Source organism: Streptomyces sp. NPDC001678 (assembly GCF_042892945.1).
Taxonomy (GTDB): Bacteria; Actinomycetota; Actinomycetes; order Streptomycetales; family Streptomycetaceae; genus Streptomyces.
This window is the reverse complement of record NZ_JBIAUP010000017.1, coordinates 57,672-169,421: the sequence shown is the minus strand read 5'-3', so window position 1 is coordinate 169,421 and position 111,750 is coordinate 57,672. Positions and strand designations below refer to the sequence as shown.

Sequence of the window (111,750 nt, the reverse complement as noted above, 5' to 3'; positions counted from 1 at the left end):
CGCTGCGACAACAACAGACTGAGGCTCAGAAGGCACACCAGCATCCTCGCACTGTTACAGCCTCTGCACCCACAGAACTAACGAAAGACTCAGTAAGCGGGCGCCGGGTGGATATCGCACGAAGCAGGAGTGGTTCGCCAAGTCCCGCCGCCTGCAATTGCTCAAGGACCGGCTGACTGCTGAGCGGGCCGACCGTCAGGCCGGGCGCGTCCGGGTAGTACGTGGCGGTGAACGCCTGCTTGGCACCCGGCACCATCTCACAGCCGCGAACCTGACCGAGGCCCAATGGCGTGAGCGTTGGGAGGCCGGGCGCCGGTTTCTCCAGGCGGACGGCGAGTCGGGGAAGCTGTTCGGGAACGAGACCATCCGCGTCACCCCTGATGGAAAGGCCAGCATCAAGCTGCCCGCCCCGCTGGCGCATCTGGCCAATGCCCCACGTGGCCGGTACGTCCTCACTGGCACCGTGGTGTTCCACCACCGGGGCGACGAATGGGCCGACCGCGTCACCGGCAACCGGGCAGTCGCCTACCGTGTCCACGAAGACGTGCAACGCGGACGCTGATACCTGACCGCCTCCTGGTCCATCCCACCGGTTAAGACCGTTCCGCTGGCGCAGGCCCGCGCCAAAGGGCTGATCGGCGTGGACACCAACGCCGACCACCTGGCCGCCTGGCGGCTCGACCAGCACGGCAACCCGTGCGGTGAACCCCGAAGATTCTTCTTCGACCTGTCCGGCACCGCCAGTCACCGTGACGCACAGGTCCGGCACGCTCTCATCCGACTCCTGCACTGGGCAGCCCGGCACCAACTCGCCATCGGCATCGAAGACCTGGACTTCAGCGGGGAGAAGACCAGGGAAAAACACGGCCGTCGCAAGCGGTTCCGCAAGCTGATCTCCGGCATGCCCGTGAGCAAGCTGCGCGCCCGGCTCGTCAGCATGGCCGCCGAACTCGGCTTGACGATCGTCGCCGTGGACCCCGCCTACACCTCGGTGTGGGGCGCCCAGCACTGGCAGAAGCCCCTCACCAGCAACACCAGGAAGACCACCCGCCACGACGCGGCAGCCGTGGCGATCGGCAGACGCGCCCTGGGGCACCCGATCCGGCGACGGACGGCACCGCCCCCGCACGACCAGAGCGATCATGCGGGGCATCGGACCGTCCAGGCCCGACCGGAAGCCTCGGGGCGTGAGGAAACCCGCCCCTCCGTCCCCGGACAACGGACACGACCCGTTGCGCCGGGTGTGAGAGCGAAAGCGGGGGACCAGTGTGCCCAACACCGTTCGGGGCACGCGGCTGAGCACGGGTTCTGGCAACAGGACTCACTCCCGCTCAGTCTTCAGGAACGGTTTGTTCACTCCGCCGCCCGTGTCGGGCCGCCGCGCACCCGGTGATCTGCGAAGGTGTGAGGATGCAGCAGGTACCGCCCGCCCTCCCGCCGCCGGAGCGCGGGCTGCCCGTGCTTCCGGAACTCGCCGAGCGGCTGGCGGGGGCGGCCGGGCTGGCCGATCCCGAACCGGTCGGCGGCGGACGGGCGCTGCGGGAGGCCGCCTGCGGCTACTGGGCGCGGCGGGGCCTCGCGACCGAGCCCGGGCGGGTCCTCGCGGCGCCGGGCGCCCAGCCGTTGCTGCTGGCCCTGTTCGCGTCGGCGGGCGGCGAGGTGCTGCTGACCCGGCCGTGCTCGGCCTCGTACAGCCCGCTGGCGCGGCTCGCCGGGCGGCTGGCGTACCACGTGCCGGTGCCGGCCGAGTGCGGTGGCGTGCCCGACCCGTACGCGCTGTTGGAGACCGTGCGCAGGATCCGTGCCGAGGGCGGGCGGCCGCGTTTCCTGGTGCTGTCGGTGGCCGACGACACCACCGGTACGGTCGCCCCGCCGGAGATCCTCCACGAGGTGTGCGAGGCGGCGGCGGCCGAGGAGCTGACGGTCGTCAGCGACGAGACGTGGCGCGACACCCTCCACGACCCGCACGGGACCGTGTTCGTGGGGCCCGCCGAGATGTACCCGGACCGGGTCGTCGTCCTCACCGACCTCGCGGGACCGCTCGCCCCCGCCGGCTGGCCGGCGGCGATCGCCCGTTTCCCGGCCGGCGGACCGGGCCCGGCCCTGTACGCCCGTGCCGTCTCGCTGCTGACGGCGGTACGGGCCGAACTGCCGCCGCCGGTCGCGGCGGCCGTGGGCTGGGCGCTGACCGAACCGGAGCCCGTACGGGCCCGGTCCGCCGCCATGGCGCGGCTGTACGGGCTGCTGGGCGAGGCGGCGCGGGAGCGGCTCGACGCCGCCGGGGTGCTCTGCCGGCCCCCGCAGACGGGCCCCCACCTCTACGCGGACCTGGGCGAGCTGAGGGAGCCCCTCGCCGCCCGGGGCATCACCGACTCCGTGGAGCTGGAGGACCGGCTGAGCGCGACGCTCGGCCGTCCGGTGCCCGGCGGCCACCGGTTCGGCGACGCCCCGGACGCGCTGCGGGTGCGGATCTCCACTCCCCCGTTCCTCGGGGCCGACGACGACCGGCGGCGCCGCGCGCTGGGCGCCCGGGATCCGCTGGCGGACCCGGATGTCGTGGAGGCGTTGTCCACTTTTGGATCGGCGTTCAGTGAACTCGCCGCCGACTGATCTACCGTCAGTCGGTGGGCGTACGACGGCGCGGGCCCCGCGCCCGTACCGCCAGGTTCCGGTTCCCCACGAATGGAGCCCCAGATGACCGAACAGACCGAGCGCCCCCTCGCGGAGCCGCGTCCTCTCGGCGAGATCCGTTCCTGGCCCCGGTCGTTCGCCGACCGTCTCACCGCGCCGCTGCCCGGAGTGCGCGCCATGGCCCGGCTGGCCCGTGAGGGCCGGCTGCGGCCGGGCGCCGAGGCGCTGCGCGAGGTCCCCCTGCTGCCGGTCGAGCCCGGTCCGCTGCCGGCCGCCGACGCCACCGCGCTCGCCGTCACCTGGGCCGGGCACGCCAGCTGGGTGGTGCGCGTCGGCGGGCTCACGGTGCTGACCGACCCGGTCTGGTCCCGGCGGATCCTCGGCACCCCGCCCCGGGTGACGCCGGTGGGGGTGCCCTGGGAGGCCCTGCCGGGCATCGACGCCGTCGTCATCAGCCACAACCACTACGACCACCTCGACGCGCGCACCCTCAAGCGGCTCCCCCGCGACACCCATCTGCTGCTGCCGGCGGGCCTGGCGGGCTGGGCGCGCCGCCGCCGGTTCACCCGGGTCACCGAACTCGACTGGTGGGAGGCGGTCGAGCTGCCCGGCCCGGCGGGCCCGGTGCGCTTCGACTTCGTGCCGGCCCACCACTGGAGCAAACGCACCCTCACCGACACCTGCCGGTCGCTGTGGGGCGGCTGGGTGCTGACCGCGCCGGACGGCCGCCGGGTGTACTTCGCCGGTGACACGGGTTACGGCTTCTGGTTCGCGCGGATCGGCGAGCGCTATCCGGACATCGATGTCGCGCTGCTGCCCATCGGCGCCTACGACCCGCGCTGGATGCTGGGCCCGGTGCACACCGACCCGGAGGAGGCGGTGCGCGCCTGCGCGGACCTGGGGGCGCGGGTGCTGGCGCCGATGCACTGGGCGACGTTCCTGCTGTCCGCCGAGCCGCCGCTGGAGCCGCTGCGGCGGGTGCGGGCGGCGTGGGAGGAGACGGGCCGGCCCCGGGAGGACCTGTGGGACCTGCCGGTGGGGGCCTCGCGGATGCTCGCCGGGTGGGACCGGAGCGTCACGGGGCTGACGTGACGGGGCGGGTCGTTCACCCGGTCCCTTACGTTCACCCGGTCCCTTCCCCGGTGGAGGCGAAGGTGAAGGTGAAGTGGTTGGCGCCGTGCCCGGTGCAGGCCAGACGGGAGGGGAAGCGGCTGGCCCGGGTGTCGACGCCGACGGTACGGGTGGTCTCGTCGTAGCTGAAGAAGACGGTGCCGTCGCCCAGGACCTCGTCCCCGCCCCGCCGGATCTCCAGCGTCACGGGCACGCCCTCCCGGATGCCGAAGTCCTGGGCGGGCTGATGTGACGTCAGGGCCACGTCGAGGTTGTCCTCGCGGCGCAGGAGCCACAGGGTCACGTCCCGTCCCACGGTGTCGGCGGCGTGGAACTCCGCCCGGATCACCCGGCCGCGGGGCCCGTCGGGGGCGACGACGGCGAGGCTGTGGTAGCCGCCCGCGGCGATCCGCACGGTGTGGTCGTGCCCGACGGCCTCCAGGATCCCCGACACCTGCCCGTCGCCGTCCTTGCCCGCGCCGAGCAGCTCGCCGTCCCGGGTCAGCGCCAGGCTGTGCAGATGGCCGGCGGCGGCGGCCGCGATCCTGCGGCCCTGGGCGAGGCGCAGGATGCCCGACACCTGGTGGTGGCCGTCCCGGCCGGCGGCGAGCAGCAGGCCGTCGTCGGTGACGGCCAGGCTCTGCAGGGCGGCGGCGGACACGGCGACGACCTTCCGGCCGTCCGCGGCCGCCAGGATCCCGGAGACCTGCCGGTCGTCGTCCCGGCCGGCGGCCAGGATCCGGCCGTCCTCGGTCACCGCGAGGCTGTGGAAGTCGCCCGCGGCCACGGCGGTGACCCGGTGGCCCCGGGCCGCCGTGAGGACGCCGGACACCTGTCCGTCGCCGTCGTGCCCGGCGGCCAGCAGCTCGCCGTCCTCGGTCACGGCGAGGCTGTGGACGGCACCGCCGTCCACGGCGGTGACCTTCTTGCCCCGGGCCGCGTCACGGGCGCCGGTGACCTGGCCGTTCTGGTCCTTCCCGGCGGCCAGCAGCCGGCCGTCGCGGGTCACCGCCAGGCTGTGGAAGCCGCCCGCGGCCACGGCGCCGACCAGTTCGCCGCGCGCCGCCGCGAAGATCCCGGTCACCTGGGCGTAGTCGTCGAGCCCGGAGACGAGCAGCCGGCCGTCGTCGGTGACCGCCAGGCTGTGGTAGTCCCCGGCGGCGATCGCGCCGATCCGCTCGCCCTCGGCCGCCATGAGGATGCCCGGCACCTGCCCCTGGAGGCCCAGCCCCGCCGCGTGGAGCCGGCCTGCGGCGTGGGCGGATACGGGCGGGTCGACGGCCAAGAGGGGCCTCCTTGGGCGCGGGCGGGACGGCGCGGACGGGACGGACGGTGTGGGTGCCGCCGCCGTCCACGCTGGCCGCTCCGCCGGGCCGGGGCACGTGCGGGGCGGCCGAACGCGTGACACGGCCGCCCCCGGTGCGCTAGGAGCGCGCCTCCAGGACGTGCACGCACAGGGGCCCGCCGTGGGCCGGATGGGTGGTCCGGCGCTCGACGCGCATGCCGAGCTTGCGCATGACGCCCACGGAGGCGTCGTTGCCGACGGCGTGCACGCTCACCAGGCGGGCCAGGCCGCGGTCGCGCAGCGCGAAGTCCAGCGCGGCGCGTGCCGCCTCCGTGGCGAGCCCGTGTCCCCAGAAGTCCCTCGCGAACCGCCAGCCGATCTCCACGGCCGGCAGGATCTCCGGCAGGAACGTGGGCACCGACAGCCCCACGAACCCGGCGAGCCGCCCGGTCTCCCGGTGCTCGACGGCGAACAGCCCCACGCCGACTTCCTCCCACTCACGTTCCCACGCGGCGATCCCGGCCGCGGTCTCCGCCCGGTCGAGGACCGAGCCGTCGCGGATCCAGCGCATCACTTCCGGGTCGGCGTTGATGGCCGCCATGGGCTCGACGTCGTCCTCGCGCCAACGGCGCAGTGTCAGCCGGGGGGTTGTCAGTCGGGGCGTCGACGTGCGGAGGGTGGTGGTCATGTGCGGATGCTGCCCAGTTGGGAGTTCCCCCAGTCCCGCCCCTTCCCTCCCCCGGCTACCGCTGGGAGGTGCCCCCAGGAGGGCTCCGCCCCCGGCCCCCCGGTCCTCAATCGCCGGACGGGCTGAATTTCAGCCCGTCCGGCGATTGAGGACACCGCGCGTCAGCGCGGAGGGCCTCGTCACGCCGTCGCCACCGCGATGGCCGCCGCGTGGCCCGCGCCCGCATCGACGTCGGCCAGGGTCCACCCGGGCGGCGGCACCGGCAGGGAACCCGTGCCCACGTACGTGACCGCCGGGCTCTCCGCCAGCCCCGTTCCCGTGCCCTTGAGGTACGCCTCCTTGCGCGTCCAGCACCGGGCGAACGCCGCGGGGCGTTCCGCTTCCGGGAGGGCGTCGAGTTCGGCCGTCTCCGCCGGGTGGAGCATCCGGGAGACGTCGGCGACGACCGCCGCGGGCTGCTCCTCCTCCACATCGGCCCCGACCGGAGTGTCCGCGAAGGCGAAGAGGGCCAGCTCCCCGGCGTGGGACAGGTTGAAGTGCGGTGCCGGCGAGGCGCCCGCGACGGCCGGGCGGCCGTGCGGGCCGCCGCAGCCGGGGCACGGCTCCCGGGTCAGGGCGACCCGCTCCGGCGGGAGGCCCAGGTACGCCCCCAGGAGGCGGCGCAGCCCCACGTGCGAGGCGACGAACCGCTCGCGGTGCAGCGGGCGCAGGAACCCGGCCGCCCGGGCCCGTTCCTCCTCGTCGAGCCCGTCGAGCGGCCATGACGAGCCGTCGGGGATCCTCAGCAGCCAGACGTCCGGCCCGCCGCCCGGGCGCCAGGGCCCGGGCAGCGGGTCGCGGCCGAGCTCCCGGGGGCGGATCACGGCGCCTTCGCGGGAGCGGTCGGACCGGCCTCGGCGGCGGCATCCGCCGAGGCCGGAGTCGTGGTGGCGGGGCGCTCCAGGTGGCCGTCCGCCGTCCAGCGGGCCGCTTCGCCCGTGCGGTACATCCGGCCGCCGGGCGGGCCGAAGGGGTCGCCGACGAAGCGTTCCCCGCGACCGTGAGCCGGCCGGCCGGCGGCCACGTACAGCTCGCCGGTGACACCGGGCGGGCACGGCTGGAGGGCCGCGTCGAGCACGTACAGCCGGGTGTTCCACGCGGGCCGCCCGAAGGGGACGGGCCCGGACCCGCCCGGCTCGCAGCGGTGGTGGGCGGCGCCCGCCGTCTCCCCGCGCCCGTACACCAGGTGCAGCGCCACGCCCGGGAGCGCCCGCTGGAAGGCGTCGACGGCCGCGCGGGACGGCGCGTCGCCCTCGCACACGACCCGTCGCAGCGGACCGGCGCACGCCGTGAGGTCCGCGAGGAGCGGGCCGTCGCAGCGGACCGTCGTGACGCCCTGCTCGCGGACCGTACGGGCGAGGGGCACCCCCGCCTCGGGCAGGACCACGGTGGCGCCTTCCCGCAGCGGCCACACCAGTTCCAGCAGCGAGGCCTCCGAACCGGCCTCGGCGTGGCGCAGCACGCGGTCGCCGGCCGTCAGCCCGCACCGGTCGCTCAGCCAGCGCAGCCGGCCGTCGATCGTGGCGTGCGGGACGACGGTTCCGCCGGTGGAGCAGGCCGGGTGCTGCGGGGTGAGCGCACGGCCCGGGTCGACGGGCGGCTGCGCGGCCACGGCGGCCGTCACCTCGGGGTCGTCCAGGACGACGAGGACCGCGTCCGTGCCGGGCGGCGCGTGACGCGAGTCGGTCAGGACGTACTCGGCGGCGGGGTCGTCGGCGGTGGTCGGCGCGCCGCCCGCCTTGAGGACGGCGAGCACCGCCTCGGCCTCACGGACCGAGGCGTCGAGCGCGACGGCGGCCCGGGTCCCGGGCCGTACGCCGAGGCCGGCGAGGTGCCGGGCGAGCCGGCCGGCGCGGGCGTTGAGCTCGCCGTACGTCAGGGTCAGGGCGCCCTGGACGAGGGCGGGGGCGCCGGGCGTACGGGCGGCGCGGGCCTCGACCGGGCCGATGAGGGTGGTCGGCGGCAGGGCGACGGCCGTGTCGTTGAACTCCGTCAGCACCCGGGCGCGCTCCTCGTCCGTGGCGATGCCGAGCCCGGCGAGCGGCCGGTGCGGGTCGCCGTCGGCGAGGCGGGCGAGGAGGTCGACGAAGCGGCGCTGGTGGGCGGCGAGTTCCCGGGCGTCGTACAGCGCCGGGTTGGCGTCGTGGTCGACGCGCAGGCCGGTGCCGTCGGCGCGGTCGTAGACGCTGACGGTCAGGTCCTCCACGGGGCCGCCGGAGAGGTTGTGGGCGGTGGAGGGGGCGCCGGCGAAGGTGAGCCCGTAGTCGAAGGGCATCACATTGACCTGGGGCGCGCGGACCGGTTCGGCGGGGCGGTGGCGCTGGTGCCGGCGGGCGGCGCGGATGCCGAGGTCGGCCTGGTGGGCGAGCTCGGCGAAGGTGGTGTCGGGGGTGACGGTGAAGCGCAGCGGCAGGACGTTCATGACCATGCCGGGGATGCGCAGGGCGACGGATCCCATGCGGCCCATCATGGGCAGTGCGAGGGTGACGTGCTCGCTGCCGGTGGCCCGGGAGAGGTAGAGGGCCTGGGCGGCGAAGAGGACGTCGGGCCAGGTGGCGCGGACGGACGCGGCGAGTTCGCGCAGCCGGGCGGTCTCCTCGGTGCCCAGGTGGGCGGTGCTGCGCAGGGAGGTCCTGGAGGGGGGCGCGGTGCGTCCGGCGAGGGTGGGGACGGTGGTGGGGGCGTCGGCGGCGTCGCGGAGCCAGTGCTCGCGGTCGCGGGCGTGGGCGGCGGAGCCGCCGTAGGCGGCGTCCTCCTCGACGAGCGCGGCGAGCCGTCCGAAGGGGCCGGGGCCGGGGTCCGTGCCCGCGGCGAGGGCGGTGTAGACGTCGGCGGTGCGGCGGGCGAGGAGGGAGTGGCCGTAGCCGTCGAGGACGGCGTGGTGGACGCGCTGGGACCACAGCCAGCGCCGTTCGCCGACGCGCAGCAGGCCGTGGGCGAACAGGGGGCCGCGGGCGAGGTCGAAGGGGACGGCCAGGTCGGCGCGCATCCAGGCGTGGGCGGCGCCCACGGGGTCGCGTTCGGCGCGGAGGTCGGCGGTGTGCAGGGGGAAGCCGTGGCCGGGCGGCGGGACGTCGACGGGCAGCTGCCGGGGCCCGGCGGGCGTGTCGGCGATCCGTACGCCCAGGGTGTCCGCCTCGCGGGCGACGCGGTACAGGGCCTCGGCGAAGAGCTCCGGGTCCACGTCGCCGTGGATGTCCAGGTACTCGGCGGTGTTGAGCGCCGGGCTGCCCGGGTCGAGGGACTGCGCGTGCCACATGGCCGACTGAGCGGCCGTCAGCGGCAGCCCTTCCGGCGCGAGGCGCCGGTCGGGGCCGCTGCCGCTGACGGGCCGCTCGAGTGCGGAGACGGTCATGCCCCGGCCCCCAGCAGGGGTGCCCACTCCTCGATGGCCGGCTTCTCCGCGAGGTCGACGAAGGTGACCTCGGTGCCGTGGTCGCGCCGCCAGCGTTCGACGAGGGTCATGATGCGGACGGAGTCGAGCCCGTAGTCCACGAGGTTCTCGTCGTCGGGGATGTCGGCCGGGTCCTCGCCCAGCACGTCGGCGACGTCGGCGCGGATCTGTTCCAGGGTCAGGGCCACGGTGCTCACTGTCCTTCGAAGACGCGGTCGGTGGTGGTGACGACGGCGCACTTGGCGGCCGCCCAGCGAAGTGCCATGGCGTGGTCGCCGGCGGAGAAGTCGGCGACGGCGTCGGCGACGAGGAAGGGCTGGATGTCGCGCATCCAGGCGTCGCACGCGCTCATCATGACACCGATGTGGGCGTAGACGCCGACGACGATCAGCTGGTCGCGGCCCTGCTGCGCCATCCGCTCGGCGAGGTCGGTGCGGACGAAGGCGCTGTACTTCCACTTGGTGAGCACGGTGTCGCCCGCGTCGGGGGCGACGGCGTCGGCGATGGCCTTGGCGCACTCGTCGTCGGGCAGGCCCGGGCCCCAGAAGTCCTGCTGGAGGCCGCGCTCGGCGGGGCTCTGGCCGCCGGGCTGGGCGGAGTAGACGACGGGGACGCCGAGGCGGGCGCACTCCCGCTTCAGCCGCGCGATGTTGGCGAGCAGCTCGGTGACGGGCGAGGCGCCGGTCTCGAAGGCGTCGAGGAAGTAGTTCTGGAGGTCGTGGACGAGCAGCACGGCGCGGCTCGGGTCGACCGTCCAGGCGACCTTGTTCGCGGGGAGGTCCGCGGCGGTGGGCATGGGGTAGGGGGCGATGGCGGGGAGCGCCATGGTGGCGGGGCCTTTCGTGGTTCCGGGATGCGTGCGGGGTGGCCGGGGCTCAGTCGCGGGCGGCGGCCGTCTCGCGCAGTCGTGCGGCGATGGCGGCGCGCAGGTCCTTCTTGGAGACCTTGCCGATGCCGGTCTGCGGGAACGCGTCGACGAACTCGACGCGGTCGGGCACCTTGAAGGCGGCGAGCCCGCGCTCGCGCACGAACTTCTTGACGGCGAGGGACTTCACCGGCTCGGCGCCCTCGCGCAGTACGACGTAGGCGCAGGTGCGCTCGCCGAGGTAGTCGTCGGGCATGGAGACGACGGCGGCGTCGTGGACGGAGGGGTGGGCGAGGATGTGGTTCTCGATCTCCTCGGCCGCGACCTTCTCGCCGCCCCGGTTGATCTGGTCCTTGGCCCGGCCCTCGACGACGAGGTGGCCCGTCTCCGTGAGGCGCACGATGTCGCCGGTGCGGTAGAAGCCGTCGGCGGTGAAGGCGGTGGCGTTGTGCTCGGGGGCCCGCCAGTAGCCGCGGATGGTGTACGGGCCGCGGGTGAGGAGGTGTCCGGTGGCGCCCACGGGCAGGTCGTTGTCCTCGTCGTCCACGACGCGGATCTCGTCGTCGGGCGAGATGGGGCGGCCCTGGGTGGTGACGATCGTCTCCTCGGGGTCGTCGAGCCGGGTGTAGTTCACCAGGCCCTCCGCCATGCCGAAGACCTGCTGGAGGGTGCAGCCGAGGGCGGGGCCGACGCGCCGGGCGGCCTCCTCGCTGAACTTGGCGCCGCCGACGAGCAGCACCTCCAGGCTGGAGAGGTCGTGCGGGGTGCCGGCGGCCGCCTCGGTCCACACCAGGGCCAGCGGCGGGACGAGGCCGGTGAGGGTGATGCCCTCGGCCTCGATGAGCGGGAAGGCCACATCGGGGCTGGGGCGCGGGGCGAGGACGACCCGGGCTCCGGCGTACAGGGCGCCGAGGGTGCCGGGCGAGCTGAGGGGGAAGTTGTGGGCGGCGGGCAGCGCGCAGAGGAAGACGCTGTGCTCGTCGACGCCGCAGATCTCGTTGGAGCCCCACAGCGAGTAGATGTAGTCGTCGTGGGTGCGCGGGATGAGCTTGGGCACGCCGGTGGAGCCGCCGGAGAGCTGGAGGAAGGCCAGCTCGTGGGGTCGGGGCGCGTCCTCGATGGCGACCGGCTCGGCCGGGACGTCGGCGAGGGCGGTGTGCCCGGTGTGTCCGCCCGGGTCGCCGACGACGAAGACGTGCTTCAGGGTGGGGACTTCGGCCTTCACCTTGGTGGCGAGCTCGCGGTAGTCATAGCCCTCGGCGACGTCGGCGATGACGTAGGCGGCCGCCTCGGTGAAGGCGCAGAAGTGGCGGATCTCGGTCTCGCGGTGCGCGGGGAGCGCGAAGACGGGCAGTGCGCCGATGCGGAAGAGGGCGAAGACGACCTCGAAGAACTCGGCGACGTTCGGCAGCTGGAGGACCACGCGGTCGCCCTTGCCGATGCCGCGGGCGAGCAGGCCGGCGGCCAGCCGGTCGGCGCGCAGGTCGAGTTCGCCGTACGTCCAGCGGCGTCCCTCTCCGGCCGGGTCGACGATCGCGATCCGGTCGGGGTGGGCGGCCGCACGGTCGCGGAGCATCTGACCGAACGTTTCGCCACGCCAGTAGCCCTTGGCCCGGTAGCGCTCGGCGAACGCGGCCGGATAGCCGGGCGCGTCGTCGATGTCCTTGGTGCCCTTGGTGCCCGTCACTGGCCGACCCCCACTGCCTGAAGGAACGTCTGGAACTTGGCGCCGGTCTCGGCGGTCTCCGCCTCCGGCGAGGACTGCTCGACGACGCCCGCGCCGGCGAAGAGGCGCAGTGTGCGCTCCTCGGCCTCGGCGCAGCGGATGGTGACGACCCATTCGCCGTCGCCGCTCGCGTCGCCCCATCCCACCATGCCCGTGTAGGCGCCCCGGTCGAAGGGCTCCAGCTCGCCGATGACCCGGCGGGCGGTGTCGGTGGGGGTGCCGCACACGGCGGGCGTCGGGTGGAGGGCGCAGGCCAGCTCCAGGGCGGAGACGGCGGGGTCGGCGGGCTCGCCGACGACGGTGGTGGACAGGTGCCACATGGCGGCGGTGCGCACCAGGGTGGGGCGCGCGGGCACGTCGAGGGTGCGGCAGTAGGGGGCGAGGGCCTCGCGGACGGCGTCGACGACGACGGCGTGCTCGTGGAGGTCCTTCTCCGACTCCAGGAGCGCGGCCGCGCGGCGCACGTCCTCGGCGAGGTCGGCGCTGCGGGGGGTGGAGCCGGCGAGCGGGTTGGCCACGAGGCGGCCGCCGCGCCGGGAGACGAGGAGTTCGGGGCTGGCGCCGAGCAGGGTGCGGCCGGGGCCGGAGGGGACGGCGAAGGTGTAGCCGGAGGGGTCGCGGCGGGCGAGGCGCTGGAGCAGCGCGGGCAGGTCCAGGTCGCGCGAGGAGCGCAGTTCGAGGGTGCGGGCGAGGACGACCTTGCTGAAGTCGCCGCGCTTCATGCGCCGTACAGCCTCCGCGACGGCTCTGCCGTACTCCTCGGGCTCGGGTACCGGCCGGATGTCCCAGTCGGCCGCGGCGGGGGCGGCGGCGGGCAGGGCGACGAGCGGGTCCTCGGCGAGCGGCGGTGCCCAGCGGACGGCCTCCGGCACGGCGAGCGCGGCGGGGGCGGTGTGGTCGAAGGGCACGGCCCCGACGACGACGGGCGCGGGGTTGCCCGCGAGGAGCTCGGCCTCGAGGGTCTCGGTGACCCGCCGGTGCAGCGGCGCCGGGCCGTGCGGGACCTCGGCGCGGGTGCCGTGGGCGAGCAGGGTGCGGGTGGGGGAGGCGAAGAACCGGGCGCGGCCGGGTTCGTAGGCGTCGAGCAGCGAGGTGGCGGCGCCGACGGTGGCCGCCGGGTCCGCGATCCGCCCGCCCGGGCGGGCGTCGGGCCCGCTCTCGCTCGGCCGGTCGGCGACGGGGTGAACCGTGGTCACCTGCTGCTCCGTTCCCCCGGTGGGTCGCACCGGGTATGGGGGTGTTGGGGGCCCGGGTGGGGCTGATGTATGGGGTGCGGGTGCGGCCCGGTGGGCGCGAACTGCTATGCGCGGAGGGTCGCGCCGCCGTCTACGTAGAGGTCGTGCATCGTGATGTGCCGGGCGCGGTCGGAGACCAGGAAGAGGACGGCGTCGGCGATGTCGGAGGGCTCGGCGATCCGGCCGAGGGGGATGCCGACGCGGTACGACCCGGGGTCGCCGTCGATGACGCGGGCGGGCGGCTCGTCGCCGACCCAAAGGGAGCGCTGCATCGCGGTGTCCGTGGAACCGGGCGAGACGACGTTGCAGCGGACCCCGCTGCGGGCCAGCTCCAGCCCGAGGCACTTGGTGAACATGGTGGCGGCGGCCTTGGAGGCGGCGTACGCGGCCATGCTGGTGCGCGGCACTCCGGCGGCGTTGGAGCCGACGGTGACGATGCACCCGGAGCGGCGCTCGCTCATCCGGCGGGCGGCGGCGCGGGAGGTGTTGAAGACACCGGTGGAGTTGACGTCGAAGGTGCGCCGCCAGTCCTCGTCGGTGATCTCGACGACGGGCGAAGTCCGCAGCACTCCCGCGACATTGACAAGGATGTCGAGCGGCCCGGCGGTGCGCTCCACTTCCTCGAAGACGGCCTCGACGACCCGGCTGTCGGAGACGTCGGCGGTGTAGTGGGTCACCTTTTCGGTGCCGTATTCCACCTCGAGCGCCTTGACGCCTTCCCGCGTCGCGTCAACGGCCGCGACCCGCGCTCCCTGGGCGACCAGGGCACGGGTCACGGCCTCGCCTATGCCCTGCCCGGCGCCGGTGACCAGCGCGATCCGGCCGGCCAGTGCGGACTGCTCCACAGCGGTTTCCCCCATTCCACTCGAATTAAGGTAAGCCTTACCTTACACAACATCTTCACCTGGGGGAATTGACGTGCACCCGAACAATCGGGCGCCCCGTCAAAATCCAAGGAGAGCAAGAGGCCAGGGGAAAACCCGGAGGAAACAGATGTCGACCATTAGGTTAGGCTAACCTCATGCGACTCGTCGTCGAACAGCTCACCGCCGGATACCCCGGCCACCCGGTCGTGCACGGCGTGGACCTGACCGTCCCCGAGGGGCAGGTCGTCGCCGTCGTGGGGCCCAACGGCTGCGGCAAGTCCACCCTGTTGCGCTCCATCGCCCGGCTCCACCAGCCGGACTCCGGCACCGTCCGGATCGGCGATGCCGACATCTGGCGGCTCAACCCCCGCAAGGCGGCGCACCGCATCGCGCTGCTCCCCCAGTCGCCACAGGCGCCCGAGGCCGTGACCGTCGCCGGGCTCGTCCGCTACGGCCGCCACCCCCACCAGGGCCTCTTCCGCCAGTGGTCGCGCGAGGACGAGCGGGCCGTCGAGGAGGCGCTGGAGGCCACCGGCACCACCGCCCTGGCCGGGCGCCGGCTCGACCAGCTCTCCGGCGGCCAGCGCCAGCGGTGCTGGCTGGCCATGGTCCTCGCCCAGGAGACGCCCGTCGTCCTGCTGGACGAGCCGACGAGCGCCCTCGACCTGGGGCACGCCGTCGACGTCCTGGAACTCGTCCGCGAGGTCGCCGCGGCGGGCCGCACGGTCATGATGGTCCTCCACGACCTGGCGAGCGCCGCCCGCTACGCCGATGTGATCGTGGCCATGCGGGACGGGCGCGTCGTCGCGCACGGCCCCTCCCGCGAGGTCGTGGACGCCGCCCTCGTCCGCGAGCTCTACGGGGTCGAGTCCGACATCCTCGCCGCCCCCGGCGACGGCTCCCCCGTCGTCGTCCCCGCACCGCGCCGGCCCGCCGCCGCCCAGCAGGTCCGGGCGGCGTAGCGGCGCGGCGGCGTGGCTCGCCCCGGGCCCGTCACTCGACGAGCTCCAGGGCGGGTATGCCCGGCACCTCCAACCCGAAGGTCTGGGCGTAGAGGGAGAGTTCCGCCTCCAGCGCGCGCACGATGTTGCGGTGCTCCCGGAGGCCGTGGCCCTCCCCCTCGAACGCGAGGTGCGCGTGCGGCACGCCCCGGCCCTTGACCGCCGCCAGGAACCGCTCGCCCTGCTCGGGCGGGCAGACCGGGTCGTCCATGCCCTGGATCAGCAGGAAGGCCGCGGCCAGCCGGTCCGCCCGGGATATCGGCGAGCGCTCCCGGTAGCGCTCGGGGTCCCCCGCGAGCGGGCCGACCAGATACTCGGTGTAGCGCGACTCGAAGTCATGGGTGCCGCCCGCCGCCATGGCCGGCAGATCCAGCACCGGGAAGCAGATGGCCCCGCAGGCGTAGAGGTCCGTGGCCACCAGCGAGGCGGCCGTCGTCCAGCCACCCGCGCTGGCGCCGCGTATCGCCAGCCGGGCCCGGTCGGCGCCGCCCTCCTCGGCCAGCGCCTCCGCGACGGCCGCGCAGTCCTCCACGTCCACCACGCCCCACCGCTCCTTGATCCGGTCGCGGTAGGCCCGCCCGTAGCCGGTGGACCCGCCGTAGTCGACCTGGACCACGCCTATGCCCCGCGAGGTGAAGTAGGCGATCTCCAGATCGAGCACCAGCGGCGCCCGCCCCGTGGGCCCGCCGTGCGCCCACACCACATACGGCGGCGCCTGATCGGCGGGGGCGGTGTGGTCGGGGCTGTGCGGCGGATAGACATGGGCGTGGACCTCCCGCCCGTCCGGCCCGGTGAAGGTACGGATGAGGGGCTCCGGGTAGTAGGCCGGGTCCACGGCGTCCCGGTGCCTGGCGCCGATCGCGCGGGCCCGGCCCGTACGGACGTCGAGCTCCACCACCTCGTAGCCGCTGCGCGGACTGGCGGCGACCCCCACGACCCGCGAGCCGTCGGCCGCCAGGGTCGCGGCCCACTCCGTCCACGGACCGGCGGCGTCCACCAGCTCCCCGGTCTCGGGGTCGAGGATCCCCAGCCGCTGGGCGCCCCGGCCGTGGACCACGGCCACCAGCCCCCCGGCCAGCGGGACGAACCAGCTCAGCCCGGCCCGCCACAGCGCCCCCGCGAACTCCTCCTCGCGCGGACAGAGATCGACGCTCTCCCCCGACTCCGGGTCCACCCGGTACGGATTCCACCACCCCGTACGGTCGGTCACCGCCAGCAGCGACCCGTCGTACGCCCACTCCACCTGGGCGACGGCCTCCGCCGTACCACCCAGCACGGTCCGCGCGCCCGTCAGCAGGGCGCCGCCGGCGGCCTCCGTGACCTCGGCGACCTTCAGCTCCGTGCCCTCCCAGGGCATCCGGGGGTGGTCCCAGGCCAGCCACGCCGCCCGCCGGCCGTCCGGGGAGAGCCGGGGCCCGGTGACGAAGCGGCTGTCGTCACCGGTGAGCTCGCGCACCGCCGCGCGGTCCCCGGCGGCCGAGCCGTCCAGCGGCACGGCGGCTATCAGCCGCCGCAGCCGGTCCGGCCCCTCCCCGGTGAACTCCTCCAGCACGCACCACACTTCGCCGCGCTCCGGCAGCAGCACCGGATCCGCCCAGCGCAGCCCGCCGCCCACCGCCGACAGCGGGGTCAGCGGCCGGGGCTCCGCACCCGCCGGACCGTCCGGCTCCCACACGTACAGCCGCTGGTCGGCGAAGTGGACGAAGACCACCAGCGGCCCCCCGGTCTCCCGGGGCACGGCCGCCCAGGGGCGGCTGCCGTACTCCATCACCCGGCTGCGGACGTTCCACGGCGCGGCCAGGGCCGAAGCCTCCTCGCCGCCGGTGCGCCGGCGCACCAGGGTCGACCGGCCGCCCTCCGCCGGGCAGGAGGTCACCCACCACACTTCGTCACCGACCGTGCCCACGAACTCCGGCCGGCCGTCGTGCGCCGCGGCGAGCGCGGCGTCGATCGGGGAGCGCCAGGCTCCGTAGGGCGCCGTGGACACCATGATTGCTACGCCTCCTTGAGGACAGTGATCGTGCGAATCGTCGTTGTCGTTCGTCGAGCCGTGCTCATCAAGCCGTGCTCATCAGGCTGTGCTCATCAGGCTGTGCTCATCAAAAACTGGTCGAGCACCCGGACGCCGAAGTGCAACGCCTCGACGGGCACCCGCTCGTCGACGCCGTGGAACATCGCCTGGTAGTCGAAGCCGACCGGCAGCCGGACCGGTGAGAAGCCATAGCCGACGATGCCCAGCCGGGAGAACTGCTTGGCGTCCGTGCCGCCCGACATACAGAAGGGGACCACATGCCCCTCCGGGTCGAACGCCTCGATCGCCGCCCGCATCCTCTCGAACACCGGGGCGTCCACCGGCGCTTGCAGGGATACCTCCCCATGGTGGAGCTCCCACTCCACGTCCGGCCCGGTGAGCCGGTCCATGGTGGCGCGGAACTCCTCGTCGCCGCCCGGCACGGTCCGCCCGTCGACGAAGCCGATGGCGACCCCCGGGATGACGTTGATCTTGTAACCGGCGTCCAGCATGGTCGGGTTGGCGCTGTTGCGGACGGTCGCGGCCACCAGGGCGGCCGCCTTGCCGAGCTTGCCCAGCAGTTCGTCCAGGTCGAAGCCGGGAGCGTCCATGTCGACACTGATGCCGTGCACGGCCGCGATCTCCCGCAGCGCGGCCCGGACCGTCGGGGTGAGCCGCACCGGCCAGCGGTACTCCCCGATCCGGGCGATCGCCGCGGACAGATTGACGACGGCGTTCCGCGGGTTGATCTTCGAGCCGTGCCCGGCGGTGCCCCGCGCGGTCAGTTTCAGCCAGGCGGAGCCGCGCTCCCCCGCGCCCACCGGATACAGCCGCAGTCCCCCGTCGGCGTGGAAGGTGTATCCGCCGGACTCGCTGATCCCGGTCGTACAGCCCTCGAAGAGCACGGCGTGCTCATCGGCGAGGAAGCCCGCGCCCGGCACGCCGCTGTCCTCCTCGTCGGCGGTGAAGGCCAGCACGATGTCACGCGGCGGGCGCACCCCGGCCCGGGCCCAGGCGCGGACGGTGGCCAGGACCATCGCGTCCATGTTCTTCATGTCTATGGCGCCCCGGCCCCACACCACCCCGTCCCGGATCTCTCCCGAGAAGGGGTGCACGGTCCAGTCGGCGGGCTCCGCCGGGACCACGTCCAGATGGCCGTGGACCAGCATGGCCTCCGCACCCGGGTCGCAGCCGGGCACACGCGCGACCACATTCGTGCGGCCGGGATCCTTCTCCAGCAGCACCGGCTCGATGCCCACTTCGGCCAGCCGCTGGGCGACGTACTCGGCGGCCGGCCGCTCCCGTCCGTCGCCGCCGCCCCGGTTGGTGGTGTCGATACGGATGAGGTCGGAGGTGAAGCGCACCACCTCGTCCAGCGCCCGTTCGTCGATTCTGTCGGTTCCGTCGTTTCCGTCGGTGCTCACGCCCGGCGACCCGGCCCCCGGCCCCGACCCCCCGTCGCCCCCGCGCGTCTCCTCAGCAGCCATACCGTTCCTCCACCGCGACCGGCCCGACGGCCGTGACGCCCTGGAGCGGCGGATTGCCTCGTCCATGACGATCGTCACCGGCCACCGGCACTATCAGCACACCGTATGCGCCGTCGGTCGGTGAATCCGGCAGGCCCCGGCCCGCCCACGCCCCGTTCACCCGGACGCCGGTGGCCCGGGCGTCGACGGTCCCCGTGCCCGCCGAGATCAGGATCTTCATGCCTCGTCACGTTACGCGTCCGCGAACACCCCGGCCAGGCCTGTGGATAACTCCGGTCCTCCGTACCGGCGCAGGCGGCCCGGGCTGCTCAGCCGCCTCCCCCGGCCGGTGCTCCGGCCCGCTCCGCCACGAACCAGTGGGCCGGCAGCAGGATCCGCCTGCCGTCCGGGTGGAAGCCGGTCATGGCCAGCTCCGTCGCCCCCTCGGCACGGATCGCGAGCCCCGCCCCGCGCAGCAGCCCGGCCACCTCGCCGCCGGACGCGGCGGCCGGCCGCAGGTCGTACTCGAAGACGCGCCGGAACTTCTCCGCCGTCCCGACCGCCGTCCCGACCGCCGTGCCACCGGAGACATCACCGGAGGCCCCGGCCGCCGTCCCGTCGGGCGCCCCGGCCGCCTCCGCGATGACGTCCTTGGCGGCCGGTTCGAGCTCCACCACGAAGGCCCGGCCCCGCGCCCCGACGAGCTCCGCGACCGCCGCCGCGACGGCCGGCCGGTCCTCGGGGTCGCTCTGGTGGATGACCGCCCGCAGATACACATGGCTGTCGCCCAGCCGCTCGTGGAGCGCCCGGACCGCCGCCGTGTCCACCAGGTCCAGTCGCTCGTACGCGGCGAGCCCCTCCCGGTCCGCGCGGCGGGCGTGCTCCACCGCCGCCCGGGACAGATCGACGCCGATCGCGCGCGGGAAGTGCCCGGCCAGCCAGCGGGTCCGGGTGCCGTTGCCGCAGCCCAGGTCGACGACGGGCAGCGGGAGTTCCGCGGGGAGCGCGAGCAGCGCCGGATGCGCCTCGGCTGCGGGCTCCGGGTCCGAGTCCCAGATCGCCTCGCCCGGCACTCCGGAGAAGGCGCCCCAGTAGCCCTCCCACGCGTTCAAGTAACGTTCCGTCACACTCATGGGCGCACCAGCGGCTGTTCGAACCACACCGTCTTCCCCCGTCCCGAGTGACTGGCGCCCCATTCGCGCGCCAGTGCACTCACTACCCGCAGCCCGCGCCCGTATTCGTCCTCCTCTCCGATGCTCAGCAGGGCCGGGAGCGTGTGGTCGTCGTCCGTGACCTCGCACAGCAGCACGTCCGTCCGCACCAGGCGCAGCCCCACCCGGCCGGTGCGGGCGTGCCGGACGGCGTTGCCGACGACCTCGCCGGCCAGGATCTCCGCCGTGGCCGCCGCCTCGTCCAGCCCCCAGGCGGCGAGCTGTTCGCGCACCAGCCGACGGGCGCGGGGCACCTCGCGGGGCTCGGGCGCGAGCTCCCACTCGGCCACGTGGGCGGGCGGGATGCCGTTGAGGCGGGCCATGAGCAGGGCCACGTCGTCGTCGCGGCCGCCGTGGGTGTTGAGGGCGCGGATGATGGTGTCGCAGGCGTCGTCCATGGACGCGGCGGGATGGGCGGCGGACTCGCACAACGCGGCCAGGCCCGCGCCGATGTCCTGCCCGCGCACCTCCACCAGACCGTCGGTGCACAGCACCAGCCGGTCCCCGGGGGCCACCCGGACCGTCGCCGTCTCGAAGGGCACCCCGCCCACCCCTATGGGCGCTCCGGTGGGCAGCTCCAGCAGCCGGCTGCGCCCGTCCTCGGCCCGGACGAGCACCGGCGGGATGTGCCCGGCGTTGCCGATGGTCAGCTCGGAGCGGATGGGGTCGTAGACCGCGTAGAGGCAGGTGGCCAGATAGTGCTCGCCGAGGCGCTGGGCGAGGTCGTCGAGGCGGCGCAGCAGCTGCCCGGGCGGCAGGTCGAGGGCCGCCATGGTCTGCACGGCGGTGCGCAGCTGGCCCATCATGGCGGCGGAGTGGAGGCCGTGGCCCATGACGTCGCCGACGACGAGGGCGGTGCGGGAGCCGGGGAGCTTGATGGTGTCGAACCAGTCGCCGCCGACCCGGCCCAGGCGGGTGCCGGGCAGATAGCGGGTGGCGGTGTCGCAGCCCGGCATGCGCGGGGTGAGCTGCGGCAGCATGCTGTCCTGGAGGGTGTCGGCGACGTTCTCCTGGTGGGTGTACATCCGGGCGTTGTCGAGGACGAGCCCGGCGCGGGCGGCGAGTTCGGCGCCGGTGGTGCGGTCCATGTCGTCGAAGGGCGCGCGGTCGGCGCGGCGCAGGAGCACCATGAAGCCGAGCACGACGTTGCGGGCCTTGAGGGGCACGACGAGCAGGGAGCGCTCGTTGATGAGGGGCCGCAGGTCGCGCTTCTCGAACTGGGCGGAGATCCGCTCGCCGAGCTCCTCGCCGATGCGGGGGATGAGCACGGGCTCGCCGGTGACCATGCACCGGAAGAACGGGGTGTGTTCGGGGAAGGCGATGGCCTCGCCGACGGGCACGGTGTCGTCCCAGCGGCCCGGCTCGTCGTTGTGCTCGACCCAGACGCGGTGCCAGACGGTGGTGACGTCGGGCGGCCCGTCGGGGAAGCCCTCGCCCGCGAGGACGGCGGCGCGCAGGTGCGTCCCGGCGAAGTCCGCGAAGCGCGGTACGGCCGCGCTGGTGACCTCGCGGATGGTGCGCTCGAGGTCCAGGGAAGTACCGATACTGCCGCTGACCTCGTTGAGGAACTCCAGGCGCTCGCGCACGGCCGCGTGTTCGAGGTCGGGCAAGGAGGCGGAGCCGGCGGCGGGCGCGCCGGCCGTGGCTCTGCCGGGCTCCCCCGCCGCGGCCGCCCGGGTGTGCCCGGACCGGCGCTCGGCGCGCCGGGGCACGCCCCAGTCCGGGGTGACGGGCACCTGGAGGAACCGGTTGAACTCCAGGACCGGATAGCCCAGTTCCAGCACCTGGGAGACGATGCGTCCGCTCGTCGCGGGCCCCATGGCGGGCAGGATGTCGGGGAGGCGCCGGGCGAGCTCGTCGGCGTCGGGGAAGGCGGTGTGCGGGGCGAACCCGGGCACGGTCAGTTCACGGCCGGGGCCCGTCCCGCCGGGCTCTCCCTCGGCGGCGAGCACCAGGAGCCGTGCGGTGCCGCAGTCGACCAGGGGGTAGGCCCACCAGAGCACGTCGATCCGGCCGCGCCCGGGGACGTCGCAGCGGGCCCGGCCGGCGCTGGGGTGGCCGGGCAGCCCGGAGAACGCGCCGCATATGGGCATGAGGTCCCCGGCGGGGCGGCCCAGGGCCTCCTCCTTGCCGTGCCCGAACAGCCGGCTCGCTCCCGAGCTCCAGTGGGTGACCAGCCCCGTGGCGCCGACCACGGCCACCGCGAGCGGGATCCGCCCGGGGACGGGCCGTCGCCACGCGGGGGCGGGCTCCGGCGTGTCAGGCTCCATGGGCGGTTGCTCCTTCGTACACGTACGCCAGATCTTCGCCACCGTCCTCCACCGTAGGCCCCGGAGGGACCGGCTGTGCGGCATTCGGTGAAGAGGCGGTGCGCCGGGGCGTGTTCACCGCCGCCGGGGGCGCGCCTTCCCCTGAACCGCGGTGCTCAATCCGTTGTTTCCGGTGCCCCTTCGGGTATCCGCCACCGTCAGTCGGCGTGCCCCAGCTGGAGGTCCCGTTCGGTACGGCCGCCGCCCGCGACCTGGAGGACGGTGGCGACGGGCGGGTAGCCGGCGGCGACGACCGTGTACTCGCCCGCGGAGAGGTCCACGAAGCGGAAGGTGCCGTCGGAGCCGGTGATGGCGGAGTCCACGACGTTGCCCGCGGCGTCCAGCAGGGTGACGCGGGCGTCCTCGACGGGCCGGCCGCCGCTGGCCCGTACGGTGCCGCGCAGGACGGCACCGCCCGCGAGTTCGATGTCCTGGCGGGTCTCCCGGGCGGACTGGACGCTCACGGGCAGGGCGGCGGGCCGGAAGGCGGGGGCGCTGCACGCGAGGGTGTACTCGCCGGCGACGAGTTCGTCGATGACGTAGCCGCCGTCGGGGCCGGAGCGGGTGGAGGCGACGACCTCGCCGTGGACGTTGGTCAGGGTGACGAGCGCCTCGCGCACCGGTGTGCCGTCGGCGGTGCTGACGGCGCCGGCCAGCCGTCCGGCGCCGCCGAGGACGACGTCGAGCTCGACGGGCCGCTCCCCGACGGTGACGGTGACGGCCTGCGGCTGATGGCCGCCGGCGGCGGCGATCAGTACATAGCTGCCGGTGCCGGGGGTGCTCAGCGCGTACCGGCCGTCCTCCCCGCTGGCGCCGCGGCCGATCTGGCGGCCCTGGATGTCGATGAGGGTGAGCGCGGCGCGCGGCACGGTGGTGCCGTCGTGGTGCTGGACGGCTCCCGTCACGGGGATGCCCGCGACGAAGTGCGGGGGCTCGGTCGGGGGGAGGACGGTGCGCGCGGAGGGGATGGCGGCTTCGGCTGCGTTGTGGGACACCAGTGGTTTCTCTTTCAGCAGGAAGGCGAGCAAAAAGCCCACGATGAGCACCGGTACGAGGTAGAGGAAGATCCGCGGCATGGCGTCGGCGTAGGCCCGGATGTAGCCGTCGCGCAGCGGGGCGGGCAGGGCGTGCACCAGCTGGGGGGTGAGGGAGTCCGGGGCCGGGAGCGCGGTGCGGGGCGGCAGTTCGGCGGCGAGCGCGTGCTCGAGGCGGCGGGCGAAGAGGGTGCCGAAGACGGCCGCGCCGATCGAGCCGCCGATCTGCCGGAAGTAGTTGTGGGCGCTGGTGGCGGTGCCGAGGTCGGCGGGGTGGGTGGAGTTCTGCACGGCCAGGACGAGGACGGGGAGGGCGAGGCCGATGCCGACGCCGAGGATGGCCATCCAGAGGCTGTAGACCAGCCGGCCGGTCTGGACGTCCAGGTGGGAGAGCAGGTACATGCCCTCGGCGGAGAGCGCGCCGCCGAGGATGGGCAGGAGCTTGTAGTGGCCCGTTCGGCTGATGAGGTGGCCCGCGACGAGCGAGGCGACGACGATGCCGCCCATCATGGGCAGCATCAGCAGGCCGGACTCGGTGGCCCCCACGCCGTCGACCATCTGGAGGAACGTGGGCAGATAGCCGGCCGCGCCGAAGAGGGCCACCCCGACGACCGCGCCGACGAGCGCGGTGACGGTGAAGACGGAGTCCCGGAAGAGATGCGGAGGGATGATGGGTTCGGCGGCGAAGTGCTCGACCATGACGAAGAGCAGGGCGCTGCCGAGCGCGCCGGCGGCCAGGCCGAGGACGGTCCGGGAGCTCCAGGCGTAGGTGGTGCCGCCCCAGGTGGTGAGGAGCACGGCGCAGGTCGAGCAGGCCGTCAGCAGCAGCGCCCCCAGGACGTCGAAGCGGGCCCGGCGCGGGGGCCGCGGGAGGCGGAGGGCGCCGGCGACGACGGCGAGGGTGAGCAGCCCGAAGGGGACGTTGACGTAGAAGCACCAGCGCCAGGAGGCCCGGTCGGTGAAGAAGCCGCCGAGCAGGGGGCCGGCGACCGAGGCGAGTCCGTAGGCGGCGCTGATGACGCCCATGTGGCGGCCGCGCTCCCGGGGCGGGACGAGGTCGGCGATGACTGCCTGGACGCCGATCAACAGCCCTCCGGCGCCCACGCCCTGGATCGCGCGGAAGGCGATGAGCTGGTCCATGGTGTGCGACCAGCCGGCGAGGGCGGAGCCGGTGACGAAGAGGGCGATCGCGAGGAGGAGGACGGTCTTGCGGCCCCAGAGGTCGCCCAGCTTTCCGTGGAGCGGGAGGGCGATCGTGGAGGTCAGCAGATAGGCCGTGATCGCCCAGGACATCCGGTCGAGGCCGTGGAGCTCTCCGACGATCCTCGGCAGGGCGGTGGCGACGACGGTCTGGTCCAGCGCCGCGAGCAGCAGCGTGAGCATCAGGCCGGCGAAGACCAGCCGCACCCGGGCCCGTCCCGGCTCGGGGGGTGGATCGGCCGGGGCGGGGGGCGAGGGGGGCAGGGTGAGCGTCCTGTCGCTCTTCTCCAAGGTGGCCTCGAAGGTCCCGCCCACGTAACTACTCCCCTCGTCGCGCCTGCGTTGCCGCCCATTTCTCGCATTACGCGACAACGGCCAGCAAGCGCGACGATTTGTCGGGGAGCGCCCGGCACGGCACTTTCTGCCGGTCGGAGGCGGTTTGGGCACAGCGTGGCCGGGCCGGGAAAACCACTCGAACCGGTGAGCCCGGACCGGACCGGTCCGGGCGGTGCCGTTCGGCCCGCGCTCAGCCCGCGCTGGGCCCGCCCTCCACCTCGGCGGCGAGCTTGTCGAGCACGGCGTCGTAGATACGGCCGAGGCCCTTGGGGGCGAAGGCGCGCTCGAAGAAGCCGCCGATGCCGCCGGCGCCCTGCCAGGTGGTGGTGACGACGACCTTGGAGCTGCCCTCGCCGGCGGGGGTGACGGTCCAGGTGGTGACCATGGAGGAGTTGCGGTCCTTCTCCACGAGCTGCCCGTCGGTGGGCTCGTCGACCTCCAGGAGGCAGTCGCGCACCCGCTTGCTGGTGGCCTGGAGCTTCCAGTGCACGAGGGTGCCCTTGCCGTCGCCGCCCTCGCGCACCTCGTACTCGCTGAAGTGCTCGGGCAGCAGCTTGGCACGCGTGCCGCTGTAGTCGGCGAGGGCGTCGAACACGTCCTCCGCGCTCGCCGCGATGATCCGCTCCGTCGTGGCCTCGACCTGACCCATGGCTAGTCCTCCGGGACGTTGAAAGAAGTGCTGTCTTGCCGCTTACCGCGGGTGCGCGCAAAGCCAATCACCATCGGCGCGACCACCAAAATCCGGGGCGGTCCGACGGCGGCCCGCACTAACCTCCGCACATGGTGACCATACGGACGATGACCGTCGCCGACGCGGACGCGGTGGCGGAGATCCGGGCGAGCGGCTGGCGGGCGGCGTACGCGGGCATCGTCCCGCAGGCCCATCTGGACGCCATGGACCCGGTGGCGGACGCGGCGGCGCACCGCGAGCGGCTGGCCTCGGGGAGCGGGCCGGCGGTGAACGCGGTGGCCGAGGCGGCGGGGGCCGTGACCGGCTGGGTCTGCTTCGGGTACTGCCGCGACGCCGACCAGCCGCCCGGCACGGGTGAGTTGTACGCGCTCTACGTCCGCCCCGACCTGATCGGCACCGGGATCGGCCGGGCGCTGTGGATCGCGGCGCTGGAGGGGCTGCGGGGGCTCGCGGGGCGCGAGGGCACGAGCGTGGTCCTGTGGGTCGCGAAGGACAACGCGCGCGCCCGTCGTTTCTACGAGCGCGCCGGCTGCCGGCCCGACGGCGCCGAACGGTCGGACGACTACGCCGGGACGGCCGTGCCGGAGGTCCGCTACGTACTGGACCCGGCCCGCTGAGTGCCGGCCCCGGTCCGCTATGCGCTGGACCCGGTCCGCTACGTACTGGACCCGGCCCGCTAGGTGCCGGCCCCGGTCCGCGCCCCCTGAGCCCCGCCGCCGCGCCCGGCCAGCCGGGCCAGGGCGGCGACCGCGGCCGGGCGCAGCCGTTCGTGCTCGCGGGCGGCGACGAGCGTGGCCTCGGCCCGGCGGTCGCCGAGGACGCCCAGGCCCTCGACGCAGGCGCGGGCGATCGGCCAGCAGTGGTCGCGGGCCGCCAGCAGCCGCTCCAGGGTGGTGAGCAGCGCGGGTACGGACTCGGGGGCGCGCAGTTCGGTGAGCAGCCGGACGGGGTGGAGGGCGTAGGCGGTGCGCAGGGGGTTGGTGACGAGGGCGGCGGCGGCGCGGGCGGTGCGGGGGTCGCGCAGCCGGGCGAGGGCGTGGGCGGCGGTGGCGCAGCGCACGGGCTCGCGGTAGTTGAGGAGGAGGACGAGCGTCTCGAAGGCGCGGCGGTCGCCCTTGACGCCGAGGGCGAAGGCGGCGATCTCCCGGGCCCACAGGGGGCGTTCGGGGGCCACCAGGACCTCGGCGAGTTCGTCGCGCGCGGCGTCGTCGTCGGTCCGTACGAGCGCGAGCAGCCGTTCGTAGGCCGTGAATTCGGCCGGGGAGACCAGTTCGGCCCGGACCCGGCGCAGCAGCGCGCGGAATTCCTCGTCCATGTCCCGCTCTCCTCCCCGAGTGGCCTGGGCCACATCGTAAGTCGCGCGTACGGCCCCTGGCGCTCTTGGTTACCCGTGAGTTAATCTCCCGGCAAGAGCAGTACCCCCGCTCTGGCGCCTGGTGACGCAGCCGCCACAGCGTTGACGTCGGTTCGGTTTTCCCGAGTACGGCGCGGCCCCGGGACAGGGCCCGCCGGTCGTACAACTCCCTTCCGCGGACCCCCCTTCGTCCGTTCCCGGAAGCCCCCGGCCGCCGCCTCGTGCGCGGCCACCGACCGCCGTCCGCTCCCCTCGCGCAGGGGAACATCCTCTGGAGTCTCACGATGGACCGTACGTCCACCTCTGAGCCGTCCTCCCTCAGCCCGAAGTCTCTCAGGACCGTCGCCGTGATCGGGCTCGGCACGATGGGTACCGGCATCGCCGAAGTGCTCACGCTGGCCGGCCGCGAGGTCGTCGGTGTCGACGTCAGTGACGCGGCGGCCCTGCGAGCCGGCGCGGCGCTGGAGGCCGCCACGGCCCGCGCGGTGGAGCGCGGCCGGATCACCGAGCCCGAGCGCCGGGCCGCGCTCGCCCGTTTCCGTACCGCGACCGACCTGGCGGCGGCCGCCGACGCCGATCTGGTGATCGAGGTCGTGCCGGAGGACTACGACCTCAAGCACGAGGTGTTCACCGCCCTCGACGCGGTCGTGCGCCCCACCACGATCCTGGCGACCGGCACCAACGCCCTGTCGGTGACCCGGCTGGCCGCCGACTCGGCGCGCCCGGAGCGGGTCCTGGGCCTCCACTTCTTCAACCCGGCGCCGGCGATGCGGCTGGTGGAGATCGTCTCCTCGGTGCTCACCGACCCCGCGGCCGTGGCCGCCGTCACCGATCTCGCCCATGAGCTGGGCAAGGAGCCGGTCGCGGTGGGCGACCGGCCGGGATTCGTCGCCGACGGGCTGCTGTTCGGCTATCTCAACCAGGCCGCCGCGATGTACGAGGCGCGCTACGCCACCCGTGAGGACATCGACGCGGCGATGCGGCTGGGCTGCGGGCTGCCGATGGGGCCGCTCGCGCTGCTGGACCTGATCGGCGTGGACACGGCCCGTACGGTCCTGGAGGCGATGTACGCCGCCTCGCAGGACCGGCTGCACGCGCCCGCGCCGGTCCTGGGGCAGCTGGCGGCGGCCGGGCTGACCGGCCGCAAGGCGGGGCGCGGCTTCTACACCTACGAGGCGCCGGGCTCCTCGGCGGTGGTGCCGGACGCCTTGACCCCGCCCCCGCCGGCCGCCCGGGCCGGGGGGCGCGCGGTGGACCGCGTGGGTGTGGTGGGCTCGGGGACGATGGCGAGCGGCATCGCCGAGGTCTTCGCCAGGGCGGGCCTGCCGGTGGTGCTGGTGGCGCGGACGCCCGAGAAGGCGGAGGCGGCGAAGGGGCGGATCGCGAAGTCGCTGGCGCGCGCGGTGACGAAGGGGCGGATGACGGCCGGGGAGCGGGACGCCGCGCTCGCGGCCGTGACCCCGGCGGGCTCGCTGGACGCGCTGGCCGAGGTGGATCTGGCCGTGGAGGCGGTGGCGGAGGACCTGGACGTCAAGCGGGAGCTGTTCGGCGCGCTGGACAAGGTCGTGAAGCCGGGCGCGGTGCTGGCCACCACCACCTCCTCGCTGCCGGTCGTCGCCTGCGCCCGTGCCACCTCGCGCCCTCGGGACGTGATCGGGATGCACTTCTTCAACCCGGCGCCGGCGATGAAGCTGGTCGAGGTGGTGCGTACGGTGCTGACCTCCGACGACGCCCACGCCACCGTCCGCGCGGTGTGCGCCCGGATCCGTAAGCACCCGGTGGACTGCGGGGACCGGGCCGGTTTCATCGTCAACGCCCTGTTGTTCCCGTATCTGAACAACGCGGTCAAGATGGTCCAGGAGCACTACGCCTCGCTGGACGAGATCGACGCGGCGATGCGGCTGGGCGGCGGCTATCCGATGGGCCCGTTCGAACTGCTCGACGTCGTGGGCCTGGACGTCTCCCTGGCCATCGAGAAGGTGCTGCACCGCGAGTTCCGGGATCCGGGGCTGGCGCCGGCGCCGCTGCTGGAGCACTTGGTGGCGGCGGGCTGCCTGGGTCGCAAGACCGGCCGCGGCTTCCGTGAGTACGCGAAGGCCTGACCGGCCGGTGCCCGGTGAGGGGGTGGGGTGGGGCGGACTGCTCGAACCCCGGGTCGGTCCGTCCCGCCACACCCATACGGACGCGTGTTACGTTCCCCACATGTCCCAGCCCGCCAAGTCCGCCCGCGTACCGCGCGGGGCCACCATCGAGTCAGGAGGAGCCCCGGGCCCGAAGGCCGCCAAGGACCACCGAGAGACCGCCGCCGTGAGCCCCGGCGCCCGCCGCGCCGCCGCCCAGCGGCTCACCATGCGTCGCAAACTGGCCGCGGCGGCGATGGAGTTGTTCGCGTCCAAGGGCTACGAGGCGACGACCGTCGACGAGATCGCGGCCACGGCCGGGGTGGCCCGGCGCACCTTCTTCCGCCATTTCCGCTCCAAGGAAGAGGCGATCTTCCCCGACCACGACGACACGCTCGTCCGGGCCGCCGGCGTGCTGGACGCCGCACCACCCCATGAGAACCCGCTGGACACCGTCTGCCGGGGGATCAAGGAGGTGATGCGGATGTACGCGGCCTCCCCCGCCGTCTCCGTGGAGCGCTACCGGCTGACCCGTGAGGTGCCCGCGCTGCGCGAGCGCGAGATCGCCTCGGTGGCCCGCTACGAGCGGCTGTTCACCCGCTATCTGCTGGGCCACTTCGACGAGGCGGCGCACCACGACGGGGACGACGACCCGCTGCTGGCGGAGGTCGCCGCCTCCGCGGTGGTCACCGCGCACAATCACGTACTGCGCCGCTGGCTGCGCGGGGGCGCCCAGGGCGATCTGGAGGCCCAGCTCGACCACGCCTTCGCCATCGTGCGGGAGACGTTCGGCACGGGCATCGGCGCCGGCCGCCCCGCCCCGGAGGAGACCCCGGCCGCCTCGGCGCGGACCGAGGGCGAGGTGCTGGTGACGGTGGCCCGGACGGACGCGCCGCTGGACGAGGTCATGCGCGCGATCGAGAAGGCGCTGAAGCCAAAGCGAAACTGACAACGGCGGCTCGCCCGTGCTATCCACGTGACCCGTGGACGACACGAGCGAGCCGCCCCCGATTCCCTCCGTGCGCAACACCTTCGACGGCGGCACGGCACGCGCCGTCGTCCAGGCCGGGGTCGTCAATCTCGTCACGAGGGCCGCGACGCCCCAGGCGCTCGACGGGCTGCCCCCACGACCGAACGGCCTCGCCGGGCGGACGGAGCCGCTGGGACGGGTCCTCGCCACCCTGCACCCCCGGTCCGGGGACGGCACGGGCGCCCTGGCCCTCCTCGGGCCACCCGGCGTCGGCAAGACGACCCTCGCACTGGAAGCCGCCCACCTGGCCGTGTCGCGCGGCTGGTTCCCGGGTGGCGTGCTGTACGCGAACCTGCGGACCCACCACCACGGACGATCCACCACATACGAGGAGTTACTGGGTTCCTTCCTCCGTATGCTCGGCATCGCCGACGGTGACGTGCCCGCCTCCCGTACGGGCCTGGAGGCACTGCTGCGGACCCGGCTGCGGGAGCGGGAGGACGCCGTGCTGGTGCTGCTCGACGACGTGGGCGAGCCGGAACTGGTGGCCCCGGCGCTGCCCACCGGGGGCCGGCATCGTCTGCTGGTGACGGCCCGCGAACACATCGAGCTGGACGGGATGGAAACGCTGCGCCTGGCTCCCCTGGACCCGGCGGGCTCCCGTGCCATGCTGACCGCGGTCCTCGACGGCTCGGACCCTGCCGTGCTCTCCCCGGCCGAACTCGACGAACTCGCCGGGCTGTGCGGCCACCTCCCCCTGCCGATGCGTGTGGCGGCGGCCCGCGTCCGGGAGGAGGGAACCCCGCGGGACCTCCTCGCGGCCCTGCGGGTGGAGACGGAACGGCTGGCCGAGCTGGATCTCGGTGAAGGCCTGAGCGTCCGGGCCGCCTTCGACGCCTCCTACCGGTGCCTGGAGGATGCCGACGCCCGCTTCTTCCGCCTGCTCGGACTGCATCCGGGCACGGAGATCGACGAGGAGTCCGCCGCCGCCCTGGCGGGCCTGCCGGTCGCCGAAGCCCGGCGTGCCCTGCGCCGCTTGTGCCGCTACGGTCTGCTCCAGCCCGCCGCCGACGCGGGACGCGTGCGCTTTCACGACCTGCTCCGGCTCTACGCGCACGAGCGGGCGGCCGGGGGCCCGCCGGGGGAGGCGGAGGCGGCGGAGGCACGGTTGTCCGGGCACTGGGAGCGCGGGATCGGCGGGCACGGCCTCGTGTGGCTGGACCGGGAGTCGGCGTCCCTGCTGGCGGCGGTGGAGCAGGCGGCCCGTCGTGGACGTCACGAGCAGTTCCGGCGTCTCGCCGTTCCTCTGACGGAGCATCTCGTCCGCCGGGCGCGCCTTCCCGAGGCACTGCTCGTCCAGTCGCTGCGCATCGCGGACGTCCAGCGGACCGGCGACCGGGCGGCCGAGGTCGACCTGCTGTTGGAGATGGCCCGGATGTACGACGCCCTGGGCCGCGGGAAGGACGCCTTCACCTGCCGGCGGGGCGCCGGCCTCATCGGCAACCAGATCGGGCTGACCTTCGGCCATGGCGGGCTGGAGCAGCGCACCGGTGACTTCTTCGCCGAGCTGGGCGATTCAAGGCTCGCCGCGGCGGCGCACAGGTCGGCGGCGCGCTGGCATCTCCTGCGCCGGCAACCCCGCTCGCGGGTTCTCTCGCTGATCGCCCTGGGCGAGGACTACGCGCGATCGAAGCGCCCGTCCGCGGCCGGCCGCGTCCTGCGGCGTGCGGCGCGCGTCGCGGAACGGGCCTCCGACCACGTGGGGCTGGCCCGGGTCCACCTCGGCCTGGGCCGGCTGCGGGAACAGTCCGGGGACCCGGAGGCGGCGTTGGAACACTACGAGAGAGCACTGGCCCTGGCCGAGGAACAGGGTCTGGTCGGGGAACGCACGGCCGCCCGGCAGCGGATCGCCGGCATGGGGCGAAGCGCCGACGACGCCGGCGCAGCGGACGTCCAAAGGCCGACCGGTCCCGCTCCGGCCGAACCGGACGTACCCCGGCCGCCCCGGCCTTCCCCCTACCGGCTGACGACCACCGACCGTCTCCGGGTCTTCGGGCTGCCGGTCCTCACCGTCGGAGGAGCCCTCGTCGCGCTGGCCGTCACCATCGTCTCTCCGGGGCCGCGCCCCTCATGGGGACCGACCCTGTCGTGGGCCGTGGCCACGGCCGCCCTGGCCCTGTGGGCCCGGTGCGAATACCGGGTGTGGGCAGCGACGCGCGACGACAGGAATTACGGCTGGGCCGCGTTCGTCGGTGGGTGCTGCATGCTGACGCTGATGGGCCTTTCCCTCATCGCCGCCTTCACGAAGACCATGCCCTGGAGTTATCTCCTGGTCGCCCCTTTCGTCCTCGACTCCCTCATCAGGTTCGCCCCGTCGTTGCGGAACTTCCTGCGCGATCTCCGGGCGGGCCACGGACAGCGGTAGACCCGCCGGGACCGGCACTCGCACCCGCTGATCCGTTACGCGCGCTCCGCTCATCCGTGACCCCCGGATGACATCTGAGAGAAATTGTTGGCACGCAGTGTCTTGTCGAGTGGCACGCGGTGCCATACCTTGTCGGTGTCCGGGCGGCCGGCGCACAGACCACCGTCGCGCGCCGACTGTCCCCGCAGAGCCTCATCGTGCGCGCCCGGACGCCTGCGTCACCAGGCATCGCTTTTCTCCGCGCCACCCCGCGCGGGAGCACCACCCGCCGGACCGACGGCACCGCCCCCTCGCTCCACCCGCAGCGCTCCACCCCCGACGTTCCCTCAAGCCCGTTCCCACGACGTGCTTCGCCGGAGGCAAACCGTGAACCAGATCCTGGACGCCATCCTCGCGCCCGACAGCCGCGCCGAGGACTTCGCCGCGCTCCCCCTGCCCGAGTCGTACCGCGCGGTGACCGTGCACAAGGACGAGGCGGACATGTTCGCCGGGCTCCCCACCCGGGAGAAGGACCCCCGCAAGTCGCTCCACGTCGACGACGTCCCCGTGCCCGAACTCGGGCCCGGCGAGGCCCTGGTGGCCGTCATGGCCAGCTCCGTCAACTACAACTCGGTGTGGACCTCGATCTTCGAGCCCGTGCCCACCTTCGCCTTCCTGGAGCGCTACGGAAAGCTCTCCCCCCTCGGCAAGCGGCACGACCTGCCGTACCACGTCATCGGCTCCGACCTCGCCGGCGTCGTGCTGCGCACCGGTCCCGGCGTCAACGCCTGGCGGCCCGGCGACGAGGTCGTCGCCCACTGCCTCTCCGTGGAGCTGGAGTCCGCCGACGGGCACAACGACACCATGCTCGACCCGGAGCAGCGCATCTGGGGCTTCGAGACCAATTTCGGCGGCCTGGCCGAGATCGCCCTGGTGAAGTCCAACCAGCTGATGCCCAAGCCGAAGCACCTGAGCTGGGAGGAGGCGGCGGCCCCCGGGCTGGTCAACTCCACCGCCTACCGTCAGCTGGTCTCCCGCAACGGGGCCGGGATGAAGCAGGGCGACAACGTCCTGATCTGGGGCGCGAGCGGTGGACTCGGCTCGTACGCCACCCAGTTCGCGCTCGCGGGCGGCGCCAACCCCATCTGTGTCGTCTCCAGCGAGAAGAAGGCGGAGATCTGCCGGCGGATGGGCGCCGAGGCGGTCATCGACCGCGGCGCCGAGGGCTACCGCTTCTGGAAGGACGAGCACGAGCAGGACCCGCGCGAGTGGAAGCGGTTCGGCAAGCGCATCCGCGAGCTCACCGGCGGCGAGGACGTGGACATCGTCTTCGAGCACCCCGGCCGCGAGACCTTCGGCGCGTCGGTCTACGTCACGCGCAAGGGCGGCACCATCGTCACCTGCGCCTCCACCTCCGGCTACAACCATCAGTACGACAACCGCTATCTGTGGATGTCGCTGAAGCGGATCGTCGGCTCGCACTTCGCCAACTACCGCGAGGCGTGGGAGGCCAACCGCCTGATCGCCAAGGGGAAGATCCATCCCACCCTGTCGAAGACCTACACCCTCGCCGAGACCGGCCAGGCGGCGTACGACGTCCACCGCAACCTCCACCAGGGCAAGGTCGGCGTGCTGTGCCTGGCACCCGAGGAGGGCATGGGCGTCCGCGACCACGAGCTGCGCGAGCGACACCTGGACTCCATCAACCTCTTCCGTAACGTCTAAAAGAGACGGCACGTTTTATGACTGAGCGTCAGAAGGATCGTCCGTGGCTGATGCGGACGTACGCCGGGCACTCCACGGCCGAGGCGTCCAACGAGCTCTACCGGCGCAACCTCGCCAAGGGCCAGACCGGCCTCTCGGTCGCGTTCGACCTCCCGACGCAGACCGGCTACGACCCCGACCACGTCCTCGCCCGCGGCGAGGTGGGGCGGGTCGGGGTCCCCGTCGCCCACCTCGGCGACATGCGGCGGCTGCTGAAGGACATCCCGCTGGAGCGGATGAACACCTCCATGACCATCAACGCCACCGCCATGTGGCTGCTGGCCCTCTACCAGGTGGTCGCGGAGGAGCAGGGCGCCGACATCGCCGAGCTCCAGGGGACGACGCAGAACGACATCGTCAAGGAGTACCTCTCGCGCGGGACCCACGTCTTCCCGCCCGGGCCCTCCCTGCGGCTCACCACCGACATGATCGCCTACACGGTGGGCCGCATCCCCAAGTGGAACCCGATCAACATCTGCAGCTACCACCTCCAGGAGGCGGGGGCCACCCCCGTCCAGGAGATCGCCTACGCGATGTCCACGGCCATCGCCGTCCTGGACGCGGTCCGCGACTCCGGCCAGGTGCCGGCCGAGCGCTTCGGCGACGTCGTCGCCCGGATCTCCTTCTTCGTCAACGCGGGCGTCCGCTTCATCGAGGAGATGTGCAAGATGCGGGCCTTCGGCCGCATCTGGGACCGCATCACCCGGGAGCGCTACGGCATCGAGAACCCCAAACAGCGCCGCTTCCGCTACGGCGTCCAGGTCAACTCCCTGGGGCTGACCGAGGCCCAGCCGGAGAACAACGTCCAGCGCATCGTGCTGGAGATGCTCGCCGTCACCCTCTCCAAGGACGCCCGCGCCCGCGCCGTGCAGCTGCCCGCCTGGAACGAGGCGCTGGGCCTGCCCCGCCCCTGGGACCAGCAGTGGTCGCTGCGCATCCAGCAGGTCCTCGCCCACGAGAGCGACCTGCTGGAGTACGAGGACATCTTCGCCGGCTCGCATGTGATCGAGGCCAAGGTCGAGACGCTGGTCACCGAGTGCCTGGCCGAGATCGAGCGGATCCAGGCGATGGGCGGGGCGATGGCCGCCGTGGAGTCCGGCTACCTCAAGGCGCAACTGGTCGCCTCGCACGCCGAGCGACGGGCCCGCATCGAGTCCGGCGAGGAGAAGATCGTCGGGGTCAACTGCTACGAGGCGACCGAGCCCAGCCCGCTGACCGCCGATCTCGACACCGCCATCATGACCGTCGACCCGGCGGGCGAGGCCCGCGTGGTCGCCGCCCTCCACACCTGGCGCGACGACCGCGACGAGGGCCGCGCCCAGGAGGCCCTCGCGACGCTGAAGAAGGCCGCGGCCGGCACCGAGAACCTGATGGCCGCCACCCTGGAGTGCGTCCGGGCGGGCGTCACCACCGGCGAGTGGTCCTGGGCCCTGCGGGACGTCTTCGGCGAGTTCCGCGCCCCGACGGGCGTCGGCGGCGCCCCGCTGGCCGTGGCCGCCGAGGCGGGCAGCCCGCTCGCGGCCGTCCGCGAGAAGGCCGCCCGCACGGCCGACGAGCTGGGCGCCGGCAAGCTGCGGCTGCTGGTCGGCAAGCCCGGCCTGGACGGCCACTCCAACGGCGCCGAGCAGATCGCCGTACGGGCCCGCGACGCGGGCTTCGAGGTGGTCTACCAGGGCATCCGGCTCACCCCGGAACAGATCGTCTCGGCGGCCGTCGCCGAGGACGTCCACTGCGTGGGCCTGTCGATCCTCTCCGGCTCGCACACCGAGCTCGTCCCCGACGTGCTGGCCCGGCTGCGCGACGCCGGGTCGGACGACATACCCGTGATCGTCGGTGGCATCATCCCGTCCGCGGACGCCACCGCCCTCAAGGCGGCCGGTGTGGCCGCCGTCTTCACCCCCAAGGACTTCGGCATCACGGAGATCATCGGCCGTATCGTCGACGAGATCCGCAAAGCGAACAGCCTCGACCCACTGGAGGTCACCGCATGACCGGCACCACCCCCGCTCCGGGCAACCGTCTTCGCCCGCGCCGCTCCTGCCTCGCCGTCCCCGGCAGCAACCCGCGCTTCCTGGAGAAGGCCCAGGGCCTCCCCGTCGACCAGGTCTTCCTGGACCTGGAGGACGCCTGCGCCCCGCTGGCCAAGGAGGGCGCCCGGCACACGGTCGTCGACGCGCTGAACAAGGGCGACTGGACGGGCAAGACCCGGGTCGTGCGGGTCAACGACTGGACCACCCACTGGACGTACCGCGACGTGATCACGGTCGTCGAGGGTGCCGGGCCCAACCTGGACTGCATCATGCTGCCCAAGGTGCAGGACGCCCAGCAGATCGTGGCCCTGGACCTGCTGCTCACCCAGATCGAGAAGACCATGGGCTTCGAGACCGGGCGCATCGGCATCGAGGCGCAGATCGAGAACGCCAAGGGCCTGGTGAACGTGGACGCGATCGCGGCCGCCTCGCCCCGCCTGGAGACGATCGTCTTCGGTCCGGCGGACTTCATGGCGTCCATCAACATGAAGTCGCTCGTGGTCGGCGAGCAGCCGCCCGGCTACCCGGCGGACGCCTACCACTACATCCTCATGCGCATCCTGATGGCGGCCCGCGCCAACGACCTCCAGGCGATCGACGGCCCCTACCTCCAGATCAGGAACGTGGACGGCTTCCGCGAGGTGGCCGGCCGCGCGGCCGCCCTGGGCTTCGACGGCAAGTGGGTGCTCCACCCCGGCCAGGTGGACGCCGCCAACGAGGTCTTCTCCCCCTCCCAGGAGGACTACGACCACGCCGAGCTGATCCTGGACGCCTACGACTGGTGCACCTCCGAGGCGGGCGGCAAGAAGGGCTCGGCGATGCTCGGCGACGAGATGATCGACGAGGCGAGCCGGAAGATGGCGCTCGTCGTCGCCGGCAAGGGCCGCGCCGCCGGAATGACCCGTACCTCCGTGTTCGAGATCCCGGAGGCATGAGCGATGCAGTTCGGCCGCACCTATGAGGAATTCACGGTCGGTGACGTCTACAAGCACTGGCCCGGGAAAACGGTCACGGAATACGACGACCACCTCTTCTGCCTGCTGACCATGAACCACCACCCGCTGCACCTGGACGCCCACTACGCCGGGGAGACCACGGACTTCGGGAAGAACGTGGTGGTGGGCAATTACGTCTACTCCCTGCTGCTGGGCATGTCGGTGCCCGATGTCTCGGGCAAGGCGATCGCCAATCTGGAGATCGAGTCGCTCCGGCACATCGCGCCGACCTTCCACGGCGACACCCTCTACGGCGAGACCAGGGTGCTCGACAAGACCCCGTCGAGGTCGAAGAGCGACCGCGGGATCGTCCACGTCGAGACGATCGGCTACAAGCAGGACGGCACCGTGGTCTGTACCTTCCGGCGCAAGGTGATGGTGCCCACCGCCGAGTACACCGAGAAGCGCGGCGGGGAGCAGCCCGGCCGCCCCGAGCCGATCATCCGGGAGAAGTGAGATGGGCCGCCTGGCGCGCACCGAAGAGCTGACGGACGTCCAGCGGGAGATCCTCGCCACGGTCCGGGAATTCGTCGACAAGGAGATCATCCCGGTCGCGACCGAGCTGGAGCACCGCGACGAATACCCCACCCGGATCGTGGAGGGCCTCAAGGAACTCGGGCTCTTCGGGCTGATGATCCCGGAGGAGTACGGGGGCCTGGGTGAGTCCCTTCTCACATACGCCCTGTGCGTCGAGGAGATCGCCCGGGGCTGGATGAGTGTGTCGGGGATCATCAATACGCATTTCATCGTCGCCTACATGATCAAGCAGCACGGCACACAGGAACAGAAGGACCACTTCCTGCCGCGCATGGCGACGGGCGAGGTGCGGGGCGCGTTCTCGATGTCGGAGCCCGGGCTGGGCTCGGATGTGTCGGCGATCACATCCAAGGGCGTCCGGGACGGCGAGGACTTCGTCCTCACCGGCCAGAAGATGTGGCTGACCAACGGTGGCTCGTCCACGCTGGTGGCGGTTCTATGCCGGACAGACTCCGAGGACGGGGCGCACCCCGAGGGCACGGCCCCGCACCGGTCGATGACCACCTTCCTGATCGAGAAGGAGCCGGGTTTCGGCCGGGTCAAGCCGGGGCTGACCATCCCCGGCAAGATCGAGAAGATGGGCTACAAAGGAGTCGACACCACCGAGCTGATCATGGACGGGCTGCGCGTCCCGGCGGACCGGGTGCTGGGCGGCGCCACCGGCCGCGGCTTCTACCAGATGATGGACGGCGTCGAGGTCGGCCGGGTCAATGTGGCGGCCCGTGGTTGCGGCGTCGCACAGCGTGCGTTCGAACTGGGTGTCTCCTACGCACAGCAACGTCACACCTTCGGAAAACCCATCGCACAGCATCAGGCAATTCAGTTCAAGCTTGCTGAAATGGGGACAAAGGTCGAAGCGGCCCATGCGATGATGGTCAACGCGGCCCGGAAGAAGGATTCGGGGCAGCGCAACGACCTCGAGGCCGGTATGGCGAAATACTTGGCCTCCGAGTACTGCAAGGAGGTCGTCGAGGACGCGTTCCGCATCCACGGCGGCTACGGCTTCTCCAAGGAGTACGAGATCGAGCGGCTCTACCGGGAGGCCCCGATGCTCCTGATAGGCGAAGGCACGGCCGAGATCCAGAAAATGATCATCGGGCGCCGGCTGCTGGAGGAGTACCGGATTCAGGGCCGAGACAGGGGTTGACCGGGGATTAAGTCCCATTTACGGTGAGATGACGGTGATGGTGCAGAGAAGAAGATCACACCCTGTAGTCGCGGTTCGGCCATGGACTGGCCCTGGCGCTTAGCCAGTTGCCGCCCGCAACCGATAGCATCCCCGAAAGCCGCCGTCCCCCGATCGTTATGCGGCACCCTCCGCTACGAAGGTCACCCATGCCCCACAGCTCTTCCTCTGCACCTCGCGACAGCCTCCGCGGTGTTCGCCTCGCGCGCGGAGCATCGCCGTGGCTCCTGCCGACCGTCGCCACGGCGGCGGTCAGCCTCACCAAGGCCCGCCGCTCCGGACGCTGGGCTGCGCTGGCCGTACCCACCACCGCTCTCGCGGCCGGCATGCTGTGGTTCTTCCGCGACCCCGATCGTGAGATCGGCCAGGGCCGGGTGATCTCCCCGGCCGATGGCGTGGTGCAGAGCATCATGCCCTGGAAGGACGGACGAACCCGCGTCGCGATCTTCATGAGCCCGCTCAACGTCCACGTCAACCGCGCGCCGCTGGCCGGCACGGTGACGTCGGTCGAGCACATCCCGGGTGGATTCGTGCCGGCCTTCAACAAGGAGAGCGAGAACAACGAGCGTGTCGTCTGGCACTTCGACACGGAGCTCGGTGACATCGAGATGGTCCAGATCGCCGGTGCCGTCGCCCGCCGCATCGTCCCCTACGTGGGGGCCGACACCAAGGTGGAGCAAGGCGATCGGATCGGCCTGATCCGCTTCGGTTCGCGTGTCGACATCTACCTCCCCGAGGGCGTCGAGATCGCGGTCGAGGTCGGCCAGGCCACCACGGCAGGGGTGACACGTCTTGACCGTGATTGATCCGGACACCCAGGCCGCCTGGGTTCCCGAGGCGGAGACCGAGGACACGGACCCCATGCCGCTGTCCACCCGGCTGTCGATAGCGGACACCCTCACCCTGGGTAACGCGATCTGCGGCTTCATGGCGGTCTACTTCACCACCACCGGCGTCCTCATCCCCCACCTCACGGGGAACGAGGACGGCGGTATGGCCCGCCACAGCGCGGCCACGGCCGTGATACTGATGCTGCTGGCGTCCGTCTTCGACCTCTTCGACGGGCTCGTGGCACGCAAGCTGCGCAGCTCGGCGATGGGCGCGGAGCTGGACAACCTGTCCGACCTGATCAGCTTCGGCCTGGCGCCCGCGTACTTCGTGGTCGTCTGGGGCATGGTCGCCGACGACGCCCACCAGAAGGTCTCGGCGGTGGCCGCGGTCGTGGTGCTGCTGGCTGTGGTGCTGCGCCTGGCGCGCTTCTCGTGCGTGCCGATGCGGGACGGCATCTTCCAGGGCATGCCGAGCCCCTTCGGGGCGCTCACGGTCGTCTCGATCGTGCTGCTGGAGCTGCCCTTCGTGCCGACGCTGCTCGCGATCATGGGTGTGGCGTGGCTGATGGTCAGCCGGGTCGAGTACCCCAAGCCGCGCGGGCCGCTGGCGGTGGCCATGCTCAGCTGGATCGTGCTCAGCATGGGCCTGCTGGCCGCGTGGGCGTTCGACGCGCCCGGCGGTGAGCTCCTCCTGCAGACGGGCTGCGCGCTCCAGGTGGTCCTGGGCGCGGTGATCCCGCTCTTCGCGACGGCGCGCAGGGTGAACACCTTCCGCGACAACCGGCGCGAGGCGCGGGAGGCGGAAACCGCGCGATAGCGCGTTTCCTCGGACGACGGCGGTGGGGCCGGGCATCTTGCCCGGCCCCACCGCCGTTTCGGCGTTTGAGAGCCCCGCTGCGCGGGGCCTTCGCCCACCCACCCACCCGTTTGCCCGGCATCGCATGGGTGGGTAACGGGTGGGCGGGTGGGCAGGGCTCTGGCCTCAGCCGAGGTAGTCGCGCGCGATACGGACGGCGAGACGCTCCAGCAACGGCCCGGCCTGGGCCACGCACCGTTCGAGGTCCGGCTCCAGCTCGGTGAGGGCGTACGCCCTCTGGATGCCGGCACCGGCCAGCGCGGCAGCGCCCAGGGAGAGCCGCCCGCAGACGGCCACCACCGGCGTCCCGGACGCCGCCCGCGCCACCCCCACCGGCGCCTTGCCGTGCAGCGTCTGCTCGTCGAGGGAGCCCTCCCCCGTGATGACGAGAGCGGCGCCCTCCAGCGCGGGGGCGAAGCCCAGCACGTCGAGCATCACCTCGATGCCGGGCCGGAAGGCCGCCCCCAGCCCGGCCAGGGCGCCGTAGCCGAGGCCGCCGGCCGCCCCGGCGCCGGGGGCGTCCGCGAGGCGGCCGCCGTCCAGCAGCCGCGCGTAGCGGGCGAGGCCCGCGTCCAGCGCGGCGATGTCCGCCGCGCTCGCGCCCTTCTGGGGCCCGTACACCGCCGCCGCCCCGCGCGGGCCGGTGAGCGGGTTGTCGACGTCGCTCGCCAGCACGATCCGGGTCCCGGCCAGCCGGGGGTCCAGCCCGGACAGGTCGGCGCGGTCGAGCGCGCCGAGGGCGCCGCCGCCGGGGTCCAGGGGGCGCCCGGCCGCGTCCAGGAAGCGCGCCCCGAGCGCGGCGAGCATGCCCGCCCCGCCGTCGGTGGTGGCGCTGCCGCCGACCCCGAGCACGATGTCGCGCGCCCCCGCGTCGAGCGCGGCCCGCAGCAGCTCGCCCGTGCCGTACGTGGTCGCGGTGAGCGGCGCGGGGCGGCCGGGCGGCAGCAGCCGCAGCCCGGACGCCTCGGCCATCTCGACCACCGCCGTGCCGCCGTCGCCGCTCAGCGCGTACGCGGCCCTGACCGGCCGCCCCACGGGCCCGGTCACCTTCGCCTCACGGCGCCCGAAGCCGACCGCCAGGGCGGCGGCGACGGTCCCGTCGCCGCCGTCCGCGACCGGCAGCGCCACGGGCACCACCCCCGGCGCGGCCCGCCGCAGCCCGGCGGCCACGTGCCGGGCCACCTCCACGGCGGTCAGCGATCCCTTGAACTTGTCCGCGGCGATCAGTACGCGTGTCGGTTCCGCCACCGTGCCGTCCTCGCTTCCCCGGCCCGGAGGCCGTACGGGTCGTCGCGCCGCGGCGACCCTACCGGGGTTCGGGTATGACGAGGAGACGTCGCGGCAGGACGTTGGTGCGGAAGACCGGACGGACCGGCGCGCCGGGCACGGGCACGAGCCTCCACAGCCGGGCGATGGTGCTCAGCACGATGACGAGCTCCATCCACCCGACCTGCTCGCCCACGCATCCGTGAACACCACGGCCGAAGGGCATGTAGGCATGTCGCTGGGCCGGCCCGACGCGCTCGGGCAGCCAGCGGTCGGGGTCGAAGTCGTGGGGGCGCGTGAAGAAGCGCGGGTCGCGCTGTATGGCGTAGGAGGAGTGGAAGAGGGTGCTGCCGGCCGGGATGGCGTGGCCACCGAGGCGGGTGTCGGTCACGGCCTGCCGGGTGAGCATCCAGACCGGCGGGTACAGGCGCAGCGTCTCGGTCACGACGCGCCGGGTGTAGACGAGGTCCGCGAGGGATTCATGGCGGGCGGGCTTGCCGTGGAGGACCTCGTCGACCTCCCGGCTCAGGCGTTCGGCCACTTCGGGCCGGTGGCTGACGAAGTGGGCGGCCCAGGTGAGCGCGGTTCCTGTGGTCTCGCCGCCGGCGGTCAGGACGGAGACGACCTCGTCGTGGATCTGCCGGTCGGTCATGGGCCGGCCGGTCTGCTTGTCACGGGCCGCGAGCAGGGCGGAGAACAGATCGTCGCCGTCCCCGCCGCGCTCGCGGTAGCGGGCGACGACCGTGTCGACGGCCTCGTGCAGTTCGCGGGCGGCGGTGGCGAAGGCGCGGTTGGCCCGGGTGGGGATCTTCTCGTACAGATCGGTCGGCGCGAGGGTGCGGCGCATGACCGACGCCAGGACAGTGGGAAAGGAACGCCTTATCACCGCCATCACCTGCGGGTCGATGCCGTCGGAGAAGAGCAGGTTCGACGCGACGTCGAAGCCGAGCTCCTGCAGTTCGCGCACGAGGTCGAGGGGGCGGCCGGGAGCCCACGCGGAGACGCGCCGCTCGGCGACGTCCTGGATGACCCCGGCATAGGCGACGAGCCGGCTGTGCCGGAAGGCGGGGCACACCATGCGGCGCTGGCGGCGGTGGAAGGCTCCGTCCGACATCACCAGGCCCTCGCCGAGCAGAGGTTTGATCTTCTCGAAGATCCGCCCCCGCGCGTACCGGTCCGCGTCCGTGACCAGCATCTGGTGCACGAGGTCGGGGTGGCTGACGAAGAAGGCGCGCGTCGGCCCGAGGCGCGCGGCGGACAGATCACCGTAGCGGGGCAGGTCGGACAGGAAGGCGTGGGGGCGGAGTGCGAGGTCCAGGGCGCTGCCGATGACGGGCAGGCCCGGCACGACGGGGATGCCGGAGAGACGTGTCACGGGCGGATCTCCAACGGACGGGTGGAGCCGGTGAAGTGCATGCCTACGCGGTAGCGGTCGGTGGCCAGCCCCCAGTCGTAGAAGCCCCGCATCATCGATCGCAGTCCGCCCAGAAAGCGGCGGAGCCGGGGGTCGGCGCGGGGCATCACACGGGCTTCCAGACGGAGGTAAGCGGCGATCTCCTCGTTGTGCATCCGCGCGGCCGCTTCCAGTGCCTCCTGGGCGGTCAAGGCGCGGGCGGAGGCCAGGACGGTGGGGAGGTTGAGCGCGACCTCGTCCGGGCTGGTGGTCTCCCGGCCATAGGAGAGGACGTCGTTGGCCCAGCCCGTGACGTGTGCGGTGATGCGGCACAGGCGCTGGACGTCGGGGTCCCAGTAGTCCTCTTCCGGTAGTTCGAAGCCGTAGGCGGCGTCGAGCATCGCGAGGGCCACCGGGGTGCCGCACATGTAGTGCCGCATGGTGACGTACTCCTCGACGGCCGGCGTCCCGCCGGTCGTCGTGGTCGCGGACTGGGCCAGCGCTCCCAGCAGGTACATCCGCTCGGCGGCGAGGAACCGTTCGACCTGCACCGGGCTTCCCAGCGCGGCCAGCCGACGACAGATGCCGACGAGCGCCCGGGCGCACGCGTCGTCGGTGTACCCGGGAACGAGCGCGTGACCGGAGGCGAGGCTCTCCTCGGCCGCCGTCAGCACCCGCAGCACGGCCAGGCCCAGCTGGGCGGTTCCCCAGTCGGCGCCGGGCTGGTCGCAGTAGCGGTCGTCGAAGACGAAGTGCCAGGCGTACATCTCGCAGGCGAGTTCAAGCCCTTCCCCGGTGGCTTCGGGGAACTCCCTGGCCACCAGTTCCCCGAAGCCGGCCCGCGCGAAGACCGCGAACTCCCGCTCGCTCGTGATCAGCCCTTCACGTCGCACCCAGTCCAGCAGATGCGCCTCACCAGCGGCGGCCCTCGGATGGATCTCGGGTGGGAAAGGGTAGTGCAGAGCCGGCAGCCGCCAGCCGGTGAGTGGCATCGTCACAGCCCACGCCTCCTGTCCCGTTCAGCGTAGGCAGCGAGCGCCACAGCGAAATGGCGCCGGTCGAAATCCGGCCAATAGACCGGTGTGAAGTAGAACTCCGCATATGCCGTCTGCCAGGGCATAAATCCGGACAGTCGGCTCTCGCCCGAGGTCCGGATCAGAAGATCGACATCCGGCTGTCCCGCCGTGGACAGGAAGTCGGCCAGCCGCTGCTCAGTGAGCTCCCCGACGATCGAGCCCTCGGCATAGGCGCGCAGGAGCTCCTGGGCCGCGGCGACGATTTCCCGCCGCCCGTCGTACGCGACCGCCACCGTCAGCCGGGCCCCCGTCGCCATGGCGGAATCGCGTTCCACCGCACGGAGGGCGGCCGCCTGCTCCTGGTGCGGAAGGTGCTCGAGCGCACCGATGATCCTGATCGACCAGCGTCCCTCCGCGGCGATCCGTTCCAGCCCCTCCGTGACCGCGTTCACGATCTGGTCGACCACCTTGGGCTCCCGGTAGAGGTTGTCCTGGGACAGCGCCCAGACCGTGACGTAGGAAATCCCCAGTTCGTCGCACCAGCACAGCAGCTCGCGCACCCGGTCGGCCCCGGCCTGGTAGGCGTCGGCCAGGGGGAGGCTGTGCCGTTCCGCCCAGCGACGGTTGCCGTCGAGGATGACCGCCAGATGCCGGGGTACCTTGCCCACGAGGCCGGGCCGGCAAGAGGACCAGGATCGCGTTTCGGGCAGCATGGAGGCTCCCCCAGTTCGACGGGCGGATGGCTTATTTCTCTTTTCATCCTGACATCGCACGAACAGGGCGCCGGGGGCGCGGCAGCAGGGCGCACGGATGCAGGCCCGGCGCCACGCCCACCCCGCACGGTCCCCGTAGGGGGCAGGGGGCTCACGCACGTCGCACACGCTCACGGGAGGAACCGCCGCACTCCCCCGGGCCCGGGCGGCGCGCCCGCACGACCGATCGGGCCATTCCCGGCCATAGTGGGGCGTCATGAGCACCGAGCACACGGAGCGGTCCACGGAGCGCACGGAGGCCCCGGACCCGCCCCTCGTCGCCATCGGCATGGCCGCGGTCCTGGCGGTCGTGGCCTGGGCCGCGCTGGCCGGGGAGTCCTTCGACCGGGTCTCGACATCGGCGCTGGGCTGGGTGCTGTCCAATTTCGCCTGGCTGTTCGTGATCGCGGCCGATGTCTTCCTCGTGCTGTGCGTGGCGATCGCCTTCAGCCGGTACGGCCGGATCCGGCTGGGCGCGGACGACTCGACTCCGGAGTTCGGCAATCTGGCGTGGATCGCGATGATGTTCAGCGCCGGCATGGGCATCGGGCTGATGTTCTACGGCGTCGGCGAGCCGCTCCAGCACTTCGTCTCCCCGCCCCCGGGCACCGGGGTGACGGCGGGCTCGGCCGCCGCCGCGCGTACGGCCCTGGAGTACTCGTTCTTCCACTGGACGCTCCACCCGTGGGCCATCTACGGCACGGCCGGCCTCGCGCTCGCCTACGCGGGGTTCCGCAAGGGCCGGGGAAACCGGCTCAGTTCGGTGTTCGTCCCCCTCCTCGGCCAGGAGCGGGCGGACGGCTGGCCGGGGCGGGTCGTCGACCTCCTCGCGGTCTTCGCCACGGTCTTCGGCACGGCGACCAGCCTGGGCCTGGGCGCCCTCCAGGTGTCCAAAGGGCTGAACATCACGGCCGGGCTGAAGGACACCACGGGCCTCGAACTCGTCATCATCGCGGCGCTGTCGGCGGCCTTCGTGCTCTCCGCCTTCTCCGGGCTCCACAAGGGCGTCAAGTGGCTCAGCACCCTCAACATCGCGCTGGCCGCCGTCCTGATGCTCTTCGTCTTCCTCCTCGGGCCGACCGTCTTCGTCCTCAACACGATCCCGGCCGCCACGGGCGGCTATCTCAACGACCTGCTCACGCTCGCCACCCGTACCGGCGCCTTCACCGACTCCCAGTGGCTGGGCGCGTGGACGATCTTCTACTGGGCGTGGTGGCTGTCGTGGGCGCCGTTCGTCGGCACGTTCATCGCCCGGATCTCCCACGGCCGGACGGTACGCGAGTTCCTCATCGGAGTGCTGCTGGTGCCCAGCGGGGCGACGGTGGTGTGGTTCTGTGTGATGGGCGGCAGCGCGCTGCGCCTGGACCTGACCGGGGCCGCGGACATGGCCGGCACGGTCAAGGAGGGCGCGGAATCCTCCCTGTTCGCCCTGCTGGACACCCTGCCGCTGGCCACGCTCACCTCATGGATCGCGATGGCGCTGGTGATGACGTACTTCATCACCAGCGCGGACTCCGCGTCGCTGGTGATGGGCTCGCTCTCCAGCCGCGGCGCCCTCCATCCGCGCACCTGGCTGGTGGTGGTGTGGGGCGTGCTGATGGCCGCGGTGGCGGCGGTGCTGCTGGTGGCGGGCGGGCTGAAGTCCCTCCAGTCGGCGACGATCCTGGTCGCGCTGCCCTTCGTCCTGGTGATGCTGGCGGTGTGCTGGTCACTGCTGTCCGAGCTGCGCACGGACCCGGGCGCCGGACCCGCGCGGCACCACGCCCTCCACGGCCTGCGGGACGCCCTGCGGACGATGGTCGGCGAGGCCATCACCGAGCACGGGCCGGTGCGCCACGCCCGGCTGCGCCGGCTCGCGGACAGCGCGCGGGACCGGGACGAGGAGGGGCGCGGCGGGACCGGGCCGTCCGCCTGACGGGGCGTGCCTGACGCGGCGTCCGGTCGCCGGAACGCCGGGGGAAATGCGCGTGCCGCCGCGCCGGGTCGCACGTACGCTCGCGGCATGACGGACAGACGACCTCTCGTGGCGATCCTCAGCGGCGCCGGAATCTCCACCGACTCCGGTATCCCCGACTACCGGGGCCCCAATGGCCTGTGGCGGCGGGACCCGGAGGCCGAGAAGCTCGTCACGTACGCGTACTACATGGCGGACCCCGAGATCCGCCGCCGCTCCTGGCGGATGCGCCGGGACGCGCCGACGCTGCGCGCCCGTCCGAACGCCGCGCACGAGGCCGTGGTCCGCCTGGAGCGCTCCGGCACTCCCGTGCGCGTCATCACGCAGAAAGTCGACGGGCTGCACCAGCTGGCGGGCATGCCGGAGCGCAAGGTCCTCGAACTCCACGGCACGGCACGGGCGGTGGAGTGCACCGGGTGCCACGCGCGTTCCGGCATGGCGGAGGCGCTGGAGCGGGTGGCGGCCGGGGACCCGGACCCGGCGTGCGAGTCGTGCGGCGGCATCCTGAAGTCGGCCACGGTCATGTTCGGCGAGGGCCTGGACCCGGTGGTGCTGGGCGAGGCGGTGGCCGTCGCCAAGGCCTGCGAGGTGTTCGTCGCGGTCGGTACGAGCCTCACGGTGCACCCCGCCGCCTCCCTCGCCGGCCTCGCGGCCGACCACGGCGCCCGGCTGATCATCGTCAACGCCGAGCCCACGCCGTACGACGACCGCGCCGACGAGATCGTGCGCGAGCCGATCGGGAGCGCGTTGCCAGCGGTGCTGGAGCGGCTGGGCGGTACCGCCCCGTAAGCCGGGCGCCCCGTAAGGGGCGCGGGGCAGTGCCGTCATGCGGCTGCCGCCGCGTGGGCGCGACAAGCCCCCACCGGCCCGCAGGTATCCGGACCGCGATTCTGGCGGACCGCTCAGAACAGCCGCTCCGGACCGCTCTCGTGCGCCAGCAGCAGCCGCTTGCGCTCCAGCCCACCGCCATACCCCGTCAGATCTCCGTTCGCGCCGACGACACGATGGCAGGGGACGATGATGCCCACGGGGTTCCTGCCGTTGGCGAGGCCGACGGCCCGGGCGGCGCCCGGGGCGCCGAGGCGCTCGGCGAGCTCGCCGTAGGAGGCGGTCCGCCCGTAGGGGATCCGCCGCAGCTCCTCCCAGACGCGGCGCTGGAAGGGGGTGCCCTCCAGCCGCAGCGGGAGGTCGAAGGCGGTGCGCCGGCCCGCGAAGTAGGCGGTCAGCTGGCTGATCGCCTCGGGGAACGGCCCGTCGGGGTCGAGGGGTTCGGCCGCGCGGTCGCCGAAGGTGTCCTGGGGCGGGCGGTGGCGCTGGCCGGTCATGTAGAGGCCGGACAGGACGCCGTCGGTGGCGACGAGCGTGAGGGGGCCGTAGGGGCTGTCGACGACGGTGTGGACGCGGTTCATGGGAGGTCTCCTCACGGGTTGTCCGATGCGGTACCGCGCCCCGAAGGGGCGCGGGACAGTGTCGATAAGCGGCTGCCGCCGCGTGGGCGCGACCGGCCATTGACGGCCCGCAGCCGGGCTACCGCGCTTCCGGCTACCGCGCTTCCGGCGGAGCGGCTTGGGCGGGCATGCGGGCGGCGGCGTGGTCGTCGGCCGACCACAGGTACTGCACGGCGTACGCGCGCCAGGGCCGCCAGGCCGCGGCGTGCCGGGTCAGGGCGGCCGGGGTCGCGGGCAGTCCGGTCCGGGCGGCCGCGCGCCGCACCCCGAGGTCGGTGGCGGGGAAGGCGTCGGGGTCGCCGAGGGCGCGCATCGCGATGATCTCCGCCGTCCAGGGCCCGATGCCCGGCAGCGCGGCGAGCCGCGCGCGGGCGTGCTCCCGGTCGCTGCCGGTGCCGAGGGCGAGTTCGCCGTCGGCGAGCGCCCGGACGGTGCGGACGAGGGTGGCCCGGCGGCCGGCGGGCATGGCCAGGGCGGCGGGGTCGAGGGCGGCGAGCGCCTCGGCGGACGGGAAGAGGTGGGTGAGGCCGGCGCCGGGGCCGCCCTCGGGCGGGGTCACGGGTTCGCCGTGCGCGGCGACGAGCCGTGCGGCGAGGGTGCGGGCGGCGGCGGTCGACACCTGCTGGCCCAGTACGGCCCGTACGGCGAGTTCGTCGGCGTCCACCGTGCGCGGGACGCGGCGGCCGGGGGCGGTGGCGACGAGGGGCGCGAGTGCGGGGTCGGCGCGCAGCCGTTCGTCGACGGCCTCCGGGTCGGCGTCGAGGTCGAGCAGCGCGCGGCAGCGGCTGATGGCGCCCGTCAGGTCGCGGAGGTCGGTGAGGGCGAGCCGGCAGTCGATATGGCCGGGGCGGGGGGCGAGCGCGACCGTGCCCTGCCCGTAGGGGAGGCGCAGGGTGCGGTGGTACGCGCCGTCGCGCCACGCCTCCACGCCGGGGACGGCGGTGGCGGCGAGCAGCCCGAAGAGGTTGTCGGGGCACAGGGGCGCCCGGAAGGGCAGCCGCAGCGCCAGGGTGCCGGGGGTGGCCGGACCCCTGCCGCGCGCGGCGCGGGCGCGCAGGTCGGTGGGGGTGAGCGCGTAGACCTCGCGGACGGTCTCGTTGAAGGTGCGCAGGGCGGAGAAGCCGGCGGCGAAGGCGACGTCGGCCATGGGCAGGTCGCTGGTCTCCATCAGGACGCGGGCGGTCTGGGCGCGCTGGGCCCGGGCGAGGGCGAGGGGTCCGGCGCCGAGCTCGGCGAGCAGCCGGCGTTCGATCTGGCGGGTGCTGTAGCCGAGGCGGGCGGCGAGGCCGCCGACGCCTTCGCGGTCGACGGTGCCGTCGGCGATGAGGCGCATGGCGCGGGCGACGAGGTCGGCGCGTTCGTTCCACTGCGGCGATCCGGGGGCGGCGTCGGGACGGCAGCGTTTGCAGGCCCGGAAGCCGGCCTGCTGGGCGGCGGCCGCGCTGGGGTAGAAGGTCATGTTCCGTTCCTTCGGCGGCACCACGGGGCAGCTGGGACGGCAGTAGATGCGTGTGGTGAGCACGGCGGTGAAGAACCAGCCGTCGAAGCGCGCGTCCTTGGACTGGACGGCCCGTACGCAGCGGTCGAAGTCGGTGTGCATGCCTCAAGGGTCGATCTTCCAGGGGCCCGGTGCTCGCGGAAATCCGACATCAAGGCCGGCGGGCGCCGTCCCCGGTTTGTCAATGATGGTTGACAGCCGCCATTTGTCATCCTAGGTTGACAGCATGGCCGGAACCGAAGCGACGGAATCCAACGACGCGGTGGGCACCACCCAAGCCGCGATGAGCCCGGACCCCCGAGTGGGGCTGCGCGCCGTCGCCGCGCTGCGGCGGCTGGTCGAGCGGCTGGAGGCCCTTCAGATCGACAGCGCGCGCCGGCAGGGCTGGTCCTGGGAGGAGATCGGCGGCGCCCTCGGGGTCAGCAGGCAGGCGGTCCACAAGAAGCACGCCAGGAGGTAGACAGGCATGTTCAACCGGTTCACCAAGGACGCGCGATTCGCGGTCGTCGAGGCCCAGGAGGAGGCGCGCACGCTGGGACACGCGCGGATCGGCACGGAGCATCTGCTGCTGGCGATCGCCGCCCACGCGGCTGCGCCGGCCGGCACCACGCTGGCCCGCTTCGGCGTCACCGCCGAGGGCTGCCGCGCCGCCTTCGACCAGGATCCGGCATCGGCACCGGCATCGGACAGCCACTTCGACGAGGACGACGCGGAGGCGCTGCGCGCCTTCGGCATCGATCTCGACGCGGTACGCGACCAGGCGGAACGGGCGTTCGGGCCCGGCGCGCTGGACGCGCCGCCACCGGCACCCGAACCGGAGGGACGGCGGCTGTTCGGGCTGGGCCGCAAACCCGCCGGAATCGTGGGCCACATCCCCTTCGCGCCCCGCGCGAAGAGGGCGCTGGAAGGCTCCCTGCGCGAGGCGCGGACTCTGAAGAGCGATCACATCGGCCTCGAACACGTCCTGCTGGGCGTGCTCGGCTGCGACGACGAGACGACGGCGGACTACTTCCGGCGCCTCGGCGTGGAGCCCGCGGCGCTGCGCGCCGGGGTACTGGCCGACCTGGGGCAGGCGGCGTAGCCCGCGGCAGGACTGTGCCGCCGGGCCACGGCTTTTACGGTTCCCGGTAGTTGCCAATTGGATCAATCAGTCGTTGGGCCGGTCGTGCCGATGACCGACGCGCGGTGGGCCGCGCGGACCGAGCCGTTGCTCCCGGACCGTACTTCACACGCGACCTCGGATTTCCGGTCGCCTGTCACCCGCATACTGCTGGCCAGCGACGGCCTGACCACCGTCCTGCTCCAGGCACTCACACAAGCGGTCCTCACACCGCGGGTGGACGGCGTCGAGACGACGCCGGGGCGGCATGTGGAGGCGGCCGCGCGCGGGCTGTTGGCCCTGGCGGCGGACGACGAGTGCCTGGTGCGCCGCACCCGCCTGGTCAGCCGTGACGGTGAGGTGGTGTCGGTCAACATCGTGGTGGCGCGGGCCGGTAAGGACCAACGGGTCGACGCGGCGATGCGGGACCGGACCCGGCCCATCGGGTTCGCGTTCGCCGCGGCGGGCCTGCCGATGAGCCGCCGGATCAACCGGACCGGCCTGACGCGGTGGCCGCAATCCCCGGCCACGCACTGCGCTTTCAAGGACTACACCCTGAACGCCGCCGACAAGCCGTGGGCCTATATCCGCGAGCTGTTCAACCCCCGTGTCATTCCGCCCGGGACACGGACCGAGGCGGCGACAGCCGGAGGGCGTGCCTGAGATGTTCCGTGACGCCCTGATCGACGCGCTCTCCGCGAACGACGCCGGCATCGCCGTCCTCGACGGGACCGCGGCCCATTCCTATGCCGAGTTGGACGACTGGTCCTCCTCACTGGCCGCCACGCTGCGCCCGCTGGCGGACACCCCGCAGGACTGCGCCGCGGTGCTCCTGCCCAACGGCGGTTCCTGGATCGCCGCGTATCTCGCCGTACACAAGGCGGGCATGGCGGTGGCACCGGTGAACGCCGTGCTCACCGAGCACGAGATCGCCCGCGTGCTGGAGCACGTCCGCCCCCGGGCGGTGCTGACCGGCCCGGAACAGGCGGACGGCGTCGAGGAACTGTGCACCGGGCGGGGACTGCGCGTGCACGTGATCGCGGTGCCGCCGGAACGACCGGTCGCACGCGGTCCACGCGGTCCACGCGGAGCGGCAGGAGGCGTGAGGCAACGCTCCGGGGCGGACGCCCCCTGCATGGTCATGCACACATCGGGATCGACGGGCGCCTGCCGTCCCCTGGTCCAGACAGGACGGGCGCTCCACCTCGCGACCGGCTTCTGGCGCCACCGGCACCGCGCCCCCGATGACGTGGTGGCCGTCCCCATCCCCCTCGCGCACGCCTACGGCCATCTCGCGGCGGTCTCGACCCTGCTGGCGGGGGCGACGCTGCTGGTCTCCTCCCGTGCCTTCGAGCCGGCCCGGTGGCTGGAGGAGCTGGCCGCCCGCGACGTCACCGTCGTCGAGGCGGTGCCGACCGTCTACCGCGGACTGCTGGAGGCCGCCGACGGGCCGTGGCGGCCGACCGCTCTGCGGCGCTGCCTGAGCGCGGGGCAGCAGACGCCCGCCGACCTGCGCGAGGACTGGCACCGGCGCACCGGCGTCGAGTTGCTGCAGAGCTGGGGGATGACCGAACTCGGCGGCCCGGGACTGAGCCCCACCGCGGATTCCTGCCGGGACAGTGCCGGCGTCCCCGTCCCGGGCCTGGAAGTCCGCGTCGTCGACCACCGGGCAGCCGACGCATCCGGCCGGCCGGCACCGGCCGGCACGGCCGGCGAGCTGTGGGTGCGAGGCGCCCAGGTCACCCCCGGCCGCCGGGACGGCTCCCGGCAGGTGACCCCCGTCACCGACGACGACGGCTGGCTGCGCACCGGCGACCTGGTGCTCCGCGACGAGCACGGCTGCGTCCGCGTCGTCGGACGCTCCAAGGACACCATCATGACCGGCGGGTACAGCGTGGAGCCCGCCGAGGTCGAGGACGTTCTGCGTGCTCACCCCCGGGTCGAGGACGCCGCCGTGATCGCCCGTGCGGATCACCGGCGCGGCGAGGTCCCTCATGCCGTGGTCGTTCCCGGGCCCGGCGGCCGGCCGGACGCCGAGGAACTGCTCGGCCACTGCCGCCGCCTGCTCGCCCGGTACAAGGTGCCCCGCTCCGTCGACTTCGCCGAGCGGCTGCCCCTTTCGGCCACCGGCAAACTCGACCGTGCCGCGTTGCGCGAGCGCTACGGCGCACCCGAGCAGGAGGACATGCCCCATGCCGCCGTATGACGCGACCGGTGAGCGCCTCACCGACGACCCGCCCGTCGTCGTCATCACCGGCGCCACCGGCGGGCTCGGGGCGGCCATCGCCACCGCCTGTGCCGAACGGGGCTTCCGGCTGGCCGTCGTCGCGCGCACCCGCCCGGCGCTGGAGCGCCTCGCCGCCGCGCTGCCCACGCGACCGGGCCGTCCGGTCACACCGGTGTGCGCCGATGTCAGCGACATGGCGGCGGCGGCCGCCGCCATACGGCGGATCCATTCCGACCTCGGCCGCGTCGACGTCCTCATCGACAACGCCGGTGTGGAAGGCCCCATCGGCCTCACCTGGGAGATCCCGGTCGAACAGTGGTGGGAGGCGGTGCGCGTCAACACACTGAGCACCTTCGCCACCGTGCACGCCGTGCTTCCATTGATGATCCGTCACGGTGGCGGCCGCGTCATCAGCATCAGCAGCGCGGCGGGACGGCACCGCTGGCCCACGCTGTCGTCCTACTCCGTCGCCAAGGCCGCGGGCATCACGTTCATCGAGAACATCGCCAGCGAGGCCCGCCCTCACAACGTCCTGGCCTTCAGCCTCCACCCGGGGCTCGTGGCGACCGGACTCACCACGAGCGCGCTGACCGAGATCGACTCGGCCGACCCCTGGCGCCGCCGCCGCGCCCGCTGGATCCGTGCGGAGATCGAGGCCGGGCGGTCCGTTCCGCTCCCCCGGGCGGTCGGCGCCGTCCTCGAACTGGCCACGGGCCCGGCCGCGGCGCTGTCGGGCCGCTACCTGACGGTCGAGGACGTCCACGGCGCGGCCCGGCAGGGGTGAGGATCCCCCTGTCCCGTCACGCGAAGAGCTTGCGCCAGACCGCCCGGGCCGCGTGGTGGCCGGACATGCCGTGCACTCCCGGGCCCGGCGGGGTGGCCGAGGAGCACAGGAAGACGGCCGGGTGCGCGGTGGCGTAGGGGACGCGCGCGAGCCTGGGGCGCAGCAGCAGCCGCAGGCCCGCCACCGAGCCCGTGGCGATGTCGCCGCCGACGTAGTTGGCGTTGCGCGCCGCGAGCTCGGGCGGTCCGGCCGTGGCGCGGGCGAGGACGCGATCGCGGAAACCCGGGGCGAAGCGCTCGATCTGACGCTCAATCACCTCGGTGGCGTCGCCCTCCCAGCCGCTGGGCACATGACCGTAGACCCAGAAGGTGTGTTTGCCCTCGGGGGCGCGGGTGGGGTCGATGATGCTGGGCTGGGCGGTGATGAGGAAGGGGACGGACGGGTCGTCGCCCTCGACGGCGGCCCGCAGCGCCTCCCCGATCTCCCCGAAGGTGGGGCCGACATGGACGGTCCCGGCCCGGCGGGCGGCCTCGGCCGTCCAGGGCACGGGCCCGTCCAGCGCGTAGTCGATCTTGAAGACGCTGGGTCCGTAGCGGAAGTTCCGGTAGGCGTCGCCGAGTCCCGCGATCCGGGCGAGCGCGGTCGGCGAGGTGTCGAAGACGAACGCCCGGGCGGGCGGCAGGTCGTCGAGGTGCTTGACCTCGAAGCCGGTGTGGATGACGCCGCCCAGCTCGCGGAGGTACGAGCCGAGGGCGTCGGCGATGGACTGCGAGCCGCCGCGCGGTACGGGCCAGCCGCACTCGTGGGCGGCGAGCGCGAAGAGCAGGGCCATGCCGCCGGTGCCGAAGCCGCTGAGCGGGGCGATGCCGTGGGCGGCGAGCCCCGCGAGGAGACCGCGGGCCTTCTCGTCGTGGAAGCGGGTCCTGGCCAGCAGTCCGGCGGACTGCCCGGCGACCAGCCCGAAGCGGGCGTAGGTGACCGGGTCGCGGGGCAGCCCGTCCCACTGGGTGCGCAGGAAGTCGGCGGCCACGGTGTCCCAGCGGCCGTGGAAGGGCGCGACGAGCCGGCGGTAGCGGCCCGCGTCGCGCGGGCCGAGCGAGGCGGCGGTCTCGCCGACCTCCCGGGAGAGCACGGCGGCCGTCCCGTCGGGGAAGGGGTGGGCGAGCGGCAGCTCGGGGTGGATCCACTCCAGGCCGTGGAGGTCCAGCGGCATGCCCGCGAAGGCGGGCGAGCGGACCGCGAGGGGGTGGACGGCGGAGCACGGGTCGTGCCGGAAGCCCGGCAGGGTCAGCTCCTCGGTGCGGGCACCGCCCCCGATGGCGTCGGCGGCTTCGAAGACCTCGACGGCGAGGCCGCGCCGGGCGAGTTCCACGGCGGCGGTCAGCCCGTTGGGCCCCGCCCCCACGACCACGACGTCGAGCATGGTGGCCACCGGCGCTCCCCTCGTCTCCCCTTTGGTCAGCCGGCGGACGCCAGCAGACCCAGGATATGCCGCAGCGTCTTCTCGTCCCGCGCGGCGCTGAAGGGAAGGGCGTTGCCCCCGGTGATCCGGAAGGGCTCGTCCGCGACGGTGGCGCTCGCCCCGCCCGCCTCGGCGACCAGCAGCAGTCCCGCCGCGTGGTCCCAGGCGTTCTCCCAGGAGAAAGCCGTCGAATCCAGGGTGCCCCGGGCCACGGCCAGGTACTCCAGCCCCGCCGAGCCACAGGGGCGGGGGGCGACGCCGTCGGTGAGCAGCGTCCCCAGGACGCGCTTCTGCTCGTCGGTGGTGAAGTCGTAGTGCGAGGTCGCGACCGTCAGATCGCGGCCCGGCTCCGGGGAACCGGAGCGCAGCGGTACGCCGTTGAGCACCGCTCCCCGGCCGCGCCGGGCGACGGCCAGCTCGTCGAGCGCGGGGGCGTACGTCCAGGAGACCAGCAGCTCGCCACGGTGGGCGAGGCAGACGAGGGTGGCGAAGCCGGGGTCGCCGTGGACGAACTGGCGGGTGCCGTCGACCGGGTCGACGATCCACACCGGGGCGTCCCCGCCGAGGGCGTCGAGCACGGACGGGTCGGCGTGCACGGCCTCCTCGCCGACCACCACCGAGCCGGGCAGCAGGGCGGTGAGGGCGTCGGTGAGCTGTTCCTCGGCGAGCCGGTCGGCGACGGTGACGAGGTCGTGCGGGCCGTTCTTCTCCACGATCTCGTCCGCGGCGAGCTGCCGGAAGCGCGGCAGGATTTCGGTCGCGGCCGCCTTGCGGACCGCCTCCTCGACCTCGCGGAGGTCGCCCTCGAGGAAAGCGGCGAGGGACTTTTCGATCGTCTGAACCATATGAATATCGAACCACGTGGGGTCGACCACCGGTGGTGTGGCGATGGCCTCACGATGATGTTCCGGTGAACGCCTGGTCACCGCCGCCTCGTGGACCCCTCACCGTCCCACCGCGTACCCCTGCATCCCGCGCGGATTGGCCGCCGCCGACAGCACGCCCGTCTCCGGGTCGCGTGCCACCGCGCACAGCCGCCCCTCCGACCACGGCCCGCCGACCGTCACGTCGTGCCCCCGGCGGCGCAGCTCTGTGATGAGGCTCTCCCCGAGCCGCGATTCGACGGTGACGGCGCCGGGGCGGGCGACGCGCGGGAAGAACGAGCCGGGGAAGCCCTCCTGGTGCCAGTTGGGCGCGTCGATGGCGCCCTGGAGGTCGAGCCCGCCGCGCACCTCGGGGCGCAGCGCGACGGCGAGGAAGAAGTGGAGCTGCCACTGGTCCTGCTGGTCGCCGCCGGGGGTGCCGAAGGCCAGGACGGGCTCCCCGCCGCGCAGGGCCAGGGACGGGGTGAGGGTCGTGCGCGGCCGGCGGCCGGGGGTGAGGCTGTTCGGCAGGCCCTCTTCCAGCCAGGTCATCTGGAGCCGGGTACCGAGGGGGAAGCCGAGCCCGGGCACGACGGGGTTGGACTGGAGCCAGCCGCCGCTGGGCGTCGCGGAGATCATGTTGCCCCAGCGGTCGACGACGTCGAGGTGGCAGGTGTCCCCGGAGGTCGCGCCGTCGGGGCCGACGGTGGGTTCTCCGGCGCCCGCGCGGACGGGCGGGACCTCGCCCGCCGGGACCCGGGCCAGGCGCGGGACGCGTCCCCCGGGGCTGCCGGGGCGCAGCTCGTACGAGGCGGTGGCGCCGATCAGCTTCCGGCGTCCGGCGTTGTACGCGTCCGACAGCAGTGTGTCCAGTGGTACGTCGCCGGTGGCGTCGCCGTACCAGGCCTCGCGGTCGGCCATGGCGAGCTTGCTTCCCTCGATGAGGGTGTGGACGTAGTCGGGCGTGCCGTAGGCGGGCGGCCGCTCGGGCAGCAGGGCCAGCTGCTGGAGGAGGACGGGGCCCTGCGACCAGGGGCCGGCCTTGCAGACGGTCCAGCCTTGCCGATCGAAGGTGACGGGGTCCTCGTAGGAGGCGTGGTGGCGGGCGAGGTCGTCGCCGGTGAGGGTGCCCGCGTGGCGTTCCCCGGAGGTGTCCAGGGTGGGGCGGGCGGCGGACCGGACGAGGGCCTCGGCGATGAAGCCCTCGCGCCAGACCCGGCGGGCGGCGTCGATGCGCGTCTCACGGCCGGGCCCGGCCGCCTCCGCCTCGGCCAGGAGCCGGCGCCAGGTGGCGGCGAGGGCGGGGTTGCGGAAGAGGACGCCGGGGGCCGGGGGCCTGCCGCCGGGCAGATAGAGGGCGGCGGAGGACGCCCACTCCGGCTCGGTCTCGAACAGTTCCCTGACGGTGGCCACGGTCGCCCCGACCCGTTCGACGGGCGCGTGGCCGTGCTCGGCGTAGCCGATGGCGTACTCGAGCACGTCGCGCAGGGGCTTGGTGCCGTAGTCGCGCAACAGCAGCATCCAGGCGTCGAAGGCGCCGGGCACGGCCGCCGCCAGGGGGCCGGTGCCGGGGACGAGCTCCAGGCCGAGCGAGGTGTAGTGCGCCACGCTCGCCCCGGCGGGTGCCGGGCCCTGGCCGCACAGCACCCGCACCGGTCCCCCGGCGGGGGCGAGCAGCGCGGGCACCTCACCGGCCGGTCCGTTGAGGTGCGGCTCGACGACGTGCAGCACGAACCCGGCGGCCACGGCGGCGTCGAAGGCGTTGCCGCCGCTCTCCAGGACCGCCATCGCGGACTGGGAGGCCAGCCAGTGGGTGGAGGACACCATGCCGAAGGTGCCCTGGAGGGTGGGGCGGGTGGTGAACGTCGGGAACATGCGTCCCAGGAAACCCTTAGGAGGGCAGATCCTTCAACCACTGTGCGACACCGCCGTGATGGGAGCACGTGCCCCTGCGGTGCGCGGAGTAGGAGGCCGAGCCGTCGTTGCAGATCGCGGACGCGCCCGCGTGACCGCCGGTCGAGGACGAGCCGCCGGTGGAGGACGAGCCGCCGGTGGAGGTCGTGCCGGTGGAACCGCCGCCGGAGTGGTCGCTTCCGCCACCGGTGGAGGACGTCCCCTCGCGGGGCGCCGGGGCCGCGGTCGTCGGGGACGCGCTGCTGGGCGAGGGCGAGGGCGCCGGCGACGACGGCGCGGCCGAGGTCTCCTCGGCCGACGGCGTCGCGGACGGTGTGGCGGGCGCCGAGGTGGTGGCGGTCGGCCCGGTGTCCGCGGCCTTGCCGGAGTCGTCACAGGCGACCGTGCCGAGTCCCAGGGTCAGCGCGACGGCGAGGGCCGCGCCGGCCCGTCTCGCTCTGCGGGTCAGGGCCATGCTCATGTTCGGGTTCCCCCTCGAACGAACTGCTGCGCGGAACGCTTCCGCGCATGGCCCCGCACCCGGTCGCGAGCCGGCGCCCGGCAGACCGGGAGAGCGAGTGGGGGGAGAAAGAGCGTTACCTGTGGGGTACACACAGTGTAGGCGGATCAACCGCAGGAGTGACACCAGATGGTGGCGATACGGTTGATTCCGCAGTCGGCCGGGTGGCCGACCGGAGAGAACGAGCGGGAGGACACGGCCGTGCACGGCGAATACAAGGTTCCGGGCGGCAAGCTCGTCGTCGTGGACCTGGAGGTCGAGGACGGCGCACTGCGCCACGTCAGGGTCGCGGGTGACTTCTTCCTCGAACCCGACGAGGCGCTGCTCGACATCAACCGCGCCCTGGAGGGCGCCCCGGCCGACACCCCCGCCCCGGAGCTCGCCGCCCGCATCGACGCGGCGCTGCCCGAGGGCACCGTGATGTTCGGCTTCTCCTCCGAGGCCGTGGGCATTGCGGTGCGGCGGGCGCTGGCGCAGGCCACCGACTGGCACCACTATGAGTGGCAGCTGATTCACGACGGCCCCCAGTCCCCCGCCCTGCACATGGCGCTGGACGAGGTGCTGACCGCCGAGGTCGCGGCCGGGCGTCGGCCGCCCACGCTGCGGGTGTGGGAGTGGGCGTCCCCGGCCGTCGTCATCGGCAGCTTCCAGTCGCTGCGCAACGAGGTGGACCCGGAGGGCGCGGAGCGCCACGGGATGACGGTGGTGCGCCGGATCAGCGGCGGCGGGGCCATGTTCATCGAGCCGGGCAACACCATCACCTACTCGCTGTGCGTGCCGGACGCCCTGGTGCAGGGCCTGTCCTTCGCCGACAGCTACGCCTACCTCGACGACTGGGTCCTCGGCGCGCTGGAGGGCATGGGCGTCAAGGCCTGGTACCAGCCCCTCAACGACATCGCCACGGAGGCGGGCAAGATCGCGGGCGCCGCGCAGAAGCGGGTGGTGTCCGGCCGCGGCGCGGTGCTGCACCACGTGACGATGGCGTACGACATCGACGCGGACAAGATGCTCGATGTGCTGCGCATCGGCAAGGAGAAGCTTTCCGACAAGGGGACGAAGTCCGCGAAGAAGCGGGTGGATCCGTTGCGGCGGCAGACGGGGTTGGCACGGGAGGCCGTCATCGAGCGGATGGTGGCCTCGTTCCGGGGGCGGTACGGGCTCGCCGACGGTGCCGTCACTCCGGAGGAGATGGCGCGGGCGGAGGAACTGGCCGCGACGAAGTTCTCCTCGGAGGAGTGGACGGCGCGCGTGCCGTAGGGAGTGGTGCCCCGGCCCCGCCCTTTCGCGCCGGGCGGGGCCGGCCCGGTCGGGTGGGCCGGACCGCTGGGCCGGGCGGCTCACACCTGTGCCATGCCGCCGTCCGCGAAGAGTTCGACGCCGGTGATGAAGCTGGAGGCGTCGCTGGAGAGGAAGACCGCGGCCTTTCCCATCTCGCGCGGGTCGGCGATCCGTCCGGTCGGGTTGCCCTCTCCCATGGTCCTGACGGCGGCCTCGACGTGGTCGGCTCCCTGTGCCATCGCCAGTGCGCTGCGCAGGGAGTCGGTGTCGACCGCGCCGGGGCTGAGGATGTTCATTCGGATGCCTGATCCCTTGGTGTCCTGGATCCAGGCCCGGATGAAGTTGCGTACCGCGGCCTTCGAGCCGCCGTACAGGCTCATCCCTCGTGGAGGCTGGATGGACGCCGTGGAGCCGATGACGACGACGGTGCCGCCGGGCGACAGCAGCGCGAGCGCGGGCTGGACGGTGAACAGGACGCCCTTGGCGTTGACGTCGAAGGTCCGGTCGAACTGCTCCTCGGTGATCGCCCCGAGCGGGGCGTGCGCGCCGATCCCGGCGTTGGCCACGACCGCGTCGAGCCGCCCGTGACGCTCCTTCACCTGTCGGTAGGCGGCCTCCATGTCCGCGAGCTTGGTGACGTCGGCCACGATCCCCGAGCAGTTCGGTCCGATCGCCGCGACCGCCTCGTCGAGCGCCTCCTGGTGCAGGTCGGTGATGACCACGCGGGCGCCGTTGGCAACGAACTCCTGGGCGATGCCCAGGCCGACCCCGGACGCGCCGCCCGTGACGACGGCGACCTTTTCCACGAGCGAGAGGCTCATCTTCTTCTCCTCTGATTGTTTCCCGGGACTGGAGGCCGTGACCGCGCGACGTCGGGGTGCGGGACGCGGGCACGCGTGCGTTCGTGTGCGGTCGGCGCGGGCCCGCATGCCCTAGAGTGGAAGTGGAGGCGCCTCCAGTTCCCTTTACCGTAAGTGGAGGCTCCGCCGGTTAGCAAGCCGGGACGAGTAGGAGACCGCGGATGGCCGGAGAGACAGGGCGCCCGCTACGGGCCGACGCGCAGCGCAATCGGGACAAGATCCTCTCGGCCGCGGTGCGCGTCTTCGCCGAAGAGGGACTGGAAGCGCACCTGGAGCGCATCGCCAAGGAGGCCGGCGTCGGTTCCGGCACGCTCTACCGCAACTTCCCCACCCGGGAGGCCCTCGTCGAGGCCGCCTACCGCAACGAGCTGATCCGGCTCTGCGACGCCGCCCCCGACCTGCTGTCTTCACTGGCCCCGCGTGAGGCCCTGCGCGCCTGGACGGGCCGCTTCATCGACTACGCGACCGCCAAGCTCGGCATGGCCGACGCCCTGCGCGCCCTCGTCGAATCCGGCGCCAACCCCTACGCCCAGAGTCACGAGATGATGATGGCCGCCCTGACCTCGCTCCTGACCGCCGGCGTCGAAGCCGGCACCATCCGCTCCGACATCAGCGCCGCCGATATGTTCGCCGCCCTCACCGGCATCGCCCTCACCTCGGGAAAGCCGGAGCAGCGAGAGCAGGCCGAACGCCTCCTCGACCTCACCCTGGACGGCCTGAGTACCGACCGGCGCTGACTGCCGGCCGGGATGCGCCGTTGGAGCGCCGGGCAGGACTGGCCGGCCATCCACCAACTCCCCACCTGAGCAACCCGGCCACATCACGAGTTCAACCTCGTCTCCCGGGGCTCCGCCCCGGACCCCGGTCCTCGAACGCCGACGGGCTGAATTCAGCCCGTCGGCGTTCGAGGGCACCGCGAGCTCACCCCAGCGCCGGAATCAGATGCTCCCCGTACGCGTCGATCGTCGCCTCCTTCGCGTCGTGCATCGCGTAGAGCGCGAACTGGTCGACGCCCAACTCCCGGAGCTGCTCCAGGCGTTCGCGGTGGGCGGCCACCGGGCCCAGGAGGCAGAAGCGGTCGACGATCTCGTCGGGGACGAAGTCCGTCGAGGGGTTGCCGGCCCGGCCGTGGTGGCTGTAGTCGTAGCCGGAGCGGCGCTCGATGTAGTCGGTGAGGTCGTCGGGGACGGCGCCGGAGTGGGCGCCGTAGCGGGTGACGAGGTCGGCGACGTGGTTGCCGACCATGCCGCCGAACCAGCGGCACTGTTCGCGGGCGTGGGCGAGGTCGTCGCCGACGTAGGCGGGGGCGGCGACGCAGATGGTGACGGAGGACGGGTCGCGGCCCGCGTCGGCGGCCGCGGCGCGGACGGCCTTGACCATCCATTCGGTGAGGAAGGGGTCGGCGAGCTGGAGGATGAAGCCGTCGGCCTCGCGGCCGGCCAGGGCCAGGGCCTTGGGGCCGTAGGCGGCCATCCACACGGGCAGCCGGCCGTCGCGGATCCAGGGGATCCGCAGAGTCTTGCCGTCGCCGACGTCGGCCTCGCGGCCCTCCGCCAGGTCGCGGATGACGCGCATCGCCTCGCCGAGCGTGGCGAGGGTGTTGGGCTTGCGCCCGGCCACCCGCATCGCGGAGTCGCCCCGGCCGATGCCGCAGACGGTGCGGTTGCCGTACATGTCGTTGAGGGTGGCGAAGGTGGAGGCGGTCACCTCCGGGGTGCGGGTGGAGGGGTTGGTGACCATGGGGCCGACGACGAGGCGCTCGGTGTGTTCCAGGATGCGGCTGTAGATGACGAAGGGCTCCTGCCACAGCACGGCGGAGTCGAACGTCCAGCCGTAGCTGAAGCCCGCGCCCTCGGCGCGTCTCATGAGGTCCACGACGGCGGTGGCGGGCGGGTCGGTCTGGAGGACGAGGCCGAAGTCCACGTGCGGGGTGCTCCTTACGCGTTACGGGAGGTACTGGCAGGTGGTGCGGGGGACGTAGCGGCCGTGGCCCGCCCGGCCGGTGAACCGCCGCCGGTCGATGACGGTTTCGCCGCGCGAGAGGACGGTCTCCACCTGCCCGGTGATCTGTTTGCCCTCGTAGGCCGAGTAGTCGACGTTCATGTGGTGGGTGGACGCGGAGAGCGTCTGCCGCGCGTGCGGGTCGTAGATGACGATGTCGGCGTCGGCGCCGGGGGCGATGGTGCCCTTGTGGGGGGCGAGGCCGAACATCCGGGCGGGCGCGGCGCAGGCGATCTCGATCCAGCGGCGGCGGGAGATGTGGCCGTCGACGACGGCCTGGTGGAGGAGGTCCATGCGGTTCTCCACGCCGGGCAGCCCGTTGGGGATCTTCGAGAAGTCGCCCCGGCCCAGCTCCTTCTGGCCGGAGAAGCAGAAGGGGCAGTGGTCGGTGGAGACGACCTGGAGATCGTCGGTGCGCAGCCCGCGCCAGAGCGCGGCCTGGTGCTCGCGCGGCCGCAGGGGTGTGGAGCAGACGTACTTGGCGCCCTCGAAGCCCGGTTCGGCGAGGTTGTCGGTGGAGAGGAAGAGGTATTGCGGGCAGGTCTCGCCGAAGACCGGGAGGCCCTTGTCGCGGGCCTGCGCCAGCTCGGCGACGGCTTCCTCGGCCGAGACGTGCACGACGTAGAGGGGGCTGCCGGCGACGCGGGCGAGCTGGATGGCCCGGTGGGTGGCCTCGGCCTCCAGGAGGGTCCTGCGGACCTCTCCGTGGTAGCGGGGGTCGGTCCTTCCCGCCGCCAGGGCCTGTTCGACGAGGACGTCGATGGCGATGCCGTTCTCGGCGTGCATCATGATCAGCCCGCCGTTGCCGGCGGCCCGTTGCATCGCGCGCAGGATCTGCCCGTCGTCGCTGTAGAAGACGCCCGGGTAGGCCATGAACAGCTTGAAGGACGTCACGCCCTCCCCCACCAGCAGGTCCATCTCCTTGAGCGAACTCTCGTGCACATCGGAGAGGATCATGTGGAAGGCGTAGTCGACGGCGCACCGGCCGTCCGCCTTGGCGTGCCAGGCGTCCAGTCCGGCGCGCAGGGACTGCCCCCGCGACTGGACGGCGAAGTCGACGACCGTCGTCGTACCGCCCCAGGCGGCGGCGCGGGTGCCGGTCTCGAAGGTGTCCGAGGCGGCGGTGCCGCCGAAGGGCAGCTCGAAGTGGGTGTGGGCGTCGACGCCGCCGGGGATGACGTATTTCCCCGTGGCGTCGATGACGCGGTCGGCACGCCAGCCCCCGGCGCAAGCGCTGTCCGGGGCGGCCAGCGCCGCGACCTTGCCGTCCTCGATCAGGACGTCCGCGGTGATCTCGTCGGCGGCGGTGACGACGAGTCCGCCGCTGATGAGTGTGGTGGTCATGGCATCTCCTCGGCGGCGAGGTCCTGCTGGGCGCGCCTCAGCGACTCCTCGAGGATCGCGGCGCCCTCCTCGGCCTCCGCGACGGTGAGCGTCAGGGGCGGGGCGATGCGCAGGGTGTTGCCCTCGCGGCCGCCCTTGCCGATCAGCAGGCCCCGCTCCCGGGCGTGTTCGAGGGTGCGGGCGGCGGCGCGCGGGGACGGCGATCCGTCGCGTCCGACGAGCTCGACGCCGGCCATCAGCCCCCGGCCGCGCACCTCGTGGACGATGGACAGGCCCGCGCCGATGGCGCGCAGCCGCTCCAGGAGGAGGCCGCCGACGCGGCGGGCGTTGCCCTGGAGGTCGTGCTCGATCAGATAGGTGAGGTTGGCGAGGCCGGCCGCCATGGTGACGGGGCTGCCGCCGAAGGTGGAGATGGAGTTGGCGCCGAGGCAGTTCATGACGTCGGCGCGGGCGACGACGCCGCCGATGGACATGCCGTTGCCGATGCCCTTGGCGAAGGTGAGCAGGTCGGGCGGACCGCTCGCGGCGTGGGCCTGCCAGCCCCAGAAGTGGTCGCCGGTGCGGCCCCAGCCGGTCTGCACCTCGTCGGTGATCCACAGGATGCCGTGGCGCTTCAGGACCTCGCGGAAGGCGGCGTAGAGCCCGTCGGGCGGCGCGGTGAAGCCGCCGACGCCCTGGACGGGCTCGGCGATCAGCGCGGCGACGGTGCCGTGCGCCTGGCCCAGCACGTCCTCCAGGTCCGCCACGCACGCTTCGATGAACTCCCCGTCGCTCAAGGAGGCGTACGGCCCCCGGCCGCGGACGCCGCCGTGGACGTAGAGCGTCTGGAGCGGCGAGAGGCTGGTGGGCGACCAGCTGGTGTTCCCGGTGATGCCGACCGTGGAGAAGGAACGGCCGTGGTAGCTGTTGCGCATCGCCAGGATCTGGTTGGACCCGCGGTAGGTGGTGGCCAGCAGCAGCGCGGCGTCGTTGGCCTCGGTGCCGGAGGTGGTGAAGAAGACCCGGGCGTCGGGGATGCCGGACAGGCTCGCGACGCGCTCGGCGAGCTCGACCATGTGGCGGTCGAGGTAGAGGGTGGAGGTGTGGAGGATGCGGCCGGCCTGCTCGCTGACGGCCTTGGTGACCTCGGGGAGGGCGTGGGCGGTCATCGTGGTGAGGATGCCGCCGAAGAAGTCGAGGTAACGCTTTCCGGAGGCGTCCCAGACGTACCGGCCCTCGCCGTGGGTGAGCTCCAGCGGCTCGTCGTAGTAGAGGGCGAGCCAGGAGGGCATCACGGCCCGGTGGCGGTCGTGGAGCGGGACGGCGGGGCTCATGGCCGCACCAGCCCGTCGTAGGCGTCGGGGCGGCGGTCCCGGTAGAACGCCCACTGCCGGCGCACCTCGTCGATCACGCCGAAGTCGAGGTCGCGGACGAGGAGTTCCTCCTTGGTGTCGCTGGCCGGGTCGCCGACGAGCTGCCCGCGCGGGTCGACGAAGTAGGAGGTGCCGTAGAAGTCGTTGTCCCCGTACTCCTCCTGGCCCACGCGGTTGATCGCGGCGACGAAGTACTCGTTGGCGACGGCGGCCGCGGGCTGTTCGAGCCGCCACAGGTGGGAGGAGAGGCCCCGTGAGGTGGCCGAGGGGTTGTAGACGAGCTGGGCGCCCGCGAGGCCGAGGGCGCGCCAGCCCTCGGGGAAGTGGCGGTCGTAGCAGATGTAGACGCCGATCCGGCCGACGGCCGTGTCGAAGACGGGCCAGCCGAGATTGCCGGGCCGGAAGTAGTACTTCTCCCAGAAGCCCTTGAGCTGGGGGATGTGGTGCTTGCGGTACTTGCCGAGATAGCGGCCGTCGGCGTCGATGACGGCGGCGGTGTTGTAGTAGAAGCCGGAGTCCTCGATCTCGAAGACCGGCACGACGATCACCATGCCGGTCTCGCGGGCGAGGTCGCTCATCCGGCGGACGGTGGGGCCGTCCGGGACGGGCTCGGCCCAGCGGTAGTGCTCGCTCTCCTGCACCTGGCAGAAGTAGGGGGCGTTGAAGACTTCCTGAAAACCGATCACCTTGGCGCCCTGCGCGGCGGCGGCGCGGGCGTGCTCCTCATGCTTGGCGATCATCGACTCGGTATCGCCGGTCCAGGTCGCCTGGACCAGTGCCGCACGGACAACGTTGGTCATGAGCTGCTCCTCAGCCGGGGCTTCGAACAGGCTGCCGTACGCGGAAGATCCGCGTGTGCATGCGACCGTAGGTCCCGTCACTCCCCGTGGCAAGACCATCGCGCATGTCCCGCACCCTCGCATATTGGAAAGGCAGCCTTGCAAGGCTGCCTTTCTTTCTCCTAGGGTGACCGTATGACAGCCACCACGCTCGACCCGACGACCGCCCTCGTCCTCGTCGACCTCCAGAAGGGCATCGTCGCCCTGCCCACCGCCCACCCCGCTCCCCCGGCCGGCGCCGTCGTCGAGCGCGGCGCGCGCCTCGCCGCCGCCTTCCGCGAGCGCGGCCTGCCGGTCGTCCTGGTACGGGTCACCGGCGCCGCGCCCGGCCGCTCCGAGGCCCCGCCGCGCTCCGGCCGGCTCCCGGCCGACTTCGCCGAGCTGGTGCCCGAGCTCGGCCGCCAGGACACCGACATCGTGGTCACCAAGCACACCTGGGGCGCCTTCCACGCCACCGACCTGGACCTCCAGCTGCGCCGCAGGGGCGTCACGCAGGTCGTGCTCGCGGGCATCGCGACGGGCGCGGGCGTCGAGTCCACCGCCCGCGCGGCCCACGAGCACGGCTACCACGTGACCGTCGCGACGGACGCCGTCACCGACCCGGACCCCGAGGCACACCGCTTCTCCGTGGAGAGGGTCCTCCCGCGCCTGGCCGAGACGGACACCACGGACAACATCCTCGCGCTGCTGCCCGGCTGACCGGACGGGCCCGTGCGGGCTACCCCACGTGGGCGGCGTACAGCACCAGCGCGGCGGCGACGAGCGCGTACGCGGCCAGCCCGATCCAGGCGCCGCGGTGGTGGATCCGCTCCGCCCGCACCGGGTCGCCGCCCCTGACGGTCCAGCGCCAGGACAGCACGGTGGCCACCACCGCCAGCAGCACGTAGACGAGCGTCAGCAGGTGCAGCGCGTCGATGAGCGTCAGCCCGACCGTGCTCGTGACGACCTGGCTCACCTGCTGGAGGTTGAGCATCACCACGAACAGGCCGCCGCCCAGCAGCGCCAGCCGGCTCTGCATCGAGTCCAGCCGCTCGGCCATGCCCAATTCCTTGCCGTGCGTGGGCAGCAGGAAGGCGGCGGTGGCGAGGAGCACCATGAGGTAGAGCGGCCCGGTCAGCCGCCAGAAGGCCGTGGGGTCGTCGCGGGCCAGGTCCATCTCGACGACCAGCCTGCTGCGGGTGCTGCCCTTGCCCCGGGTGAGCGTGGCGTCGCCGAAGTTCGTCGGGAAGTGCTGTTCGACCGAGGCCAGATGGAAGCCGGTGAGCTTCCAGCCGTCGGGGGCGATCCCCTCGTTCGCGCCCGAGTCCTCGTTGTCGGGGGTGAAGCGGAACTTGTCGACCGTCGTGCGGGACGTGATGTTGATCGTGATCCGGTGCCGGTCGTAGGGGAAGGCGCGCAGGTCCCAGTCCTGCCGGAAGACGCCCTGGATCCGCACCAGGTCCCGGAACATGCCACCCTCCTCCGTCACCGAGGGCTCGCTCTTCTCGGCGTTGCTGGAGTTGGTGAACGCCACGTCGGGCAGCGGGTCCAGCTCGCGCTTCGGGCAGACGCTCCACACCGTCAGCCGCGCCGAGAAGGCGTTCTTGGCGGGGTCGAGATCGTAGAGATCGCTGAGATAGGCGCCGACCCGGCAGGTCGGGGCCTCCTTCGCCGAACCCGCCTCCATCGGTGCGGGTTTCGCCGAAGCCGTGCTCGCCGGGGACGCGCCCGCGGTGCCGGCTGCCGACAGCCACACCGCGAACGCGCCGATCAGTACCGCCAGGACCCGTGTCAACCGCCGTCGTCCACTCATGACATCAGTGATCGTGGCCCGGCGGCGGCCGCCCCAATCCGCCCCCGGTCCGGCGCGGGAACGCGCGGCACCCGCGCGCGGAGGGGCCGTCAGCGCACCGGCGGCTTCCCCTCGGGCCTCACCACCATCGCCGAGCCGCCCCCGCGCCGGCTCTTCTCGGCCGCGGCCAGCCAGCGCCCGTCGGGCAGCCGCTGGACTCCGGTGGCGGCGCCGATCTCCGGATTGAGCTTGAACACATGGCCCTTGGCCTCCAGCCGGCCGCGCAGCGGGCTGTCCCACAGCCCCGGCTCCAGCTCGGTGGCCGCCGCGTTGCGCTGGCTGGCGCGGGGCGCGGCGATGGCGTCGCCGAGCGGCATGCCGCGGTCCACGTGGTTGAGGAGCGTCTGGAGCACGGTGGTGATGATGGTGGCGCCGCCGGGCGAGCCGAGGGCGAAGGCGGGCCTGCCGTGCTCCAGGACGATCGTGGGCGACAGGGACGAGCGCGGGCGCTTGCCCGGACCGGGCAGGTTGGGGTCGTGGACGCCCGGGCTGACGGGGGCGAAGGAGAAGTCGGTCAGCTCGTTGTTCAGCAGGAAGCCACGCCCCGGCACGGTGATGCCACTGCCGCCGGTCTGCTCCAGCGTCAGGGTGTACGCGACGACGTTGCCCCATTTGTCGGCGACCGTCAGATGGGAGGTGTTCTCCCCCTCGTACGGCGTGGGCGCGGCCCAGCCGCCCGTCGCGCAGGCCGAGCCCGGGCGGCGCGGGTCGCCGGGCGCCAGCGGGCTGGTGAGCGCCGCGCCGTCCTTGATCAGGCAGGCGCGCGAGTCGGCGAAACGCTGGGAGAGCAGGCCCTGGACGGGCACCGATTCGAAGGCGGGGTCGCCGACCCAGCGGTTGCGGTCGGCGAAGGCGATCCGGCTGGCCTCGATGTAGCGGTGCAGATACGTCTGCTGGGGCAGCCGGTCGAGCTCGGAGTTCTCCAGGATGTTGAGGGCCTCGCCGACCGTCGTCCCGCCGGAGGAGGAGGGGGCGATGCTGTAGACGTCCAGCTCGCGGTAGGAGGTGTGGGTGGGCTCCTGCTTGCGCACGCTGTACGCGCGGAGGTCCCGCTCCGTCAGGTCGCCGGGCCGGGCCACGCGTCCGGAGGCCGGGTCGACGGGCGGCTTGCGCACGGTCCGCACCAGGTCGCGTCCCAGCGCGCCCCGGTAGAGGGCGGCCACGCCCTGGTCGGCCAGCAGGCCGTAGGTGCGGGCGAGGTCGGGGTTGCGCAGCGTCGAGCCGACGGCGGGGGGCTTGCCGCCGGGCAGGAAGATCTTGGCGGTGGCGGGGAAGTCCTTGAAGCGGTCGTAGTTGTCGGCGGTCTGCTTGCGGAAGGTCTCGTCGACGGTGAAGCCGTCGCGGGCCAGCCGCCGGGCGGGCGCCAGGACCTGGCCGAGGCTGCGGCTGCCCCAGGAGCGCAGGGCCGTGTCCCAGGTGGCGGGGGTGCCGGGGGTGCCGACGCTCAGGCCGCTGGTGACGGCGTCGGCGAAGGGCAGCGGGTGGCCCTTCTCGGTGAACAGGTCCTTGGTCGCGCTGAGCGGGGCGCGCTCGCGGCCGTCGATGGTGCGGACCTTGCGGGACTTGGCGTCGTAGTAGACGAAGTAGCCGCCTCCGCCGATGCCGGCGGAGTAGGGCTCGGTGACGCCGAGGGCGGCGGCGGTGGCCACCGCCGCGTCCACGGCGTTGCCGCCCTTGCGCAGCACCTCTATGCCCGCGGCGGAGGAGTCGGCGTCGACGCTGGCCACGGCGCCCCCGTAGCCGACGGCCACGGGGGACTTGGCGGGTGTGCGGGTTGCCTCGCCGGCGGGGGCGGGGGATGCGGCCGATGCGGCGGACGCGGCGGGTGCCGCCAGGGCCCCGGCGACGAGCGCGGCGGTGACGGCCAGAACGGGCAGGCTCCGGCGGGGGTTCGGTCTGGCGAGGGCCATGAGTGCCTCCGTGACGGACGAACGGGCCCCGGAGCCTACTCGCGGAGCGCGGCCGCCGACAGGGCACTGGCCCTGGCGGGGTCGGCCTCCGAAGCCGGTACGTCACCTGCTGGTGCGTCGTGGCCGGTCGCGCAGTTCCCCGCGCCCCTTCGGGGCGCTACCGGTCAGCCGCGTACGACCCCGTACACCGCTCCGGCCATGGCCGCCTCACCCTTCGCGTTGGGGTGGAACGGCGCGGCCGGGCTCTCGGGCTGGGCGCCCTCGACCCAGCGGTCCGCCGCCGGGGTGCACACGTCGTGGCCGACGGTCGGGCCGTAGGTGTCGACGTAGCGGACGTGCGCCGCCCGCGCCTGCTGCTGGAGCATCGTGTTCAGACGCTTCTCGGTGTCCCGCAGGTAGGGGGCGTCACCGGCGGCGATCGGCACGGACGGGAAGCAGCTCGTGCCGTTGTCCGGCATGATCGACGGGTAGCCGACGAGCGCGACCTTGGCGTACGGGGCGCGTTCGTGAACGGCCTTCAGCACCTTGGCGATCTTCGGTGCGGCGTCGTTGATCCGCTGGGCGAGCACGTCGGAGCCGTCGGCGGCGGTGTACTGCTTCTTGCAAGGGGCGCCGGTGGGGTCGCCGGCGGACAGCACGGCGCAGCTGCCGATGATGGTCCCGAAGCCGATGTCGTTGCCGCCGATGCCGACGGTCACGAGACGGGTCTGCTTGCCGAGGGCGTCCAGCTGGGGCCCGGCCGACCCCGCCTGGGTGTTCCACATGTCATTGGTCGTCGCACCGCTGCAGCTGACGTCCTTGAAGGACTTCTGGCCCAGCTTGGCGGCGGTCAGCGAGGGGTAGTTGACGCTGGAGCGCGCGCAGTCCCCGCCGGTCTGCTCGGGAATGCCGGGACCCGAGGTGTACGAGTCGCCGAGCGCGACATAGCGTGCGCTCTCGGTCTGACCGGCCGGGGTGGCCGCCGCCGCGGGGCCGGCCGCCACGGCCGCTCCGGCCGTCAGTGCCGAGGCCGCGCCGAGCGCCGCGAGCGCCTTTCCGTACCGCGCGCCTCGTTCTCGCACCTGTGCCACGAGTACTCCAAAAAGGGTGTGAAGGGGCCGATTTCCTACTGACCAACCAGTCAGTAACTGATCAGTGCGAGCAAGATTCCCGATCCGGTTACCGTCTGTCAATCCGACGGGACGCCCGGCCCGGGCGCGGGTTCCACGCGGACGACGCGTCCGTCCTCGAGGAAGTGGACGGTGTCGGCGTACGCGGCGACGAGGTGCGGTTCGTGGCTGACCAGGGCGAGGGCCAGCCCGCGCTCGGCCCTGAGCCGGGCGAGCAGATCCATGACCGCGGCGGCCGTGGTCGGGTCCAGGGCGGAGGTGACCTCGTCGCAAAGGAGCACGTCGGGGCGCGCGGCCAGGGCGCGCGCGATGGACGCGCGCTGGCGCTGCCCGCCGGAGAGCTCGTGGGGGTGGCGCCGCGCGTACTCGGGCGACAGGCCGACGTCCCGCAGGAGCTCGGCCACGCGCTCGGCGGTGTCCTTCCGGGGGACGATGCGGTGCAGCCGCAGCGGGCGGGCCAGCGACGCGCCGATGGTCCGGGTGGGGTTGAGGGCGCCGAGCGGGTTCTGCGGCACGAGCTGGATCCGGCGGCGCTGGTCGCGTCCGCGCGCGCGGACGCCGGTGGGCAGGGGCGCGCCGTCGAGGGTGAGCTCCCCGGCGTCGGCGGGCCGCAGGCCCGCGAGGACGCGCAGCAAGGTGGTCTTGCCGGATCCGGAGGGGCCGACGATGGCGGCGGCGGTGCCGGGTGCGACAGCGAAATCTACGCTGTCGAGGGCGTGTCGGTGCGGGGTTGCGCTGTCGCGTGCGGGGGTGGGGGCGGGTGCGGCGAAGGTCACCCGGACGCCCCGAGCCGCGAGCCCGCGCCCGGGCGCCGACGCCGGCGCTGGCGCCGACGCCGACGCCAGCAGCAGCGTGCTCCTCAGCCCGCACACCGAGGACGCCTTCCACCCCGGCCGGGCCCATCTGCTGATGCTCACCTGCATGCGCAACCACGACGCCATCGCCACCACCGCGGCCAGCGTCCGCCGGACGCGCCTGGACGACGCCACCGTCGAGGAGCTCACCCGGCCGGTGCTGCCGATCCTGCCCGACGACGCCTACGCCGAGGCCCAGGGCTTCGCCGGGGAGCCGCCGCGCGTCCCCGGCCCTGTGGCGCTCTGCGGACGGCCTCACCCTGCGCTTCGACCCGGCCTACACCCCGCTGGCCGAGGCCACCCCCGAGTACCGGGCCGCCTACCGGCGGCTGGAGGAGGAACTCGCCCGCGTCTCCGTGGCGGTGAGCCTCTCCCCCGGTGAGGTGCTCGTCGTCGACAACGACCTCGTCGTGCACAGCCGGGTGCCCTTCACCGCCCGCTACGACGGGACCGACCGCTGGCTCAAGCGCGCCTCGGTCCGCGTTCCCGGCCGCCGCACCCGCCCGGCCGCCGAGGCCGGCGAGCACGGCTACGGACAGGCCGCGATCGAAGCGCACGCCACCGAGGCCGCCGCCGCCTGACCTTCGCCCCCGCCCGGACCCGAAAGGAACCGCCCATGACGGACCCCGCCCCGGCCCACGGCCCCGCCCCGGCCCACGACTCCGCCCGAATACGCGACGACAGGACCCTGACCGTCCTGTCCACCAGCGATGTCGCCGGCATCGACATCACCCCCGCCGACGTCCTCGCCGCCGTGGAGAGCGCCTACCGCACCCTCGCCGCCGGCCGCTCCGACAACCCGCGCAAGCTCACCGTCTAGCCCGGCGACGGCCACTCCGTCGCCTACGCGATGCTCGGCCGCGACGGCTCCCGCGACGTCGTCGCCGTCAAGACCTCGTACAAGCACGGCCTCCACAGCCCCCGCGACGCGCAGCACTACTACACCGCCCTCACCCTCTACGACGACGTCACCGGGCTGCCCCTGGCGATGATGGACTGCGGCCGCGTCGGTGCCCTGCGCACCCCCGCCGTCTCCGCGCTGCTGGCCCGCGAGTGCGCGCCGCCCGGGGCGCGCGCCGCGCTGGTGATCGGCACCGGCACCCAGGGCCGGCTGGCCCTGCCGTTCCTGCTGACGGCGCTGCCGGGCCTGGAGCGGCTGATGCTCCACGGCACCCACCCCGACGGCATCACGGCCGTCCGCCGCCAGTTGCGCGCGTACTTCCCCGGCCGGGACGTGGAGATCGTCACCGACCTGCGGGAGGCCGCCGGGGCCGCCGACGTCGTCGTCGCCACCGCGGGCCCCCACACCCCCGCCGCCGTGGAGGCGTCCTGGCTGCGGCCCGGCGCCCTGACCGTCCTCGTCGGCCACGGCCTGGCCCCCCTCCACCCTCCACGAGGCCGACCGCGTGGTGGCCACCAGCGAGGCCCAGATGCGCGTCACCGGCACCGACATGGCCGACGCCGACGGCGAACTACCCGCTGTCGACGCCGAGTTCCCGGCCGTCCTCGCCGGGGACGTCCCCGGGCGCACCACGCCCGACCAGCGGATCTTCGCCTACAACAGCGGCCTCGTCGTCACCGACATCGCGCTCGGCCACCGCTTCGCCCAACTCGCCCTCACCCAGGGCCTGGGAACGCGGGTGCCGCTGTGGCAGTGACGACGAGCCGGGTGGCGGCCGCCCCGCCGCTGCCCGCCCACCCGGACCCCCAGGCGGCGGCTGTCCTTGCGAGCGGGCTGCTCCAGGAGCTCTCCTACGCCTTCGACGGGCCGTTCCACTTCCTGCTCCCCGACCGCTTCGACACCAACCTCGCCGCCTTCCGCGCCGCCCTCGCCGAGGCCGGTGTGGCGGGCCGGGTGTACTACGCGAAGAAGGCCAACAAGGCGGCCGTGTGGGTCGAGCGCTGCGCGGCGACGGGCGCGGGCGTGGACGTCGCCTCCGCCGGGGAGCTGCGCGAGGCCCTCGCCCACGGGGTGCGCGGCGAGGACATCACGGTCACCGGCCCCGCGAAACACGAGCAGTTGCTGCGCGTGGCCGTGCTCCAGGGCGCCCTCGTCCACGAGGCGCTGCGCCGGCTGCCCTCGCTGCCGCCGGGCAGCACGATGGTCGCGCTGGTCAACGACGGTGGCGAGAAGTATCTGGACACCGTCTTCGACGACGGCTGGATGGCCGCCCGCGACCTCCTCGACCCGGTCGTGGAACGCGAGGTCGGCGACCTCCTCGGCACCCTGCGCGGCCACTGATGCCCCCGGTGCCCGCCGCCCTGCCCCGGCTGCTGCGCGACAGCCGGGCTCTGGCGGTGCTCGCCGTCCCGCTCGTCCTCACCCAGCTCGCGCAGGTCGCGCTCACCACGACCGACACCGTGATGATGGGCCTGCTCGGCACCGGGGAGCTGGCGGCGGGCGGCCTCGCGATCGTCGTCTTCAACCAGGTGCGCACCATGGGCGTCGGCCTGGTGACCTCCGTCGGCAACCGCGTCGCGGCGGCTGCCGCGCGCGCCGGGACGCCCCCCGGGCGGGCCGCCGCCCCGGGGCCGGACGACGAGGTCGCCGCCGTCGCCCGGGCCGGTCTGGCGGTGGCGACGCTCGCCGGTGCCGCCGGGGCCGTCCTGATGGTCGCCATCGGCCAGTGCCTGTCCCTGCTGGGCCAGGACGCGGACGTCGCCCACCGGGCCCGTGCGATGCTGGTGGCCCTCGCGCCGGGGCTGCTGCCGTGCCTGTGGTTCCAGGCGGTGCGCCAGTTCACGGTCGGCATGCGGCGGCCGCAGGCGCTGCTGCGGATCACGCTGGCGTCCGTGGCCGTCAACGCGGGGCTCGACTGGGTGTTGATCCACGGCACCTGGGGCCTGCCCCGGCTGGGGCTGACCGGCATCGGCGTGGCGACGTCGCTGGTGCACCTGCTGTCCTTCCTCGCCCTGTACGCCTCGACGCGCCGGGACCCGGTGCTCGGCCCGCGCCTGAGCGCCCGGGTCCTGGGCGCGGACCGCGCCACCGTGCGGCGGCTGATCGGGCTGGGCGTGCCGATCGCGGCCACCTACGGCTCGGAGGCGGGGTTCTTCTCGCTGACGGCGCTGATGGCCGGTTCCTTCGGCAGTGCGGCGCTCGCCGCCCACACGGCCGTCAACCAGCTCGTCTACATCGTCTTCCAGGTAGCCGTGGGGCTCTCCCACGCCGCCTCGATCAACGTCAGCCGCGAGCTGGTCCTGGGGGACGTCGCCGCGGCGCGGCGCCTCCGGACCACCGCGCTGGCCTGCGCCGCCGCCGTCATGGCGGTGGTCGGCGGCTGCTATCTGGCCTTCCCCGAGGCGGTGTTGCGGCCGTTCCTCGACTCCGGCGCGGCGGGGGACGGCGACGCGCTGTCCATCGCGACCGGGCTGCTGGCGGTCGTCGCCGTCCTGCAGTTCTTCGACTGCGCGCAGAACATCGGCGTCGGCCTGCTGCGCGGCCTGGACGACACCAAGGGCGGCTTCCGGGCCACGCTCGTCGGCTACTGGCTTGTGGGGCTGCCCGCCTCGCTCCTCCTCGGGTACGCGGCGGACCTGCGCACCCTCGGTCTGTGGCTCGGACTGCTGGCGGGCCTCGCCACGACCGCGGCGCTGCTGCTGCGCCGCTACGCGGCGGGCCTGCGCGCCCGGAGCGGGGCGGTCGCGGAGGCGGTGCCCACGGGCTGACCACACGCCGGTCCCGGTAGGGGCGGTTCGCGTCCGCCCTTACCGGGACCGTGCCTCAGACGCCGGCCCGGCCGGCCGTGCTGACGACGACCGCGGAGAACGCCTCGCGGTCGTTCTGGCGTGCCGTGACCCGGGTGCGGGTGAGGGCGCCGTCGTCCTGCGGGAGGACGGTGGCCTCGATCCAGCAGGGGCTGTCGAACTCCACGTACTGGCTGAAGACGGTTTCCAGGCCCAGGACGGCGCCGTGGTCCGGGCCCGTGGCGGCGAGCGCGGCCTGGCGGGCGGCCTCCAGCAGGAGCATGCCGGGCGCGTGGTCGACCGGGTGGTCGAAGAGCACCGGGTGGCTGGGGTCCACGCGCAGCTGCCAGAGGCCGTCGGCGTCGGTGGGCGAGAGGACCACGTCGTGGAAGCGGTCGCGGCCGACGCGCCCCGGCGCCAGGGGCGGGGCCAGCGGCACGGCCCGGGAGACGACGGAGGGGTCGCCGTACTCGCCGCGCAACCGCCGGTAGACGGCCGGGGCATGGCTGGTGAAACGGGCCCGGGCGGTGCCCAGCGGAGCGCCGTCGCGCAGCGCGGTGACGTCCATCACCAGGGCGGAGAAGCGGCCCTGACGGCGTTTGACGTCGCTGCAGGCGATCCGCAGTTCTATCTCGGCGGGGGTGGCGGACACAGCCGTCGCGGCGGGGTCGAGCTCGTAGCGGAAGTGGTCCCAGATCAGGTGGTGGCCGAACGGTGTGTCGTAGGCCAGGTGGGACAGCAGGGGGATGGTCTGCCGCACGGTCTCGGCGAAGAGGAGCGGGTCGTAGCGGCCGTCGACCGGGGTGTAGAAGCTGTGGGTCCGGGGCCACTGGGCGCCGATCGTGAAGGCGTCGTCGGCGACGCGCTCCCAGCCGGTGAGGAGGACCTCGGCCAGGGCCGCCTTGTGGACGTACTGCCGGGGCACACAGGTGGTCAGGCCGTGCGACGCGGAGGGGATGGAGCTCAAAACAGGGGCTTGCTGAACCAGATCGTGCATAACCGACTTCCCGGACGCTCTAACGCTGCTGCTCTGTCTCTGACGCTGGAGCCGTAAGATAAAGGGTGTTCGTTTTGTTTGTCGAGAGATCACAGGGAGTCACCTCATGGCGAGGCCCAGACAGGACCGCGCGGTGAGGACCCGCGCCGTCATCCTTCACGCGGCCGCGGAGGTCTTCGACGAGCTCGGGTTCAGCGGCGCCAGCGTCAGCAAGATCATCGCCCGGGCGGACGCCACCCAGGGCGCGATGTACTTCCACTTCAAGTCCAAGGAGGACCTCGCCCGGGCGGTCATGAACGAGCAGGGCGAGGGCATCGTGATGCCCGGGGGCGAGGCCGGCCTCCAGCACCTGATCGACATCACCCTCCACCTGGCGACCGAGCTCCAGAGCAATGTGCTGCTGCGCGCCGGCGTCCGCCTCGCCGTCGAGCAGGGCGAGTTCGGCGTCCAGGACGACACCGCCTACCAGGAATGGGCCGCCCGCTTCCACGAGCAGCTGGTCGCCGCCCGGGGCCGGGGCGAGCTCCTGCCCGAGGTGGACGAACGGGAGCTGGCCTGGGTCCTGGTGAGCTGCTACACCGGCACCCAGCTCTTCTCCCAGGTCTCCACCAACCGCGCCGACCTGCCCGAGCGCGTGGCCCTGCTGTGGCGCTACCTGCTGCCCGGCGTCGCCACGCCGGAGACCCGGGCGCGGCTGGTCACCGAGCCCGGCGCGGCCGGGAAGGGCCGCCGGTGAGCGGGCCGCTGGTCGCGCTGACCGGCGCCACGGGGTTCATCGGCTCCGCCGCGCTGCGCGAACTCGCCCGGCGGGGCGTGCGCGTACGCGCGTTGACGCGCCGCCCCGGCCCGGACGCGGACCCGCTCGTCGAGTGGTTCCCCGGCGACCTGACCGACCCCGGCTCGCTGCGGGGGCTGTGCGAAGGAGCCGACGCCCTGCTCCACCTGGCCTCCTGCGTCTCCTCGGACGAGAGCCTGTGCGAGGCGGTCAACCACCGGGGCGCCGTCGCGCTGGCCGCCGAGGCCCGCCGGGCGGCGGTGCCCCGCGTCGTCGCCCTGTCGACCGCCGCCGTCTACGGCCCCGGGCCGCACACCGGGCCGGACGTCGACGCGATCCGGCCCGCGCCCGCCTCGCCCGCGAGCCGCACCCGGCTGGCGGGCGAGGCCCCGATGCTCGAGTGCGGTGCCGCGGTCCTGCGCCCGGGGCTGGTGCTGGGCGCGGGCGACCGCTGGGTGGTGCCGGCCCTGGCCGAGCTGCTGCGCCGGGTGCCCGCGCGCTGGGACGGCGGGCGCGGCCTGCTGTCGGCCGTGGACGTCAGCGATCTGGCGCGGCTCGTCGCGGAGCTGGCGTGCGGCCCGCACGCCGTGCCGGCGGGGGTCCACCACGCCAGCCACCCGGACCCGGTGCGCAACGGTGATCTGATGGACGCGCTCGCCGAGCACGGCGTCCTGCCGCGCGCCGGGGCCGACTGGCCGTGGGCGCGCTGCCTGGAGAGCCTGCGCCGCAACCCCGGGCGGACGAGCGAGCGGCAGTTCGCCCTGCTCGCCCGCGACCACTGGTACGCGAGCGCGGAGGTGTGGCGGGCGGCGCACTGCGCGCCGGGGCCGGGCGTCCTCGCCCGGCTGGCGGAGGCGGCGCCCTGGTACCGGCGGCACGTGGCGCCCACGGACTAGGCCGCACCCGGCCATCGGACCTGACGGCACCAGACCAGGCGCTCCGCCGGGAGTCCGGTACGTCATCTGCTGGTACGTCGTGGCTGGTCGCGCAGTTCCCCGCGCCCCTTCGGGGCGCCGTCAGCCGCGCACCGGCAGAAGCACCAGGTCCCAGATCCGGGCGAGCTGCCCGCCGACGTCCACCGCCGGCCGCCCGGCATCCGTGGCGGAGGCGCGGATCTGCGCCTCCGCGCCCACGATCAGATGGCTGACCAGGTCGGCGACCACCTCGGGCCGCGCCACCGGGGGCAGCACACCGGCCGACCGGGCGTGCTCTATCAGCCCCTGCGCAGCCGGCAGCCACGCGGAGGTCCAGGCCCGGCCCCCGGCGCGCTCCCGGGTGAGCCGGGCCGCCGAGCGGACCAGCGGCTCCTCCTCCATCAGCGCGGCGAGCGCCAGGGTGAGCGACACCAGGCCGTCCACCGGGTCGCCGTCCGGTGTCAGCGCTTCGCGCACCCGGGCCTCCGTCAGGAGCCACCCCTCGTCCTGCACGGCGTCGGCGAGTTCGCCCTTGGTGGCGAAGTGGAAGGTCAGCGCCCCCATGGACATCTCGGCCGCCGCGCGGATCTGGGACAAGGACGTGCCCTCGTAGCCGTTGCGGTCGAAGGCGCGGGCCGCGGCCCGGACGAGCGCCGAACGGGTCCGTACGGCGCGCTCCTGCATGGCCATGCTCCCTCCTAGACGTTCACTGCCATGGGCCATGGGACCGCGCCATTGCGGAACGACGGCTTCAACTTGCCGGAGAACGACCGGCGTTCAACCACCTTACGGCCAGTGATCGACGGGACCGGCACCCTCCCCCGGTTTCGAAGGTCACACGCCCCGGGACTTTGAAAACAAAGCGATCGTTCTCTATTCTTTCGCTCGCGGCCGGAGCCATACCGTCCGCGTCAGAAGGGACCGTGCGTTGGCTGTGCAGCATTCGACCCGCCCGTTCACCCCGGGCACCGCTCCACTCGTCTCCTTCGCCGAAGAGGTCTTCGGCTATCTGCCCCGCGCCGACCAGCGGCGCTGGGCCCACGCCTATCTGGAGGGGCTGCTCTCCACCCCGGGCAAGAAGACGGTCCGCCGACTGGCGGCCGCCGTCTCCGCCTCGCCCACCGCCTCGCAGTCGCTGCACCAGTTCGTCAACGCCAGCCCGTGGGACTGGGGCCCGGCCCTGCGCTCGCTCGCGCACTGGGCCCTGCGGCGGACCGTCCCCCGGGCCTGGACGATCGGCACGGTGGTCGTGCCCAAGCGGGGCGAGAGCTCGGTGGGCGTCCACCGCCGCTTCGACCCGGCCTCGGGCCGCACCGTCAACTGCCAGGTGGGCGTGGGGATCTTCCTGTCCACCGAGACCGGGCCACTGCCGCTCGGCTGGCGGATCCTGCTGCCCTCCCGCTGGACCGACGACGACACCCTGCGCGAGCGGGCCCGCATACCGGAGTCCAGCGTGGGCGACCGGCCCGCGTCCGCGCAGGTGCTCGACCTGGTCCACACGCTGCACTCCCGGACCACCGCCACCCCGCTGCCCGTCGTCGCCGACATGAGCTCCTGCACGGAGGCGGGCTCGCTGATCCGCGGACTCGAGCGCACCGGCTGCGACTTCGTCGTCGCCGTGCCCTCCTCGCTGGCCGTGCTGCCCGGCGGCCGCTCGCGCGGCGAGGGCCAGTACGCTCCGGTCCCGGTGCGGCGGCTGGTCTACCAGGGCGACGGCTTCGGCGAGGTCCCCGCCCTCCTGGGCGCCCCCGGCGCGGTCCCGGGCGGAGCGCCCCGACGGCTGCTCAACACGCTGGTCCGGCTTCCGGAGCGGCCCGGCACCCCGACGGGCACGAGCACGAGCACGGCGCCCCCGGTCCTCCGGGCGTTCGCGCGCAGGGTCCCCGGCCGGCAGGCCGACGAACCCGTGTGGATCACCAACCTCACCCGGCACTCCGCCGAGGAACTCATCGCCCTCACCGGGCACCACGCCCGTACGGCCGGCGCCCTGCGGGTCCTGGCGGACGACTTCGGGCTGCGGGACTTCGAGGGCCGGTCCTTCCCCGGCTGGCACCACCACATGACGCTGGTCTCTGCCGCCTACGCCTACAGCCGGCTGGCCGACGCGGCCGCCGCGCGCACGGACCGGCCGCTGGCCGTCGTCCGGTCGGCCTGACCCGCCGGGCGCCCCCCGGCGGCCGCCCGGGCCCCGGGGTGCCCGACCAGGTCCTGACCGGGTTCCGACCGTGTCCCGAGCGCACCCGGCCGCGTCCCGCCCGGCCGCGTCCCGCCCGAGCGTGTCCCGTCCGCTCAGCGGACGTCGAGCCCAGCGAGGAACCACTCCTCCAGCGCCCGGATCCGCGCCTCGCATTCCGCGCGGTCCGCGCCCGCCACCACGAAGGCGGCCAGGAAGTCCCCGGAGTGCCAGGCCTCCTCCATCCGGTCCCCCGGCGCCGCGAAGTACTGGTGCTTGACCACCCCTTCGGGCATCCCCGCCGGATCGGGCATCCGGTGGACCGTGCCGGGCCGCCGGGTGAAGAGCAGCTGACCGCCGATGCGTACCGGCCTCCCACCGCCCTCGTACGGGAAGTCCAGCCCCAGCTGACGACGGACCGGCGGCTCGGCGGGGTCGAAGCCGAACATCGCGCGGTGGACGTCCCGGACGCCCGCGCCGCCGGCCCGGCAGGCGGCCTCGCACAGCACCAGCTCGTCGTCCGGGGTGTGGAACACCTCGATGTGGAAGGCGAAGTGGTCGCTGCCGCCGAACTCCGCCAGCAGCCGCTCGCCGAAGGCCGTCAGCCGGTGGCGCAGCGGGTCGTCGGCGTCCAGGGCGATGTCCATGCGCCCCTCGCGCTGGGTGTAGTCGGCGAGGACGTAGGTGTAGCGCGAGGGCCACATGGTGACGACGCGCCCGTCGAGCACCACGCCGTCGATGTGGCACATCCCGCCCTCGACGAACGCCTCCACCAGCCAGGAGGGTTCCTCGCCGGGTGCGGCCAGGTGGTCCCCCGCGAGCCAGCCGGCGACCTCGTCCTCCGTGCGCAGCACGGCCAGGTCGATGGAGCCGGCGCCGCGCCGGGGCTTGACCACCACGGGCAGGCCGTGGGCGGCGGCGAAATCCGTGAGGTCCCGGGGCTCGGTCAGGAGCGCGTGGGCGGCGACGGGGATGCCGGCGCGGACGGCGGCGCGCTTCATCTCCCACTTGTCGCGGTAGGGCACGACGTCCTCGGGGCGCGGGCCGGGCAGGCCGTAGCGCACGCGCAGGTGGGCGGCGCGCTCCAGGTCGTTCTCCTGGCAGGCGACGATGTCGGTCACGCCGTACCGCTCGATGAGCTCGGCGGCCCGCTCGGCGACTCGGGGGCTGGTGTCGTAACCGGGCAGCGCCTCGGCATGGGCGAAGGGCGCGGCGGTCGGCAGTTCCTCGCCGTGCACGGCGAGTTGTTCGCTGGAGGCGAGGACGACGACGTCCGCGTCGTAGCCGTCCATCCAGCGCTCGTAGGGGTTGGCGCGGAACGATCCGCGGTGGAGGACCAGGGCGGTCATACGGTCACCTCATGATGGGCGGGTGCGGGGGCGGGGGCTTTCAGGACTCGTTCCAGAGGCTGACGTAGCGCTCGCCGGTGTCGGGCAGGACGGTGACGATGGTCTTCCCCGCGTACTTGGGGAGCCTGGCCAGCCGGGCGGCGGCGTGCACGGCGGCGCCGGAGGAGACGCCGACGAAGAGGCCCTGACGGGTGGCCAGGGCCCGGGCGGCGGCCAGGGCGTCGTCGTCGCCGCAGGTCAGCACGTGGTCGATGAGCGATTCGTCGGTGGTGGGGGCGACGAAGCCGCCGTTGAGGCCGGGGATGCGGTGCTGGCCGCCGAAGCCCCGGGAGAGGACGGGCGAGCCCTCCGGCTCCACGGCGACGACCTCGATCGCCGGGTCGCGCTCCTTGAGGTAGCGGGCGCAGCCGGTGATGGTGCCGCCGGTGCCGACGCCGGCGATCAGCACGTCGACCTTCCCGGCGGTGTCGGCCCAGATCTCCGGGCCGGTGCTCTCGTAGTGGGCCAGGACGTTGTCGTCGTTCTCGTGCTGGCGGGAGTACCAGGAGCCGGGGGTGCGCGCGTGGATCTCCTCGGCCTTGGCGATGGCGCCGGGGAAGCCGTCCTCGCTGGGCGTCTGCACGACCTCGGCGCCCAGCGCCTTGAGCAGGCCCACGCGTTCGGGGGTGGCGCTGTCGGGCAGGACGACGACGCAGCGGTAGCCGCGGGCGGCGGCGAGGGCGGCCAGCGCGATGCCCGTGTTGCCGGAGGTGGACTCCACGACCGTGCCTCCGGGTGCGAGGTCGCCGCGCTCCTCGGCGCCGAGGATCATGCGCAGCGCGGGCCGGTCCTTGCTGCTGGAGAAGGGGTTGACGGACTCCAGCTTGGCGAGGACCTCGACGGACGGGTCCGCGCCCTCCAGGTGGAGCCGGACCAGGGGGGTGCCCCCGATGAGGTCCTCCAGGCCGTCGGCGATACGGCGGGTGCCGGTGGTGACGGGGCCGGGATGGGCGGTGGCGGCAGCGGCCATGGGTGGGTCTCCTACTCGGGGCGTGGTGGGTGGGGGTCGGCGGCGCGGTTCACCAGGAGCCGGCCGAGGCGAGCAGGCGTACGGGGTCGGTGGCCGGGGTGACGTCGCCGCCCGGGGTGCGGATCACGGAAGGGGGCGCGTAGACGCGGGCGTCGGCCGGGATGTCCTTGGTGACGGTGGCCATCGCGCCGATCAGCGCGCCGGCCCCCACGGTCACCGGGCCGAGCACGGTGGCGTTGGCGCCGAGGATGACGCCGTCGCCGACGACGGGGTGCCGGCGCTCGCCCTCGGGGCGGGCGTTGTCGTTCCACCAGCCGACGGCCCCCAGGGTGACCTGGTGGAAGATGGTCACGTCGTCGCCGATCACGGCGGTCTCGCCGATGACGACGCCGCAGCCGTGGTCGATGAAGACCCGGCGGCCGAGGACCGCACCGGGGTGGATCTCCACCCCGGTGTGCCGGCGGGCGCCGTGGGCGACGAGCCGGGCGGCCAGGCGCAGGCCGCGCCGGTGGAGCCGGTGGGCGACCCGGTGGGCCCACAGCGCGGGCAGCGCCGCGTGCAGTACGCCCTCCCGGCGGTTGCGGATGGACGGATCGCGCTCGACGACGACGTCGAGGTCCTCGCGCAGCGTCCGCAGCAGTCCGGGTTCGGTGGGCATGGGACTCAACTCCTCCTGGTACGACGGGTGGGCGGTGCGGCCGCGCCGGGCGCCGTCCCCGCGGGCTCCCCGGCCGCCTCCGCGCCGCTCGGCTCCGCGCTCCCCGGCTCGGGGGCGGGCCGGACCGCGTGGGCGGGCAGGCGCGGCTCCAGCCGCAGCATGGCGAGGCTGCCGATCAGCACCCCGCCGGCCAGCAGCAGCCAGGTCAGGTTCGCGGAGACGGCCAGCAGGGTGGTGAACAGGGCCGGGGCGGCCGCCTTGGCGACCGACCAGGACAGGTAGTAGACGGCCAGGTAACGGCCCCGCAGGGCGTCCGGCGCGGCATCGGTGGACAGGGCGCCGGAGGACGGGCTGTGCAGCAGCTCGCCTCCGGTGTAGAGCACGGTGGTCAGCAGCAGCCCGGACACCAGGACGACACCGCCGTCCAGGGCGGACAGCGCCGCGAAGCCCAGGAAGGCAGCGGCGAAGACCACTCCGCCCATCGCGGCCACGCGGGTGCGCCGCCACCTGGACGTCCAGGAGTTGACCGGGACCTGCGCCAGGGCCACCAGCACGGTGTTCACGGTGAACAGCAGGCCGGGCAGGGACGCCGAGGCGTGGAGCGTCTGGGTGGTGTAGACGGGCAGGATGACGCTGAGCGAGGAGTAGCAGAACGCCAGCGGCACGGTCGCCAGCGTCAGCCCCAGGTAGGGGCGGTCGCGCAGGACGGCACCGTAACCCCCGGCGGCCTTCCCGTCCGCCTCCGTGGTGGTGGCGGTGGCCGGGACGCGCCCGGAGGGCAGGCCGGCGATCAGCACGGCCGCCAGCGCGAGGCCCGCGCCGCTGCCCAGGACGACCGCGTGGTACGCCCAGTCGGCGTCGGCCGCCAGCGCGAGGCTGGCCAGCAGGCCGCCCACGCCGAAGCCGGCGTTGCGCAGGCTCGACTGGGTGGCGATCATCCGCTGCCGCTCGGCGCCCTGGGCGAGTTCGGATATCAGGGCCTGGATGGACGCCTGGAACGAACGGTCCCCGACGGCGACGAGGGTGGCGGCGGCCAGCAGCTGCCACCACTGGTGGACGAACGGATAGCAGACGAACCCCACGGCGCGCACGGCGAATCCGGCCGCCACCACGCTACGGGCCCCCAGCCGGTCGACCAGCGCCCCGAAGAACGGGCTCACGACCAGGCCCACCAGCGCGGCGACGGTCAGGGCGCCGCCCACCTGCCCCAGCGGCAGCCCCGCCACCCGGTGGAAGTACAGCAAGGACACCGGGACGTACATGCCGCCACCGACGGCCTCGGCCGACACGGCGGCCAGATAACGGTAGCGGGGGAACGTGCCCTTGCCTGGGCGTGTGGGGCTCACGGGAACTCCTTGGTTGCCGGCGGAGTTCACCGACTCCGCGCGCTGCTGCCGAACAGAGGGCAATTCTCGCTTGGGCGAATGGAGCCAACCACGCGGGGCCCGGCCCGGCAACATCCCGATAGCGGCCCGTTGCTACTTCAGCGACTTGCCGAAGTAGCGGACTTGCCCAAGTCGCGGCCCCACTTCGGCAAGTCGCTGAAGTAGTGGGCGAGAACGCCCCGAGCCCTTGCCGCCCCGCTGACCGGCATGGTTGGCTCCAACTCGCCAGGGACGGCCCGTCGTGGACGCGAAGCCGCATTCGCCGCGGACGACCGCGGTCCCGGTATTTCCGTAAAGCCACGGGCCACTGTTGGGATCCGAATTCCCCGGAAGGTGCCCGGCGGTGACTGTCGAATTCCTGCCTCCCAGTGGTGCCCGGTCGCATGACGCCGCGCCCCCGAAAGGAATGAATGGTGTCCAGCTTTGAAATCCGCAAGGTCGGCGGCCGTATCGGCGCCGAGGTCCTCGGCGTCGACCTCGGCACCGGCCTGACGGACTCGGTGTTCGCCCAGATCCACGAGGCCTTCCTGGAGCACAAGGTCCTCTTCTTCCGGGACCAGGACATCACCGACGAGGCGCAGCTGGAGTTCGCGGCCCGCTTCGGCCCGCTGACCCAGAAGCACCCCATGATGCGGACGGTCGACGGCGCCCCCCAGGTCATCCCGATCGACGGCGAGGACCAGCGCGCCAACCACTGGCACACGGACATCAGCTTCACCCAGGCCCCGTCGCTGGGCACCACCCTGCGCGCCATGGTGCTCCCGCCCTACGGCGGCGACACGATGGTCGCCAACGGCGCGGCGGGCTACAAGGACCTGCCCAAGGAGCTCCGGGAGATCGCCGACAAGCTGTGGGCGGTGCACACCAACCGCGCCGAGCAGCCGAAGCTGGGCACCGAGCGCGGCGAGGAGGTGCGCAAGGCGTTCATGGCCAAGCGCTTCGAGGCCGCGCACCCGGTGGTCCGCGTCCACCCCGAGTCCGGTGAACCGAGCCTGTTCCTGGGCGGCTTCGCCCAGCGCTTCGTCGGCATGACCCAGCGCGAGTCCCAGGGCCTCATCGACGTCCTGCAGGGCTACGTCCGCCGCCCGGAGAACACCGCCCGCTGGACCTGGCGCGTCGGCGACGTCCTGATCTTCGACAACCGCGCCACGCAGCACTACGCGGTCAACGACTACGACGACCACAAGCGCGTCCTGCACCGCGTGTCCATCACCGGCGACGTGCCGGTGGGCCTCGACGGCCGCACCAGCTACGTCATCGAGAACGGCGTCGAGGACGGTGAGGGCGAGTGACCACCACCGCGAACACCACCGCGTACTCCACCTCGCAGCCCGCCCCGCACACCGACGGGCGGCACGACCCGGCCACGTTCGCCGCGCGGCTGCGCCGCCGCGAGCGCCTGCTGGGCTACTGGATCGCCTGTGACAACCCGGCCGGCACCGAGCGCATCGCCGGCGTGGGCTACGACTACATCGGCGTCGACGGCCAGCACGGTGTGATGCACCGGGCCGGCTGGCAGACGGCCATGCTCGCCGTGGACGCCCGGCAGGTCTCCGCCGGCGTCCTGCGCGTCCCCTCCGTCGACCCGATCGCCATCGGCACGGCCCTGGACTCGGGGGCCCGCGGCGTGGTGGTCCCGATGGTGAACACCGCCGAGGAGGCGTCGATCGCCGCCCGCGCCTGCCGGCACCACCCCAGGGGCACCCGCAGCCTGGGCGGCCCGGTCCGCGGCGAGCTGCGGATGGGCTCGGTGCCCGCCGAGGTCGACGAGGCCGTCGCCTGCATCGTGATGATCGAGACGGCCGCCGCCCTGGAGAACCTGGAGGCGATCTGCGCGACGCCCGAGCTGGACGCGGTCTACGTCGGCCCCGCCGACCTGTCCGTGGCCCTGGGCGCCAGGTTCTTCGGCGACCCGGACGTCGCGGACGCCCTGGAGGACGCGCTGAAGCGGATCACCGACGCCGCCGAGCGCGCGGGCATCGCCTGCGGCATCCACGTCCTCAAGGGCGCCGACGCCAAGCGCCGGCTGGCCGAGGGATTCACCTTCGCCACGGTCTCCAGCGACATCACCCACCTCCAGGAGGCCGCCGTCACCCACCTCGCCGCCGCCCGCGGCGAGGCCTGACGGCCCCGGCCCCGCCCCGGTCGCGCCGGCGGCCGCACCGAAGACGAACTGCGATGACACTGCGATGAAAGCTGGAGCTTTGATGACAGGGAACGCGCCCTCCCCCGCCCCCGCCCGGGCCGCGCGCCGGATCGTCCGGTCGGCGGAGGAACTGGTCGGCGACACCCCGCTGATGGAGGTCCGCCTCCCGGGCGTGCCCGACGGGGTCCGGCTCCTGGCGAAGCTGGAGATGTTCAACCCGCTGTCCAACGTCAAGGACCGCCCCGCCCTCTACATGATGCGCGAGGCGGAGCGGTCGGGCGTGCTGGCCCCCGAGGGCGGCACGGTCATCGAGTGCTCCTCCGGCAGCACGGGCATCTCGATCGCGGCCCTCAGCGCCCAGCGCGGCCATCGCTGCATCATCGTGATGCCGGACAACGCGACCGAGGAACGCCGCCAGATCCTGCGGGAGTTCGGCGCGGAGATCGTCCTCGTGCCCCACCAGGACGGGCTGCTGCCCGCCTGGCGCTACGCCGAGGAGCTCCAGCGCTCCATCCCCGGCTCCTGGCTGGCCCACCAGGACGAGAACCCGGCCAACCTCCGCGCCCACTACGAGACCACGGGCCCGGAGATCTGGGACGCCACCGGTGGCGACGTCGACGTGCTGGTGTGCGGCGTCGGCACCGGCGGCACCCTGATGGGCGTGGCCCGCTACCTCAAGGAGCGCCGCGACGTCCATGTGGTGGCGGTGGAGCCGGCCCGTTCGGCGATCCTCTCCGGCGGGGAGGCCGGGCCCCACGGCATCCCCGGCATCGGGGCCGGCTACGTCTCCGACATCATGGACCTCGAGCTGATCGACGAGGTCGTCGCGGTGCCGGACGACGCCGCCGCGAGCACGACGCACGAGGTCAACAGGGCCACCGGCCTGCTGGCCGGCATCTCCTCGGGCGCCGCGGCGTACGCGGCCCGGCTCCTCGCCCAGCGGGAGCGCTGGGCGGGCAGGACCATCGTCACCGTCTTCCCCGACACCGGGGAGCGCTACCTCTCGATGGCCCGCGACCAGGGCTGACGCCCGCACGGCACCCGGCGGCCGGGCGTCCCGCAACGCCACGCCCGGCCGCCCGCATCTTCCCGGCTTCACCCCGGATTCCCGGCTTCTCGGCTTCACCCCGGAACGGACACCTCATATGTGCCGCATCTACGGCTACTTCAACGCGATCGCCTCCCCTCACGAACTGCGGACGGTCGCCGCGCTCCAGCGGCACGGCGGCCCGGACGACACCGGTTCGGCGCGTGACGCCGGCTGGGGCATCGGCAACAACCGACTGGCCATCGTCGACCTCGACGGCGGCGTCCAGCCCTACGGACGGCCCGGCCGCTACCAGGTCGTCTTCAACGGCGAGATCTACAACCACAACGAGCTGCGCGCCCGCCTGGAGGCGATGGGCCACACCTTCGCCGACCGCTGCGACGGCAGCATCATCCCCGCCCTGTACCGCGAGTACGGCCTGGACTTCACCGACCACCTCGACGGCATGTACGCCCTCGCCCTGGTCGACGAGCGCGGCGAGCGGCCCAAGCTGATCCTGGCCACCGACCACATCGGCATGAAGCCGCTGTACTACCGCTGGGACGCGGCGGAGCGCTCGATCCACTTCTCCTCCGAACTCCCCGCGCTGCTCGGCTTCTCCGGCGTGCCGGCCGGCTTCCGCCCCGAGGGACTGGACGCCTATCTGGCGACCAAGACGCCCTTCGGCGAGGAGACGATGTTCGCCGGGATCCAGGTGCTGCCCCCGTCCACCACCATGGTGATCGAGGCCGGCGGGACCCCGCGCGTCATCCGCCGCCCGCAGCGCCCCGACGCCACGCCGCAGACCGACGAGACGGCCGCCGGCGAGCTGATCCGGGGCCGGCTGCGCACCGAGGTGGGCAGCCTCCTCAACGCCGACGTGCCCGTCGCCGTGATCACCTCCGGCGGCCTGGACTCCAGCCTGGTCACCGCGCTCGCCGCCGAGTACGGCCCGGTGGACTCCTTCAACATCGCCTACAAGGGCGACTGGCCGTTCGACGAGCGGCACTTCGCCCGCCAGGCGGCCGAGCGCGCGGGCGCCACCTACCACCAGGTGGAGACCGACCCGGCGGACTTCCCCTCGCTCCTGGAGGACGTCGTCTGGCACCTGGGCCAGCCCAACGCCGACCCCATCACCCTGAGCACGTTCTCCCTCTTCCGCGCCGTGCGCGACGCCGGCTTCAAGGTGGCCCTCACCGGTGACGCGGCCGACGAGATCTTCGGCGGCTACGGCCGGATGCGCGCCGCCGCCCAGGCCGCCGCGACGGGCGCCGAGTGGTACCAGGACTACGTCGACGAGCTCGGCGTCCTCCCCGCCCACCGCCGCGCCTCGCTCTACACCGACGACTACCGGGCGCTGATCGCCGGCGTCGACGCCATCCCGGGCGACGCGCTCGCGCGGCTCCGCTCGGGCGAGGGCACGGTCCTGGAGCGCATCACCGAGTTCGAGCTCGGCCACCGGCTGCCCGCCTACCACCTGCGCCGCGTCGACCACCTGAGCATGGCCAGCTCCGTCGAGGCCCGGCTGCCGTTCTGCCAGCGCGACATCATCGCCCCCGGCCGCGCCCTGCCGGACGCGCTGCGCATCCGCGACGGCAAGGTCAAGCGGTCGCTGTACGCGGCGGCGGCCGGCCTGGTCCCCGACGACGTCCTCAACCGCCCGAAGCAGCCGTTCACCCTGCCCATCACGGCCATGCTGGCGCCCGGTTCCGCGCTGTGGGAGTACGCGCGGGACATGCTGAACCCGGGCAGGCTCAAGGACGCGGGCCAGCTGGACGTCCAGGCCGTGGAGCGGCTGTTCGCCGTCCAGGCGGAGCGGCCGGACGACACCACGTCGCTGACCCTGTGGGCGCTGCTGGTGCACGAGGTGTGGCGCGAGCTGTTCCGCCGCGCGGCCCTGGGGCCGGTGGCGGCCGGGCGCACGGCGGTCCCGGCATGATCGGCCATCTCGCCTACGCGTCGGGCAGCCCCTGCCCGACGGTCGTCCTCGACGCGGGGCTGCTGGCCCCCGACGAGGAGTCCGTGCGGCGGGAGCTCACCGCGGTCCGGCGCTATCTGACGGACGCGGGCGGCTCCCACGTCCTGAAGATCGCGCTCGTCCGGCCCTCCGAGCACCCGATGTTCGACCTGGACTACCGCTTCGTCCAGGCGCTGCCCGGCGGCCCGGACCGCTTCGACTTCCGCGGCTCCTGCGGGCATTCGATCCTCTCGGCGGTCGTGGCGGCCTCCCGGTCGGGGATGCTGCCGAAGCTGACGCCGGGCGGCCGGATCCGGGTGAACGTCCTCAACAACGGGGACAGCGTGGTGTGCGAGGTCGACGCCGTCGACCGGGACGAGGTGCGCTTCACCGTCTACTTCGTCCAGCCGGGCGGGGTCGCGGTCTCGCGGCTGCTGCTCACCGGCGAGGCCCGCACCGAGCTGGCGGTGGAGGACGGCGGGAACGTCACGGTGTCCCTGGTGTCCTCCGGCAACGCCTACGCGTTCGTCGACGCGCGGGAGCTGGGCATCGCCGACCACGGCGCGCTGTTCTCCGCCGGGAGCGAGCTGTTCGAGCGGATGGCGCGGATCCGCGCGGCCGCCGCCGCCCATCTGGGCTGGTCCCCCGAGGGCGCGTTCCCCAAGATCGCGGCGATCGTGCCGATGGAGCCGGGCCGGCTCGCGGCGCGCGCCATCTCGGTGCCGTCCTGGCATCCGACGATGGCCCTGACCGGGGCGGTCTGCCTCGGCGCCGCCACCCGGGTGCCCGGCACGATCCCCTGGGCCATGGCCCGGGAGCAGGGCCCCGCCGACGGACTGATCGACATCACCACACCCGGCGGTGACACGGCGGTCACCGCCACCACGCTCGAGACCGCCGGGGAGCCGGCGCTCACCTGGGTGGGCGTGGGACGCAAGCGGGTCACCTTCCAGGGCTCGTTCGTGCTCGAACCTCTCGCCCATCTGCAATTCGAGGAGATTGCCCAATGCCTGGCACTGTCAGCGACGTCCGCATGAGGACGGAAACCGTGCGGACGGAAACCACGGAGACGGAAGCCACGAGGACGGAGATCGCCCCCGCCCTGCGGGCGCGGCTTCGCGAGTCCGCGGAGCAGACCGCGCTGAGCGGGGCCCCCGACCACGAGGTGCTCGCCGAGCTGCGGGCATCGGGCCTGCTGGCCACGGCGGTCCCCACCGAGTACGGCGGCGCGGGCGCCGACGCCCGCGAGGTCAACCGGGTCGTCGAGGAGATCGCGACCGTCAACCCCTCGGTGTCCATCATCGCCTTCCAGCACTTCGCGGTGAGCGCCCGGATCGCCGAGTGGGGCACCGAGGAGCAGAAGCGGGAGCTGCTGCCGCGGCTCGCCGACGGCACGTACCTGGCCGCCTCCGCGTGGAGCGAGACCGGCGCGGGCGCCGCGAAGCAGAAGCTCGCGAGCACCGGCACCCGCCGCCCGGACGGCACCTGGGTGCTCAACGGCGCGAAGTCCTTCACCACCGGCGCCTCGGTCGCCGACATCTACCTCGTCCTGGTGCAGACCGAGGAGCCGGAGGCGGACACCGCCCGGGTGTACGGCTCGGTGGGCCAGACCTTCTTCCTCGTCATGGGCGACAACCCGGGCCTGGTGCCGGACCTGAGCCTGGACCTGGTGGGCATGCGCGGCTCGGCGACGGGCTTCGTCTCGCTGGTGGACTGCGTGGTCCAGGGTGCGGACATGCTGGGCCCGGAGGGCCGGGCGCCGGAGATCATCGCCGGGGTGCGGGAGTCCGGCGCCACCCTGGGCGCCGTGGCCGTGGGCACCGCCCGGGCCGCCTTCGACCTGGTCGTCGACCACGTCGAGCGGCGCGGCCTGCTGGAGAAGCCGACCGTGCGGCACCGGCTGGTGGGCCTGGCCACCCGGCTGGAGTCGGCGCGCGCCATCGTCGAGCGCGCCGGCGCCCGGACGTCGCCGACACCGGGTCTGACGACGCTGCACAGCAAGCTCCACGCGTCCACCGAGGCGGAGGAGATCTGCCTGGAGGTGGCCCGGATGCTCAGCTCCGCCGGCTACGTCACCGGCTCGCGGCTGAACCGGCTGCTGGCCGACGCGCGCGCGGTGGCGCTGATGGGACCGACGAACGACCTCGCCCGAGAGTTGGTGGCTGTGTCATGGCAGAACTGAACGAAGACCGCTCGGGCGTGGATCTGGTCGTCACCGCTCGTCGGCTGGTCACCCCCGAGGGCGTCCGCCCGGGCCGGGTGCTGATCGCGGGCGGCCGCGTCCTGGCCGTCGAAGACGTGGAGGCACCCGACACCGTGCCGGCGTCCGTGTCCCGGATGGACGCCGGGGACCACTACGTCCTGCCCGGCCTCATCGACTCCCACGTGCACTTCCGCACCCCCGGTCTGACGCACAAGGAGGACTGGGAGCACGGCAGCCGGGCGGCCGTCGCCGGCGGCTTCACCACCGTGATGGACATGCCCAACACGGTCCCGCCGACCCTGACGGAGGAGGCCGTCCGGGAGAAGGCCGCGATGATCGCGGGCCACTCGCTGGTCGACCACCGCTTCCACATCGGCCTCGACCCCGAGCGCCCCGAGCTGCTGGCCTCCCTGGACCCCGAGGTCGCCACCAGCGCCAAGGTGTTCATGGCCGGGCACCACACGGCCCCGACCGTGGTCCGCGACCCCGTCGCCCTGGAGAAGGCGTTCGTCGCCGCCGCCGAGGGCGGGGTGCAGCTGGTCCTCCACGCCGAGGACGACCTGCTCTTCCAGCTCCTCGACGGCTGGTGGGGCGACCTGGAGAACTACCGCGAGTACGAGGCCCGCCGGCCCCGCAGCGGCGGCATCGCCGCCGTGGCCCGCGTCATCGAGCTCGTCCGCCGCCACGGCACCAGGGCCCACATCCTCCACCTGTCCAGCGCGGAGGAGGCCGACCTGGTGAGCGCCGCCCGGGCGGCCGGGCTACCGGTCAGCTTCGAGGTGACCGGCCACCACCTGTCGTTCACCGACGAGGACACCAAGCGGCTGGGCGCCCGTACCCGGCTGTCGCCGTCCATCCGTCAGCAGTCGGACCAGGACCGGCTGTGGGAGGCGCTGCGCTCCGGCCACTCCGCCACCATCGGCAGCGACCACGCGCCGCACACCGTCGAGGAGAAGACGCAGACGGTCCAGAAGTCGCCGCCCGGCCTGCCGGGTGTGCAGGAGCTGGCCGTCGGCGTGTGGACGGGCATGCGCCGCCGCTGGCCGGACGAGGACCCCGACGTGGCGGTCGCCCGCCTCGTGCGGCACCTCGCCGAGGGCCCGGCGGACCTGTTCCGCCTGCCGGGCAAGGGCCGGATCGCGCCGGGCGCCGACGCCGACCTGGTCTTCTTCGCGCCGGACGCCACCTGGATGCTCTCCGCCCACGACGTCCGCGCCAAGTGCGGCTGGTCCGCGTACGAGGGCTGGACGATGACCGGCCGCGTCGAGCGCACCGTCCGCGCGGGCAAGGTCGTCTGGGACGCCGCCACCGGCGAGTTCGGCGACTACGACGGCCGCTGGCTGGGCTGCGCCCCGGCGCGGACGGAAGGGGAGTGACGAGCATGGAGCGCAAGCGCACAGCGATCGTCGCCGGCGGCGGCATCGGCGGCCTCGCCACCGCGGCGGCCCTCGCGGGCGCCGGCCTGGACGTCACGGTCGTCGAGCGCGCCGGGCACATCGGCGACGTCGGCTCCGGGCTGATGGTCTACGCCAACGGTGTCCGGGCGATCGACGCGATCAGCCCGCGCCTGGGAGAACGCGTCCGCGCGAGCGGTCACCCGACCGTCCCCGGCGACGTCCGCCTGCTGATGGACTCGGCCGGGAACACGCTGTCCGAGGAGCCCATCGGCGACATGGGCGAGCGTCTGGGCGCCCCGCAGATCCCGATCCTGCGCACGGCCCTGCAGACGGCCCTGCTCGACGAGGCGCTCGCCGCCGGCGCGGTGCTGCGGCTCGGCACCGCCGTCGAGGGCCACACCGGCCGCGCGGACGGGGTGAGCGTCCGGCTGTCGGACGGCAACACCTTGGATGCGGACCTCCTGGTGGCGGCCGACGGCATCAAGTCCGTCATCCGGCAGGCGATGCTGGGCGACGGCGCCCCGACGTACCGCGGCTACACGTCCGTCCGGGGCCGGACCACCGGATCGTCGCTCTACCCGCGGCCGTTCGTGGCCAACGGGCGGGGCATCCAGCTCTTCGTCGCCCCCGTCGGCGGCGACACCATGTACTGGGCGGCGAAGATCACCGCCGAGCCGGGGGTGTGGCCCGCGAAGGGCCGCGACGTGGCCCTGAAGGAGCTGGTGGCGGCCCTCGACGGCTGGCACGAGCCGTTCGTGCGGCTGATCCTGGACGCCGACCCGCAGGACGTCGCGGTCACCGACATCCACGACCGCGACCCCGCCCCCCACTGGGTGGACGGCCGGGTCGCCCTCCTCGGCGACGCGGCCCACCCCATGGTCCCGGCCATGGGCCAGGGCGCCAACATGGCCCTGGAGGACGCGGTCGTCCTCGCCGCCGCGCTCGGCGCCCACCACGACGTGGACACCGCCCTGCGCGTCTACCAGGAGCAGCGCCTGGAGCGGACCTCCGCCGTCGTGCTCCACTCGCGCCGCCAGGGCGCCCTCGACCAGGGCGCCAGCCGGGACGAGGAACGCGCGCGGAACGACTTCATGCGGTCCCACGGCCGCAAGGACGAGGCGATCTTCGACGTGGTCGCCTGGCGTCCGGAAGACATTCGGCTGGACGTCCGGCCGGTAGCCGGCTGACCGACAACAACAGCTCACTTCGCATGTCTCGTATGGAAGGTTGCCGCAGCGTGCAGACGCCACACATCGTACTGATCAGCGGGTCGCTCCGGGCCGGGTCGACCTCCGACCGCATCGCCGAGTGGTGCGCGCGGGAGTGCCGGGAACAGGGCGCCACGGCCCGGACGTTCACGGGTGCCGAGATCGACTTCCCCTTCTACCGGCCGGGGATCTCCGGGGACCACGCGGGCATCGCGGACTTCCTCGACGAGCTCGGCCGCGCCGACGGGGTGATCCTGGTCTCGCCGACCTATCACGGCACCCTGTCGGGCCTGCTGAAGAACGCCCTGGACTTCGTCAACGACCTCGCCGGGCCCCGGCCGTTCCTCGACGGCCGCGCCATCGGCTGTGTCGCCGTCGGCGCCGGCACCCAGGGCGCGGTGACCACCCTGGAGACGCTGCGCACCATCGGCCACTCGCTGCGCGCCTGGCCGACCCCGCTCGGGGTGGTCCTGCCGAACGCGGGCTCGCTGAGCGCCGAGGGCACGCCGGGTGAGGCGCACCACCGGGAGAAGATAATCGAAATGATCTCCCAGGTGCTGACCGTGAGCGGCGCCCGCGCCAGGGCCCAGGACCGGCTCCCCGCAGCGGCCTGACATCGCATCACCACGCTTTCCCACTCCACCACTTGAGATTCAGAGATCCAGGGAGACAGAACATGTCCGCAGCGGACGCCCCCGCACAGCCCTACTCCATCGGCCCGATCTGGCGCGACTCGAACGTCCGCTCCGGCCCGTCCCTGGAGAGCCCGGTCCAGAAGCTGCTGCTGCCGGGTGACGACGTGAGCTACGACGCGGTCGGCTGGGTGACCGGCGACGAGGTCGTCGAGGGCGAGAACCCCAAGGGCGTGATCATCAGCGACATCTGGTTCGAGCTCGTGATGGGCGGCTGGTGCAGCGCCGTGAACTTCGACCAGGAGACCGTCGCCCGGGTCGTCGCCGAGCACTGAGGCACTGCCTGAGGCACCGCCTGACGAGCAGCGCGTGCTGCCGCGCCACCCCCGTGCGCGGCAGCACGCGCTTTCGCGGCCTTTAATTGGACTCCCATACTCGCATTAACTAAAGTGAGTGACGTGCGACTGACCAAGAGCACCGACATCGCCCTGCGCATCGCGATGCGCCTGGCCGTGACGGACGACGCGGGGGATTCCGCGGCGCCCACCACCCGCGAGGTGGCAGGTGCCGTCGGCGTGCCGTACACCCACGCCGCCAAGGTGGTCAGCCGCCTTCAGCACCTGGGCGTCGTCGAGGCCCGCCGGGGCCGCGGCGGCGGGCTCGCCCTCACCACCGCCGGGCGCGGACGGTCCGTCGGCCGCCTGCTGCGCGAGCTGGAGGGCACGGGCGACGTCGTCGGCTGCGAGGACGAGCCGCCGTGCCCGCTGCGGGGCGCCTGCCGGCTGCGCGGAGCGCTGCGCGAGGCCCAGGAAGCGTTCTTCGCGACGCTCGACCCCCTGACCATCGAGGATCTGACGGGCCCGCCGACGGGCCCGGTCCTCCTGTCCCTCACCACCCGCCCGGAGCACTAGAAACACCCCCTCCCCGACCGTAGTCCCCCACACCCAAAAATACGAATCTCAGATACCAATTAAGGACCCGAGGAGCCGCAGATGCTGTCCCCGAAGTCGACCGAGCTCGTCCGTGCCACCCTGCCCGCCGTCGGCGGCGCGATCGGTGAGATCGCCCCGCTCTTCTACGACAAGCTCTTCGCCGCCCACCCCGCCCTCCTGCGCGACCTGTTCAACCGCGGCAACCAGGCCCGGGGCACCCAGCAGCGGGCCCTCGCGGGCGCCGTCGCCGCCTTCGCCACGGGCCTGGTCGAGAACCCGGACGCCCGGCCCGACGCGATGCTCTCCCGCATCGCCCACAAGCACGCCTCCCTCGGCATCACGGCCGACCAGTACCCCATCGTCCAGCGGCACCTCTTCGCCGCCATCGCCGAGGTCCTGGGGGACGCGGTCACCCCCGAGGTCGCCGCCGCCTGGGACGAGGTCTACTGGCTGATGGCGAACGCCCTCATCGCCGTCGAGGCCCGCCTCTACGCCGAGGCCGGCACCCCGGACGCCGACGTCTTCATCCCCTGCCACGTCATCGCCCGCCAGGCGGAAACGCCCGAGGTCACCACCTTCCTCGTCCGCCCGGCCGACGGCCGCCCGCTCCCCGTCGCACGCCCCGGCCAGTACGTCTCCGTCCAGGTGCCCCTGCCCGACGGCGCGCGCCAGATACGCCAGTACAGCCTCTCCGGCCACCCGGAGAACGCCCTCCAGTTCTCCGTCAAACGCGTCGCCGGCGACCCCGCGGGCGAGGTCTCCAACCACCTCCACGACCACGTCGCCGTGGGCGACACCCCCCTCGTCAGCGTCCCCTTCGGCGACGTCACCCTGGCCGACGGCGACTCCCCCGTCCTGCTGGCGTCCGCGGGCATCGGCTGCACCCCGGTGATCGGCATGCTCTCCCACCTGGCCGCCACCGGCGCCACCCGCCGCGTCATCGCCGTCCACGCCGACCGCACCGAGACCGCCCACGCCTTCCGCGCCGACCTCCACCAGCTCGTCGCCAAGCTCCCGAACGCCGCCGCCCACGTCTGGTACGAGCACCCTGAACTCCCCCACCCCACCAGCCGCACGGGCCGCGCGGACCTCACCACCCTCGACATCCCGGCGGGCACCGTCGCCTACCTCTGCGGCCCCCTGCCCTTCCTGAAGACGGCCCGCGCCCAGCTCCTGGCATCCGGCGTGGCCGCCGCCGACATCCACTACGAGGTCTTCGGCCCGGACCTGTGGCTGGGGGCGGACGCCTGATCCGGTCCCCTTACGGGTGCGCCCCCGCGCCCGGCATCAAGGTGCCCGGTTCCGCGGGGGCGACCTCCACGGCCTCCGTCTTCACGCTGCGGCGCTGGCGCTTGGCCACCCAGGTGGCGAGCCAGGACAGCAGCATGCACATCCCGATGTAGATCGGGGAGATGATCATCACGACGGGGATGAACGGCAGGTCGTAGTCGAGATTGCTGGCGATCAGCTTGCCCGCGTGGAGGAACTCCTCGTACGTGATGAGGAAGCCCAGCGAGGTGTCCTTCAGGGCGACGACGAGCTGGCTGATGATGGTGGGCAGCATGGCGCGCAGCGCCTGGGGGACGAGGATGTGGGTCATCACCTGGGTCTTGTACATGCCCAGGGAGTACGCGGCCTCCCGCTGGCCGCGGTCGACGGAGTTGACGCCGGTGCGGAAGACCTCGGCGAGGACCGAGCCGTTGTAGAGGGTCAGGCCGGTGACCAGGGCGGGCAGGGGCTGGACCTTGAGGGCGACGAAGACGAAGAAGATCATCACCAGCACCGGCATCGCGCGGAAGAACTCCACGACGACGGTGGCGGCCCAGCGCAGCGGCCGGTGGACGGAGAGCCGGCCGCAGGCGAGGATCCCGCCGAGGGCGAGGGAGAGGACGGCGGCGTAGCCGAAGGCCCGCAGGGTGTTGCCGAGGCCGCGCAGCAGGAGCTCCTGGACGCCCTTGTACTCGAAGGGGCTCCATTTCGCCGCCGTGAACTGGTGGGTGTCGAAGAGGAGCGTGACGATCCAGGCGAGGATGCCGAGGATGACGGCGGTGGCGGCGAGCCCGTAGAGCAGGTGGCGGCGGCGGGCGTGGGGGCCGGGGATGTCGTAGAGGGCGGTGGCGGCCGGCGCGTGCGCGGTCATCGGGCGACTCCCCAGCGCTTCTCCAGCACGTTGAAGAGCGCGCTGATGGACAGGGTCACGATCAGATAGCCGACGGCGATCCAGATGAAGGACCAGATGATGCTGTAGCCGAGTTCGTTGAGCGTCTTGTAGGTGCCGAGGAGCTCGGTGACGCTGAACGAGCCGGCGATGGCGGAGTTCTTCGCGAGGGCGATGAGCGTGGAGCCGACGGGCGGGATGACCGAGCGGAAGGCCTGGGGCAGGACGACGGCGCCGAGGGTCTGGCGGAAGGTCATGCCGAGGCTGCGGGCCGCCTCGCCCTGGCCGGTCGGCACGGTGTTGATGCCGGAGCGCAAGGCCTCGCAGATGAAGGCGGAGGTGTAGCAGCCCAGGGCGAGGACCGCGAAGAGCTGGAAGGGCAGGACGAGCCCGAAGCGCGGCAGGCCCAGCAGGACGGCGAAGAAGAGCAGGGTGAGCGGGGTGTTGCGCAGCACCGTCACCCACACCGTGCCGAACACGCGCAGCGAGCCGACGGGGGCGACGCGGAAGGAGGCCATGAGGAAGCCGAGGACGAGCGCGAGCAGCGAGGCGTAGACGGTGAGTTCGACGGTGCCGAGGAAGCCCTTGCCGTAGAGGGAGAAGTTGTCGGTGAGTACGTTCATGGGGCTCGCGTCCTCCTCAGCCCGCCGGGTAGCGGTCGACGGCGGGCGGCTTCGGGGCGGGGACCCCGGACAGGCCGAGGGTGGCGTCGTACGCCTTCTTCCAGTCGCCGTTCTTCTCGTGGGCCGTGATGGCGTCGTCGAGGGCGAAGCGCAGGGCCGTGTCGGAGTGGGGGACGCCGATGCCGTAGGGCTCCTGGGAGAAGAGGCGGCCCACGACCTTCAGCTCCTCGGGCGCCTTGGCGGCATAGCCCAGGAGGATGGTGTTGTCGGTGGTGACGGCGTCCACCTGGAGGCTGAGGAGGTTGTCCACGCAGATCGAGTAGGTGTCGTAGGCGACGGCGACGGCCTTGGGGTAGTCCTTCTCGATGCGCTGCAGCGGGGTGGAGCCGGCCGCCGAGCAGACGCGTTTGCCCGCCAGGTCCTGGGGCCCGTCGATGCCCTTCTCGTCCCTGCGGATCAGCAGGTCCTGCCCGGCGATGAAGTACGGCCCGGCGAAGCCCACCTGCTTCTTGCGCAGCGCGTTGATGGTGTAGGTGCCGACGTAGTAGTCGATCTGGCCGTTCTGGAGGGCGGTCTCGCGGTTGGCGGAGGCGATGGTGCGAAAGGCGAGGTTCTTCGGGTCGAAGCCCAAGGAGGCGGACATCATCCTGGCGATCTCGATGTCGAAGCCGGAGTAGACGCCGGTCGCCGGGTCCTTCTGGCCCAGGTAGGGCTGGTCCTCCTTGACGCCGGCGACGAGGTGGCCGCGGCGCTCGGCGGCCCGCCAGGTGGCGGAGTCCGGCAGCCGGAACCCCTGGGCGACGTGGTAGACGGGCAGCGCCGCCGGCTTGGGCCCCTTGACGGGCGGGCTGCCCTCCTTGCCGCAGCCAGCGGCGAGGAGGACGACGAGACCGGTGAGGGCGGCCAGGGCGAGGGGGGCGAGACGGCGTCCCATGGTCGGTCCACCCGCCTCAGTGCTTGAGGATCTTGGACAGGAAGTCCTTGGCGCGCTCGCTCTCGGGCGCGGTGAAGAACTCCTCGGGGGTGCGGTCCTCGACGATGCGGCCGTCCGCCATGAAGACGACGCGGTTGGCGGCGTAGCGGGCGAAGCCCATCTCATGGGTGACGACGACCATCGTCCGGCCCTCCCGGGCGAGCTGCCGCATGACCTCCAGCACCTCGTTGATCATCTCGGGGTCGAGGGCCGAGGTCGGCTCGTCGAAGAGGAGCGCCTTGGGGTCCATGGCCAGCGCGCGGGCGATGGCGACCCGCTGCTGCTGGCCGCCGGAGAGCTGCGCGGGGTACTTCTCGGCGTGGGCCAGCAGCCCGACCCTTTCCAGCAGTTCGCGCGAGCGCCGGTCGGCCTCCTCCTTGCCGCGTCTGCGCACCTTGACCTGAGCCAGGGAGACATTGGCGAGGACGGTCTTGTGGGCGAAGAGATTGAAGGACTGGAAGACCATGCCGACCTCGGCGCGGAGCCGGGCGAGGTCCCGGCCCTCCTCGGGCAGCGGCTGCCCGTCGAGGGTGATGGTGCCGGACTCCACCGGTTCTAGGCGGTTGATGGTCCGGCACAGGGTGGACTTCCCGGAACCGGAGGGCCCGATGACCACCACCACCTCGCCGCGGCCGACGGTGAGGTTGACGTCCTTCAGCACGTGCAGTTTTCCGTAGTGCTTGTTGACGTCACGCAGCTCGATCAATGGCTCGACGGCCATACCAGTCCTACCCACTCGCTCTCGGCGCTCCGGCGGTCGCCGCACCGTAGTCCGCGGGGAGACGGAGCCCCGGCGGTGACACACGGCGGGCCCGCCGATGGCACCGGAACGGGTCGGCGCGAGCGGCCATTTGCCCTAGGTACACAGACCCAGCCTGGGTACCTAGCCTGTGGGGTCCGGACGGGGGAACCGAGGGGGAAGGGAGCCCCACGTGGGCGACAGCAGGCCCGTATATCTGCGCATCGCGGACGACTTGCGGCGGCGGATCGACGAGGGTGGGCTCGCCGTGGGCGACCGCATCCCGTCCCGCTCCGAGCTCAAACGCGCGTACGAGGCCAGCGATCAGACCGTGGACCGTGCGGTACGGGTGCTGAAGGCGGCCGGCTACGCGGAGGGCCAGTTCGGGCGGGGGGTGTTCGTCACCGACCGGGCGCCCCTGGGCACGCTGCTGCGCTCGACCGGGGCGGTCGACTCGCCCTTCGCGGCGCAGATCCGCTGCTACGGCGGCAGGGGGGCGCCCGCCCCGGGGCCGGGCGACCCGGCGGCCCGGGACACGGCGCTGTCCCTGGACCCGGCACTGCCCCGGGACACCACGCCGACCCGGGACGCGACGCCGGCCCGGGATACGGCGCTGACCTGGGAGGCCACCTCCAGCGAGACGCCCGCCCCGGCGCCGATCGCCGAACGGCTGGGCATCGGCGCCGGCGAGCCGGTGCTGTGCACCCAGTACGAGTACCTGGCCAACCGGCACCCCGTACAGCTCGCCACCAGCTGGGAGCCGCTGACCATCACCGAGGGCACCGACGTGGCCCTCCCCGAGCGCGGCCCCTACGCCCGGCGCGGGGTGCGCGGCCGGCTGGCCGCCATCGGCATCCGGGTCGTCAGGGCCCGTGAGCTGGTGGGTTCCCGGCCGGCCACCACCCCGGAGGCGGAGGCCCTGGGGTGCGCGGCGGGCCAGTGCGTCACCGTCGTGGAGCGCACGCACTTCGACGGCGACGACCGGGCCGTGGAGACGTCGGACATCGTGGTCCGCGCGGACCGCTGGCGGCTGGAGTACACCATCACGTTCACGAGCTGACGGGCGTGACGGGCGTTCCCCTGGGCCCGGCGCCGACGGCGGCGTCAGACCTCGGCGAGCTCCGCGTAGAGCTGCGACAGCTCCGGCGCGCCGTCGGCCGCCCACGTCCGGCCCGCGTCCACCACATCGATCTCCCGGCCGCCGGCCAGCCGCACCACCGGCTGGCCGTCCTGCCGGAGCCACCAGCCGGCGCCCCGGACCGTACGGACGACGACCGTGCCCAGGTAGAGCCCCGCGTCATTGCCGAGCCAGGGCAGCAGTTCGGGGTCGTCGCGCCAGCGCGGCTGGAGCTGGTCCAGCGCCTCCAGGGACGACGGCGCGTCGTCGAGCGCGACACCGGCCGACTCGGCGTGGGCGCGCAGCAGTTCGCACTCCGCCAGCAGCTCGGCCAGACCCTCCGGGTCCCTGTTCGCGACGTCGGGCGACACCGCACCGTGCGACGGACCGTGCCGCTTGCGCCAGCCGTCCAAGAAGGGAATGTTCATACCGCGCAGGATCTCACTCGCACGGATGGCCCCACCACCGGCACGCGGTGAACGACGTGGCCGGGTGGCCTCCTTGACGTTCCCCAGCCGTCTCCTTAGCTTCATCCCGCCACACTCAGAGCGGGGGAACGCTGGGAGGCATGACGCGCATGTTCCGGACATCGAAGCCCAGGGGGTCCGGTGGGACGCCCCACGGAACACGTCACAGACCGGTCGCCGCCGCCCGCCGGGCGGTCGTGACGGGGGCCGTCGCGGTGGCCGCGGCCTGCGCCCTCGGGCTGGGCGCCCTCCCCGCGACGGCGGCCCCCGGCCCGGACCGTGCCGACACGGCGGCGGACACCGGCGGGTCCGACGCGGGCGGGCCCGACATCGGCAGGTCCGACGCAGGCGGGTCGGGCGCCGGCAGGCCCGACACCAGTGGGACGGACACGACCGGACCGGACACCACCACCGGCCCGGACGACCCCGCGTCGGACCCAGCCTCGGACCCGGCACCGGACCCCGCGTCGAACCCCGCATCGAACCCGGCACCGGACCCCGTACCCGACCGGATCCTGACCGGCGACGCCGCGCCGGACGGACAGCCGCTCCCGCTCCCCCTGGAGCGGCTCTTCGACAACCGGGGCGTCAGCGACGACGCCCGCCCCGGAGCCGCGGACTTCGACGGCCGGGGCGACTCCTTCTCCGCCCAGGAGCTCAGGGCCGCGGGCTGGACGCCCGGCCGGACGATCGCCGTCGACGGCGCCGCGCTGCGCTGGCCCGCCACGGCGCCGGGCCACCCCGACAACGTCCTGGCGGACGGTCAGGCCGTACGGCTGACCGGGCGCGGCGAGGCCCTGACGTTCCTGGTGGCGGGCGGTTCCCGCGCGCGATCGCGCGACGGCGCGGCCGGTACGGGCCTGGTCCGCTACCGCGACGGCTCCCGGAGCCCGTACCGGCTGCGCGCCCCGGACTGGCGCACCGGCCCGCTCCCCACCAAGCTCCTGGGCCTCCCCCACCGCAACACACCCGACGGCCGGCGGGCCGGGACCGTCCGGCTGTACGCGGTGACCGTGCCCGTCGAGCGGGGCCGCGAGGTCTCCTCCGTGACCCTGCCGAGGGCCGGCCGCGAGGCCGGGCTGCACGTCTTCTCCCTCGCCCTGCGCGATCCCTCGAACGGGTGGACCGGCAGCTGGGCGGCGTCCACGTCCGGGTACACCACGGTGGGCCCGTGGACGGACCGGACGCTCCGGCTGGTCGTGCACAGCAGCGTGGGCGGGCCGCGCGCCCGGATCCGGCTGGAGAACACGTTCTCCCCCGCCCCGGTCCGGATCGGGCACGCCACGGTGGCGTTGCAGGGCAAGGGCGCGGCGGCGGCCGGGCGGCCCGTGCCGCTGACCTTCGGGGGGCGGTCCGGGGCGGAGCTGCCCGCCGGGGCCCAGCAGTTCAGCGACCCGGTGGGCTTCCGGGTGCCGCCGGACACCAACCTCCTGGTGAGCATCCACCTGCCGGGGACCGTAAGGGCCCTGCCCGTGCACAGCTACACCAGCCAGACCTCCTACATCGGCGCCGACGGCGCGGGCGACCGCACGGGCGAGCGGGGCGGCGAGGCGTACGGCACCGCGCTGGCGAGCTGGCCCCTGCTGACCGGGGTGGACGTGGCCGGCGGCCCCGGCTCGGTGGTCGCCCTGGGCGACTCCATCACCGACGGCGAGCGCTCCACGCCGGGGGCGAACAGGCGCTGGCCGGACCTCCTGGCCCGGCGGCTGCGCGACCAGCGGGACGTGCCGCGCCTCGGCGTCCTCAACCACGGCATCTCCGGCAACCGCGTCGTGGCCGACCGCTACCCGGGTACCGGGGCCAGCTCGGTGCTGAGCGGGGTGAGCGCGGAGCACCGGCTGGAGCGCGATGTGCTGGCGCAGACCGGCGCCCGGACCGTCGTGGTCTTCGAGGGCGTCAACGACATCCGCGCCGGGACCACGGCCGACGAGGTCATCGCCACCCTCGACAGGATCGCGGCCACCGCCCACGAGCGGGGCCTGCGCGTCGCGGTGGCCACCGTCGCGCCGTGCGGCGGCTTCTTCGACTGCACGGCCGAGGCGGAGTCGTACCGCGTGGCCATCAACCGGCACATCCGGGCCGGGCTGGGGCTCTACGACGCCGTCTTCGACTTCGACGCCGCGATCCGCGACCCTGACCGGCCCGACCGTATGCTGCCGCGCTTCGACGGCGGCGACCACCTCCACCCCAACGACGCGGGGATGAGGGCGTTCAGCGAGGCGATCGACCTGCGGCGGCTGGTCTGACCCGACGACCGCCGCCCATGTGGGCTGGGCTGGGCCGGGCCTCAGACGTCCAGGTCGACGACGACCGGGGCGTGGTCCGAGGCGCCCTTGCCCTTGCGCTCCTCACGGTCGACGTAGGCGTCCTTGACCGCGGCGGTGAAGGGCGCGTTGGCGTAGGCGAGGTCGATGCGCATGCCGCGGTTCTTCGGGAAGCAGAGCTGGCGGTAGTCCCAGTAGGTGTACGGGTGGTCGTACTTCAGGGGGCGGGGGACGACGTCCGACAGGCCCGCGTCGCGCAGGGCGGCGAGGGCGGCGCGCTCCGCGGGCGTCACATGCGTGGCGCCCTCGAAGACGGCCGGGTCGTAGACGTCGTCGTCGGCCGGGGCGATGTTGAAGTCGCCGAGGACCGCGAACGGCCGCTCCCCCGTGGCGTCGGCCGCGACCGCGTCGCGCAGGGCCTCCAGCCAGCGGAGCTTGTACGCGTAGTGGTCGTGGCCGACCTCGCGGCCGTTGGGCACGTAGACCGACCAGACGCGGACGCCGCCGCACGTCGCCGAGATCGCGCGGGGCTCCTGCACGCCGTCGTACTCCGGCCCGCCGGGCAGGCCGGAGACCACTTCCTCCAGGCCGACGCGCGAGAGCAGGGCCACGCCGTTCCACCTGCCGTCGGCGTTGACCGCGGACTCGTAGCCCAGGGCGCGCAGCTCGTCGACGGGGAACTGCTCGGCGGAGCACTTGGTCTCCTGGATGCACAGCACGTCCGTGCCGCTGCTCTCCAGCCAGGCCAGGAGCCTCGGCAGTCGGGCGGTGATCGAGTTCACGTTCCAGGTGGCGATGCGCATGCCGCCACCCTAACGGCCGGGTGTGACAACGCGGGCTCCGTCGGGATCCGTGCTGGTCAGAGGCGGATGCTCTGGCCGGCGGCCAGCCGGGAGTGCTCCGCCCCGCCGACGCCGGGGCCGTCCGGGCCCAGCATCCGGTCGTACACCGGCCGGGCGAGGTCGGTGAGGAGCGCGTCGTGGATGTCGATGGCGCGGCGCGGCTTGACCTCGCGGATGTAGTCGATGACGTCGGCGACCTTGTTCCAGGGGGCCATGACGGGGACCATCAGCGTCTCGACCGGCTGCCCGGGGAGGGTCAGCGCGTCGCCGGGGTGGAAGAGCGCGCCGTCGACGAGGTAGCCGACGTTGGTGATCCTCGGGATGTCCGGGTGGATCACGGCGTGCAGCTGCCCGTGCACCTGGACGTCGAAGCCGGCGGCGCTGAACGCGTCGCCCTCCCCGACGGTGTGCACCCGGCCGGGGAAGGCCGCCGAGACCTGCTCCGCGACGCTGCGCAGCGTCCACAGCTCGGCGGCCGGGTTGGCGTCCAGGGCGGCGCGCAGCCGGCCCTCGTCGAAGTGGTCCGGGTGCTCGTGGGTGACGAGGATCGCGTCCGCCCCGACGGCGGCGTCCACCTCGCTGAACCCTCCCGGGTCGATGACGAGGGTGCGGCCGTCGTCCTTCTCCAGCCGGATGCAGGCGTGGCTCTGCTTGGTCAGCTTCATGGCGCCATCTTGCTACGCGCCCGCTTCTTCGGCGACGACGCGGCGGGCGACCTCGAAGGCCCTGCCGACGGCGGGCAGACCGCAGTAGAGGGATGCTTGCAGCAACGTTTCCTTTATCTCGTCGGGGCTCACGCCGCCGCGCAGGGCGGCACGGGTGTGTGTGGCCAGCTCGTCGAGGTGCCCGCCGGCGGTCAGCGCGGTGAGCGTGACGAGGAACCGGGTCCGCCGGTCGAGCCCGGGCCGCGACCAGATGTCGCCCCAGGCGACGCGGGTGACGAGGTCCTCGTAGTCGGCGGAGAAGTCGCCCGGGGCGAGGTGCCGCGCGAGCGCGTCACCCGCGCCGAGCACCTCACGGCGCAGCCGCAGCCCGCGCGCGTGCGGGTCGCCTCCGGCGGGGGCGCGGCCGGGGGCGGCATCGCGCCCGCCGTCACCGTCGCTGTCGCCGCCACCGCCACCGTCGCCGTCGCTGTCGCCTCGGCGGGACGCGTCCCACGCGCCGCTTCCGGCAGCGCGGCCCGCACCCGGCGCGGCGTCCCCGTACGGACTTCCGCTGTCGGGCGTACGTCGGGCGCCGGCGGGGGTATCCCCCTCACCGGGGGCTCCCACTCCGGAGCGACCGACTCCGGCAGCGCGATCCACGTCCGGGGCGGCGGGCCGCTGCGGGTCGCCACTGCCGGCGGCGCGGGCCGCGTCGCGCGCGGCGCCGTCGGCGCCGATGCGCACGGTGTCCGCGTACGGCCTGCCGCCGTCACCCGCCCCGCTGCCTCCGGCAGCGCGCTCCGTGAGCCGGACGGTCTCGTTGTACGGATTCCCGCTGCCGACCGCACGACCGGCGGCGGACGGGGTATCCCCCTCACCGGGGGCACCGGAGCCGCCGACTCCGGCAGCGCGATCCACGCCGGGCCCGCCGTCCGCGTACGGGCTTCCGCTGCTGCCCATGGCACCGGCGCGGCCCGGGAGGCCATCGCCGGACCGGCCGCCTCCGGCAGCGCGATCCACGCCGGACGCGCCGTCCGCGTACGGATTCCCGCTGCCGGACGCACCGGCCGCCCCCGCCGCGCCCTCCGTCCGGTACGGGTTCGGGCCTGCGGCAGCGGCCTCCGCCGGAGCGGGCTGGCCCGGGGCCGGGGCCAGCCCGGGCAGCCGGCCCTGGGGGCCCTGCGGCCCCTGCGGGCCGGGTGGGGTCGTGAGGTGGCGGGTCAGGAGGTCCGTCACGGCCGTGGGCTGTTCGACCGGGGTGAGGTGACGGGCCGACGGGACGACGGCGAGGTGGGCGTCGCGGATGCCCGCGACGAGGACGCGGACGTCGGCGGCCGGCGTCACCTGGTCCTCCGCGCCGACGATGACCAGCGCCGGCAGATCGATCCGGCCCAGCTCGGCGCGGACGTCGAACGCGGCGAGCGCCTCGCAGGCCGCCTCGTAGCAGGCCAGGTCGGTCGTCCGGACCATCTGGACGGCCCAGTCGACGATCGCCGGCTGGGCACTCGCGAAGGCTGGGGTGAACCAGCGCTCGGGCGCCGTCCGGGCCACCGGCTCCAGACCGCCGGCCCGGACGTCGGCGGCACGCATCCCCCCGCGCGGCGCGGGCGCGAAGTGCGCGGCGGAGCCGACGACGGCGAGCGAGAGGAGCCGTCCCGGGTGACGCAGGGCGAGGTCGGTGCCCATGGCCCCGGAGGCGCAGCAGCCCACGTACGCGAAGCGGTCGACGCCGAGCGCGTCGAGGGTCGCCAGCAGCCGGTCGGTGAGCTCACCGACCGTGCCGGCGGGCACCGCGGGGGCGCCGCCGTGTCCCGGGAGGTCGAAGCGGATGACGCGCCACCGGCGGGTCAGCTCCGGTATCTGCCGGTCCCACATATGCCATGTGGTACCCAGCGCGGGCCCCAGGACCAGGACTGGGGCGTCTTCTGGCCCGTCAGAGCGGTATTGGAGGGTGTTCGCCGGTGTCTCACTCACCCGCCAGACCCTCTCATCTGTCACGACAGCCCCTATGAGTGGGGTCCTGGCTGTAACTGTCTGACCAGGTGGAAGACCTCCCGGGCCGCGTAACGCTTGAGGCAGCGGACGATTTCGCGACGGGTCTTGCCCTCCTTGATCCGACGCTCGTAGTAGTCCTGGGTGGCCCAGCGGCGGCGCCGCCCGCTGCGGGCACTCGGGGTGTACGAAGACGCCACAGCAGGACCGAGGAGCGGACCTCGCCACCGAGGAACACCGAGACCCTCTGCCAGCACCTGCCCGGCGGGGGCCCCAGTGACCATCACGTGTCACGACCGCCCCCATCACGGAGCACCGCACCCACATGGGCATCCCGGTGCGTATCCGCCCCCAAAACCACCTCCCCCACAGGGCGGCGACGGCGGTTCTGCGAAGCAGACGGCGTAGTGGACACGATCGATGTGGGCATGTCCGCTCCCCTTCCAGTCCGATGGCGCGTCGCGCTGCCGGTACCGGGCCGCGTCGGACGGTCAGAATCGTGAGGACGCCACAACAACCGGCAAGCCCCACCCAGGAACACCGAGCATGCTCAGCCCCAGCCCTTGACGCATCCTGGACCCGACTCCGACCGATCGTTATACGGCACAGAAACCAGCATCTTCGTTCAGGGCGGCGCCGCCCGCTGCGGGCACTCGAGGCTCTGATGCCCCTGTCCGGAGCCTCCCGCCGATCCGCTCCACCGCAGGCCGCACCGACGCCGGCCGGCCACGCTCCACGGGGCAAGGGCTGTGACTACTTCCACTTGCGCTGATGGCTGCACTGGCAAGACATCACCCCCTACAGCGCTGACGGTGGACTGTGACCACCTCCTCTCACAGATCAGGGTTGTGTGAACTGCGTATTTACGCGGCCGACCTCGATCGTGTGTGGAACGAGCCGAGGTGTACGCGATTTCGATGGCCCTGGGAGTGCCGGAGGCGAGGGAGTCGCCGGGAGAGGCCGCTGGCGCAGGCGATCCCCCCGCCAGGACAGACGACGGCACACACGGAGCGCGCGGCGTCCAGCGGCTCCTGCATGCCAGCCACCGCGCAGGCGAAGCCGGTGCCCTGCGAACCGACACATCGCGTCATTCCGAAGGAATGCGAAACTCGAATTTGGGACGGTCCCACGGCACGGCGGGCGGGTTCGCGAGCGCGGTCCCGGTCCGCACTGCACCGACCCGGTGGTAGAAGTCCTCGGCGGGAAGATGCGACACGACCTTGACACGGTCGAGCTCGGCGGCACGGGCCTCGGACTGCATGTGCGCGACGAGCAGCCTTCCGATACCACGTCCTTGCGCTTCGTCGGCGACGAACAGCAGGTCGAGCTCCGGTGGAGCGAGGACGAGCGAGTAGAACCCGATGACCCGGCCTCCATGCCCGTCGGCGCCGACGGCTACGAAGGCGCGGTGGGCTTCGATGTAATCAGGACCGACCCGGTAGCCCGCCACTGCGGCTGCGTACTTACCCTCGTAGGCGCCTGAGCCACGCACGAGCCGCGTGAGCCGTTTGGCATCCCGCGCGACTGCCCTCCGTATCGTGATCGGCTGGCTGATCGGAGAAGTGCGTGAACTCATCGGGAGAGTATTTCGCACCGGGGAGTGCCTTCCTGCGGCGGGTCGGCTGCTCGGGCAGGCGTTCCCGCACCGCTCCCGGGAACCACTCGTGCGAGCGCAACCGATCTCACGCCGAAGCCGCACCGGAGCGCTCTGGTGCGGCTTCGGCGTCTCACGGCTCCGCACGGAGGTCCCCGTCGGAACGGTTTCTGGCGGATGATCTCGCGCCGGGTCTTCCCTTGCCCGTCCACCGAACACGGAGGCCCCCGTCGGCACCATCAGACGGGGCTCCTCAAATCACACCGATGCAGACCCTCTCGACGGCTATGGGCGCCACGGCGCAGGGCACCAACGTGCCGCCCGTTCGGGCCGACCCGCAACGGGTGGCCCAGCGGCGGCGCCGCCCGCTGCGGGCACTCAAGGCGTTCGCAGATGCCGCAGCAGGATCGAGGAGCAGATCCCGCCGCTGAGGAACGCCGAGGCCCCCTGCCAGCACCTACCCGGTGGGGGCCTCAGTGACCATCACGTGTCACAGCCCCTATGAGCGGGGTCCCGGCTGTAGCTATCTGACCAGGTGGAAGACCTCTCGGGCCGCGTAGCGCTTGAGGCAACGGATGATTGCGCGACGGATCTTGCCCTCCTTGATCCGGCGCTCGTAGTAGTCCTGGGTACGTGGGTCGACCCGCAGTCGGGTGAACACGATGCGATGGAGCGCGGCGTTGGCCTGACGGTCACCACCACGGTTGAGGCGACGGACCTGCCGACGTCCCGAGGAACGCTCCACAGGACTGACCCCGCACAGTGCGGCGAACGACGCCTCACTGTCCAGGCGTTCCGGGTTGTCCCCCACCGTGATCAGCAACGTGACCGCGGTGTCCGGACCAATGCCCACCACGTCGAGCAGCTGCGGGGCATGGCGTTCCACTAGGCGGGCCAGGCGAGCGTCCACATCGCGGATCTGCTCGGAGAGCTGGCCGATCCGGTGAGCCAGCAGACCCAGCGCGATCCGAGTCGCCTGCAGCACCGACTCCTCTCCGCCTTCCTCGTGACCGCTCGCGCCGGCGAACCGCGCGCAGGTACGGAAGAGTTCGGCATTACCCAGTCCGGCCAGTGCTTCCCGCAAGGCAGGGTCAGCCGTGACGAGGACGAACTTGAGCTGGTTGATGGCCTGGGCACGGGCTTTGACGGCCGACACCTTCGTGAGCTTGTACATCCTGGCGATCTGCACCGGCCGCCCGTCGCCAGATTTGGCACGAGCACAGGCCCGCCCGCTCAATACGGCTCGCGCCGCGTTCTGGGCATCGAGCGGATCCGATTTGCCCCGCCGACGGCGATCAGCCCGGTCCATCCAGTTCACGTCAAACACATCCACACCCTGGGCCAGCGGATAGCGGGGCAGGGACGCCCCATAGGAGCCGGTTCCCTCCACCCCGGCCCGCCGTACGGCTCCCGACGTCCTGGCCCACTTCAGCAGATCCCGGTATCCAACCGCGCTGGCCGGGAACTCGCTGGTGGCCAACACCGCCCCCGTCAAGGAGAGCACCGCAGCCACATGCGCATCGCGGTGCGTGTCCACTACCCACCGATCCTCCCGCCCCCACAGCATCCGCACCCGGCGTGCTCAAACTCGACCGCCGACCGCACCTATGCGGCAACTGATGTTCGTTGATGACGACGAACATCCGAGAGGCACAGCAGCGACGAATGCAACGCGGCAGCTCCGCCTTCATAGACAGAGCGACCTCCTGATCTGTGCAGCGATCCACCGTCTCGGGCGGATCGTGTAGGCGAGTCCTTCACCCCGGCCCAACAACAGTCAATGGGCTTGCAGTTGGGGTGTCAGTGGCGCGTGATACCCCTGAGGGCGTGAACTCTGCGGATCATGCACGGAATATTTTGAGGCATAAAAGCGTGTATCCTTGCTGGAGTTGAGACTAGCCAGGGATGGGGGTGGGCCGTGAGCGATCAGAAGGAGTTGCTGGCGGATCCCACCATGCTCGCCCTGGCGCGCGACTCTCGGGGGTGGACCCAGTCCGAGCTTGCCGAGCGGATGTCGCACGTGGAGGGCAGCCGCATCACACAGGGGTACGTAAGCCGGGCCGAAGCCGGACGGATCCCAGTCCGGGCCGATCGGGTCCTCCTGTTCGCCGCCACGCTTCACTTCACCCCCGAGATGCTGTGCCAGGCTGCCGATACGGCCGGGGTGGGCATCGGGCTGATACACCACCGC

General features: G+C 73.3%; 97 protein-coding genes and 4 pseudogenes (1 of these 101 cut by a window edge). 47 read left to right on the top strand and 54 right to left on the bottom strand.

Going from position 1 to position 111,750, the window contains the following annotated elements; translation table 11 throughout:
• Positions 1-91: 91 nt before the first annotated feature.
• The 3 genes and pseudogenes from ACFYZR_RS28460 to ACFYZR_RS28450 all read left to right on the top strand — a co-directional run.
• Positions 92-1,393 (top strand): annotated as a pseudogene (locus tag ACFYZR_RS28460) (IS200/IS605 family accessory protein TnpB-related protein); the annotation flags it as partial.
• A gap of 17 nt (positions 1,394-1,410) precedes the next feature.
• Positions 1,411-2,610 (top strand): pyridoxal phosphate-dependent aminotransferase, encoded by a 1,200-nt coding sequence (locus tag ACFYZR_RS28455; protein WP_391915206.1) that lies wholly within the window; start codon positions 1,411-1,413, stop codon positions 2,608-2,610.
• Between the two features lie 72 nt (positions 2,611-2,682).
• Entirely contained in the window at positions 2,683-3,723 is a 1,041-nt protein-coding gene (locus ACFYZR_RS28450; protein ID WP_391915204.1) for an MBL fold metallo-hydrolase, read from the top strand.
• A gap of 31 nt (positions 3,724-3,754) precedes the next feature.
• Here ACFYZR_RS28450 and ACFYZR_RS28445 read toward each other — a convergent pair whose 3' ends face one another.
• The 9 genes from ACFYZR_RS28445 to ACFYZR_RS28405 form a co-directional block, all read right to left on the bottom strand.
• Entirely contained in the window at positions 3,755-5,026 is a 1,272-nt protein-coding gene (locus tag ACFYZR_RS28445; protein ID WP_391915201.1) for an RCC1 domain-containing protein, read from the bottom strand.
• A gap of 139 nt (positions 5,027-5,165) precedes the next feature.
• Positions 5,166-5,714 (bottom strand): GNAT family N-acetyltransferase, encoded by a 549-nt coding sequence (locus tag ACFYZR_RS28440; RefSeq protein WP_391915198.1) that lies wholly within the window; start codon positions 5,712-5,714, stop codon positions 5,166-5,168.
• Between the two features lie 179 nt (positions 5,715-5,893).
• A complete protein-coding gene (locus tag ACFYZR_RS28435) occupies positions 5,894-6,577 on the bottom strand; it encodes a 4'-phosphopantetheinyl transferase family protein (protein WP_391915195.1) in 684 nt (227 codons plus the stop codon).
• The gene (locus ACFYZR_RS28430) at positions 6,574-9,108 is read right to left on the bottom strand and encodes a condensation domain-containing protein (protein ID WP_391915193.1); all 2,535 of its coding nucleotides are present in this window, start codon (positions 9,106-9,108) and stop codon (positions 6,574-6,576) included. The genes ACFYZR_RS28435 and ACFYZR_RS28430 overlap by 4 nt, the downstream gene beginning before the upstream one ends.
• Positions 9,105-9,335, bottom strand: coding sequence for a phosphopantetheine-binding protein (locus ACFYZR_RS28425; RefSeq protein ID WP_391915190.1), 231 nt, complete (start codon positions 9,333-9,335; stop codon positions 9,105-9,107). Before ACFYZR_RS28425 ends, ACFYZR_RS28430 begins: the two co-directional genes overlap by 4 nt.
• Positions 9,336-9,340: 5 nt before the next feature.
• On the bottom strand, positions 9,341-9,973 hold the full coding sequence (locus tag ACFYZR_RS28420; RefSeq protein WP_391915187.1) for an isochorismatase family protein: 633 nt from the start codon (positions 9,971-9,973) through the stop codon (positions 9,341-9,343).
• 49 nt (positions 9,974-10,022) lie between these two features.
• Entirely contained in the window at positions 10,023-11,699 is a 1,677-nt protein-coding gene (locus tag ACFYZR_RS28415) for a (2,3-dihydroxybenzoyl)adenylate synthase (RefSeq protein WP_391915185.1), read from the bottom strand.
• Positions 11,696-12,865, bottom strand: coding sequence for an isochorismate synthase DhbC (gene dhbC / locus ACFYZR_RS28410; protein WP_391915235.1), 1,170 nt, complete (start codon positions 12,863-12,865; stop codon positions 11,696-11,698). Before dhbC ends, ACFYZR_RS28415 begins: the two co-directional genes overlap by 4 nt.
• 173 nt (positions 12,866-13,038) lie before the next feature.
• Complete coding sequence (locus ACFYZR_RS28405; protein ID WP_391915182.1) at positions 13,039-13,833, bottom strand: 2,3-dihydro-2,3-dihydroxybenzoate dehydrogenase; 795 nt, start codon at positions 13,831-13,833, stop codon at positions 13,039-13,041.
• 161 nt (positions 13,834-13,994) lie between these two features.
• Here ACFYZR_RS28405 and ACFYZR_RS28400 point away from each other — a divergent pair, with 161 nt between their 5' ends.
• Complete coding sequence (locus ACFYZR_RS28400) at positions 13,995-14,801, top strand: ABC transporter ATP-binding protein (protein ID WP_391915179.1); 807 nt, start codon at positions 13,995-13,997, stop codon at positions 14,799-14,801.
• Positions 14,802-14,832: 31 nt separating this feature from the next.
• Here ACFYZR_RS28400 and ACFYZR_RS28395 read toward each other — a convergent pair whose 3' ends face one another.
• The 7 genes from ACFYZR_RS28395 to ACFYZR_RS28365 form a co-directional block, all read right to left on the bottom strand.
• Positions 14,833-16,830, bottom strand: coding sequence for a prolyl oligopeptidase family serine peptidase (locus ACFYZR_RS28395; protein ID WP_391915177.1), 1,998 nt, complete (start codon positions 16,828-16,830; stop codon positions 14,833-14,835).
• Positions 16,831-16,925: 95 nt separating this feature from the next.
• A complete protein-coding gene (locus tag ACFYZR_RS28390) occupies positions 16,926-18,275 on the bottom strand; it encodes a M20/M25/M40 family metallo-hydrolase (RefSeq protein ID WP_391915174.1) in 1,350 nt (449 codons plus the stop codon).
• Positions 18,276-18,327: 52 nt separating this feature from the next.
• A complete protein-coding gene (locus tag ACFYZR_RS28385; RefSeq protein WP_391915172.1) occupies positions 18,328-18,558 on the bottom strand; it encodes a hypothetical protein in 231 nt (76 codons plus the stop codon).
• 88 nt (positions 18,559-18,646) lie between these two features.
• Positions 18,647-19,450: a class I SAM-dependent methyltransferase gene (locus tag ACFYZR_RS28380; protein WP_391915170.1), complete on the bottom strand. Its 804-nt coding sequence runs from the start codon at positions 19,448-19,450 to the stop codon at positions 18,647-18,649.
• Positions 19,447-21,798, bottom strand: coding sequence for a SpoIIE family protein phosphatase (locus tag ACFYZR_RS28375; RefSeq protein WP_391915167.1), 2,352 nt, complete (start codon positions 21,796-21,798; stop codon positions 19,447-19,449). The genes ACFYZR_RS28380 and ACFYZR_RS28375 overlap by 4 nt, the downstream gene beginning before the upstream one ends.
• A gap of 197 nt (positions 21,799-21,995) precedes the next feature.
• The gene (locus ACFYZR_RS28370; protein WP_391915165.1) at positions 21,996-24,386 is read right to left on the bottom strand and encodes an MFS transporter; all 2,391 of its coding nucleotides are present in this window, start codon (positions 24,384-24,386) and stop codon (positions 21,996-21,998) included.
• A 211-nt stretch (positions 24,387-24,597) separates the two neighbouring features.
• A complete protein-coding gene (locus ACFYZR_RS28365; RefSeq protein WP_391915162.1) occupies positions 24,598-25,056 on the bottom strand; it encodes an SRPBCC family protein in 459 nt (152 codons plus the stop codon).
• A gap of 131 nt (positions 25,057-25,187) precedes the next feature.
• Here ACFYZR_RS28365 and ACFYZR_RS28360 point away from each other — a divergent pair, with 131 nt between their 5' ends.
• Positions 25,188-25,715, top strand: coding sequence for a GNAT family N-acetyltransferase (locus ACFYZR_RS28360; RefSeq protein ID WP_391915159.1), 528 nt, complete (start codon positions 25,188-25,190; stop codon positions 25,713-25,715).
• A gap of 59 nt (positions 25,716-25,774) precedes the next feature.
• On the opposite strand, the gene ACFYZR_RS28355 is transcribed toward ACFYZR_RS28360, so the two are convergent.
• Positions 25,775-26,413: a HEAT repeat domain-containing protein gene (locus tag ACFYZR_RS28355; protein ID WP_391915156.1), complete on the bottom strand. Its 639-nt coding sequence runs from the start codon at positions 26,411-26,413 to the stop codon at positions 25,775-25,777.
• Positions 26,414-26,736: 323 nt separating this feature from the next.
• Here ACFYZR_RS28355 and ACFYZR_RS28350 point away from each other — a divergent pair, with 323 nt between their 5' ends.
• From ACFYZR_RS28350 to pssA, 10 genes are all read left to right on the top strand, one after another.
• The gene (locus ACFYZR_RS28350; protein WP_391915154.1) at positions 26,737-28,554 is read left to right on the top strand and encodes a 3-hydroxyacyl-CoA dehydrogenase family protein; all 1,818 of its coding nucleotides are present in this window, start codon (positions 26,737-26,739) and stop codon (positions 28,552-28,554) included.
• A gap of 100 nt (positions 28,555-28,654) precedes the next feature.
• Positions 28,655-29,521, top strand: a complete 867-nt coding sequence (locus ACFYZR_RS28345) for a TetR family transcriptional regulator (RefSeq protein WP_391915151.1) — start codon at positions 28,655-28,657, stop codon at positions 29,519-29,521.
• Between the two features lie 34 nt (positions 29,522-29,555).
• Positions 29,556-31,967, top strand: coding sequence for a tetratricopeptide repeat protein (locus tag ACFYZR_RS28340; protein ID WP_391915148.1), 2,412 nt, complete (start codon positions 29,556-29,558; stop codon positions 31,965-31,967).
• Between the two features lie 366 nt (positions 31,968-32,333).
• Positions 32,334-33,671, top strand: a complete 1,338-nt coding sequence (gene ccrA / locus ACFYZR_RS28335; RefSeq protein WP_391915144.1) for a crotonyl-CoA carboxylase/reductase — start codon at positions 32,334-32,336, stop codon at positions 33,669-33,671.
• Between the two features lie 17 nt (positions 33,672-33,688).
• Positions 33,689-35,701, top strand: a complete 2,013-nt coding sequence (locus tag ACFYZR_RS28330) for a protein meaA (protein WP_391915142.1) — start codon at positions 33,689-33,691, stop codon at positions 35,699-35,701.
• The gene (locus tag ACFYZR_RS28325) at positions 35,698-36,675 is read left to right on the top strand and encodes an HpcH/HpaI aldolase/citrate lyase family protein (protein WP_391915140.1); all 978 of its coding nucleotides are present in this window, start codon (positions 35,698-35,700) and stop codon (positions 36,673-36,675) included. Before ACFYZR_RS28330 ends, ACFYZR_RS28325 begins: the two co-directional genes overlap by 4 nt.
• 3 nt (positions 36,676-36,678) lie before the next feature.
• Entirely contained in the window at positions 36,679-37,191 is a 513-nt protein-coding gene (locus ACFYZR_RS28320) for a MaoC family dehydratase (RefSeq protein ID WP_391915138.1), read from the top strand.
• 1 nt (position 37,192) lies between these two features.
• Entirely contained in the window at positions 37,193-38,419 is a 1,227-nt protein-coding gene (locus tag ACFYZR_RS28315) for an acyl-CoA dehydrogenase family protein (protein WP_391915137.1), read from the top strand.
• Positions 38,420-38,607: 188 nt separating this feature from the next.
• Complete coding sequence (locus ACFYZR_RS28310; protein ID WP_311609211.1) at positions 38,608-39,264, top strand: phosphatidylserine decarboxylase; 657 nt, start codon at positions 38,608-38,610, stop codon at positions 39,262-39,264.
• Positions 39,251-40,105, top strand: a complete 855-nt coding sequence (pssA, locus tag ACFYZR_RS28305) for a CDP-diacylglycerol--serine O-phosphatidyltransferase (RefSeq protein WP_391915135.1) — start codon at positions 39,251-39,253, stop codon at positions 40,103-40,105. Before ACFYZR_RS28310 ends, pssA begins: the two co-directional genes overlap by 14 nt.
• Positions 40,106-40,270: 165 nt before the next feature.
• Here pssA and ACFYZR_RS28300 read toward each other — a convergent pair whose 3' ends face one another.
• From ACFYZR_RS28300 to uppS, 4 genes are read right to left on the bottom strand one after another with little or no spacing between them, the layout of a single operon-like run.
• Positions 40,271-41,392: a glycerate kinase gene (locus ACFYZR_RS28300; protein ID WP_391915133.1), complete on the bottom strand. Its 1,122-nt coding sequence runs from the start codon at positions 41,390-41,392 to the stop codon at positions 40,271-40,273.
• A gap of 58 nt (positions 41,393-41,450) precedes the next feature.
• Positions 41,451-42,785 carry a cytochrome P450 gene (locus ACFYZR_RS28295; protein WP_391915131.1) on the bottom strand — a complete coding sequence of 445 codons (1,335 nt, stop codon included), beginning with the start codon at positions 42,783-42,785 and terminating at the stop codon, positions 41,451-41,453.
• Positions 42,782-43,795, bottom strand: a complete 1,014-nt coding sequence (locus ACFYZR_RS28290) for a hypothetical protein (RefSeq protein ID WP_391915232.1) — start codon at positions 43,793-43,795, stop codon at positions 42,782-42,784. The genes ACFYZR_RS28295 and ACFYZR_RS28290 overlap by 4 nt, the downstream gene beginning before the upstream one ends.
• 2 nt (positions 43,796-43,797) lie before the next feature.
• Positions 43,798-44,532: a polyprenyl diphosphate synthase gene (gene uppS / locus ACFYZR_RS28285; RefSeq protein ID WP_391915129.1), complete on the bottom strand. Its 735-nt coding sequence runs from the start codon at positions 44,530-44,532 to the stop codon at positions 43,798-43,800.
• Between the two features lie 256 nt (positions 44,533-44,788).
• Here uppS and ACFYZR_RS28280 point away from each other — a divergent pair, with 256 nt between their 5' ends.
• Both ACFYZR_RS28280 and ACFYZR_RS28275 read left to right on the top strand, forming a co-directional pair.
• A complete protein-coding gene (locus ACFYZR_RS28280) occupies positions 44,789-46,486 on the top strand; it encodes a BCCT family transporter (protein WP_391915127.1) in 1,698 nt (565 codons plus the stop codon).
• An 87-nt stretch (positions 46,487-46,573) separates the two neighbouring features.
• Positions 46,574-47,314 (top strand): NAD-dependent deacetylase, encoded by a 741-nt coding sequence (locus ACFYZR_RS28275; RefSeq protein ID WP_391915125.1) that lies wholly within the window; start codon positions 46,574-46,576, stop codon positions 47,312-47,314.
• Between the two features lie 113 nt (positions 47,315-47,427).
• Here ACFYZR_RS28275 and ACFYZR_RS28270 read toward each other — a convergent pair whose 3' ends face one another.
• Complete coding sequence (locus tag ACFYZR_RS28270; protein ID WP_391915123.1) at positions 47,428-47,934, bottom strand: methylated-DNA--[protein]-cysteine S-methyltransferase; 507 nt, start codon at positions 47,932-47,934, stop codon at positions 47,428-47,430.
• Positions 47,935-48,067: 133 nt separating this feature from the next.
• Complete coding sequence (locus tag ACFYZR_RS28265; protein WP_391915121.1) at positions 48,068-49,573, bottom strand: DNA-3-methyladenine glycosylase 2 family protein; 1,506 nt, start codon at positions 49,571-49,573, stop codon at positions 48,068-48,070.
• A 124-nt stretch (positions 49,574-49,697) separates the two neighbouring features.
• Between ACFYZR_RS28265 and ACFYZR_RS28260 the strand changes: the two genes are divergently transcribed.
• The 5 genes from ACFYZR_RS28260 to ACFYZR_RS28240 all read left to right on the top strand — a co-directional run bounded on the left by ACFYZR_RS28260 (position 49,698) and on the right by ACFYZR_RS28240 (position 53,581).
• Positions 49,698-49,931, top strand: coding sequence for a hypothetical protein (locus tag ACFYZR_RS28260; RefSeq protein WP_361699386.1), 234 nt, complete (start codon positions 49,698-49,700; stop codon positions 49,929-49,931).
• A gap of 6 nt (positions 49,932-49,937) precedes the next feature.
• The gene (locus ACFYZR_RS28255) at positions 49,938-50,552 is read left to right on the top strand and encodes a Clp protease N-terminal domain-containing protein (protein ID WP_391915118.1); all 615 of its coding nucleotides are present in this window, start codon (positions 49,938-49,940) and stop codon (positions 50,550-50,552) included.
• Positions 50,553-50,642: 90 nt separating this feature from the next.
• Positions 50,643-51,233 carry a hypothetical protein gene (locus tag ACFYZR_RS28250; RefSeq protein ID WP_391915117.1) on the top strand — a complete coding sequence of 197 codons (591 nt, stop codon included), beginning with the start codon at positions 50,643-50,645 and terminating at the stop codon, positions 51,231-51,233.
• A 1-nt stretch (position 51,234) separates the two neighbouring features.
• Positions 51,235-52,776 (top strand): class I adenylate-forming enzyme family protein, encoded by a 1,542-nt coding sequence (locus ACFYZR_RS28245; protein ID WP_391915229.1) that lies wholly within the window; start codon positions 51,235-51,237, stop codon positions 52,774-52,776.
• Positions 52,763-53,581: an SDR family NAD(P)-dependent oxidoreductase gene (locus tag ACFYZR_RS28240; RefSeq protein ID WP_391915115.1), complete on the top strand. Its 819-nt coding sequence runs from the start codon at positions 52,763-52,765 to the stop codon at positions 53,579-53,581. The genes ACFYZR_RS28245 and ACFYZR_RS28240 overlap by 14 nt, the downstream gene beginning before the upstream one ends.
• A 16-nt stretch (positions 53,582-53,597) precedes the next feature.
• On the opposite strand, the gene ACFYZR_RS28235 is transcribed toward ACFYZR_RS28240, so the two are convergent.
• The 4 genes from ACFYZR_RS28235 to ACFYZR_RS28220 all read right to left on the bottom strand — a co-directional run bounded on the left by ACFYZR_RS28235 (position 53,598) and on the right by ACFYZR_RS28220 (position 58,280).
• Positions 53,598-55,004, bottom strand: coding sequence for a phytoene desaturase family protein (locus ACFYZR_RS28235; RefSeq protein WP_391915228.1), 1,407 nt, complete (start codon positions 55,002-55,004; stop codon positions 53,598-53,600).
• A gap of 35 nt (positions 55,005-55,039) precedes the next feature.
• Entirely contained in the window at positions 55,040-55,888 is an 849-nt protein-coding gene (locus tag ACFYZR_RS28230; RefSeq protein ID WP_391915113.1) for an inositol monophosphatase family protein, read from the bottom strand.
• Positions 55,889-55,987: 99 nt separating this feature from the next.
• Positions 55,988-57,781 (bottom strand): gamma-glutamyltransferase family protein, encoded by a 1,794-nt coding sequence (locus ACFYZR_RS28225; RefSeq protein ID WP_391915111.1) that lies wholly within the window; start codon positions 57,779-57,781, stop codon positions 55,988-55,990.
• 16 nt (positions 57,782-57,797) lie between these two features.
• Positions 57,798-58,280: a DUF3761 domain-containing protein gene (locus ACFYZR_RS28220; RefSeq protein WP_391915109.1), complete on the bottom strand. Its 483-nt coding sequence runs from the start codon at positions 58,278-58,280 to the stop codon at positions 57,798-57,800.
• Positions 58,281-58,520: 240 nt separating this feature from the next.
• Here ACFYZR_RS28220 and ACFYZR_RS28215 point away from each other — a divergent pair, with 240 nt between their 5' ends.
• Positions 58,521-59,576 carry a biotin/lipoate A/B protein ligase family protein gene (locus ACFYZR_RS28215; RefSeq protein ID WP_391915225.1) on the top strand — a complete coding sequence of 352 codons (1,056 nt, stop codon included), beginning with the start codon at positions 58,521-58,523 and terminating at the stop codon, positions 59,574-59,576.
• Positions 59,577-59,656: 80 nt separating this feature from the next.
• Here ACFYZR_RS28215 and ACFYZR_RS28210 read toward each other — a convergent pair whose 3' ends face one another.
• Entirely contained in the window at positions 59,657-60,418 is a 762-nt protein-coding gene (locus tag ACFYZR_RS28210) for an SDR family NAD(P)-dependent oxidoreductase (RefSeq protein ID WP_391915107.1), read from the bottom strand.
• A 200-nt stretch (positions 60,419-60,618) separates the two neighbouring features.
• Here ACFYZR_RS28210 and ACFYZR_RS28205 point away from each other — a divergent pair, with 200 nt between their 5' ends.
• Positions 60,619-61,194 (top strand): TetR/AcrR family transcriptional regulator, encoded by a 576-nt coding sequence (locus tag ACFYZR_RS28205; protein WP_391915105.1) that lies wholly within the window; start codon positions 60,619-60,621, stop codon positions 61,192-61,194.
• A gap of 184 nt (positions 61,195-61,378) precedes the next feature.
• On the opposite strand, the gene ACFYZR_RS28200 is transcribed toward ACFYZR_RS28205, so the two are convergent.
• From ACFYZR_RS28200 to ACFYZR_RS28185, 4 genes are read right to left on the bottom strand one after another with little or no spacing between them, the layout of a single operon-like run.
• Complete coding sequence (locus ACFYZR_RS28200; protein ID WP_391915103.1) at positions 61,379-62,380, bottom strand: TIGR03842 family LLM class F420-dependent oxidoreductase; 1,002 nt, start codon at positions 62,378-62,380, stop codon at positions 61,379-61,381.
• A gap of 21 nt (positions 62,381-62,401) precedes the next feature.
• Positions 62,402-63,802, bottom strand: coding sequence for a dihydropyrimidinase (gene hydA / locus ACFYZR_RS28195; protein ID WP_391915101.1), 1,401 nt, complete (start codon positions 63,800-63,802; stop codon positions 62,402-62,404).
• Positions 63,799-65,115, bottom strand: coding sequence for an aspartate aminotransferase family protein (locus tag ACFYZR_RS28190; protein ID WP_391915099.1), 1,317 nt, complete (start codon positions 65,113-65,115; stop codon positions 63,799-63,801). Before ACFYZR_RS28190 ends, hydA begins: the two co-directional genes overlap by 4 nt.
• A complete protein-coding gene (locus ACFYZR_RS28185) occupies positions 65,112-65,954 on the bottom strand; it encodes a nitrilase-related carbon-nitrogen hydrolase (RefSeq protein ID WP_391915097.1) in 843 nt (280 codons plus the stop codon). The genes ACFYZR_RS28190 and ACFYZR_RS28185 overlap by 4 nt, the downstream gene beginning before the upstream one ends.
• Before the next feature lie 174 nt (positions 65,955-66,128).
• On the opposite strand from ACFYZR_RS28185, the gene ACFYZR_RS28180 reads away from it, so the two are divergent.
• Entirely contained in the window at positions 66,129-66,692 is a 564-nt protein-coding gene (locus tag ACFYZR_RS28180; protein ID WP_391915095.1) for an isochorismatase family protein, read from the top strand.
• Positions 66,693-66,711: 19 nt separating this feature from the next.
• Here the strand turns inward: ACFYZR_RS28180 and ACFYZR_RS28175 are convergent, their stop codons facing one another.
• The 4 genes from ACFYZR_RS28175 to ACFYZR_RS28160 form a co-directional block, all read right to left on the bottom strand.
• A complete protein-coding gene (locus ACFYZR_RS28175; protein WP_391915094.1) occupies positions 66,712-67,785 on the bottom strand; it encodes a hypothetical protein in 1,074 nt (357 codons plus the stop codon).
• 89 nt (positions 67,786-67,874) lie between these two features.
• Positions 67,875-69,734, bottom strand: a complete 1,860-nt coding sequence (gene ggt, locus ACFYZR_RS28170; protein WP_391915092.1) for a gamma-glutamyltransferase — start codon at positions 69,732-69,734, stop codon at positions 67,875-67,877.
• Between the two features lie 164 nt (positions 69,735-69,898).
• Positions 69,899-70,795, bottom strand: coding sequence for an SGNH/GDSL hydrolase family protein (locus ACFYZR_RS28165; RefSeq protein WP_391915222.1), 897 nt, complete (start codon positions 70,793-70,795; stop codon positions 69,899-69,901).
• Between the two features lie 107 nt (positions 70,796-70,902).
• Positions 70,903-71,847, bottom strand: coding sequence for an ABC transporter ATP-binding protein (locus tag ACFYZR_RS28160; RefSeq protein WP_391915090.1), 945 nt, complete (start codon positions 71,845-71,847; stop codon positions 70,903-70,905).
• Between the two features lie 26 nt (positions 71,848-71,873).
• Here ACFYZR_RS28160 and ACFYZR_RS28155 point away from each other — a divergent pair.
• From ACFYZR_RS28155 to ACFYZR_RS28140, 4 genes and pseudogenes are all read left to right on the top strand, one after another.
• Positions 71,874-72,278 (top strand): annotated as a pseudogene (locus ACFYZR_RS28155) (TauD/TfdA family dioxygenase); the annotation flags it as partial.
• Positions 72,279-72,313: 35 nt separating this feature from the next.
• Positions 72,314-73,355: pseudogene (locus ACFYZR_RS28150) on the top strand (ornithine cyclodeaminase family protein).
• Entirely contained in the window at positions 73,346-73,939 is a 594-nt protein-coding gene (locus ACFYZR_RS28145) for a hypothetical protein (protein ID WP_391915088.1), read from the top strand. Before ACFYZR_RS28150 ends, ACFYZR_RS28145 begins: the two are co-directional and overlap by 10 nt.
• A complete protein-coding gene (locus ACFYZR_RS28140; RefSeq protein WP_391915086.1) occupies positions 73,939-75,366 on the top strand; it encodes an MATE family efflux transporter in 1,428 nt (475 codons plus the stop codon). The genes ACFYZR_RS28145 and ACFYZR_RS28140 overlap by 1 nt, the downstream gene beginning before the upstream one ends.
• A gap of 55 nt (positions 75,367-75,421) precedes the next feature.
• Here the strand turns inward: ACFYZR_RS28140 and ACFYZR_RS28135 are convergent, their stop codons facing one another.
• Positions 75,422-76,351 carry a ScbA/BarX family gamma-butyrolactone biosynthesis protein gene (locus ACFYZR_RS28135; RefSeq protein ID WP_391915084.1) on the bottom strand — a complete coding sequence of 310 codons (930 nt, stop codon included), beginning with the start codon at positions 76,349-76,351 and terminating at the stop codon, positions 75,422-75,424.
• A 136-nt stretch (positions 76,352-76,487) separates the two neighbouring features.
• On the opposite strand from ACFYZR_RS28135, the gene ACFYZR_RS28130 reads away from it, so the two are divergent.
• Both ACFYZR_RS28130 and ACFYZR_RS28125 read left to right on the top strand, forming a co-directional pair.
• Complete coding sequence (locus ACFYZR_RS28130) at positions 76,488-77,117, top strand: ScbR family autoregulator-binding transcription factor (protein ID WP_391915082.1); 630 nt, start codon at positions 76,488-76,490, stop codon at positions 77,115-77,117.
• Positions 77,114-78,052 (top strand): NAD-dependent epimerase/dehydratase family protein, encoded by a 939-nt coding sequence (locus tag ACFYZR_RS28125; RefSeq protein ID WP_391915080.1) that lies wholly within the window; start codon positions 77,114-77,116, stop codon positions 78,050-78,052. The genes ACFYZR_RS28130 and ACFYZR_RS28125 overlap by 4 nt, the downstream gene beginning before the upstream one ends.
• Positions 78,053-78,172: 120 nt before the next feature.
• Here the strand turns inward: ACFYZR_RS28125 and ACFYZR_RS28120 are convergent, their stop codons facing one another.
• Positions 78,173-78,760 (bottom strand): TetR family transcriptional regulator, encoded by a 588-nt coding sequence (locus ACFYZR_RS28120; RefSeq protein WP_391915078.1) that lies wholly within the window; start codon positions 78,758-78,760, stop codon positions 78,173-78,175.
• Between the two features lie 244 nt (positions 78,761-79,004).
• On the opposite strand from ACFYZR_RS28120, the gene ACFYZR_RS28115 reads away from it, so the two are divergent.
• On the top strand, positions 79,005-80,225 hold the full coding sequence (locus tag ACFYZR_RS28115; protein ID WP_391915220.1) for an IS701 family transposase: 1,221 nt from the start codon (positions 79,005-79,007) through the stop codon (positions 80,223-80,225).
• A gap of 134 nt (positions 80,226-80,359) precedes the next feature.
• Here the strand turns inward: ACFYZR_RS28115 and ACFYZR_RS28110 are convergent, their stop codons facing one another.
• The 4 genes from ACFYZR_RS28110 to ACFYZR_RS28095 are packed head-to-tail and all read right to left on the bottom strand — an operon-like array spanning position 80,360 to position 84,605.
• Entirely contained in the window at positions 80,360-81,592 is a 1,233-nt protein-coding gene (locus tag ACFYZR_RS28110) for a NikS protein (protein WP_391915076.1), read from the bottom strand.
• Positions 81,593-81,632: 40 nt separating this feature from the next.
• The gene (locus ACFYZR_RS28105) at positions 81,633-82,601 is read right to left on the bottom strand and encodes a PLP-dependent cysteine synthase family protein (protein WP_391915074.1); all 969 of its coding nucleotides are present in this window, start codon (positions 82,599-82,601) and stop codon (positions 81,633-81,635) included.
• 49 nt (positions 82,602-82,650) lie between these two features.
• Positions 82,651-83,259: a serine O-acetyltransferase EpsC gene (epsC, locus tag ACFYZR_RS28100; RefSeq protein ID WP_391915072.1), complete on the bottom strand. Its 609-nt coding sequence runs from the start codon at positions 83,257-83,259 to the stop codon at positions 82,651-82,653.
• Between the two features lie 5 nt (positions 83,260-83,264).
• Complete coding sequence (locus ACFYZR_RS28095) at positions 83,265-84,605, bottom strand: MFS transporter (RefSeq protein WP_391915070.1); 1,341 nt, start codon at positions 84,603-84,605, stop codon at positions 83,265-83,267.
• A 452-nt stretch (positions 84,606-85,057) separates the two neighbouring features.
• Between ACFYZR_RS28095 and ACFYZR_RS28090 the strand changes: the two genes are divergently transcribed.
• The 12 genes from ACFYZR_RS28090 (at position 85,058) to ACFYZR_RS28035 (ending at position 97,397) form a co-directional block, all read left to right on the top strand.
• Positions 85,058-85,936, top strand: coding sequence for a TauD/TfdA dioxygenase family protein (locus tag ACFYZR_RS28090; protein WP_391915218.1), 879 nt, complete (start codon positions 85,058-85,060; stop codon positions 85,934-85,936).
• Positions 85,937-86,025: 89 nt separating this feature from the next.
• On the top strand, positions 86,026-86,769 hold the full coding sequence (locus ACFYZR_RS28085; RefSeq protein WP_391915216.1) for an HpcH/HpaI aldolase/citrate lyase family protein: 744 nt from the start codon (positions 86,026-86,028) through the stop codon (positions 86,767-86,769).
• An 82-nt stretch (positions 86,770-86,851) separates the two neighbouring features.
• Complete coding sequence (locus tag ACFYZR_RS28080; RefSeq protein WP_391915068.1) at positions 86,852-87,817, top strand: PLP-dependent cysteine synthase family protein; 966 nt, start codon at positions 86,852-86,854, stop codon at positions 87,815-87,817.
• Between the two features lie 118 nt (positions 87,818-87,935).
• The gene (gene asnB / locus ACFYZR_RS28075; protein WP_391915066.1) at positions 87,936-89,756 is read left to right on the top strand and encodes an asparagine synthase (glutamine-hydrolyzing); all 1,821 of its coding nucleotides are present in this window, start codon (positions 87,936-87,938) and stop codon (positions 89,754-89,756) included.
• Positions 89,753-90,811, top strand: coding sequence for a PrpF domain-containing protein (locus tag ACFYZR_RS28070; RefSeq protein WP_391915064.1), 1,059 nt, complete (start codon positions 89,753-89,755; stop codon positions 90,809-90,811). The genes asnB and ACFYZR_RS28070 overlap by 4 nt, the downstream gene beginning before the upstream one ends.
• Entirely contained in the window at positions 90,781-91,956 is a 1,176-nt protein-coding gene (locus ACFYZR_RS28065) for an acyl-CoA dehydrogenase family protein (RefSeq protein WP_391915062.1), read from the top strand. The genes ACFYZR_RS28070 and ACFYZR_RS28065 overlap by 31 nt, the downstream gene beginning before the upstream one ends.
• Complete coding sequence (locus tag ACFYZR_RS28060) at positions 91,944-93,353, top strand: dihydroorotase family protein (protein ID WP_391915060.1); 1,410 nt, start codon at positions 91,944-91,946, stop codon at positions 93,351-93,353. Before ACFYZR_RS28065 ends, ACFYZR_RS28060 begins: the two co-directional genes overlap by 13 nt.
• Before the next feature lie 5 nt (positions 93,354-93,358).
• Positions 93,359-94,561 (top strand): FAD-dependent oxidoreductase, encoded by a 1,203-nt coding sequence (locus ACFYZR_RS28055; RefSeq protein ID WP_391915058.1) that lies wholly within the window; start codon positions 93,359-93,361, stop codon positions 94,559-94,561.
• Between the two features lie 50 nt (positions 94,562-94,611).
• Positions 94,612-95,196, top strand: a complete 585-nt coding sequence (locus tag ACFYZR_RS28050) for an NADPH-dependent FMN reductase (protein ID WP_391915056.1) — start codon at positions 94,612-94,614, stop codon at positions 95,194-95,196.
• A gap of 62 nt (positions 95,197-95,258) precedes the next feature.
• The gene (locus ACFYZR_RS28045) at positions 95,259-95,549 is read left to right on the top strand and encodes an SH3 domain-containing protein (protein WP_391915054.1); all 291 of its coding nucleotides are present in this window, start codon (positions 95,259-95,261) and stop codon (positions 95,547-95,549) included.
• A gap of 123 nt (positions 95,550-95,672) precedes the next feature.
• Complete coding sequence (locus ACFYZR_RS28040; RefSeq protein ID WP_391915052.1) at positions 95,673-96,125, top strand: RrF2 family transcriptional regulator; 453 nt, start codon at positions 95,673-95,675, stop codon at positions 96,123-96,125.
• 81 nt (positions 96,126-96,206) lie between these two features.
• The gene (locus ACFYZR_RS28035) at positions 96,207-97,397 is read left to right on the top strand and encodes a globin domain-containing protein (RefSeq protein ID WP_391915050.1); all 1,191 of its coding nucleotides are present in this window, start codon (positions 96,207-96,209) and stop codon (positions 97,395-97,397) included.
• 10 nt (positions 97,398-97,407) lie between these two features.
• On the opposite strand, the gene ACFYZR_RS28030 is transcribed toward ACFYZR_RS28035, so the two are convergent.
• From ACFYZR_RS28030 to ACFYZR_RS28015, 4 genes are read right to left on the bottom strand one after another with little or no spacing between them, the layout of a single operon-like run.
• Positions 97,408-98,286 (bottom strand): amino acid ABC transporter permease, encoded by an 879-nt coding sequence (locus ACFYZR_RS28030; protein WP_391915048.1) that lies wholly within the window; start codon positions 98,284-98,286, stop codon positions 97,408-97,410.
• Complete coding sequence (locus ACFYZR_RS28025; RefSeq protein WP_391915046.1) at positions 98,283-98,927, bottom strand: amino acid ABC transporter permease; 645 nt, start codon at positions 98,925-98,927, stop codon at positions 98,283-98,285. The genes ACFYZR_RS28030 and ACFYZR_RS28025 overlap by 4 nt, the downstream gene beginning before the upstream one ends.
• A 16-nt stretch (positions 98,928-98,943) precedes the next feature.
• On the bottom strand, positions 98,944-99,861 hold the full coding sequence (locus tag ACFYZR_RS28020; RefSeq protein ID WP_391915044.1) for a glutamate ABC transporter substrate-binding protein: 918 nt from the start codon (positions 99,859-99,861) through the stop codon (positions 98,944-98,946).
• Positions 99,862-99,877: 16 nt separating this feature from the next.
• Positions 99,878-100,621: an amino acid ABC transporter ATP-binding protein gene (locus tag ACFYZR_RS28015; protein WP_361698470.1), complete on the bottom strand. Its 744-nt coding sequence runs from the start codon at positions 100,619-100,621 to the stop codon at positions 99,878-99,880.
• Positions 100,622-100,832: 211 nt separating this feature from the next.
• On the opposite strand from ACFYZR_RS28015, the gene ACFYZR_RS28010 reads away from it, so the two are divergent.
• Positions 100,833-101,699 carry a GntR family transcriptional regulator gene (locus ACFYZR_RS28010; RefSeq protein ID WP_391915042.1) on the top strand — a complete coding sequence of 289 codons (867 nt, stop codon included), beginning with the start codon at positions 100,833-100,835 and terminating at the stop codon, positions 101,697-101,699.
• A gap of 44 nt (positions 101,700-101,743) precedes the next feature.
• Here the strand turns inward: ACFYZR_RS28010 and ACFYZR_RS28005 are convergent, their stop codons facing one another.
• Positions 101,744-102,184 carry a DUF6278 family protein gene (locus ACFYZR_RS28005; protein ID WP_391915040.1) on the bottom strand — a complete coding sequence of 147 codons (441 nt, stop codon included), beginning with the start codon at positions 102,182-102,184 and terminating at the stop codon, positions 101,744-101,746.
• 140 nt (positions 102,185-102,324) lie between these two features.
• Between ACFYZR_RS28005 and ACFYZR_RS28000 the strand changes: the two genes are divergently transcribed.
• Positions 102,325-104,469 (top strand): GDSL-type esterase/lipase family protein, encoded by a 2,145-nt coding sequence (locus tag ACFYZR_RS28000; RefSeq protein WP_391915038.1) that lies wholly within the window; start codon positions 102,325-102,327, stop codon positions 104,467-104,469.
• Positions 104,470-104,510: 41 nt separating this feature from the next.
• On the opposite strand, the gene ACFYZR_RS27995 is transcribed toward ACFYZR_RS28000, so the two are convergent.
• The 7 genes and pseudogenes from ACFYZR_RS27995 to ACFYZR_RS27965 form a co-directional block, all read right to left on the bottom strand.
• A complete protein-coding gene (locus ACFYZR_RS27995; RefSeq protein WP_391915036.1) occupies positions 104,511-105,290 on the bottom strand; it encodes an exodeoxyribonuclease III in 780 nt (259 codons plus the stop codon).
• A 56-nt stretch (positions 105,291-105,346) separates the two neighbouring features.
• Complete coding sequence (locus ACFYZR_RS27990; protein ID WP_391915034.1) at positions 105,347-105,994, bottom strand: MBL fold metallo-hydrolase; 648 nt, start codon at positions 105,992-105,994, stop codon at positions 105,347-105,349.
• Positions 105,995-106,006: 12 nt separating this feature from the next.
• A complete protein-coding gene (locus ACFYZR_RS27985) occupies positions 106,007-106,933 on the bottom strand; it encodes a carboxymuconolactone decarboxylase family protein (RefSeq protein ID WP_391915214.1) in 927 nt (308 codons plus the stop codon).
• Between the two features lie 135 nt (positions 106,934-107,068).
• Positions 107,069-107,947 (bottom strand): annotated as a pseudogene (locus tag ACFYZR_RS27980) (alpha/beta fold hydrolase); the annotation flags it as partial.
• Positions 107,948-109,052: 1,105 nt separating this feature from the next.
• On the bottom strand, positions 109,053-109,541 hold the full coding sequence (locus ACFYZR_RS27975; RefSeq protein ID WP_391915032.1) for a GNAT family N-acetyltransferase: 489 nt from the start codon (positions 109,539-109,541) through the stop codon (positions 109,053-109,055).
• Between the two features lie 257 nt (positions 109,542-109,798).
• Positions 109,799-109,954 carry a hypothetical protein gene (locus ACFYZR_RS27970; RefSeq protein WP_391915212.1) on the bottom strand — a complete coding sequence of 52 codons (156 nt, stop codon included), beginning with the start codon at positions 109,952-109,954 and terminating at the stop codon, positions 109,799-109,801.
• A 128-nt stretch (positions 109,955-110,082) separates the two neighbouring features.
• On the bottom strand, positions 110,083-111,096 hold the full coding sequence (locus ACFYZR_RS27965; RefSeq protein ID WP_391915030.1) for an IS110 family transposase: 1,014 nt from the start codon (positions 111,094-111,096) through the stop codon (positions 110,083-110,085).
• Positions 111,097-111,477: 381 nt separating this feature from the next.
• On the opposite strand from ACFYZR_RS27965, the gene ACFYZR_RS27960 reads away from it, so the two are divergent.
• Positions 111,478-111,750, top strand: the 5' end (the start) of a protein-coding gene (locus ACFYZR_RS27960; protein ID WP_391915028.1) for an ImmA/IrrE family metallo-endopeptidase. The gene runs 840 nt beyond the window's last position; 273 of the gene's 1,113 nt are visible here — the first part of the coding sequence; it begins with the start codon at positions 111,478-111,480; its stop codon lies beyond the right edge, outside the window.

Coding starts and splice junctions, on each gene's coding strand:
- ACFYZR_RS28015 (WP_361698470.1), bottom strand. CDS start 100,621: ATGGCCGTCGAGCCATTGATCGAGCTGCGTGACGTCAACAAGCACTAC.
- ACFYZR_RS28455 (WP_391915206.1), top strand. CDS start 1,411: ATGCAGCAGGTACCGCCCGCCCTCCCGCCGCCGGAGCGCGGGCTGCCC.
- ACFYZR_RS28320 (WP_391915138.1), top strand. CDS start 36,679: ATGCAGTTCGGCCGCACCTATGAGGAATTCACGGTCGGTGACGTCTAC.
- ACFYZR_RS28000 (WP_391915038.1), top strand. CDS start 102,325: ATGACGCGCATGTTCCGGACATCGAAGCCCAGGGGGTCCGGTGGGACG.
- ACFYZR_RS28080 (WP_391915068.1), top strand. CDS start 86,852: ATGACAGGGAACGCGCCCTCCCCCGCCCCCGCCCGGGCCGCGCGCCGG.
- hydA (WP_391915101.1), bottom strand. CDS start 63,802: ATGACCACCACACTCATCAGCGGCGGACTCGTCGTCACCGCCGCCGAC.
- ACFYZR_RS28325 (WP_391915140.1), top strand. CDS start 35,698: ATGACCGGCACCACCCCCGCTCCGGGCAACCGTCTTCGCCCGCGCCGC.
- ACFYZR_RS28025 (WP_391915046.1), bottom strand. CDS start 98,927: ATGAACGTACTCACCGACAACTTCTCCCTCTACGGCAAGGGCTTCCTC.
- ACFYZR_RS28355 (WP_391915156.1), bottom strand. CDS start 26,413: ATGGACGAGGAATTCCGCGCGCTGCTGCGCCGGGTCCGGGCCGAACTG.
- ACFYZR_RS28255 (WP_391915118.1), top strand. CDS start 49,938: ATGTTCAACCGGTTCACCAAGGACGCGCGATTCGCGGTCGTCGAGGCC.
- asnB (WP_391915066.1), top strand. CDS start 87,936: ATGTGCCGCATCTACGGCTACTTCAACGCGATCGCCTCCCCTCACGAA.
- ACFYZR_RS28250 (WP_391915117.1), top strand. CDS start 50,643: ATGACCGACGCGCGGTGGGCCGCGCGGACCGAGCCGTTGCTCCCGGAC.
- ACFYZR_RS28275 (WP_391915125.1), top strand. CDS start 46,574: ATGACGGACAGACGACCTCTCGTGGCGATCCTCAGCGGCGCCGGAATC.
- ACFYZR_RS28230 (WP_391915113.1), bottom strand. CDS start 55,888: ATGGTTCAGACGATCGAAAAGTCCCTCGCCGCTTTCCTCGAGGGCGAC.
- ACFYZR_RS28105 (WP_391915074.1), bottom strand. CDS start 82,601: ATGGCCGCTGCCGCCACCGCCCATCCCGGCCCCGTCACCACCGGCACC.
- ACFYZR_RS28035 (WP_391915050.1), top strand. CDS start 96,207: ATGCTGTCCCCGAAGTCGACCGAGCTCGTCCGTGCCACCCTGCCCGCC.
- ACFYZR_RS28375 (WP_391915167.1), bottom strand. CDS start 21,798: ATGGAGCCTGACACGCCGGAGCCCGCCCCCGCGTGGCGACGGCCCGTC.
- uppS (WP_391915129.1), bottom strand. CDS start 44,532: ATGCTGCCCGAAACGCGATCCTGGTCCTCTTGCCGGCCCGGCCTCGTG.
- ACFYZR_RS28045 (WP_391915054.1), top strand. CDS start 95,259: ATGTCCGCAGCGGACGCCCCCGCACAGCCCTACTCCATCGGCCCGATC.
- ACFYZR_RS28420 (WP_391915187.1), bottom strand. CDS start 9,973: ATGGCGCTCCCCGCCATCGCCCCCTACCCCATGCCCACCGCCGCGGAC.
- ACFYZR_RS27995 (WP_391915036.1), bottom strand. CDS start 105,290: ATGCGCATCGCCACCTGGAACGTGAACTCGATCACCGCCCGACTGCCG.
- ACFYZR_RS28190 (WP_391915099.1), bottom strand. CDS start 65,115: ATGAGCCCCGCCGTCCCGCTCCACGACCGCCACCGGGCCGTGATGCCC.
- ACFYZR_RS28270 (WP_391915123.1), bottom strand. CDS start 47,934: ATGAACCGCGTCCACACCGTCGTCGACAGCCCCTACGGCCCCCTCACG.
- ACFYZR_RS28220 (WP_391915109.1), bottom strand. CDS start 58,280: ATGAGCATGGCCCTGACCCGCAGAGCGAGACGGGCCGGCGCGGCCCTC.
- ACFYZR_RS28205 (WP_391915105.1), top strand. CDS start 60,619: ATGGCCGGAGAGACAGGGCGCCCGCTACGGGCCGACGCGCAGCGCAAT.
- ACFYZR_RS28430 (WP_391915193.1), bottom strand. CDS start 9,108: ATGACCGTCTCCGCACTCGAGCGGCCCGTCAGCGGCAGCGGCCCCGAC.
- ACFYZR_RS28380 (WP_391915170.1), bottom strand. CDS start 19,450: ATGAGTGTGACGGAACGTTACTTGAACGCGTGGGAGGGCTACTGGGGC.
- ACFYZR_RS28260 (WP_361699386.1), top strand. CDS start 49,698: ATGGCCGGAACCGAAGCGACGGAATCCAACGACGCGGTGGGCACCACC.
- ACFYZR_RS28310 (WP_311609211.1), top strand. CDS start 38,608: ATGCCCCACAGCTCTTCCTCTGCACCTCGCGACAGCCTCCGCGGTGTT.
- ACFYZR_RS28070 (WP_391915064.1), top strand. CDS start 89,753: ATGATCGGCCATCTCGCCTACGCGTCGGGCAGCCCCTGCCCGACGGTC.
- ACFYZR_RS28265 (WP_391915121.1), bottom strand. CDS start 49,573: ATGCACACCGACTTCGACCGCTGCGTACGGGCCGTCCAGTCCAAGGAC.
- ACFYZR_RS28330 (WP_391915142.1), top strand. CDS start 33,689: ATGACTGAGCGTCAGAAGGATCGTCCGTGGCTGATGCGGACGTACGCC.
- ACFYZR_RS28350 (WP_391915154.1), top strand. CDS start 26,737: ATGGACCGTACGTCCACCTCTGAGCCGTCCTCCCTCAGCCCGAAGTCT.
- ACFYZR_RS28235 (WP_391915228.1), bottom strand. CDS start 55,004: ATGCTCGACGTCGTGGTCGTGGGGGCGGGGCCCAACGGGCTGACCGCC.
- ACFYZR_RS28290 (WP_391915232.1), bottom strand. CDS start 43,795: ATGCCACTCACCGGCTGGCGGCTGCCGGCTCTGCACTACCCTTTCCCA.
- ACFYZR_RS28240 (WP_391915115.1), top strand. CDS start 52,763: ATGCCGCCGTATGACGCGACCGGTGAGCGCCTCACCGACGACCCGCCC.
- ACFYZR_RS28140 (WP_391915086.1), top strand. CDS start 73,939: ATGCCCCCGGTGCCCGCCGCCCTGCCCCGGCTGCTGCGCGACAGCCGG.
- ACFYZR_RS28030 (WP_391915048.1), bottom strand. CDS start 98,286: ATGACCGCGCACGCGCCGGCCGCCACCGCCCTCTACGACATCCCCGGC.
- ACFYZR_RS28360 (WP_391915159.1), top strand. CDS start 25,188: ATGGTGACCATACGGACGATGACCGTCGCCGACGCGGACGCGGTGGCG.
- ACFYZR_RS28020 (WP_391915044.1), bottom strand. CDS start 99,861: ATGGGACGCCGTCTCGCCCCCCTCGCCCTGGCCGCCCTCACCGGTCTC.
- ACFYZR_RS28110 (WP_391915076.1), bottom strand. CDS start 81,592: ATGACCGCCCTGGTCCTCCACCGCGGATCGTTCCGCGCCAACCCCTAC.
- ACFYZR_RS28315 (WP_391915137.1), top strand. CDS start 37,193: ATGGGCCGCCTGGCGCGCACCGAAGAGCTGACGGACGTCCAGCGGGAG.
- ACFYZR_RS28395 (WP_391915177.1), bottom strand. CDS start 16,830: ATGGTGTCCACGGCGCCCTACGGAGCCTGGCGCTCCCCGATCGACGCC.
- ACFYZR_RS28210 (WP_391915107.1), bottom strand. CDS start 60,418: ATGAGCCTCTCGCTCGTGGAAAAGGTCGCCGTCGTCACGGGCGGCGCG.
- ACFYZR_RS28005 (WP_391915040.1), bottom strand. CDS start 102,184: ATGAACATTCCCTTCTTGGACGGCTGGCGCAAGCGGCACGGTCCGTCG.
- ACFYZR_RS28130 (WP_391915082.1), top strand. CDS start 76,488: ATGGCGAGGCCCAGACAGGACCGCGCGGTGAGGACCCGCGCCGTCATC.
- ACFYZR_RS28185 (WP_391915097.1), bottom strand. CDS start 65,954: ATGACCAACGTTGTCCGTGCGGCACTGGTCCAGGCGACCTGGACCGGC.
- ACFYZR_RS28065 (WP_391915062.1), top strand. CDS start 90,781: ATGCCTGGCACTGTCAGCGACGTCCGCATGAGGACGGAAACCGTGCGG.
- ACFYZR_RS28405 (WP_391915182.1), bottom strand. CDS start 13,833: ATGGGGGAAACCGCTGTGGAGCAGTCCGCACTGGCCGGCCGGATCGCG.
- ACFYZR_RS28400 (WP_391915179.1), top strand. CDS start 13,995: ATGCGACTCGTCGTCGAACAGCTCACCGCCGGATACCCCGGCCACCCG.
- ACFYZR_RS27975 (WP_391915032.1), bottom strand. CDS start 109,541: ATGAGTTCACGCACTTCTCCGATCAGCCAGCCGATCACGATACGGAGG.
- ACFYZR_RS28440 (WP_391915198.1), bottom strand. CDS start 5,714: ATGACCACCACCCTCCGCACGTCGACGCCCCGACTGACAACCCCCCGG.
- ACFYZR_RS28280 (WP_391915127.1), top strand. CDS start 44,789: ATGAGCACCGAGCACACGGAGCGGTCCACGGAGCGCACGGAGGCCCCG.
- ggt (WP_391915092.1), bottom strand. CDS start 69,734: ATGGCCCTCGCCAGACCGAACCCCCGCCGGAGCCTGCCCGTTCTGGCC.
- ACFYZR_RS28245 (WP_391915229.1), top strand. CDS start 51,235: ATGTTCCGTGACGCCCTGATCGACGCGCTCTCCGCGAACGACGCCGGC.
- ACFYZR_RS28120 (WP_391915078.1), bottom strand. CDS start 78,760: ATGGCCATGCAGGAGCGCGCCGTACGGACCCGTTCGGCGCTCGTCCGG.
- ACFYZR_RS28345 (WP_391915151.1), top strand. CDS start 28,655: ATGTCCCAGCCCGCCAAGTCCGCCCGCGTACCGCGCGGGGCCACCATC.
- ACFYZR_RS28225 (WP_391915111.1), bottom strand. CDS start 57,781: ATGTTCCCGACGTTCACCACCCGCCCCACCCTCCAGGGCACCTTCGGC.
- epsC (WP_391915072.1), bottom strand. CDS start 83,259: ATGCCCACCGAACCCGGACTGCTGCGGACGCTGCGCGAGGACCTCGAC.
- ACFYZR_RS27990 (WP_391915034.1), bottom strand. CDS start 105,994: ATGAAGCTGACCAAGCAGAGCCACGCCTGCATCCGGCTGGAGAAGGAC.
- ACFYZR_RS28450 (WP_391915204.1), top strand. CDS start 2,683: ATGGAGCCCCAGATGACCGAACAGACCGAGCGCCCCCTCGCGGAGCCG.
- ACFYZR_RS28060 (WP_391915060.1), top strand. CDS start 91,944: ATGGCAGAACTGAACGAAGACCGCTCGGGCGTGGATCTGGTCGTCACC.
- ACFYZR_RS28385 (WP_391915172.1), bottom strand. CDS start 18,558: ATGAAGATCCTGATCTCGGCGGGCACGGGGACCGTCGACGCCCGGGCC.
- ACFYZR_RS28055 (WP_391915058.1), top strand. CDS start 93,359: ATGGAGCGCAAGCGCACAGCGATCGTCGCCGGCGGCGGCATCGGCGGC.
- ACFYZR_RS28365 (WP_391915162.1), bottom strand. CDS start 25,056: ATGGGTCAGGTCGAGGCCACGACGGAGCGGATCATCGCGGCGAGCGCG.
- ACFYZR_RS27985 (WP_391915214.1), bottom strand. CDS start 106,933: ATGGGCAGCAGCGGAAGCCCGTACGCGGACGGCGGGCCCGGCGTGGAT.
- ACFYZR_RS28175 (WP_391915094.1), bottom strand. CDS start 67,785: ATGAGTGGACGACGGCGGTTGACACGGGTCCTGGCGGTACTGATCGGC.
- ACFYZR_RS28180 (WP_391915095.1), top strand. CDS start 66,129: ATGACAGCCACCACGCTCGACCCGACGACCGCCCTCGTCCTCGTCGAC.